The organism is Pseudomonas sp. H1h (genome assembly GCF_000633255.1).
Classification (GTDB): domain Bacteria; phylum Pseudomonadota; class Gammaproteobacteria; order Pseudomonadales; family Pseudomonadaceae; genus Aquipseudomonas.
In genome coordinates this window covers 1-115,343 of the sequence record NZ_AYMJ01000003.1, presented here as the reverse complement: position 1 = coordinate 115,343, position 115,343 = coordinate 1, and the positions used below count along the sequence as shown (strand labels likewise).

Genomic DNA, 115,343 nt, shown 5'->3' with positions numbered 1-115,343 from the left:
AATAGCCACTGCCCCGACGCACGGCAATACGCTGCTCGACATTGGGACTGCGCACATTGGCCGGCAGATTCAGTGGATCGATTTCGTATTTGCCGCGGTAGTAAGCGCTGCTCCACGGCACCAGTAAATGGCCATTCTTGTCGGTCTGACCGACCTGCTGGTTTTCGTAGCGTACCGGAATGTCGGCAAAGCCCTCAGTGCTGACCACCACAAATGCGTCGTCGATACGATTGGCGGCGAACACCTCCCGATCCATCCACACCAGCGAACCACTGGCATCGGCCCAACGGGTTTCGGCGTCTGAGGTGCCGTAGACCCCGGCCTGCAATTGCACCGATTGCAGGCGCCAGGTCACGTCGGCCTGTCGATAATCCGCGCCATCACCCTTGGCGTACCCCAGATTGAAGCCGACCCCGCCCTCGGTCGGCACCGAACGGCTGTAATTGACCCGCTGCTGACTTTGCCCGGTCTTGCTGCGTTCGCTGCTGATCGCCAGGCTGCCGCGCAGATCGAACGGGATCACCAGTTGCGCCTGCACCGCCCAGTTGCTGTCACCAATCTCGCGGTTGGCCGACAGGTAGAAACTGCTGTTGCGCCACAACGGCTTGCTCCAGCTCAGGTTGAGCAGTCGCGTGCGCGAATCGTCCGCCGCGCGCACGTCGAAATAGCCGGCACCGAGGCTGCCCCAGCGGTCGAGGTTGACGCTCAGGGTCGCCTGTTCGCTACGACGGCTGAGGCTGACGTAAGGGGTATCGATCACGCTCAGGTCGGCATACTGGTCGCGGCGTTGCAGGCGTTGATAGGAAAAGCTGTAGCGCTGGCTGCTGTACTGATAACCGAGGCTCAACTGATCGCCACCGTCACCTTCGAAACGGCTCTGACTGATGGCGCTGTTGAGCACGCCGAAGTTGCCCAGGCGCAGGTTGCCGCCAATCCCGCCGAGGGTCAGCGAGTCTGCTGCTTCGGCATGGCTTTCCAGGGTGAAACTGTCACTGACGCCATAACGCAGGCTGCCGGAGGTGACGCCGGTGCCGTAGCTGAAGTCCTTCAAACCGTAATCGCGGCGCAACGTACCGGCTGCCACGGAAAAATCGCTCAGGCCTTTTTGCAGCAAACTGCTCGTGACATAGAACGGGACCGTGGTCGACACCTGCCGCCCCAGCGCATCGGTGGTCACCACCACCGCCTCCCCCGCACCGTTGATGAACGGAATGTTGGTCAAGGTGTACGGCCCCGGTTGCAGGTCGGCGCTGCTGGACTTGTAGCCGTTGATGAACAGATCCACCGACGACGGCACCGCCGCTTCACCGGCAAACTGCGGCAGTGGATAGGTCACCAGATCCGGGCGCACGGCGAAGTCCCGCGAGAACTGCACGCCGCCCAGACGCACCGAGTTGCTCCAGGGCAAGGCGCCGCTGATCACGTCGCCGCCCTCGTAAGTGAGCATTCGTTCGTCATCGGAGTAGCGCCAGGTGGTGTCGTAGCGCAGATAGCCGTTGTCGAGCGTGCTGACCGAGTCACCCGACAAGGTGCGCCGGTACTGCCCGGTGTTGGACAGCGTGCCCCAACTGTCGAACAGTCGCACCTCGTTCCATGCCGCCAGATAGGTGCCGGCATCGTCGGTGTCGTTGAGGTACAAGTCATAGTTGAACAGTGCGCCGAAGCTGCTCAGGGCCGGGGTGCGCGGATAGTTCTGACGGTTGCCGATGAACTGGTCCGGCAGCCACTGCGGCGGCACCTCCAGCAGCAGGCGCTGGCCGACGCTGTCGTATTCGCTGTGCAGCCCCGGCAGACCGTCGAGGTCGACGTCTTCACCGCTGCTGTCTGGCAGCGTCATCCCGGTTTCACGCAACGCGGTAGCCGGCAGGAACAGATGCCCGTCACGCTGCTGCACCGCCACCACCCGCCCGGTGTTCATCTGATTGACCACCAATTCCAGAAACAACTGTGCATCACTCACGGCCTCCATGCCGCTGGGAGGCGGCGGCAGTTCCCCGGCCCCGGATGGTTGAACGAACATCAGGCACCACGCGCCGGTCATGAGCCACAACGGACGCTGAATACGGCGAGCCCATCCCGGGCTCATACACGCTTTACGTCCGTCAATGGACTGAATCCTCCTGATACCACTGCCCTCTACAAGAGACTGATCACCTCATTGTGGCGAGGGTGCTTGCTCCCGTTGGGCAGCGAAGCGCCCTTGCTTTTACCCACGCCACTGAGTGGCGCGTATCACAACTGCAGCGCCGTTGGACGGGGGCAAGGCTCCTCGCCACAGAATCACTTAACGAGCACTGCTCGGCCCGGCCATTACTTCGCTGGCGCAATACTCTGCACCTGCGCTCCGCCATTGACCCGCACCTGCAGTGCCGACTCGCCGGCCAGCGGCCCGGGTGCCGGCCAGCGCATCGCCGCGCCCGGCAGCACGTAACCCAACAGCCCCTCGGCCACTGGCTTGCTCTGTCCACCCTGTTTGAGCACCACGTCGGTCAGCCGCGCATGCACCGCGCCCTGGTTACGCACTTCGACATAAGGCCGACCGTCGATCGCCACCGTGCGCCAGCTCAACTGTGGCAGACCGATCCCCTTGGGATCACGTGGACGGGTGGTGTCTTCCTTGCTCCACAGCCCCGCGCCGTAGGCAAACAACGGCACCGAATAACGCATCTGGAAGCGGATCGCGGCCGCAGTCTTGCCGCCCTCGGCAGCAGGCGGCTGAGCGGAAGGGATTTCGTCGATGATGATCCGGTAGGCCAGTTCCTGCCCCGGCGGCACGTCCTTGGTTCGGGTCAGGCGCACCAGTTGCTTTTGGCCCGGCTCGATCTTCGCCACCGGCGGACTGCCGATCACGTCGCGCTGGTTCTGGTATTGCTCTTCAAAGCCACTCTGGCTCCAGCCGAATACGCGGATCTGCAGGTTGGCGGTTTCCGTACCGCGGTTCTCCAGCCACAGCGCACTGGCCTGTTGATCGGCTTCCAGCACCGGATCGATCGGCCAGATCAGCACCGAACTGGCGGCCTGCGCACTGCCGGTTCCGAGCATGACCAACGCCAACATCGCGTACTGCACACACCCATGCCGTGACGTAACTGCCCCCATGAACCTGCTCCTTGTCGGCCATTCAAATTCGCCTCACCACGACAGTTGCACCTGCAACACGTCGCTGTACGCCCCCCCAGGCTGATTGCCCGGCAATTGCACCTGACCGTAAATCGGCAGGCTGATGTTGTTCGCATCGCTGTAGGCCACGGCCACACTCTGGCCAATGCCCAGGCTTTGGCTGTAAGCCGCATCGCGAAACAGCGCGTATGCCACCCGCGCACTGCCGCTGTTGAGCTGCATGTGACGGCCACTGCTGTTGTACTGACCACCATCGACGCTCATGTTCAGCGTCACTCCCGGTGTGCATTGCAGTTGCACGCCACCGGTCAGCGCCACTTTCACGGTGCCGGTGGAAAGCGCCGAATTCGAGCCAAAATTCAGCCCGCCATAGTTCGATACCCCGCCGACCACCAGGCACCCCGGAGTGATGGTGGCGCTGACCTGAAAGCTCTGACTGGTCGCCGCTCCGACGGGAATTGGCACACTGCCCGCACAGAGCAGGAACAGCGCGACGCAGCCATGGCGGCGCATGGCATCAGAATGTCAGTTCAACAGCGACGGTGTCGGTGTACGTCCCCGCCGGCAACCCGGCCTTGCCCACTGCCTGACCATAGAGGTTCACCGTTTGCGCCACACCGGTGCTGGTTGCCAGGTTGATCGTCCCGTCAATCGGCAGCAGCGTCGAATGCCCGGCATCGGTGTAGAAGTCGTACGGCACGTAGTTGGCGACACCGTCGTACAGCGCACGAGCGCCACCCGGCGATTGTCCGTCGTGAGCGCCGGCGCGCACTTTGACCACCGGTGTCGTGCCGCTGGAGCAAAGAATCGACAGCGCGCCGCCGCCACCGCCCAATACCTGACCACTGGCGGTGGTGAACAGGCTGTTGGCGGTGCCGAAGTTCAGGGCACCGAAGTTCAGCCCGGTGGAACCACCGGCGCCATTGACCTGACAGCTGCTGATCAGGGTCAGACTGGCAGTGATCTGGCCGGTGACAGTGGTGGCGGCGTTGACACTGGAAACCAGCGTCAGGCCAAGCAACGACAAACCAATCCTTGATGCAAACTTGCGCATGGTGTCCGTCCTCTACGGGGTTACCAGTCGAGCGTCACTGTCAGCGTGTCGGTATAGACACCTGCCGGTACCGCGCGGGTATTCGCCACCACCGAGCCAAATACCGGAATCGGTATCTGTGCACCGCTGGTGACAGCGAAATTGTGTTGTTGGCCGATGCTGTAACGCTGGCTGCCCGAGGCGTCCAGGAACAGCTGATAAGGCAGGGTCTGGCGCCCGTTGCTCAGGCGGCGAGTGGTGCCGTCACCGTGGGAGCCGCCGTCGATGGAGACGGTGAATCCGGTGACCGAAGGATTGCAGGCGACATTCAGCTTGCCGCTGCTGTCACCGTCGAGACTGGCCTTGATCGGCGCGGTCCAGGTCGGCCCCTGCTGACCGAAATCGAGGGTGCCCAGATTGCTCACGGGGATTGCCGGCGTGGCGCTGTTGGTGACTTCGCAGCCGGCGATCAGGATCAGCCGTGCATGTATCTGCCCACTGACCGCCGCCTGTGCGTCTTCAGCGAGCAACAGCAACGTGCCTGTGGCGATGACCATCCAGTGCTTGCCTGTCATTGCGCCCGTCCCTACTCCTTCAGGATGCTTGCGAACCTTGCGTTCATCATTGAACGCCCCTTCCCTGCGCAAACCGCCTCCAGCGGAATGCCTGAAATCCTGCCGTCACCAGGTCACGGTGACCTTGACCAGATCCGAATAGCGGCTGACTTGCGGCACCTGCGCCAGACGCTCGATGCGTGCGTACAGCGGCAGTTCCACGGTGCCGGTGTCCGGCACCCGGTCGCTGAGCGGCACGTCTACCACCAGCGGCACCCGGCGCGCCGCGTCCTGATACAGGCGATACGGAATCGGCTTGCTCCCCGCCGCCCCCGCCATGTAACGAACCTCACCGACGCCGCCATGCAAGCCACCGTCGACACGCAACTGATACAGCGTGTCGGGGTTGCACTCCAGGCGTGGCAACCGTTGGTTGGTCAGCGCCGCACTCAACGGCCCGGCCGGATCGTCGAGACGCGCAGTGCTGCCGAAATCCAGCACACCCAGTTGTTCAATACCCGCCTCACGTTGCTGGCCGACCAGTTGGCATCCACGCTGCACGTCAACACGGACTTCGACCTGAAGATCCGCCGCGCACACCAAGCCGCCAAGCAACCCGAGCAGGCCCACCACCACACGTGCAATCACTGTCCCATTCCTTGTGAGGGAACACCTGGATGACGTTACTGTGTTTCAGGTTAGCAACGGTCGACGAATCCGCCAGTCGATTGGATCCATCGAACTGTCGGGATATGTTTCGAAAGGTTGGCAACAAGGCGAATTACATCGCTGAAAATTGCTGTACGTACCGCACAATGCTGTTCAGTTATCGCCCACTGTCGACGAGCCGCGATGGCAGGCTGCTGCAGCCTCTGGTTACACTACGTCGCCGCGCTCCCGGGAGCCGGTCTGATGAACACGGAGTGACCGCACTGTGCCCTCTCGAGCGCCCAAACGATCGCCACTGACCCAACGCTGGTCGGCGCTGCGCCGCTGGCTCGCCAATGGCCGGCCGGGCAATTGCGGGCATGACGCCAGTGGCCAGGCAATCCGTGATTACTTTCGCCACAAGGCCCATGGCCAGGGTTACACCCTCAGCCACAGCCAACAGCGGGTGATCGACTGCATGGCGCAACAGGCCAGCCAGTTGTTCGGCGCCCGCGCGCAAACGCCAGTGAGCCTGTACCTGCACGGCGCGGTCGGACGCGGCAAGAGCTGGCTGCTCGACGGCTTCTTCCAGGCGCTGCCGACTGCGCAGAAACAACGGGTGCATTTCCATGCGTTCTTTGCCCGACTGCATAAGGGCATGTTCAACCACCGTGAACATGACGATGCCCTCGCCGTTACCCTCGACGAGTTGCTGGACGATTGCCGGGTGCTGTGTTTCGACGAATTTCATGTGCATGACATCGGCGATGCGATGCTCATCACCGGACTGTTCAAGGCCCTGTTCCAGCGCGGCACCCTGTTGCTGGTGACCTCCAACTATCCGCCGGAAGGCTTGCTGCCCAATCCGCTCTATCACGCTCGTTTCAAGCCGGTGATCGACCTGATCAACGCACGGATGCAAGTCATGGAGGTCGGCGGCCCGCTCGATTACCGCAGTCACGCGAGCAACCACGCGCACCAACTGTTCACTCAGGGCCACTATGTATGGCCGGCCACACCGACACAGCGCCAGACCCTGGACCTGCCCCCCGAGGGTGCCCCGGCCATTGCATTGGCGGTCGGCAGCCGGCACGTTCAGACGCGCCTGTGCGATGGCCGCCGGGTCGCTTTCACCTTCGACGATCTGTGCGAGCAACCGACGGCAGTGATGGACTATCTGGAGCTGTGCCGGCGTTTCGACCAGTGGATCATCGACGATCTGCCGGAACTGGATGAATGCTCGATCGCCGCGCAACAGCGCTTCATCAACCTGATCGACGTGCTTTACGACCAGGACAAACACCTGACCCTGATCAGCCGCTTGCCGCTGCGCGAGGCCCTTGGCGGCAACGCCATCGACCTCGCTCGCACGCGCAGCCGTTTGGGGCAGCTGCAGGAAATCCACTGACCCTGGAGATCCCTTTTCGTGGAAGCGGGCTGCTCGCGAAAGCGGAGTGTCAGCGACGGATTACTGACTGACAGTACGCCTTCGCGAGCAAACCCGCTCCCACAGGGTTTGCGGAGTTATCGAGGGTCAGATCAGTGCAAATCCAGCCATTGCCGTTATCATGTCGCCCATTCCAGGCGCCTGGCGCTTCTTTCCCTTGATAGTGACCACCTTCATGCACACCCTTGCTCAATTGCGCGCCGGCGAGTTGTCGGGCATCACCCGGTTGGACCTGTCCTGCGGACTGACCGAGTTTCCCCGGGAAATTTTCGAGCTGGCCGATACGCTGGAGGTGCTCAACCTCAGCGGCAATGCCTTGAGCAGCCTGCCGAACGACCTGCATCGGCTGACGAAGATGCGCATTCTGTTTTGCTCGGACAACCACTTCACCGAGGTACCGGCCTGCGTCGGTCAATGTGCGGCGCTGACGATGATCGGCTTCAAGGCCAACCGCATCAGCCACGTGCCGGGCGCGGCATTACCACCGCGGCTGCGTTGGTTGATCCTGACCGACAACTGCATCGAAACCCTGCCGAGCGAACTGGGCGAGCGCCCCTATCTGCAAAAATTGCTGCTGGCCGGCAATCGCCTGCAAGCGCTGCCGGCGTCCATGCACCAATGTCATCGCCTGGAACTGATCCGCATCGCCGCCAACCAGATGCGCGAACTGCCGCAGTGGCTGCTGACCCTGCCGAGCCTGACCTGGCTGGCGTATGCCGGCAATCCACTGGAAACCGAAGCCGACGCCGCCGCACTGGAGGCCACGCCGCTGATCGACTGGTCGCGGCTGCGTCTGGAACAACGTTTGGGCGAAGGCGCTTCCGGGGTGATTTCCCGGGCGCTGTGGCAGCGCACCGAACACTCGGCGGTGCCGGTCGCGGTGAAGCTGTACAAAGGTGAAATGACCAGCGACGGTTCGCCGCTGCACGAAATGAACGCCTGCATCACCGCCGGCCTGCACCCGAACCTGATCCGTGTGGAGGGCCGCATTCAGGGGCATCCTGACGGGCAACAGGGGCTGGTGATGCAACTGATCGACCCGAGCTTTCGCAACCTTGCGGCACTGCCAAGCCTGGCGAGCTGCTCGCGGGATGTTTACAGCGAGGATTGCCGGTTCAGTGCCGAGGTCGCGTTGAACATTGCCCGAGGCATCGCGTCGGCGGCCGAGCACCTGCATCAACAGGGCATCACTCACGGTGATCTCTACGGGCACAACATTCTGTTGAACGATCAGGGCGATTGCCTACTGGGGGATTTTGGCGCGGCGTCGTTCCATGCCACGACCGACAATCTGGAAACACAGGCGCTGCAACGCATCGAAGTACGGGCGTTCGGGGTTCTGCTCGGAGAATTGCTGGCGCGCATCGACGCGGGGTTGAGTGTCGAACGGCGCAAGGTACTGGAGGATCTGGAACGGCGTTGCTGCCAGGCGGATGTGCTGGCGCGACCGGGGTTCAGCGAAGTGATTGAGGTGCTGGCGCAGCTGTGACCGTTGCGCGGTCAATCGCGAGCAGGCTCGCTTCCACAGGGGATTTGTGAACGCCACAGATCCAGTGTGGGAGCGAGCCTGCTCGCGAAGGCGGTATCAGTGACTCAGCCGATCAACCTGCCAGACCGACAAACATGTCCTGCACGTCATCGTGGTTGTCGAGGCCTTCAAGGAACGCTTCGACTTCAGCCATCTGCTCGGCGCTCAGGCCGCTGACCGGGTTCTTCGGCTGGTAGCCGAGTTTCGCCGACAGCACGGTGAAGCCTTGCTCAGGCAGCGCTTTCTGCACAGCGTCGAGGTCAGTCGGATCGGTCAGGAACAGGGTCGCGCCCTCTTCAGCCGGTTCGAAGTCCTGGGCACCGGCCTCGATCGCGGCCATTTCCGGGTCGGCGTCCGGAGTATCCGGCGACGCTTCGATCATGCCGACGTGGTTGAAGTCCCAGGCCACGGAACCGGAAGCACCCAGTTGACCCTTGCGGAACGCCACGCGGATTTCCGCGACGGTGCGGTTGATGTTGTCGGTGACGCACTCGACGATCAACGGAACCTGATGCGGCGCGAAACCTTCGTAGGTCACACGGTGGTATTGCACGGTTTCGCCCAGCAGACCGGCGCCTTTTTTGATGGCGCGGTCCAGGGTTTCCTTGGGCATCGAGGCTTTCTTGGCCTGTTCGACCACCAGACGCAGGTGTGCGTTGGTGGCGGTATCGGCACCGTTGCGGGCAGCGATGGTGATTTCTTTCACCAGTTTGCCGAAGATCTTGCCCTTGGCGTTGGCTGCCGCTTCTTTGTGTTTAACCTTCCACTGTGCGCCCATTACTCACTCTCTTGATCTGTGGCGCCGAGACATCTATTGGCCGACGCGTGGCGCCAAGTTTATACGGCCTAAAGTCGGCAATCGACCAAAAAAATGCATTGTTGAATCGACATCTTCACCACACCTTGTAGGGCGATTCTGAAAAACCCACTGGCCATGACCATTCGTGCTCGCGTTTTCGTACCCTCTGCCGTCCGTACTGCCCCACAGAGCCCGTATGCATGCTCAATGATCAGCAAAGCCCGTTCACCCTGACCCTGACCGACGGCCCACTGTGTCTGCCGGTGCTGCGTTTCAGCGGCACGGAAGCACTCAACCAGCCTTTTCGATTCGAGATTGACGTGATCGGTCTGGCCCCGGCCCTGCCTCCAGGCAGCCTGCTGCACCAACCGGCATATTTGCGCCTGGGCGCCGATCACGGAATTCACGGCCTGATCCACAGCGTCAGTTGCGAGCACCGCGCCAGCCATCGGATCGGCTATCGGCTGATTCTGGTTCCGCAGCTACTGGGGCTGGCGCAGGCGCCGCGGCGCCGGGTCTTCGTGCAATCGAGCGTACCGGCGATCCTCGCCCAGATACTTGGCGAGCACGGGCTGACTTCAGACAACTACCGGATCGAGATGAGCGTCGGCCATTACCCGCCTCGGCCGTTTTGCATTCAATACGAGGAAAGCGATCTCGCCTTGCTGCAACGCCTGTGCGAGGAGGAAGGCATTCACTATCACTTCGAACATCGCCCGGATGGCCACGTCGTGGTGTTTGCCGATGACAACCTGAGCCTGCCCCAGGAGCCGCTGCCGCTGCCGTTCGCCGTCGCTGACGACATCCCCTCTCCTCGCCTCAGGACACTTTTTCAGCGCCATGACGCGACACCGTTCATGCCCGCACAGGGCATTCGCAACCGGGGCCAGCAGGTGATTGCCGAAGACGCGGCCAATCACCCCGTGCCCACACTTGTCCCCTTGCAACTGTCGGGCGCACAGCGCCACGCCGAACAACGCAGCCGTCGCCACTTGCAGCGCCAACGCTGCCAGTCCCGCTCGATCCAGGGGCGCAGCGATTGCAGCGCACTGCGCAGCGGGCACCTGCTGCAGATCAGCGGGCACCCGATCAATGCGTTCAACGAGCAATGGCTGATCACCGAGCTTCAGCATCAAGGCCAGCACCCCTCGATCCTCGATCCGACAACCAATGTGCATCACTACCACAACGACTTCAGCGCCCTGCCCTGGTCCACCGACTTTCGCCCGCCGCAGGTACAGCCGCGTCCAAATATTGGTGGCTATTTCGTGGCGCGGGTGGTGGGTTCGCCCGGTCAGCCCGCGCAACTGGATGACCTGGGGCGCATCGCTGTCAACTTGTGGCCTGCGCAGACTGAGGATGTTGATTGTCTGTGGTTGCCGATTGCGCTGACCGGCGCCAATGGCCGCCTCGCCGCCCACGAACTGCCCCGCGCCGGCAGCGAAGTATGGGTGAGTTTCCTCGACGCCGATCCGGATCGACCGATCCTGTGCCTCGCCAACCCGCGTCCAGCGCCACCGCGTGAAACTGCGCCAAACCGCGACAGCAGCCTGTTACTCGACTGGCTGCTCAACAGTGCCGATCCGTAGCCGCTCCATACAGTGGATTCGAGTACACCTGCCGGAAACCGGTTGGCCGCTTTCGCGAGCAAGCCTGCACAGTGGGTTCGGGTACATCAGCAATGGATTTTCCCGGTGCATTCAACCCTTGTCAGCCTTACCCGCCGCCGCCGCAAACTTCGCCAGACGCACGTCCAGATGCCGCGGCCGACGCCCATGATCTTCGGCACGCTCCTTGCGGCGAATGGCATTGCGCACCATCAACGACCCCAGATAACGGATCGGCTCCGGCGGGAAATACCCCAGCGGCCCGTTGACCAATGGCGAGCGCGTCCAAGGGTTGTCGAGCCCCTGTACCAGCGAGGCAAGAATCTGCCCGCCCATATGACACGGACCGACGCCACTGCCGGAATAACCGAAACCATAAAACACATTGCCACTGGCGCTCATCTGCCCGAAAAACGGTAAACCGGTGACCGAGCGATCCGACGGCCCGTTCCACGTCGCATCCACTTTTACCTCGGCAAACGCCGGGAAGAAGTCGCCAAGGCTGTGCTTGAGCAACCCGGCATACGGCGAAGGCTGATCGAACACCGGCAGCATCCGCCCGCCATAAGCGAAGGTGTTGCCGCCCTTGCCGAGCATGATCCGGCCGTCCGGGGTGTTGTGGTAGTAGTGCACGAAAATCCGCGAGTCGAGCACGGTGACGCCACTGGTCAAACCGATTTCCTGCAGCAGATCCGGACGCGGTTCGGTGATCAGCATGTCGCTGGAAACGATCGCCACGCTGCGCTCGAACTGCGGGAACGCACGAGCCATCCACGCGTTCATCGCCAGCACCACTCGGTCGGCGATCACCCTGCCATTGGCGGTGTGGATTCGCGCCGGACGGCCTTCTTCCAGACCGGTCATCGCCGTGTTCTCGTGGATCTTCACGCCCAGTTGCAACGCCACCCGGCGCAGCCCGCGCACCAGTTTGCCCGGTTGCACACTGGCCGCCGCCGGCGAGAACCAGCCTTCCAGATGTTTACTCGAACCGGCCATGCGCTGCACGTCAGCCACCGGGCGCTGCGTGAAGGAGTTGATGCCATTGCGCTCCAGCGCCGCGATCACCGCATCGGTCGAGCCGACCTGCGCCTTGTTGGTCGCAGTGTACAGCGTGCCGTCGAGGCGGTAATCGGCATCGACGCCGTACTGTTCGCAGAACGCGCCGATGGCGTGGATGCTGCGCTCGGATTCCTTGACCAGGCGCACCGCTTCCTCGACGCCGAACAGGCGCTCCAGAGTGAAATACTTGGCTGACCACGACAGCGCACACCCACCGTTACGCCCACTGGCACCGGCGCCGCAGATGTCGGCTTCGATCAGCAGCACGTCGAGTTCAGGGTTCTGCTGCTTGAGCATGATCGCCGTCCACAACCCGGTGTAGCCGCCGCCGACGATGCACACGTCAGTGCGCACTTCGCCTTGCAACGGCGGGCAAGTCGGGGATGGATCAGCCTGCAAGGCTTGCTCGAGCCAAAACGGTCTCATGGGATTCTCCAGTCATACGGCCACGCCAAAGCCTGCCGCGAACACCGCAGCAGGCCGCGAGGCCAAGGGTTTCAGGAACGCAGCGGTTTGATTGTCAGCGGGCAATTGGGAATGGACGCGCGCGGCTCCATCACCCCGACCGGGCGACTGTTCCAGTGCGGAATCAGCACCAGCGCCGAGAACAATGCGCAGCCAGCGAAGACGATGAACACCGTCACCGAATCGAAGTAACCCGGCAGCAACCCGCCGAGCACCGCGCCGACCGAGCCGCAACCGTTGACGAACCCGGCCGCTGTGGCACCGGCCTTGGCCTTGCCAAAATCGATGGCCGCGGCGCCGCTGATCATTGAGTCCGGCCCGTACAGGGTCAGGCCCATGACAAACAGCAGCGCCACCACCAGCATCACGCTGCCGGTGTGCAGCGCGCCCATGAACAGCGCCAGGGTCACGGTCAGCGCCAGCAGGCTGAGCACGCAGGCTGGCATGCGCCGGGCACCGAACAGTTTGTCCGAGGCCATGCCAATCATGATCGGCCCAAGCAACCCGGCCAGCTCGAACGAAGTGGGAATGATCGCCGCGCCGACCTTGCCGACACTCGGCATCTGTTCGAAGACGATCACCGGCCCCCACAGCAGAATCGCGTAACGCGCCGGTTTCAACATGAAGTACGCCAGGCCCAGCACCAGCACCGTGCGGTTGCGCAGGATTTCCTTCAACGGCTCCCAGACGCTGAGTTTGCTGTTGGCTGCGGTTTCTTCTGCGCTCAATTGCGGCTCCGGCTCTACCGCCGGCAGGCCGACGTCTTCCGGTTTGTTGCGCTGGAAGATAAAGAACAGCACCGCCACCACCGCCACTACCGCTGCGCTGGAAATGAACGCCGCGTGCCAGGTGCCCATCAGCGTATACGCCCACCAGCCGGCGAACGGCGAGGCGACCAGACCACCAAACGCGTAGCAGGAACTCCACAAACCGAGCACGCGCCCGCGCTGTTCGGCGGGGAAGAAACTGCCGAGGTTTTTGCACAACCCCGACCACCCGGTGGACTGCGCCAGCCCCTGGATCAACATGCACGTGGCGAAGATCGGCAGCGTAGCGAAACTGCCCATCACCAACGCGGCACCAGCGGAAATCAACAAGCCGCCGAGCACCACGACCCGCGGGCCAAAGCGGTCGGCGAGCATGCCCCAGGTGAATTGACCGATGGCGTAGGCCGCCAGATAGATTGCGTCGAGGTTGGCCATGGCCATCTTGTCGAGCATGAAGGTCGGGTCTTCGGCGATGCCCAGTTTGGCCACCGAAAAGGCTTTGCGGGTGAAGTAGAAAGCCGCGTACGCGAGCCAGGTGACAGCGAAGATCTGCATGCGCCAACGCGCAATGGTGCCGATGTGCTTGTTCATTGTGGTTCTGACCTCAGGGTGTGAGTGTGCCGGCAGAATCGTTGAGTAAACGCCTGTGTTTTTTATTGTTGAGCACTGCGCTATCGCCCCATCCCTATGGCGATAACGGTCAGATGAGTCCTGTTGATGCACGCCCAGGCTCATCGCCAGCGTTGCTGCCCGAACGGGCAGTCAGCGCTGGCGTGAGCGGATCAAAGCAATTACTGTTTAATAAATAAAATCGATTTATCGTATTTCACACATAAGCTCAGCTTGTTACTGGAGTCACGATGTCTGTCTCCCACGCCCAGCTCAAAGCCTTCCACGCGGTGGCCGTGCATGGAAGCTTCACCAAAGCCGCCGAACGGCTTTTCCTCACCCAACCAGCGATTTCCGACCAGGTGCGCAAGCTCGAAGAACGCTTCGGCGTGTTGCTGTTTCACCGCAATAAACGTTCGGTGCGCCTGACCGATCTCGGTGAGCGCCTGTTGGCAATCACCCAGCGGTTGTTTGTGATTGAGGCCGAGGCGCAGGAACTGCTGCAGGAATCACAGGCCCTGCGGACCGGCAGCCTGATCCTCGCGGTCGACGCCCCGGTGCACGTGCTGCCGCAGATTGCGCGGTTCTGCGAGCGCTACCCGGGAATCAGCGTAAAGATCGAGACCGGCAACACCGATGAGTCGCTGTTTCGCCTGTTCAACTATCAGGCCGATCTGGCGCTGCTCGGGCGCGATGTCAGTGATGAGCGCCTGCTCTGCGTGCCGCTGCGCAACGACCCGATGGTGGCGTTCGTCTCGCGCCATCACCCATGGGCCGAGCGTGAGTCGATCTGCCTGGCGGATCTGGATGACACGCCGCTGGTGCTGCGCGAGCACGGCTCGGTGACCCGGCAGACGCTGGAAGAGGAAATGGCGCGGGCCGGATTTCGCATTCGTCCGGCGATTCAGGTCGAGGGCCGGGAGGCGGCGCGCGAGGCGGTGGTGGTAGGAATTGGTGTGGGGGTGGTGTCGGCGGCGGAATTTGGTGCCGATTCGCGGGTGTGCGCGTTGCCGATCACCGATTGCACCCGGCGTTTGACCGAGACCCTGGTGTGCTTGCGTGAGCAGAGCTCGCGGCGGGTGGTGGCGACGTTCCTCGATATGGTTCGCGAGAGTCTGGTGTGAACAGTTCTGGCCCCTTCGCGAGCAGGCTCGCTCCCACATTGGTCTTGCGGCACATACAAATCCCCTGTGGGAGCGAGCCTGCTCGCGAAGGACGCACCACGGTGTATCAGGCCGGCGCCAGACCAAAAAACGCCTGAATCAGGCGCAACTCCCGCCGCCGCTCCATGCACCCGATCATGTGCCGATTGACCAGCCCGTCCCCGACAATCGGAATCGCCACCACCCGTGGGTCATGGCTGACCTCCACCGATGACACCACGCCCACTCCCAGCTCAGCTGCCACCGCCTCGGTCACCGCCTCGCGGCTGTCCAGTTCCAGCAACACTCGCGGATTGACCGCTGCCTGCGCGCACGCCTGATCAAACGTGCGCCGGGTAATCGAACTCGGCTCACGCAGGACCATGATCACCTGATCCAGCTCCTTGAGCCGCACCTCGCCAGCGCGCTGCGCCCAAGGATGCGTCGCGGGCACCAGCGCGCAGATCCGCGATTCGCTCAAGGCTTGCAGGTGCAGGCCCTTGCGCGGTTCGACTTCGGTCAGCACCGCCACATCGGCGTGCTCCGACAACAACGCGGCGAGGGTTTCCTGGGCATTGCCCAGTCGCAGGTTCACCGTGATCCCTGGATACCGCGCGCGCAGGCTCGCGAGCATCGGCATGACCATGTGCGGGCCGTCTGCCGCCACTTCCAGGCGCCCGGTGAGCAACTGGCGGTTGGCTTCGAGCAGGGTCTGCGCTTCCTCGGCCAGACCGAACATGGCCCGAGTGATCGCCGCCAGTTTGATGCCCTCCTCGGTCAGCTCCACGCGTCGCGCGGTACGCCGTAACAAGGTGATCTGGTAATGCTCCTCCAGCGCTTTGATGTGCCCGGTGACCGCCGGCTGGCTGATGAACAACCGCGCGGCGGCGCGGGTGAAGCTGCCTTCCCGGGCCACGGCGTCGAAGGCGCGCAGCTGGAACAGATTCATGAATAACCCTCACTGATGGCTGGCATAACAACAAACAATTTGATTGATGCGACGCTCAATTGCAACGTATGCCCCGTAGCTTCATCCCACAGCGCTATCGCGAGGACACACGAATGAGTACTGCCGCACCCATCCTGCTCACTCCCGGCCCGTTGACCACCTCGGCCCGCACCCGCCAGGCAATGATGGTTGACTGGGGGTCATGGGATGACCGCTTCAACCAACTGACTGCCAGCCTTTGCGAACAATTGCTGGCGATCCTTGACGGTGCCGCCACTCACCATTGCGTGCCGTTGCAGGGCAGCGGCACTTTCGCTGTCGAAGCGGCCATCGGCACGCTGGTGCCGCGTGACGGTAAAGTCCTGGTGCTGATCAACGGCGCCTACGGCAAGCGTCTGGCGAAGATCTGCGAAGTGCTCGAGCGCTCATTCAGCACCTTCGAAACCGCTGAAGACGAACCGACCACCGCCGCTGACGTCGACCGTCTGCTGCGCGCCGATGGCGACATCACCCACGTCGCGCTGATCCACTGCGAAACCAGCACCGGTATCCTCAACCCGCTGCCGGAAATTGCCGAGGTTGTGGCGCAACACGGCAAGCGCCTGATCATCGACGCCATGAGCTCCTTCGGCGCATTGCCGGTGGATGCGCAAAAAGTGCCGTTCGATGCGCTGATCGCCGCCTCCGGCAAGTGCCTGGAAGGCGTACCGGGGATGGGCTTCGTGTTCGCTCGCAAGGAATCGCTGGCTGCAGCGGCCGGCAATTCGCACTCGCTGGCGATGGACCTGTATGACCAGCACGCCTATATGCAGAAGACCGGCCAGTGGCGTTTCACCCCGCCGACCCACGTGGTCGCCGCGTTGCACGAAGCGTTGCTGCAATACAACGAAGAAGGTGGCCTGCCGGCGCGCCATGCACGCTACGCCGCCAACTGTCAGGCACTGATGGAGGAAATGGGCAAGCTGGGGCTACGCAGCTTCCTGCCGGCCGCGATCCAGGCGCCGATCATCGCCACCTTCCATGCCCCGCAGGACCCGCGCTACCAGTTCAAGGATTTCTACGAGCGGGTCAAGGCCAAGGGCTACATCCTCTACCCCGGCAAACTGACCCAGGTTGAAACCTTCCGCGTCGGCTGCATTGGCCACGTCAGCCCGGACGAAATGCGCCAGGCCGTGGCGGCAGTGGGTGAAGTGCTGCGCGAGATGGAAGTCCTGGAAATCTGACCCACACCAAAAATCCCCTGTGGGAGCGGGCTTGCTCGCGAAGGCGTCGTGTCAGCCGCCATCAATGTTGAATGTGCCAGCGCATTCGCGAGCAAGCCCGCTCCCACCATTTTGAATTGCATTGCCAACTCAGGAATTGATTGCCATGAACTATGTAAACCCAAACAAACTGCAAGCCGCCATCCTCGACTGGGCAGGCACCGTGGTCGATTTCGGCTCGTTCGCGCCAACCCAGATCTTCGTCGAAGCCTTCGCCGAGTTCGACGTTCAGGTCTCCATCGAAGAGGCCCGTGGCCCGATGGGCATGGGCAAGTGGGACCACATCCGCACCCTGTGCGACCAACCGCAGGTCGCCGAGCGTTATCGCAAAGCGTTCGGCCGCACCCCGACCGACGATGACGTGACCGCGATCTACAACCGCTTCATGCCGCTGCAGATCGAGAAGATCGCCGAACACTCGGCGTTGATTCCCGGCGCGCTGGAAACCATCGCCAACCTGCGCCAGCAAGGGATCAAGATCGGTTCCTGCTCCGGCTACCCGAAACAGGTGATGGACAAGGTCGTGGCCCTCGCCGCCACCAACGGCTACGTCGCCGACTATGTTGTCGCCACCGACGAAGTGCCGAACGGTCGCCCATGGCCGGCTCAGGCCCTGGCCAACGTGATCGCGCTGGGCATCGACGACGTCGGCGCCTGCGTGAAGATCGACGACACCGTGCCGGGCATTCTCGAAGGCCGCCGTGCCGGGATGTGGACCGTGGCGCTGATCTGCTCGGGCAATGCGCTGGGCCTGGATTACGCCGGCTACCGCGCGCTGGGCAGCGACGAACTGGCCAGCGAGCGCGAGCGCATCCACGCGCTGTTCGCCAGTTCGCGCCCGCACTACATGATCGACACCATCAGCGATTTGCCGGAGGTGATTGCCGACATCAACAAACGCCTGGCCAAGGGTGAAATGCCGCAATCGAGCTGATCGCGCCACTTACGCAGTTCGTTGCAGCACTAAAAAACGCCAGAGTCTTTACGACACTGGCGTTTTTTCATGAAAAAGCAGCAGAACCCCTGATTCAGCGCATTGAAAGACCGATCAGCATCAGGCAAATCCGCCAAAGCGGATTACAGTTAAAGCATGCCGTCGCACAAGAGCGGCAGTAGTGACCCTGATCTGTGAGGAAATACCGTATGCCGTGGACAAGTTCCGAATCACGCTACAGCACCGTGTCCGTCCTGCTGCACTGGCTGATGCTGGTCCTGTTGGTGCTGGTGTATGCCAGCATGGAGTTGCGCGGGATCTTTCCCAAAGGCAGTGGCGGGCGCACGCTGATCCGCGAAGTGCATTACATGCTCGGCCTGACCGTGTTCGTGCTGGTGTGGTTTCGCCTTGTGGCGCGCAGCATTGGCCCGGCACCGAAAATCTTCCCGGCTTCGCCGCAGTGGCAAACCCTGTTGGCGCGGGTGATGCACTGGCTGTTGTACCTGTTCATGATCAGCATGCCGATTCTCGGCTGGCTGATCACCAGCGCCGAGGGGCATCAGGTGATGTTCTACGGTTTCGACTTGCCGTTGCTGGTCCATGAAGACAAAGCTTTCGCCAAGCAGGTGGAGCACTGGCACGTGTTGATCGGCAACACCGGCTACTGGCTGATCGGCCTGCATGCGCTGGCGGGGCTTTATCACCATTATGTGGTGGGCGATAACACGTTGTTGCGGATGATGCCCAAGCGCGGCTGAACATGGCCTCGGTGAAATTCCCCTGTGGCGAGGGAGCTTGCTCGCTCGCCACAGACGTTCAACTGCCGGGGATGAATCCTCGACGCCCCTGCAACCCTCCCGTATGCACGAAGATCAGCCGCGTGCCCTGCTCGAACCTGCCCGCTGCAACCTGCTGCTTCAGCGCCAATAACGCCTTGCCGGTATACAGCGGCTCCAAGGGGACGCCGCTGCTCTGTTCAGCATGCTCGATGAACTCAAGCAACACCGGATCAACCTTGGCGAAGCCACCCCGGCTCGCATCGAACAACGCGTAGTCCGCCGCACTCAGTCCCGCTTCCCGCACAATCGCCTCAACCTGCGGTGCCACGCCATGATCATCAGGCACCGCCAGCGCGCCGTACACCGGATGCTCCCCGGCCTCGGCGAGCACCAGCCCGGCGAGTGTCGTCCCGGTGCCGCAAGCCAGCCACCAAGCGTGATAGTCGCGCCAGCCCAGCTTGCTCAATTGCGCGCTCACCTGTTCCTTGAGCGCCTTGCAGCCCAAGGCACCCGCCAATCCGCCACCGCCCTCCGGTACTGCGTGCAGATTCGGGTACTGCGCCTGCCAAGGCTCCCAGAAACCCGGTTCATGCCGCGCCCGATAGCCGCCGTAACCGAGCCAGTGCAATTGCATGCCGAACGCCTGCAGATCCGTCACCGTGGGCGTCTGCTGCGGATGCCCGCGCAACAGGCCAACGGTTTCGAATCCCAGACGCTTACCGGCAGCCGCCAACGCATGCAGATGATTGGAATGCGCGCCACCGAGGCTGATGATGCCCTGCGCGCCGGCGCGGTCAGCGACCTTGAGGTGTTCGATGAGCTTGAACCATTTGTTGCCGCTGATCAGCGGGTCGATCTGATCCAGACGCAGGATCGCGACTTCGATGGCGGCGTGGGTGAGCCAGTCGAGTTGAAGCCGTTCGAGAGGGGCTTGGGGTAGCCAATCGGAGGGAGGCAAAAGCATGGGCGGCGATTCGATCTGGACAGAGCCGGCATTCTAGTCGCTCATCAGCAGCCGTCGCGAGCAGGCTCGCTCCTGCATTGGATCGATGGTGCTCACCGAATCTGTGAACAACACAAACCCTGTGGGAGCGAGCCTGCTCGCGAAGGCGTCGTGTCAGTCGACATGTGTATTGGCTGACACTCCGCTTTCGCGAGCTGGCTCGCTCCCACAGGTTAAGCGGCGGAGCTTAAAGTTCAGCGGCGAGGCGCGAACCCTGATTGATTGCACGCTTGGCATCCAGCTCCGCCGCGACATCGGCGCCGCCGATCAGGTGCACGTTCTGCCCCGCTGCCACCAGACCTTCCTGCAGATCACGCAGTGGATCCTGGCCGGCGCAGATCACGATGTTGTCCACCGCCAGCACTTGCGGCTCGCCGGCTTCGCCGATGCGGATGTGCAGGCCTTCGTCGTCGATCTTCAGGTATTCAACGCTGTTGAGCATCTGCACCTGCTTGTTCTTCAGACCGGTACGATGGATCCAGCCGGTGGTCTTGCCCAGACCGTCGCCGACCTTGGTTTTCTTGCGCTGCAACAGGAATACTTCGCGGGCCGGCGCATGAGGTACGGCTTTGATCCCGGCCACGCCACCCCGTGCTTCCAGGTGAGTGTCGATGCCCCATTCTTTCCAGAAGGCGGTGCGATCCAGGCTGGTGGCCACGCCTTCATGCACGAGGAATTCCGAGACGTCGAAACCGATACCGCCTGCACCGATCACTGCGACACGTTTGCCAACAGGTTTGCGCTCAAGGATCACGTCGATGTAGCTCAGCACCTTGGCGTTCTCCACGCCGGGAATCGCTGGCACCCGCGGCGCGATGCCGGTGGCAAGGATGATTTCGTCGTAGCCACGTTCAACCAGTTTCGCCACGTCGACGCGGGTGTTCAGGCACACCTCGACGTGGGTGGTTTGCAGCTTGCGCTTGAAATAGCGCAGGGTTTCAAAAAACTCTTCCTTGCCCGGTACTCGCTTGGCGATGTTGAACTGGCCGCCAATCTCGCTGGCCGAATCGAACAGGGTCACCTGATGGCCACGCTCGGCAGCCACGGTCGCGGCAGACAAACCGGCAGGCCCGGCACCGACCACGGCAATCTTTTTGATCTGCTGCACCGGCAGGTAGTTGAGCTCGGTTTCATGGCAGGCACGCGGGTTGACCAGGCAACTGGTGAGTTTGCCGCCGAAGGTGTGATCGAGGCACGCCTGATTGCAGCCGATGCAGGTGTTGATTTCGTCGGCACGGCCTTCTGCTGCCTTATTGACGAAGTCCGGGTCGGCGAGGAATGGCCGCGCCATCGAAACCATGTCCGCGTCGCCTTCGGCGAGAATCTGCTCGGCGATTTCCGGGGTGTTGATGCGGTTGGTGGTGATCAGCGGAATGTTCACCGATCCGCGCAGCTTGGCGGTGACCTTGCTGAACGCCGCGCGCGGCACTTTGGTGGCGATGGTCGGGATCCGCGCTTCGTGCCAGCCGATACCGGTGTTGATGATAGTCGCGCCGGCCTGCTCGATGGCTTTGGCCAGGGTCACGATCTCTTCCCAAGTGCTGCCACCCTCGACCAGATCGAGCATCGACAGACGGAAAATGATGATGAAATTCGGGCCGACCGCTTCACGCACGCGGCGCACGATTTCCACCGGCAGGCGCATACGGTTCTCGTAGCTGCCGCCCCAGCGGTCGGTGCGGTGGTTGGTGTGTGCGGCGAGGAACTGGTTAATGAAATAACCTTCCGAACCCATGATTTCCACACCGTCGTACTCAGCGGTCTGCGCCAGCACCGAGCAAGTAACAAAGTCGCTGATCTGCTTCTCGATGCCTTCCTCGTCCAGCTCTTTGGGCTTGAACGGGTTGATCGGCGCCTGAATCGCACTCGGCGCGACCTGTTTCGGACTGTAGGCATAACGCCCGGCGTGGAGGATCTGCATGCAGATCTTGCCGCCCGCCTCGTGCACCGCGCGGGTGACGATGCGGTGTTGGAGCGCTTCTTCCTCGGTGGTCAGCTTGGCCGCGCCGGAGTACACGCCGCCCTCGTCGTTCGGACCAATGCCGCCGGTAACCATCAGGCCGACACCGCCACGGGCGCGCTCGGCGAAGTAGGCCGCCATGCGTTCGAAGCCGCCCGGTTTCTCTTCAAGGCCAGTGTGCATCGAGCCCATCAGGGTGCGGTTGCGCAGCGTGGTGAATCCCAGGTCCAGCGGGGCCAACAGGTGCGGGTAATGAGCGGCGGTCATCGGTAACTCCACAACGAGCGATCACGGAAATTGCGGGAGCTCTGCGTCCCCCGTCAGTCATGTTCGACAGCCTAAGAGTCGCACTGCTGTCACTCAATGACCGAAACTGACAACTTATTGATCCAAATGCGCAGCGCCCCTTGGCAAGCGCGAGCATGCGCCCTACCCTAGTTGCCACTCTCTGTACCCGGTTGTTGTTGGTTTTCATGCGCAAACTTCTGTACCTGTTCTTTTCCATGGCCATCGTTGCCGCCCTTACCACCTACGCCATGTGGGCGGCGGACCGGCCGGCGGGGCATTACCTGTCGGACCTGCGCATCAAACTGGCGGTCGATCAGGGCACACCGGCCGATCGCGGCAACTTGCTGGGGATTCAGCCAGAACTGTTTCCTACCGACTACCAAAGCCCTGAACGCCTGCACCGCAAACTCGCGGCCTATCTGCAGCAGGCGCAGGATCAGGGGCTGTTGAACGAAAAAACCGTGGTGGTCCTGCCTGAGCATGTCGGCACCTGGCTGATGATCAGCGGCGAGAAAGACGAGCTGTATCAGGCTCCCACCCTCGCTGAAGCAATGAACTGGCTGGCGGCGAGCAATCCGCTGCTGTTCGCCCGCGCCTGGCTCAGCGCCAAGGGCGAGAACCGCCTCGACGACGCGCACCTGCGCATGAAGTCCAAGGCCATGGCCAAGGATTACCAGGCCCTGTTCGGCGGTCTTGCCAAAGAGTTCCATGTAACGCTGGTGGCCGGCTCCATTGTGCTGCCCGAGCCGAGCATCCGTGATGGCCAACTCAAGCCCGGCAGCGGTTCGCTGTTCAACAGCAGCGTGGTGTTTGGCCGTGATGGCGCGCCACTGGGCCAGCCCCAGCGGCAGATGCACCCGATCTTCGAACAACGCGACGTGATCGAAAGCGAAGACGAGCATGCGATCACCGTGATCGACACCCCGGCCGGGCGTCTCGGCGTGCTGATCGGCAGCGACAGCTGGTACCCGGACAACTATCGCCAACTCGACGAACTCGGCGCGCAACTGGTGGCGGTTCCGGCGTTTGTGGTCGGTCACGGTGCGTGGAACCAGCCGTGGGGCGGTTACAAGGGTTCGAGTACACCGGACTCGGTCAGCCTCAAGCCCGGGGAAATCAGTGAAGGCCAGGCCTGGCATCGCCTGACCCTGACTGCGCAGCCACCGAGCAGCCGTGCGATCGCCGGCATGAGCGTGTTCCTGCGCGGGCAGTTCTGGGACAAGCCCAGTGCGGGGCAAAGCTTCCTCAGCAGCAACGGTCAGCAATTCGCCGATGGCGAGGCCCGTGGCGCGCGCCTGCTGAATATCTGGTTGTAAGCCATGAAACCACTGCCGATGCGCCTTGGGGATCTGTCGGTAGGTTTCGTCCACAGCCTTGCCGATGCGGTGCGCAGCCATGGCGCCGATCCGCAACCGCTGCTCGAACAATATGGCCTGGACACCGCGCGACTGGCCGAGGCCGGTGCGCGGCTTTCGATCCCGCGCTACATGCGTCTGGGGCACAGCGCGATCCAGTTGACCGGCGATCCTGCGCTGGGCCTGCGCATGGGCCAGCTCAGCCGCTTGAGCCAGGCTGGACTCGCCGGAGTCACCGCCGCGCAAGCGCCGACCGTACGCGAAGCGGCCCGCTGCCTGATCCGTTTCGAGCCGTTGTATGGCTCCAACTACCGTGGGCAATCGAGTTTTCACGAAGACGCCCATGGCGCGTGGCTGCGCTTCTACTCGATCAGCCCGTACAACGCCTATAACCGCTTTGTGGTGGATTCGATCATCGCCGGCTGGCTGCATCAGCTGTCCAGCGTCGGCCGCGAGCCACTGCGGGCCGAGCGTATCGACATCGAGTTTGACCAGCCGGACTACCGCGATGCCTACAGCGTACTGGGCGACTGCCCGATCCAGTTCGGTGCCGAACGCAATCAACTGCGTCTGAACCTGAACAGTCTGGCCCTGCGCAACCCGGAACACTGCCCGAGTACCTGGAAGCATTTGCTTGCATTGTGTGAGCGGGAACTGGAGCAATTGACCCGCACCCGCAGCCTGCGTGAACGCATCACTCAGTTGCTGGGGCCGTTGCTCAATGGTGGCAGGGAACCCGATCTGGAAGAAGTGGCGGCACGCCTGAAGCTGCCGACCTGGACTTTGCGACGCAAACTGGCCGAGGAAGGCACGCAGTTTCGCGCGATCCTCAATGACACCCGCCGCGACCTGGCAATGACCTACATTCGCGACACCGAACTGGCGTTCGGCGAGATTGCCTACCTGCTGGGCTTTGCTTCAGCCGAGGCGTTTCAGCGCGCCTTCAAACGCTGGAGCAGTCAGACACCCGGCGAGTTTCGCCGCAGTCACCGCAAAAGCGCCTGATACCTTACAACTCGGTGGCGTCTTCGGCCGGCTCTGGCTGATCCAGTTCAAACGCCTGGTATTCGAGCAGTTCTTCTTGATAGTCGTCCATCGTGTCATCCCCCTACTGCCCGCTTGAAAAATAGCCCGGTCAAATGACCAGTGCCTCGAGCATATCGTGCCCGTATGAAGGAAAAGTGAAACCTGGCCTTCATGAATAAAACGTAGCAGGTGGTCAGGAATTTATCGCGGGATTTTTGTCGGGGGAATGTAACGAGATTTCACATGTTGCAGAAACAACTGTGGGAGCGGGCTTGCTCGCGAAGGCGCAGTGCCAGTCAATGCCTATGTCGACTGATACAACGCTTTCGCGAGCAAGCCCGCTCCCACAGGGTTCGCAGCTTGTTGGCCGGTTACTGCATCGCAGGAATCGGCTCGGAGGGCGGCGGAATATTGCTCGGGTTGGCCGGCGGCGTGATCGTCTCGGTGGCCGGTGCAGGGTCTGCACTCGGCGCCGGAGTGATCGGCGCAGACTCGGCCGGCGGCACCACCGGCTCGGAACCCACCGGCGCCGGTGAAACCGGGGCTGGCGCGGGTGTCGCTGCCGGGGCTGCCGGTGTGATGGTCTGGGCTGGCTCGACAATCCCTGCCGGAGGTGGCGCGGGCGCTGTCTCTACTGCGGGCGCTGGTGTTGCAGGAGTTGTCGGCGCTACAGCGGCAGGCTTCGGCTCCGGCACACCCAGATCAGTCTTGGGCTTTTCTTCGATGTGCGCGGCTTTCTTCGCATCGGCCGGCAGGAACAGCTCAACCAGGGTGAAGAAACGCTCATAGAATTTCTGCGAGGTCACAGTCTCACTGGCAACCTTGACCATCGAGTCGTCCGAGGAGCCGATCGGCATCGACACCGAACCCAACACGCCGACCCCAAGGCTGGCGGAGTTGTTGGTCTTCTTCAACGCATAGCGGTCCTGCAAGGCGTTGGCGAACACCGTGGCATGGTGCTTGGCACTGCCGTCTTCGGCACACACTACGTTGAAGCTGATTTCCAGGTGGGTTTCACCGGTCTGCTGGAAGCTCTTGTGGCCACTGACCAGTTTCGGGTCACTGCTGGTGATGATGTAGCCCTGGCTGAGCAGCGCACGACGGGCCGCCTCGCAACTGGCGACATCGGCCACCGGGTAATTGCGAGAATACGTACCGGAATCGTCGAAATTCTCATGCTCATAGATCGGCTTGTCTTTCGAACAGCCGGCAACAGCGGTCAACAACAGCGCCAACCCAACGACACGCATGGGAGTTGAAATCAACATTAAACATCCTGAGGGAAAACGGTCCGGGGCGTATTGTGCTACATATCGCGGCCCCGCGGCGTATGGATTAGTGTCTTAAAACAGTTACAACTTTACCGATGATGAGCGTCTGGAAAAAGCCGCACCGATAAATGATCGATGAATACCCGCAATTTGGCGGTTGCATGGCGGCTTGAAGGCCACAACACCCAGAACTGACCGACATGTTGCAGATGCTCATCGAGGACTCGTTGCAGGCGTCCTTGCGCCACCGCCTCGTGGGTCATGAAGTCCGGCAGGCAGGCGATGCCCATCCCGGCGAGGGCGGCATGGCTGACGGCTTCGATGGAGGTACTGACCAGCCGCGTCGGCAAACTCGGCTCAGGCACGCCCTCCTCGCGGATCAACGGCCAAGGCTCCAGCTTGCCGGTGGCGTGGAAGGTATGCCGCAGGCAGGCATGCTCTGCCAGATCGGCAGGTGCCTGCGGTACACCGCGCTGCTGCAGATACGACGGACTTGCCACCAGCACCATGTGAAATTCACCCAGGGGCCGTGCCATCAACCGTGAATCCCGCGGTTTGCCGGTACGGATCACCGCATCGAAGCCCTCCTCGACCACGTCGACCATACGATCGGTGAGGTCCAGATCCAGCTCGATCTGCGGGTACAACGCCATGAACGCGTTCATCACCGGCATCACCAGTCCGTGCACCTGCGGCAGGCTGATGCGCAGCTTGCCATGCGGCTGTGATGCCGAATTGCACAGCTCGAACTCGGCCGCCTCCACCTCGGCGAGAATTTTGCGACAGCGCTCCAGGAACAGCGCGCCTTCGCTGGTCAGCGTGATACTGCGAGTGGTGCGATGGAACAGCCGTACGCCGAGTCGCGCTTCGAGCCGCGCAATACTCTTGCCGACCGCCGAAGACGAGACCCCCTGCAACCGCCCGGCCTCGGTAAAACTGCGGGTTTCGGCGACCTGCACAAACATCGAAATACTGCCCAGGCTGTCCATCCCGATCCTCCCATTCACGACACTTGTGTCCGATATGTTCGGAACCGTAACCCATTTTTCTCTAATGCGCAGCGCCCTAGCCTATGGCCTTCACCCTCTTGGGCAAATGGACGCTGACTCATGAACGATGCACAACTGACCTCCGCAGACCTCACCCAGCCGGCCGAGGCACGCGAACGATTACCCCTTGGCGCCCTGCTGGCCCTGGCCACCGCCGGCTTCATCACGGTGCTGACCGAAGCCATGCCCGCCGGCCTGTTGCCACAAATGAGCGCGGGCCTGAATGTCTCACAGGCGCTGATCGGGCAACTGGTAACGCTGTATGCCATCGGCTCGATGCTGGCGGCCATCCCGCTGACCATCGCCACCCGAGGCTGGCGTCGTCGACCATTGCTGTTGTCAGCCATCGGCGGGTTTGCCATCGCCAACAGCATCACCGCCCTGTCGGAGCTGTACTGGTTGACGTTGATCGCACGCTTGCTCGCCGGGGTCTTTGCCGGACTGTTGTGGGCGCTGCTGGCAGGCTATGCGAGCCGCATGGTTGCCCCCCACCTGCAAGGCCGGGCGATCACCGTCGCCATGCTGGGCGCGCCGCTTGCACTGTCGCTGGGCATACCGGCCGGCACGCTGCTCGGCACCCTGGTGGGCTGGCGCCTGAGCTTCGCCATCATGACCGCACTGACGCTACTGCTGGTGATCTGGGTGCGTTTGCAAGTGCCGGATTTCGCCGGCGAACGCACAGGAAAACGCCTGCCCTTGCGTCAGGTCTTTACCCTGCCCGGCGTGCGCTCAGTGCTGTTCGTAACCCTGTCCTACGTGGTCGCCCACAACCTGCTGTACACCTACATCGCACCGTTCCTGCAACCATCGGGACTGGGTAGTGATATCGATCGGGTGTTGCTGGTGTTCGGTCTGGCCTCGGTGCTGAGTCTGTGGATCGTCGGCAGCCTGATCGATCGCTGGCTGCGCGAACTGGTGCTGATCAGCACGGTGCTGTTCATGCTCTCGGCCATCGCCCTCGGCCTGTGGCGTGAATCGGCGTCAGTGGTCTACAGCGCGGTCGCCGTGTGGGGCCTGGCATTCGGCGCGATGCCCTCCCTGCTGCAGACTGCCTCGGCAAAATCCGCTGGAGAGGCTGCCGATACGGCGCAATCGATGCTGGTGACGCTGTGGAATGTCGGGATTGCCGGGGGTGGGCTGGCGGGTGGTTTGCTGCTGGGGAATCTGGGAGTTGGGGGCTTTCCGTGGATTGTGGTGGGGCTGCTGGTTTTGACCTTGGGTGCGGCAGTCAGGGCGCGGGGGCATGGGTTTGCTTGATTGGGATTGTGAGGGGGTGGGTGGCTGCCAGGCCGCCTTCGCGAGCAGGCTCGCTCCCACAGGGCGATTGGGTTTGTTCAGTGGGGGAATGGTCGGCTGGGCCGCCACGACCAAAAAACCAGGCCAAAAAAAAGCCCCGACCATCAGATCGGGGCTTTCCTGTCACGACTCAGTCAAACATCAATACCGCTTGATGTCCGCCTGACTTTCCAACTGCTTGCGGAACGCCGCAAAGTCCTGCTGCCCTTCACGAGAAGCAAGGAAGCGACGGTACTGCGCCTTCTCTTCATCAGTCGGCGCCACCGCTTCGTTCACGCCATTGAGGCGCACGATCATCAGACTGCCGTCCTGCAACGTCACGCTGCTGAAAGTCGGCTTGTCCTTGGACACTGGTTTCGGCATACGGAACAGCGCCTGCAGCACAGTCGGGTCAACCCCTTCCTGAGCACGAGTCGCCGCAGCAACAACCTTCCAGTTCTGACCATCAACCGCTTTGTCCAGAGGAGTCTTGCCATCGCGCAGGCTGGCAATCAACTGATCAGCCTTGGTCTTGGCAGCAGCGCTGGCGTGCTCTTTGGTCAGTTGGGCACGGATTGCCGTGTTCACGGCTTCCAGCGGCAACTGCTCAGGCTTCAGGTGTTCCTTGGCGCGCAGCACAACCACGGTTTCCGGATCCAGCTCAATGCCGGTGCTGTTGGCGTTTTCTTCCAGCACTTCCTGGCTGAAGGCAGCCGCCACCACAGCACGGTTGGCCGCGATACCCTCGCCACCTTCACGGCCGAACGGCTTGGAAGTGTGCACGGTCAGTTTCAGATCAGCCGCTGGCTGAGCCAGGTCAGATGCTTCGAACGCCGAATCTTCCAGTTGCTTGGTCGCCTCGACGAAACGCTGCTCAACCTGTTGGGTCTTCAGCTCGCGGGTCAGCTTGTCTTTCAGGCTGGCCAGGGTCGGCACTTCAGGCGCTTCAACACCCAGCAGCTTGATCAGGTGATAACCGAAGTCGGTACGCACCGGCTCGGACACCTGGTCCTTGTTCAGCGAGTACAGGGCTTTTTCGAAGGCTGGATCGTAGACGCCAGGACCTGCGAAACCGAGGTCACCGCCATTGTTGGCCGAACCCGGATCCTGCGAGAACTCCTTGGCCAGCGCTTCGAATTTCTCGCCCTTGGCCAGACGCGCCTGGACTTCTTCGATCTTCGCCTTGGCCTGAGCATCGGTGGTCTTGTCGTTGACTTCGATCAGGATGTGCGCCGCGTGACGCTGTTCCGACAGATTGGCAATCTCTTTCTGATACGCCGCCTGCAGGTCCTCGTCCTTCACGGCAACCTGGTCGAAGAACGAAGACTTCTTCAGCTCGACGTAATCGACAACCACCTGTTCAGGGGTCATGAATTCCTTGGCGTGCTCGTCGTAGTAAGCCTTGACCTCATCGTCGGTCAGCTTGACTGCGGCAGGGTCGGCCTTGACGTTCAGCGAGGCGAAATCGCGGGTCTGTTTTTCCAGACGGGCAAAGGCCAGCACTTCGGCGTCGGTGACGAAACCGCTGCCAGCCACACCGGCACGCAACTGACCGATCAGCATTTCCTGAGCCAGCATCTGGCGGAATTGCATGCGGGTATAGCCCAGTTGACGGATCACCTGGTCGAAGCGCTCGGAGCTGAACTTGCCGTCCACCTGGAATTCAGGGGTCTGCAGGATCACCTGGTCCAGTGCACCTTCGGAGAAAGCGAATTTCGACTGTTCTGCGCCTTGCAGCAGCAGCTTGCGATCGATCAGACCCTTGAGGGCCGATTCGCGGAGCATTTTTTCGTCAAGCAAGGAAGCATCGAAGTCCTTGCCCAGCTGTTGCATCAGCTGACGGCGTTGCATGTCAACGGCCTGGCTCAGCTCGTTCTGGCTGATTTCTTCACCATTGACCTTGGCCGCATCGTTGGTGTGCGTGGTGGCCTTGAAAATGGCATCGAAACCGGTCAAAGCCATCAGTGCAACGATGACCCCGATAATGGTCTTGGCAATCCAGCCTTGTGAATTGTCCCTGATATTCTGCAGCATGCGTCCCCCAGAAACGGTTGAACTTCAAAAATTTGGCAACCGTGGAGCGTGGGTAGAATCCGGATAGAAGAAAGGCGCATCCGAGGATGCGCCTTCTCGTAACTGGCGGAGCGGACAGGGCTCGAACCCTCGATCCCGGCGTTACAGGCCACTGCTTCAGCGACCTGCTCTACCGCTCCGCTGCCAAGTCAGGCATGACCCCGACCCGGATGGGTAAAAACCTGAAACAAACTAACTTAGTTAACCGCTTCTTTCAGTGCTTTACCGGCTTTGAAACCTGGCTTTTTAGCAGCAGCGATTTGCAGCGTCTTGCCGGTCTGTGGGTTACGACCAACGCGAGCTGGACGATCAGTCACGGAGAAAGTGCCGAAACCAACCAGAACAACGGAGTCGCCAGCCTTGAGAGCGCCAGTGACGGATTCGATTACAGCGTCCAGCGCACGGCCAGCAGCAGCTTTCGGGATATCAGCGGATGCAGCGATAGCATCAATCAGTTCCGACTTGTTCACTCTAAGTCCCCTTATATCTATTTTGAGATGATTCTAAGTTTTTTGGTGAAAGCAAAAACGAGTGCTGAATGGCCTACAGACACTTAAGAGCCGCTTTATAACAAGGGCTCTAAAAAGCTGTCAAGGAAGCCCCCCAGGCAAAAACGTATTAATGCGTGCTAATTCTTTCCTTTGAATCAGACTCACGTTTTTCGTCCTTGGAAACTATCTCCGGAGCCACATCCGGCAAGGGCTCCGGCGCGTATTGCAGCGCAATTTGCAGGACCTCGTCAATCCATTTAACCGGTTTAATCTGCAGATCCTGCTTGATATTGTCAGGAATCTCCTTCAGATCACGCACGTTCTCTTCCGGAATAATCACAATCTTGATTCCGCCACGGTGAGCCGCGAGCAGTTTTTCCTTCAGACCACCAATCGCCAGCACCTGACCACGCAGGGTGATCTCGCCGGTCATGGCGACATCGGCGCGTACCGGAATCCCGGTCAATGCCGAAACCAGTGCCGTGCACATGCCCACACCGGCGCTAGGACCGTCTTTCGGGGTCGCCCCTTCCGGCATGTGGATGTGCGTGTCGCGCTTCTCGTGGAAGTCCACCGGAATGCCCAGACTCTTGGCGCGACTGCGCACCACCGTCAGGGCTGCGGTGATCGATTCGACCATTACATCGCCCAGCGAACCGGTCTTGATCAGTTGGCCTTTACCCGGCACGACGGCGGCTTCGATCGTCAGCAGTTCGCCGCCCACCTGAGTCCAGGCGAGGCCGGTGACCTGACCGATCTGGTCCTGCTGCTCAGCCAGACCATAGCGAAACTTACGCACACCGAGGAAGTGTTCCAGCGCATCAGCTGTCACTTTCACCGAGAAGCGTTTTTCCAGCGCATGCTCTTTGACGGCCTTGCGGCAGACCTTGGCAATCTGCCGCTCAAGGCCACGCACACCGGCTTCACGGGTGTAGTAACGGATGATGTCGCGGATGGCTTCTTCGTCGAATTCCAGCTCGCCTTTCTTCAGACCGTTGGCGGTGATCTGCTTAGGCGACAGGTACTTGACGGCGATGTTGATCTTTTCGTCTTCGGTGTAGCCCGGCAGACGAATCACTTCCATCCGGTCCAGCAGTGCTGGCGGGATGTTCATCGAGTTCGAGGTGCACAGGAACATCACGTCGGACAGGTCGTAATCGACTTCCAGATAGTGATCGTTGAAGTTGTGGTTCTGCTCTGGATCGAGCACTTCCAGCAACGCCGACGCCGGGTCGCCACGCATGTCGCTGCCCATTTTGTCGATTTCATCGAGCAGGAACAGCGGGTTGCGTACACCCACCTTTGTCATCTTTTGAATCAATCTTCCCGGCATCGAACCGATGTAGGTTCGGCGGTGACCACGAATTTCCGCCTCGTCACGTACACCACCAAGGGCCATGCGCACGAATTTACGGTTGGTGGCATGGGCGATCGACTCCGCGAGCGAGGTTTTACCCACGCCAGGAGGACCCACCAGGCACAATACCGGGCCACGGATCTTCTTCACACGCTTCTGCACGGCGAGGTATTCAAGGATGCGCTCCTTGACCTCTTCGAGACCGTAGTGATCGGCATCAAGAATGTCTTCAGCACGCGCCAGGTCGAGGCGTACCTTGCTTTGCGCCTTCCACGGCACCTGCACCAGCCAGTCGATGTAGGAGCGCACCACGGTGGCTTCAGCGGACATCGGCGACATTTGCTTGAGCTTGTTCAGCTCGGCAGTGGCCTTGGCCAGGGCATCTTTTGGCAAGCCGGCAGCATCGATGCGCTTTTTCAGCTCTTCGATTTCGTTGTGACCTTCGTCACCGTCGCCCAGCTCCTTCTGAATGGCCTTCATCTGCTCATTCAGGTAGTACTCGCGCTGGCTGCGCTCCATTTGCTTTTTGACGCGGCCGCGAATGCGTTTTTCAACTTGCAGCAGATCGATCTCGGCATCCAGCAAGGCGAGCACGTGCTCGACCCGGGCCGACAGATCGATGATTTCGAGGATTTCCTGCTTCTGCTCGATTTTCAGCGCCATGTGCGCGGCCATGGTGTCGACCAGGCGGCCAGGCTCATCGATGCTGTTGAGCGACGACAGGACTTCAGCCGGGACTTTCTTGCCCAACTGAACGTATTGTTCGAACTGCGACAGCAGGCTGCGCACGAACACTTCCGACTCGCGCTCGGCAGCGTCGACTTCGTCGATCAGCGAGACCTCGGCGCGGCAGTGCCCGTCGACTTCGCTGAAGCGCTCTACAGCCCCACGCTGCTCACCTTCGACCAGAACCTTGACGGTGCCGTCCGGCAGTTTCAGCAACTGCAGTACGGTGGCGATTGTACCTACGCGATAGAGAGCGTCTTCACCGGGATCATCGTCAGCCGGGTTTCTCTGGGCCAGCAGCAGGATCTGCTTGTCGCCCGTCATCGCGGCCTCGAGGGCTTCGATGGATTTCTCGCGCCCCACGAACAGCGGGATAACCATGTGCGGATAAACCACGACATCACGCAATGGCAGGAGAGGCAATTCGATGGTTGTCTTCATGATTTCGCCTCTACGGCGGCCATATGGCCGTAATCAGATGGAATTAAGCTTGAAACCAAGATGGGGGCTGCCTTGAAAAAAAACAAGCGCAAAGCGGATGTAAAAAACGACATAAAAAAAAAGAGGCCCGAAGGCCCCTTCTTTGTTCCGGCAGTGTGAACGCTTACGCGTCCGGCGCTGCCTTGGCCGTCGGCTCACTGTTTTCGTAGATATACAGTGGCTTGGACTTGCCTTCGATCACGCTTTCATCGATGACGACTTTGCTCACCTCGGACTGCGAGGGGATTTCGTACATTGTGTCGAGCAGCACACCTTCGAGAATCGAACGCAACCCACGGGCACCGGTTTTACGTTCCAGGGCACGCTTGGCGACCGATTTCAGTGCGTCGGTCCGGAACTCCAGATCCACGCCTTCCATCTCGAACAGCTTGGCATACTGCTTGGTCAGAGCATTTTTCGGCTCGGTGAGGATCTGCATCAGCGCAGCCTCGTCAAGCTCGTCCAGCGTTGCGAGGACCGGCAGACGACCGACGAATTCCGGGATCAGACCGAACTTGACCAGATCGTCAGGCTCGACTTCACGCAGGGATTCACCGACTTTCTTGCCTTCTTCCTTGCTGCGCACTTCTGCGTTGAAACCGATGCCGCCCTTGGTGGAACGGTTTTGAATAACCTTTTCCAGACCAGAGAACGCACCACCGCAGATGAACAGGATGTTACGGGTGTCGACCTGCAGGAATTCCTGCTGCGGATGCTTGCGGCCACCTTGCGGCGGAACGGAAGCGACCGTGCCTTCGATCAACTTCAGCAAGGCCTGCTGCACGCCTTCACCGGAAACATCGCGGGTGATCGACGGGTTGTCGGACTTGCGGGAAATCTTGTCGATTTCATCGATGTAGACAATGCCCATCTGGGCTTTTTCCACGTCGTAATCGCACTTTTGCAGCAGTTTCTGAATGATGTTCTCGACATCTTCACCTACGTAACCGGCCTCGGTGAGGGTGGTTGCGTCGGCAATGGTGAACGGAACGTTCAGCAGGCGGGCCAGTGTTTCGGCCAGCAAGGTCTTACCCGAGCCTGTCGGGCCGATCAGCAGGATGTTGCTCTTGCCGAGTTCGACGTCGTCAGCCTTTTTGTCACGCTGGTTCAGACGCTTGTAGTGGTTGTACACCGCTACGGCCAGAACCTTTTTCGCACGTTCCTGACCGATTACGTACTGGTCAAGGATGCCGCTGATTTCTTTAGGCGAAGGCAATTTATGCGCGCTGCTTTCGGCCTGTGCTTCCTGCACCTCCTCGCGGATGATGTCGTTGCACAGGTCGACGCACTCGTCGCAGATAAAGACCGAGGGGCCGGCAATCAATTTGCGCACTTCATGCTGGCTTTTGCCACAGAAGGAGCAATAGAGCAGCTTGCCGTTGTCCTCGCCGTTGCGGGTGTCAGTCATTCGTTCGATCCAAATCCGATAGGCTTGCAACACAAGATGAAGGCTATTGCGGGCTTTTTCAAGCCCGCTGGTGGTCGGACCTGCCGACCAACCTTATTTTGAGCTGCTTATTTTACGCGGGACGCTGGCTGATGACTTCGTCGATCAGGCCGTATTCCTTCGCAGCTTCTGCACTCATGAAGTTGTCGCGATTGGTGTCGCGTTCGATTTCTTCAAGCGTACGACCGCTGTGCTTGGCCATCAGCGTGTTGAGGCGCTCGCGGATGAAGAGGATTTCCTTGGCATGGATTTCGATGTCCGATGCCTGGCCCTGGAAACCGCCCAGTGGCTGGTGAATCATCACGCGCGAGTTCGGCAGGCAGAAACGCTTGCCGGGAGCACCGGCCGTCAGCAGGAATGCACCCATGCTGCAGGCCTGACCAATGCAGGTCGTCGATACGTTTGGCTTGATGAACTGCATGGTGTCGTAGATCGACATGCCCGCTGTCACCGAACCGCCTGGGGAGTTGATGTAAAGATGGATGTCCTTGTCCGGGTTTTCCGCTTCAAGGAACAGCAATTGCGCACAGATCAGGTTGGCCATGTAGTCCTCTACAGGACCCACCAGAAAGATTACGCGCTCCTTCAGAAGGCGCGAGTAGATGTCATAGGCGCGCTCGCCACGAGCAGATTGCTCGACAACCATCGGGACCAGGCCGCCTGCGGCCTGGATATCAGAGTTCTGCTGAATATACGAATTACGGAACATGCTCTGCAGTCACTCCCAAATAGTTATGTCTTGAATACGCATAAGCCAGCTCGAAGGCTGGCTTATGTGTGTACTTCTTAACGCAAAAACAATCAGTCGGCTTTTGGAGCTTCTACCGGCTTGACCGCTTCTTCGTAAGAGACCGATTTGTCGGTCACGCTAGCTTTCTGCAGAACAGTATCCACAACTTGTTCTTCCAGCACAACCGAACGAACTTCGTTCAGTTGCTGCTCGTTCTTGTAGTACCAGGACACGACCTGCTCAGGCTCTTGATAAGCCGAAGCCATTTCCTGAATCATTTCACGAACGCGGGCTTCGTCAGGCTTCAGGTCGAATTGCTTGACCACTTCAGCCACGATCAGACCCAGCACTACACGGCGCTTGGCTTGCTCTTCGAACAGCTCGGCCGGCAGTTGGTCAGGCTTGATGTTGCCACCGAACTGCTGAACAGCCTGCACGCGCAGACGGTCAACTTCGTTGGACAGCAGAGCCTTCGGCACTTCGATCGGGTTGGTGGCCAGCAGACCGTCCATCACCTGATTTTTGACCTTGGACTTGATGGCCTGACGCAGTTCACGCTCCATGTTCTTGCGAACTTCGGTGCGGAAACCGTCGATGCCGCTTTCCTTGATGCCGAATTGAGCGAAGAACTCTTCGTTCAGCTCAGGCAGTTTAGGCTCGGAAACGGTGTTGACCGTCACGGTGAACTCGGCGGTTTTGCCAGCCAGGTCCAGGTTCTGATAGTCCTCTGGGAAGGTCAGGTTCAGAACGCGCTCTTCGCCCGCTTTAGCGCCAACCAGGCCTTCTTCGAAGCCCGGGATCATGCGACCGGAACCCAGCACCAGCTGAGTGCCTTTGGCGGAGCCGCCAGCGAATGCTTCGCCGTCAACCTTGCCAACGAAATCGATGTTCAGCTGGTCTTCGTTCTGAGCAGCGCGATCGGCCACTTCGAAACGGGTGTTCTGCTTGCGCAGAATGTCCAGCATCTTGTCCAGATCAGCGTCAGCCACGTCAGCGCTCAGGCGCTCGACAGTGATGCCGTCGAAACCGGCAACGGTGAACTCAGGGAACACTTCGAATACGGCTACGTATTCCAGGTCCTTGCCTGCTTCCAGCGATTTTGGTTCGATCGAAGGCGAACCGGCCGGGTTCAGCTTCTGCTCAACCACAGCTTCGTAGAAGGACGACTGGATGACATCACCAACAGCTTCCTGACGAGCGTCAGCACCGAAACGGCGCTTGATTTCGCTCATTGGCACTTTGCCTGGACGGAAGCCAGCAATCTTGGCCTTTTGGGCAGTCTGCTGCAGACGCTTGTTGACCTGGCTCTCAATACGCTCAGCCGGCACGGTGACGCTCATGCGGCGCTCAAGAGCAGTAGTATTTTCAACAGAAACTTGCATGGATATTCCTCGTTGCACAGACGTAAGCCGGCCGTTTCCGACCCCAGAATCAAGGGCATGCATTCTAGTGGGTCAAACTCAAGAAGTCACCCTACTGAAAACGGGTAAAAAAACAGCAGGCCATTTATAGGTGTGAATGCATCAATGCACCCCACCCCGAAGACGAATAAAGATCATCACGCCAGGGCTCTGCTTCAACCGCTTCTATATATAGAAGCATTGCGCGCCATCTCCCTGACGGCCGATCCCGTGAACATGGCCGGCGGTCGGCACGATAATCCCAGGCCCACGAACACGACGAAACGCCCTGCCCTTGCGGCCCGAAACCTGCGCAACCCAACCACAAGCCGTAAAACAAAAAAGGCGCCAGACTGTTAAATCTGGCGCCTTTCGAAATATGGGGTGGACGATGGGGATCGAACCCACGACAACGGGAGTCACAATCCCGTGCTCTACCAACTGAGCTACGCCCACCATATTGCATTGCAAAAAAGCCTTTCGACTTGCTTGCGGAACTTCATCAGGCCTGCGGCATGAATGAAGCTTTAATTGGTGCGGATGAAGAGACTCGAACTCTTACGCCTCGCGGCGCTGGAACCTAAATCCAGTGTGTCTACCAATTCCACCACATCCGCAGATGAAGCTTTAAAGCAAAGGCGCCAGACTGTTACATCTGGCGCCTTTCGAAATATGGGGTGGACGATGGGGATCGAACCCACGACAACGGGAGTCACAATCCCGTGCTCTACCAACTGAGCTACGCCCACCATATCGCGTTACTTGTGCCAAAGCTGCCTAATGGCGCACCCGGCAGGACTCGAACCTGCGACCATCCGCTTAGAAGGCGGATGCTCTATCCAGCTGAGCTACGGGCGCCTTATTAATCTGTACCCTTGAAGGACTACAAACTAAATGCTTTCCAGTCTTGCAGAACGTTAATTCCGCTCGACCTTCTTAACCAGTGCTAGGCTGTGCCCGACAAGTGCGACGAATAGTATAGAGCGCTCCCAAGGTCGTCAAATCCTTTTTGAAAAAAATTCATTTAATTAAAGGAGTTAGGGGAATTTGCTGACCAAGCGCCTTTGCCCTCACCGCCTGACATGCGAGAATGCGTTCTCTTTTTTTCCCCTCTCGATGGTTAATCACGCGCAATGACTGCACAACTAATCGACGGCAAATCGATCGCCGCCAGCCTGCGCCAGCAGATCGCCAAACGAGTTGCCGAGCGTCGCCAGCAAGGCCTGCGCACTCCCGGCCTCGCGGTGATCCTGGTCGGCAGCGATCCTGCCTCTCAGGTTTATGTCTCGCACAAGCGTAAAGACTGTGAGGAGGTTGGCTTCCTCTCTCAAGCCTACGACCTGCCTTGCGAAACCACTCAAGAAGCGCTGACCGATCTGATCGATCGCCTCAATGACGACCCGGCCATCGACGGCGTGCTGCTGCAACTGCCGCTGCCCGAGCATCTGGACGCCTCCAAACTGCTGGAACGCATCCGCCCGGACAAAGACGTCGACGGCTTCCATCCTTATAACGTCGGTCGCCTGGCCCAGCGTATCCCGCTGCTGCGCCCCTGCACCCCGAAAGGCATCATGACCTTGCTGGAAAGCACGGGCGTGGACCTTTACGGCCTGGACGCGGTGGTGGTTGGCGCGTCCAACATCGTCGGTCGTCCGATGGCGATGGAACTGCTGCTGGCCGGTTGCACCGTGACCGTCACGCACCGTTTTACCAAGGATCTGGCCGGCCACGTCGGCCGCGCTGATCTGGTGGTCGTGGCCGCCGGCAAGCCGGGCCTGGTCAAGGGCGAGTGGATCAAGGAAGGCGCGATCGTGATCGACGTCGGCATCAACCGTCAGGACGACGGCAAGCTGGTCGGTGACGTGGTGTACGAAACCGCCCTGCCTCGCGCCGGCTGGATCACTCCGGTTCCGGGCGGCGTTGGCCCGATGACCCGTGCCTGCCTGCTGGAAAATACCCTCTACGCAGCAGAAACCCTGCACGCCTGAGGCAAATTTTCAGCAGTAAAAGAACCCCGCCTTGTGCGGGGTTTTTTGTATCTGAGAAAAAACACTAACCGTTCGCCGGAAACCCCTCTTTTTACAGGCGTTTTCACGAGATTTTCAGCTCATTCAAACAACCATCGACAGTTCTTCAGCCATACTCCTAAAATGCGCCGTTTCTAAGAAATAACCCGTTACAAACTAACGGAATATCCAACCTTTATGAGTTCGCCCGCGTGAAAATTCGTCTTTCGATCCTGAGCCTGGTTTTTGCTGTTTCAGGCACATTCGTCACGCCAACCGTCAACGCCGCTGAAACCACCGCCGCGCCTCGCGATGCCTCGCAACTGAAGATCGCCTCCGGCAGCGCCCTGCTTATGGATTTGCAGACCAATAAAGTCATCTATTCGAGCAACCCGGACGTGATCGTGCCGATCGCCTCGGTGAGCAAACTGATGACTGGACTGGTCGTGGTTGAAGCGCACCAGAACATGGACGAATGGATCGACGTCGACATCAGTCACACCCCGGAAATGAAAGGTGTGTTCTCCCGAGTCAAACTGAAGAGCGAACTGCCGCGCCGAGAGATGCTGCTGATCGCCCTGATGTCCTCGGAAAACCGCGCGGCCGCCAGCCTGGCCCACCACTATCCGGGTGGCTATGCCGCGTTCATCGCAGCAATGAACGCCAAGGCCAAGGCGCTGGGCATGACCAACACGCACTACGTTGAGCCAACGGGTCTGTCCGAGCGCAACGTCTCTACAGCCCGCGACCTGAGCAAATTGCTGGTGGCCGCGAGCAAGCACCCTATCCTCAGTGAGCTGACCACCACCAAGGAAAAAACCGTGTCGTTCCGCAAACCCAATTACACCCTGGGTTTCCGCAACACCGATCACCTGGTGAACAAGGCCGACTGGGACATCAAGATCACTAAAACCGGCTTCACCAACCCGGCCGGTCATTGCCTGGTGCTAGTGACCCGGATGGGCAACCGCCCAGTCGCGCTGGTGATTCTCGATGCGTTTGGCAAGTACACCCATTTCGCCGACGCGAGCCGCATCCGCAGCTGGATGGAAACCGGACGCAGCACCAGCGTCCCGGCAGTAGCGCAGCAATATAAGGCCGAGAAAAACCTCAAGGGACGCCAGAGCGGCGTGGTCGAAGCCTCCAAGTAATTCGCGAAACAATAAAAAGCCCCGACATGTCGGGGCTTTTTATTGCCTGCACATCAGTCATTGGGCAGCGGCATCTGCTCGTCATCGGGAATGCCATCGCCGGCACTCGGATCACGATGATGCACAGGCGTCAGCACATTAGGCCGAGCCAACGGATCACGCAGCGGGCTGTCCGGGTCCAGCACCGGGTCCACCTCCTCTTCAGGCGTGGTCGGCAGACTGTCCGGATGTTTATCGTCGAAGCTGGAATCGGTACTCATACGCACCTCACTTCAGGGTTTCAGATCGGCTAACGGGTCATACGGTTTGGCCGGGCGCTTGCTGCCTTCGTCGGATTGCACGTCTTTCGGTGCCTTGGCCGGGCCGACCGGGTCTACCTGGGGATCGTCGAGGTCCGGCGAATCCGGATCGAAGCCCAGCTCATGACCGGAGGAATGCTCGCTTGAGTGTGGGCCTTTCGGGGATGGGGAATCTGCCATGCTCGCCTCCTGATTCACCCGCGCATTCGGGCTCTATCAATAAGAGGCCTGCCGGGCGTGAGGGTGCCCGGCAGATGACGAACGGAACTTAATGTGCGGCCAAGGCCTTTTTGGCTTGCGCCGCTTCACGCTCCTGACCGGCCTGCGCCAACTCGTCAGCAGCCTTGAGCCAGCGCTGGCGGTCGACCTCGGCGGGAATCTGCGAGGGTTTCTGGATCAGCACGGCCCAGCCGCCCGACTTTTCGAATGCCGACTCAAAAGAGCTGAAGCTCATCAGTTCACGATGGTTCATGCCAGCACGCAACAGCACTTTCTGCTTGCGCCGGTCATATCCGGAAAGAATTGCGTACCGCGGTTCAGCCCAGAACGCCGAGCCTTCGCTGAAACGCACCATCACCGGATAACCGGCCGCGACCTGGGTCAGCAAGGCCGGCAGGTTGCTGTCCAGCGGATAGACCACCATGCCGTATTCGCGAGCAAGATTCTGCAGGTTCTGCTGCAACTGATCCTGCGCGCCTGGCAGATGCAGCGGTTTCTCCAGCAGACCGGGCGTGATCATGACGCCCTGTTGCGACAACAGGCTGGCCAGCACTTGCGGACCACTCTGGTTGGCTTCACCCCGATAGAAGGTGCCGCTGAGTTCGACCCGCTCCGGCAAGCGCTTGACCTGCGGCGCCACACTGCCCGCACACCCCGCCAACACGGCCATGCAACCGGCCACCAGCAACGCCCCTCGCAATCGAGTCAATACCTGCACCATCGTCACTCTCTGATCAGACGCCGGTCATCGTGTTCCGGCAACGCCTGCGATCATAGGGCGGCGCACGCCTGCGGTATAGCCTTAAACTGCAGACCGATCGATTGCATAGAGCGAACTGATTGGTCACCACCGACCTTTGGTCAATAGTCTGAAACACCTCATTGACTAGACTGTCACTGAAACAGAGCAAATTGAAAAAGTGTGTGCCCGACGCAGGGCAAAGAGGAGGCACTGATGAGCCTGACCATGACCATCGTAATGTTGATAGCCGGCTGGCTGGCCGTTGCCGCCGCCATGCTCTGGGGCGTGCTGCGCATTGCCCGGCGCCACCATCACCCACTGCCGCCTGCAGCGGTCGAGAAACCGCAAAAACACAGCGCCCGCCACGCGACCGCGCACTGAAACCTCAAATGCACCCGCCATAAAAAAAGCCCCTTGAACATCAAGTGTTCAAGGGGCTTTTGGCTTTACGGTGTTTACACGTGCTCAGCCAGTTTCTTCTGCTTCGCCCGGCGCGACATCATGTTCAGCACTTCAATCGCTGCCGAGAAGGCCATGGCCGCGTACACATAACCTTTCGGCACATGAGCGCCAAAGCCTTCAGCGATCAGCGTCATGCCGATCATGATCAGGAAGCCCAGGGCCAGCATCACCACTGTCGGGTTGTCGTTGATGAACTTGGCCAGCGGCTCAGCGGCGAACAGCATCACCATCACCGAGACCACCACTGCGATCACCATGATCGGCAAGTGTTCAGTCATGCCCACCGCGGTAATGATGCTGTCGATGGAAAACACCATGTCCAGCATCAGGATCTGACCGATGGCGGCAGCAAAGCCGAGGGTCACGGTCGATGTAGCGCTTTTCGGGTCTTGCGGCGCCGGGTCCATGCTGTGATGGATCTCGGTCGTGGCTTTCCACACCAGGAACAGGCCACCGGCGATCAGGATCATGTCCTTCCAGGAGAACGCCTGACCCATAATGTCGAGCACAGGCTCCGTCAACTGGACGATGAAGGCGATGGTGCTCAACAGGGCCAGACGCAAGATCAGCGCCATGCCGATACCGATACGACGGGCTTTCTGCCGATACTGCACGGGCAGCTTGTTGGTCAGGATCGAAATAAAGATCAGGTTATCGATGCCGAGCACGATTTCCATCACCACCAGTGTGGCCAAAGCAACCCAGGCGGCGGGGCTGGCGGCGAGTTCTAACAGATATTCCATGGGTCAGTCCTGACTCTTTGTAAGACGGTTTAGATAGTCTTGGAGGAAGATTCGGATTTTTCCGCGTCTTTTTCCGGTGCTTCTTTTTTCTCGATCAGGCCGCCGGTGGCGTCACTGAGCGCTTGCTCAGCGGCTTTGTGCGTATCGTCGATCGCCTGCTTGGCGCTTTCCGCCGCCTTGCCCATCAACTGCTGAGCGCTTTTCTCGGCCTGGTCGCAACCGGCCATAAGCAGTAAAGACGTAAACATCAGTGCTGGAATTGTGTATTTCATGAGGTTTCCTTCGAATGAACAGACCGGGTCACAGACCACACGTCGATGGCTGGGCATTCTAGGGAGACAAACACTTCAGGAAAATTCGTATTTTTAGCGGCTATACTTCGATTTTTACGAACCCAGCATTCTCCCCGCAGAGGCCATTGCGCGATGCTCAATTACCGACAACTGCATTACTTCTGGGTGGTCGCCAAGACCGGCAGCATCGTGCGCGCCTGCGAACAGCTGAACCTGACGCCGCAGACCATCAGCGGGCAGATTTCGCTGCTCGAACAAACCTATGGCATCGAACTGTTTCAACGGGTCGGCCGCCAACTGGAACTGACCGAAGCCGGGCGCCAGGCCCTGCCCTACGCCGAGCAGATGTTCCAGTTAGGCGGTGAGCTGGAGTTGATGCTGCGTGCCCAGCCCAACGAACAACAGATCCTGTTCCGCGTCGGGGTGGCGGATGTGGTGCCCAAATCCATCGTTTATCGCCTGATTGCGCCGACCATGGAGCTCAACGAGCCGCTGCGCATCACCTGTCGCGAAGACAAACTCGAACGCCTGCTGGCGGACCTGGCGATCCAGCGCCTGGATCTGGTGATCTCCGACAGCCCAATGCCCTCGCACCTCGACATCAAGGGCTACAGCCAGAAGCTTGGGGAATGCGGGATCAGTTTCTTCGCCACCGCGCAGTTGGCGGCGCAATACGGACAGGATTTCCCGCGCAGTCTCAGTGGCGCGCCGTTGTTGATTCCCGGCGCCGAAACCGTGGTGCGCAGCCGTTTGCAGCGCTGGTTTGCCGAGCAGCAGATTCAGCCGCAAATCGTTGGGGAATTCGATGACAGCGCCCTGATGCAGGCCTTCGGCCAATCGGGCAGCGGGATTTTCATCGGCCCGAGCGTGATTGCCGACGAAGTCAAACGCCAGTACGGCGTCGAGGTGATTGGCCAGACCGATGCGGTGACCGAGTCGTTCTATGCTATTTCGGTGGAACGCAAGGTCAAGCACCCCGGCATCGTTGCGATTACCGAAGGTGCCCGACGCGAACTGTTTACTGCGTTATGACACCTGGGCGCTGGCTTCGCGCGGCTTGAGCGTCATCAGCACCATGGCGAGGAAGACCGACAACAGAATGAACCCGGCCGCCGCGAACCCGAGAAACCCCAGACCGGCACTGTCGATCACCCGGCCACCGATCATCGCACCCAGGCCGATCCCGAGGTTGGCCCCGGCGATGTTCAGCGAGGCGGCAAAGGCCGGCGCCTGGGGTGCGGCTTTCATCAGACGCACATGGCTGACCAGGAACAGCGCGGCCTGGGTGATGCCCCAGATGCCCATGGCAACCGCCAGCCCCAATGTCGAGTGAATGTTCGGCACCAGCGCCACCATGCCGGCAATCATGAACGCGCAGAACAGCACTGAAGCGCCCAGCGGGTGACGATCCACCGCGCGGCCGCCCAGCGAGTTGCCGATCAGCCCGACCGCACCAAAGCCCATCAGGCACCAGCCGACCACGGTGCCGTTGAACCCGGCCAGACGCTCAAGAATGTCGGCCAGATAGGTGTACGCGGTGAACATGCCGCTGAACACCAGGATCGACAACAGCACATGGCCGATCATCAGCGGGCTGCGCAGGATCTTGAACTGCGAGGCGAAGCTGACCTGATGCTGATGCAGGCTGGTTTTCGGCAGATAGACAAACAGCAGCAAGGCCTTGGCGAAGGCGATGACCGCCAGAATCGCAAACGCACTGCGCCAGCCGAACGCATCGGAGATCAACGTGCCCACCGGGATGCCGAACACCGTGGCGCAGACAATACCGAAGCCGATCTTGGCAATCGCGCGGCCGGCGTAGTCCGGACCAACGATGTCCACTGCCGTTTCACTGGCCAGCGCCCAGAACACCGGCAGGCCGAGCGCCGGGATCAACCGGGCGATCGCCATCACCCAGATGTTCGGCGCCAGCGCCGCAACGGTGTTGGCCAGGCCGAACATGATCAGGATGGTGATGAACAGTTTGCGCCGCTCGAAACGGGCGAAATAGGCAGTCAGGAATGGACCGAACATCGCTACCGTGAACGCGAATAGAGTCACCAGCAGACCGGCTTGCGGGATGGTCACCGCCAGGTCGCGGGCAATCGCCGGCAGCAGGCCGACAATGACGAACTCCGTGGTCAGCACCGTGAATCCGGCAGCGGACAACAGAAGAATGGGCAACAGCATGAGCAACTCCAGCAAAACGACGACACCAGCGATGACCGAAAGGCCCGCTGGCAACTATTAAAATGAGGATGGCGAATCTTAACAGAGTGTTTCAGCGCTGACTTGCACAAACCTGCCGACTTGCCGATCAATCGGGTGGCAGATCGTCACAGGCCTGAGGGATAACGCCTACGCTGTGATAAAGTCCGCGCCCCGAAAAACGTACACCCAGATCAACGACCGGTTTAATGCCGTTGGTAGCGCACCAACCCTTTCGGTTCGTGCCGGTGACCTGCCCCCGATGTATCACCGGCTGCACGCAACCTTGCACCCTATAAAAAACCAGAGATGCCGTTATGACCGCTTCATCCCCTTCTCTATTGCAACGCCTGAAAAATCTCAGCCTGGTCACGCAGATCCTGATCGGCCTGATTGCCGGCATCGCTCTGGCGCTGTTCACCCCGGAAGCGGCGAAAGGCTCGGCGTTCATCGGCAAAGTGTTTGTCTCGGCGCTGAAAGCCGTGGCACCGATTCTGGTGTTTGTGCTGGTGATGGCCTCGATTGCCAACCATAAGCACGGTCAGGAAACCCACATCCGGCCGATTCTGTTCCTGTACTTGCTCGGTACCTTCGCGGCGGCCGTGGTCGCGGTTGTCGCCAGCATGGCATTCCCTTCTCACCTGGTGCTGTCCACCGACAACGTGGCAGTGACGGCGCCGGGCGGTATCGCTGAAGTCCTGCAGAGCCTGTTGCTGAGCGTGGTCGATAACCCGGTCAGCGCGCTGATGAACGCCAACTTCATCGGCATTCTGGCCTGGGCGATCGGCATGGGCGTCGCCATTCGCCATGCCGGCGACACCACGCGTGAAGTGGTCGGCGACCTGTCCAACGGTGTGACGCTGATCGTACGCGTGGTGATTCGCTTTGCTCCGCTGGGGATTTTCGGCCTGGTGGCCTCGACTCTCGCCACCTCGGGCTTCGGCGCGCTGATCGGTTACGCGCACCTGCTGGCGGTTTTGCTGGGCTGCATGCTGTTCGTGGCGCTGGTAATGAACCCGCTGATCGTGTTCTGGAAACTGCGCCGCAACCCTTACCCGCTGACCCTCAAGTGCCTGCGCGAGAGTGGCATCACCGCGTTCTTCACCCGCAGCTCGGCGGCGAACATTCCGGTCAACCTGGAACTGAGCAAGCGTCTGGGTCTGCACGAAGACACCTATTCGGTCTCGATCCCGCTCGGCGCGACCATCAACATGGCCGGCGCGGCAATCACCATCACCGTGCTGACCCTGGCCGCCGTACACACACTGGGCATTGCCGTGGACATTCCGACCGCGATCCTGCTCAGCCTCGTCGCCGCGATCTGCGCCTGTGGCGCCTCGGGCGTGGCCGGCGGTTCGCTGCTGCTGATCCCGCTGGCGTGCAGCCTATTCGGCATCCCGAGCGAAATCGCCATGCAGGTGGTGGCGGTTGGTTTCATCATTGGTGTGCTGCAGGATTCGGCTGAAACCGCGCTGAACTCCTCTACCGACGTGCTGTTTACCGCTGCGGCTTGCTTGGGCGAAGAAGCGAAAGCCCAACGCACCGCATAACCGCCGTCCCGCACGGGAAATGAAAAAGCCCGCCAAGGCGCAAACCTTGGCGGGCTTTTTTGTTGCCGGGTGTTTTAGTACGCGCCCATGAAATCTCGTTTACCCACTTCAACACCGTTGTGACGCAGCAGCGCGTAAGTGGTGGTGACGTGGAAGAAGAACTGCGGCAGACCGTAGCTCAGCAGGTAAGCCTGGCCGCTGAAGCGCTTTTCTTTCGGGGTGCCCGGACGGGTAACGATCTCGATGCCTTCCTTGCCGTTGATCTGCTCGGGCTTGATCTCGCCGATGTAGGCCAGGACCTTGGCGATCAGCGCCTGCAGCTCGGCGAAGGTGGTTTCGGTGTCGTCATATTTCGGGATCTCGACTTCGGCCAGACGCGAAGAAACGCCCTTGGCGAAGTCGACGGCGATCTGTACCTGGCGCACCAGCGGGAACATGTCCGGGTACAGGCGCGCTTGCAGGAAGGCGTTCGGGTCGATGTTTTTCTCGGTGGCGTGGGCTTCAGCCTTTTTCAGGACATCGCTCAGGGCGTTGAGCATTTGTTGAAAAACCGGGACGGATGCGGCGTACAGGGAAATGGTCATGGCAGTCTCGTGTGGTGGCTGGGTGGAACGTGGAGGCGATTATAGCCATGCTTGATGACCACACGGCTTGCCTTTTGTTAGCCAAGGATTAGGCTAGGCGCCTTCGACTGCAGAGGGAACGCGCGATGACCACCGAACTTGAAACCATCACCGACGAACCACGGCTCAACGCCACGGAAATCCGCATTCTGGGTTCACTGATCGAAAAACAGGCCACCAGCCCGGAAACCTACCCGCTGACCCTCAACGCACTGGTGCTGGCCTGCAATCAGAAAACCAGCCGCGAACCGGTGATGAACCTGACGCAGGGCCAGGTCGGCCAGAGCCTGCGGGCGCTGGAGAGCCACGGTTACACCAAGCTTGTCATGGGCAGTCGCGCTGATCGCTGGGAGCACAAGATCGACAAGGCGCTGGAGTTGGTACCGGCCCAGGTGATTCTCACCGGGCTGATGTTTCTGCGCGGCCCGCAGACGGTCAACGAACTGCTGACCCGCAGCGGGCGCATGCATGATTTCGAAGATGCCGAACAAGTGGTGCATCAGCTTGAGCGCCTGATCGCGCGCGGGCTCGCGGTGTTGATCCCGCGTCAGGCCGGTCAGCGTGAAGACCGCTACACCCATGCACTGGGCGATCCGGCGGACATCGAGGCGATTCTGGCGGCGCGGCACAATCCCGGGGAACGCGCGAGCGGCGGTGTTTCGGTCGAGCGCATCGAGGAGCTGGAAGCACGGATCGCCGCGCTGGAAGAGCGCCTGGCCCGCCTCGAATAGCACCACAATCCCTTGTAGGCGTGAGCCTGCTCGCGATTGCGGTGGCTCATTCAAAAATTCATTGCCTGACAAGCCGCCATCGCGGGCAGGCTCACGCCTGCATGGGATCTACGGATTATTCGCCATCCCAGTAATCCACCCCATCCGCCAGCCGCGCCACGGCGACGAAGCCTGACGCATTGCCCTGGGCATCGACCTTGAAGTTGTCCATCACCGCGTATTTGTTGGAGTCCGGATACTCACAGATGTCCGGCTGTTGCTGGGTACTGACCGCCAGATAACGCAACTCGGCGTCACTGGTGTTGATGATCTGATGCGCCATTTCGGGGCCGCCCGGCGGACAGGCAATCACATCGCCCTCGCGGATCGGGAAGCGTTCGGAGCCCAGGCGCACTTCGCCCGCGCCCGCCACCACATAGAACATCTCTTCATTGACCCGATGACTGTGAAACGGACTGCCGCGCATGCCCGGCGGCAGTGCGTACAGCCGATAGCCCAGTTTCTGCGCGCCCAACTGCTGGCCGATGCGGGCCATGCGTTGCTGGTAACGAGCCGCGGTTTCGCCTTCGGGGGCGAGGGCTTCGGGTAAAGGTTCGAGTTCGACCTGGTGCAGGTTGAGGATGGGCGGATGCATGGGGAGCCTCGATCAGGTTTTTATGAGGGGGCAAGTCTTTGCTTGCTGATATCGCAGTATAGGTAACCCGATCTGAGACCGGGTTGCGGCCTTCGCGAGCAGGCTCGCTCCCACAGGGCCATGCATTTCATTGCAGGAGTGAGCCTGCTCGCGATGAGGCCAGTCCGGCAAACACGCAATCAACTACGTGCAAACGCCACCGCTGCCGCAAACTGCTCTTCAGTCGGTCGCACACCCGTGTATAGGACAAATTGCTCCAGCGCCTGGATCGCAATCACTTCCAACCCGGTAATGACCTTTTTGCCCTCAGCCCGGCCACGCACGATCAGCGGCGTTTCCGACGGAATCGCCACCACATCAAACACGGTGTCAGCCGCCTTGATCACTTCAGGCGCGAACGCCAGTTGCCCCGCCTCCGGCCCACCGTCCATGCCCACCGGCGTGACGTTGATCAGCATTTGCGGACGTTCTTCGCCCAGTTCCGCCTGCCAGCGATAACCCAGCGAATCCGCCAGTGCCCGGCCGGCGCGCTCATTGCGCGCCACGATCAAACCGTTTTTGTAGCCACCATCGCGCAAGGCGCTGGCCACCGCTTTGGCCATGCCGCCGCTGCCGCGCAGGGCGAACGTCGTACCTTGCGACACCGCGTGGGTTTCCAACAACTGCGCGATGGCAATGTAATCGGTGTTGTAGGCCTTGAGGTGGCCCTGGGTGTTGACGATGGTGTTGATCGACTGGATCGCCGCCGCCGACGCATCCAGTTCATCGACCAGCGCGATGCACGCTTCCTTGAACGGCATCGACACGCCGCAACCACGAATCCCCAGTGCGCGAATTCCGCCCACGGCACCCGACAGGTCCTGACTGCTGAACGCCTTGTAATAGAAATTCAGGCCCAACTGTTCATACAGATGGTTATGAAAGCGCAGACCGAAATTCCCCGGGCGCCCGGACAGGGACATGCACAGCTGGGTGTCTTTGTTGGGATTCATCTGCATGAAACTTCTCCTTCAAACGGACTTTCGGATGGACGGAGTTAGCCATTCCATCGGGTTCTGAACGATCATGAGCGCCTGTCTGCAACGGGCCGCGTGCCCCTTTGACCCACCGGTAAAGAAGCCGGTACAGACCTTACACAAAATTTACCCAGCGGCTGTGCTGATTTTCAGAATTTCGCTGTCATAGAAGTATCCCCGCGACAACTTTGGGCCTGGTGCAGGCCCGGACGCCGGGTCGAAGAACCGAGGAATTATCATGATTCGTAAACTCCCCATCGTGGCCTTGTTGATTGGTGCATTCGCTATCACAGGTCAGGCAGAAGCCCACGGCGGTGGCTGGCAGGGTCCGGCAGTATTTGGTGCGATTGTCGGCTCGGCCATCATCGGCTCGGCATTGATCAATCAGGACCGGCCGGTCTATGTGCAACAGCCTGTTTACGCTCAACCGGCACCGGTTTATGTGCAACAGCCGCCGCCACCGGTCTACTACCAGCCAGCCCCGGTTTACGTGCAACAACCGGTTTACGTGCCGGGCCCGGTTTACTACGGCCCACCACGCGGTTACTACGGCCACCCGCACTACTACGGTGGTCGCTGGTAACAGCAATACGAAGCCCCGCTTTATAGCGGGGCTTTTTTATGACCGTCGGTCGGGCAAAGTCTGAAAAAATCTTGTAAAGGTCGCTGTCGGGACAGTTTGAACCGTTAAAGTCGGCATGATGGACTTGACCGTTGGGGGCAAATCGCAAAACGGTCATTTATTTGTCATGACGGAACCGCAATCTGAATCCGTCCGTAAACAACAGGTTGATAACAACAAGGACGACTGTATGCCTACTCAAAACCCGCACCGCATCGTCGGCTTATGCACCTCAAGCAAGGTGTACAGCGCGCTGACCGAACTCAAGCACCTGGAAGGCCATCGCTGCGCCAAGTTTCTTTCGCTATTGGCCGAGAATCTGGTACACAAGGGCCTGCTCAATGAGCGCGAAGTGGTGCACATGCTTGATCAGGTTGTCGACTGAAACAGTCCTCACTGTTATCAATGACGACTATCGAAAGCGTTGATTGTCCCTGAGCGCAGCGAATCCATAAGGTAGCTCCATAGATTGATGGAGGTACTTTTCATGGCCCAGGTTCAAATCATGTCCGTTATCGGCAGCGCTGTTCCCGCCTCCCTCAGAGCGACGGGATTGCTCGCCTGCTGGTATCTGGTGCGCGACGGCGAGCCGATCAGTGGCCCGCTCACGTCGCTGCCGGCGGCGCAGGCCCTGTCGCAGAAAATCGTCAGCGCGCCGTTCCACGCTTAAGGCAACTGGACTTTCGGTTTGGTCTCGATGAACAGCGCCCAGCTGGACATGAACAGCGCCGCGATTAGCGGCCCGATCACGAAACCGTTGAGGCCGAACACCGCCAGGCCGCCGAGGGTCGAGATCAGAATCATGTAATCGGGCATGCGCGTGTCCTTGCCCACCAGAATCGGCCGTAGCACGTTGTCGACCAAGCCGATCACGAAGACCCCGAACAACCCCAGCACCACGCCCTGCCAGATCATCCCGCTGAGCAGGAAGTATACCGCCACCGGCGCCCAGACGATCCCCGCCCCCACTGCCGGCAGCAGCGACAGAAAGCCCATCAACACCGCCCACAGCAACGCGCTGGGGATATCGAGAAGCCAGAAAATCGCCCCGCCCAATGCGCCCTGAGTGACCGCCACCACCAGGTTGCCTTTCACGGTCGCGCGCACCACCCGATTGAATTTCAGCTGCAAGCGGCGCTTCTGGTGCTCCTCCAGCGGCACGGCGGTGCGGATCTTGCGCACCAGTTCGGCGCCATCGCGCAGAAAGAAAAACAGCAGGTACAGCATGATGCCGAAGCTGACCACGAACTCGAACGTGCCCTGGCCGAAACTGAACGCCTGAGTGGCCAGCACCTGGCTGCCCTGCATCGACGCCTTGACGATTTTCTCGCGCAGCCCGTTGAGTTCGCCCATGCCGAAGCGGTCGAGCAAGTGCTGAAAGTATGGCGGCAGGCTGTGTTTGAACTGTGCCAGATAGGCACCGATGTCCAGTTGGCCGCTTTCAATATTGTTGTACAGCGTCGCGCCTTCCTGGACCAACAACACGCTGAGGATGATCACCGGCAGAATCGCGATGATCAGGCAAATGCCCAGCGTGCATAAAGACGTCAGGTTGCGTTGCCAGCCGAATTTCTGCTGCAAACGGCGTTGCATCGGCGCAAACAGAATGCCGAGGATCACCGCCCAGAACACCGCGCCGTAGAAGGGCAACAGAATCCAGATGAAAGCGACCGTCACCAATAACAGCAACACGGTGAGGGATTTGAATTGCAGGGTTTTCTCGTTCATGTCCGATCCATGTCAGTCAGGCGTCTCGCACGCCCCGCAACTTAGTCCGCCGGGGCGCGCGCGAGTGCCATCTTTGTTCATGGAGCATAGTTGCCGAACGGCAAACGCCGTCAGCGCACTGGCAACTGCACAATCTGCTCGGTGCTGAGCACGTCGCCGAAGGTGTCTTCGACTTCTGCCAGTGCCGCCTTGTGCAGGGAGTCCTTGTCGATGGACACGCCGTTGATCCGGGTGATGGCGCGGGTCGCCGAGGCATCGGCGGCGACGATCACGTTGTAGCCCAATGGCGCGGCATCCCGTGCCGCACCCGCTACACAAGCGTGGGTCATCAGGCCGGAAATGATCAGCGTCTGGATGCCGGCTTTTTTCAACTGCTGGTCAAGGTCGGTACTGGCGAACACGCTGACGGTGCTCTTTTGCAGCACCACATCCCTGGCCCGTGGCTGCATGTCCTTGTGGAACTTTACCGTCTCGCCATCGATGGCGAACACCGCCGAACCCGCCGGCGCGACGTGCTGTACGTGATAAACCGGGATTTCGTGGCGGTCGGCGAAGGTGATCAGTTCACGGGTTTTCGCCAGGGCGGCAGCACCGTCCGGGATCGGCATCCTGCCGCTGAAGTATTCATTCTGGAAATCGATCACCAGCAGTGCCGATTTGCCGGCCGGCAAATGATCGACTGTTGTCGCGCCGGACATCGCCCGAATGGTCGGGTGGTTGTCGGCCATCGCTGCGGTGCTGGCCAACACACCGGAAAATGCACAAGCGGCAAGCCAACGACGAGTGAAGTTCTGCATGGGATGTTCCTGCTTCGGTTGAGTGGATGCGCCCATCTTAAGAAGCCTGCACTGCACCGAACACAGTGAAACCGGCACATGATCTGTGCTTGTTCTGCACAGATCAGCGCGACCCGCGCAAAGGTAGATCCAGATCAATACTCCACGATGGCAGCTGCACTACCCTGCCGCGCTTTTGCGACCGATGCCGCCATGATCCCCGACCTGCCCCTCGCCGCCCCGGAACTGCTTGCCCCCGCCGGCACCCTGAAGAACATGCGCTACGCCTTCGCCTACGGCGCCGATGCGGTCTACGCCGGGCAGCCGCGTTACAGCCTGCGGGTGCGCAACAACGAGTTCGACCACGCCAACCTCGCACTCGGCATTCGCGAAGCGCAGGCTCAGGGCAAGCGCTTCTACGTGGTGGTCAACATCGCCCCGCACAACGCCAAGCTGAAGACCTTCCTCAAGGACCTGGCGCCGGTAATCGAGATGGCGCCGGACGCGCTGATCATGTCCGACCCGGGGCTGATCATGCTGGTGCGCCGGCACTTTCCACAGATGCCGATCCACCTCTCGGTACAAGCCAATACGGTGAACTGGGCAAGCGTCGAGTTCTGGCAACACCAGGGACTGAGCCGGATCATCCTCTCGCGGGAATTGTCGCTGGAGGAAATCGGCGAAATCCGCGAGCAGGTGCCAGGCATGGAGCTGGAAGTGTTCGTTCATGGCGCGCTGTGCATGGCCTACTCCGGGCGCTGCCTGCTGTCGGGCTACATGAACAAGCGCGACGCCAATCAGGGCACCTGCACCAACGCCTGCCGCTGGAAATACTCGGCGCAGCAGGCCACGGAAAATCAGCTCGGCGAAATCGTGCAGACCTTCCAGCCCGAGCCGACGCTGGGCATCGGTGCACCGACCGATCAAGTGTTCCTGCTGCAGGAAGCCAATCGCCCGGACGAACTGATGCCCGCATTCGAGGATGAGCACGGCACTTACATCATGAACGCCAAGGATCTGCGCGCGGTGCAGCACGTCGAGCGCCTGGCCCGCATGGGCGTGCACTCGCTGAAGATCGAAGGCCGCACCAAGTCGCACTTCTATTGCGCGCGCACCACTCAGGTCTATCGCCGGGCGATCGACGATGCCGTGGCCGGGCGCGAGTTCGACCGCAGCCTGATGACCGATCTCGAGTCACTGGCGCAGCGCGGCTACACCGAAGGCTTCCTGCGCCGGCATGTGCATGACGAATACCAGAATTATCAGAACGGCAGCTCGGTGTCGGAGCGCCAGCAGTTCGTCGGCGAGTTGACCGGCGAGCGCCGCGACCGGCTGGCCGAGGTCAAGGTGAAGAACCGCTTTGCACTGGGTGATCACCTGGAGCTGATGACGCCCAAGGGCAATTTCCACTTCGATCTGCACCAGTTGCAGAGTGCCAAGGGCGAGGCCATCGAAGTCGCCCCGGGCGATGGGCACACGGTGTATCTGCCGATTCCGGATGCGGTGGATTTGCGCTTTGGATTGTTGATGCGCGATGTCACCGGCTCTCAGTCCTGAAACTCCTCGCGCAACATCGCTACAAATGCCTCACGCGCCGGGTGCACCCCGGCGTTTTCGTGCCAGTAGAACAGGTTTTCGATGGCCGTCAGCTCGGGGAATTCGTAGCCGACACACCCGGCCCCTTTGGCGTATTGCTCGTACACGCCTTTGGGCACCAGCGCGACCCCGGCGCCGGCACTCACGCAACCGACAATCGCCCCGTAACTCGCCAGGCTGACGATCGGCAGCGCCTGCCCCTGACGCAACAGCCAGTGCTCCAGTGCCGCCCGATATGGACAGCCCTGCGGCCACATGAACACGGTCTTGTCCTGCAGATCGTGGATGTCGCGCACCGTCCCGAATGACGTCGAGGCAATCAGCAACAGCTCCTCGCGGTACATCGGTGTGCGCTTGAGCTGCGAGCGCTCGACATCCACCGCAACGATGGCGCCGTCGAGGCGATGGCTGACGGTGTCGTCGAGCAACTGGCCCCAGGTGCCGGTGGTCAGTTCCAGCGCCACCTGCGGGTAGCGCTGATGAAATTTCGCCAACAGCCGAGGCAAACGCCCGGTGGCCGAAGACTCGATGGCGCCAATGCGCAGCGGGCCGGACGGTTCGGCAGCGGGATCAACTGCACGCTTGGCTTCGGCGGTCAGCGCCAGAATCTTCTCTGCATACGCCAGAAACGTCTGCCCCGCCGGGCTGATTCGCAGCCCGCGCCCTTCGCGCAGAAACAACGCGACACCCAGTTCCGCCTCCAGCGCCTTGATCCGCGCAGTAATGTTGGACGGCACGCAAAACAACTTTTCAGCGGCCCGGACAATGCTGCCCTCATCGGCCACGGACTTGAACATGCGGATCTGTGCCAGCTCCATACTCATCACTCAAAGTGAACATTGAGCACAGTATAAGTCAGTTGTGGCGAATGATTTCGCGCCCGGATACTCGGCGCATCAACCTCACTGGTGCGCTCATCATGTCGTCCCCCTCCCCTTTGAAAGTCGTTCTGGCCATGGTCTTCGTGGTCGCCTGCTGGGCCTATTCGCCGACCGGCATCCATCTCGGACTGCAAGCCTATGAACCCGGCCATCTGGCGTTGCTGCGGTTTCTCCTGGCATCGCTGTTCATGGCGCTGATCGCGGCGTTCAAGGGCATTCGCCTGCCGCAACGACGCGACGTGCCGCTGCTGTTCGCATTGGGGTTGTTCGCGGTCAGCCTGCATCACGTGGCGCTGAACATCGGCCAGCAAAGCGTCAGTGCCGGCGCCTCCAGCGTACTGGCGCAAACCAGCCCGCTGTTCAGTACGCTGCTGGCGCGCTACCTGTTCAAGGATCAGGTCAGTGCCTGGCGCTGGAGTTGTGTGCTGCTGGGGCTGATCGGCGTGGTGATCGTGGTCAGCGCCGATCGGGGCCTGGGGCGGATCGACGCGCATGGCTTGCTGATCCTGCTGGCAGCGCTGTCGTGGAGCATTTATTTCGCTCTGCAGAAACATCACGCGCGGCGTTATGACGGTTTTAGCCTTGCGTGTTACGCGGTGTGGTCGGGGACGCTGCTGTTGCTGATTTACCTGCCGGGGCTGAGTGACGCGGTGTTGAAGGCGCCGTTGCGGGTGCAGTGGGCAGTGCTGGCATTGGGGATATTTCCCAGTGCGCTGGCGTATCTGGCCTGGGGCTTTGTGCTCAAGCATGTGGATTTGAGCCGGGCGACGATGAGCCTGTACCTGATTCCGCCAACGGCGATGGCCTTTGCTTCGGTAGGTCTGGGCGAGCAGCCGTCGCTGATGGTGCTGGTAGGGGCTGCCGTGGTGTTGATCAGTGTGCTGGCGTTGAATCTGGAACGGCGGGTGGTGGTGCGACCGGTTGAAGTCTGATCGAGGATCTTTAGTGAGGCGAATGCGGTATTACAGCCAGCACTTTTGTCGACTGACACACCGCTTTCGCGAGCAGGCTCGCTCCCACAGGTGGGGGGGTGTATCAGGCGGAGATTTGTAGCAACCACTGTTTGAACGCGCTCATCGCCGCCGTTTCCGGCCGCGACTGCAATCGTGTCAGCCAATAGCTGCCGGTGGTGATTTCAATCGCGAACGGCTGGCGAATCAAGTCCGCCGCCAGTTGCCGGGCGAACATCAACGGCGGCGCCAGCGCCACCCCGCTGCCCTGCAGCGCGGCCTCCATCATTGCCAGCGATGAGTCGAACACAATGCTCTGTGGCGGCGCGGCGTGGGTCGCCAGGCCGGCAGCGTGAAACCACTCTGGCCATTCATCGGTGCGATAGGAGCGCAGCAGACGCTGTTGCAGCAGGTCTCCCGGCGTGTGCAGTTGCCGGGCGATTTCCGGTACGCACAGCACCGACAGCGGCGCCTCGATCAGTCGCGTTGCCTCAATGCCATGCCACGCCCCGGCGCCGAAACGAATCGCGTAATCCAGTCCTTCAGCAGCGACGTCGACCCGGTTGTTGTGGGTCGACAGGCGCAAATCGATCAGCGGGTGGGTTGCCTGAAAGTCCGCCAGCCGGGGCAACAACCAGCCGACCGCGAACGTCCCCACCGCCCCGACGGTCAACGTTTCGCGGTACTGTCCACCGGCCAGTCGTTCGAGCATCTGCGCAATGTGATCAAATGAAGTGGTCAGCACCGGCAGCAGGGTTTCGCCTTCACCGGTGAGCATCAACCCACGCGGCAGGCGCTTGAACAGGGTAACGTTGAGTTGCGCCTCGAGGCTTTTGACCTGATGGCTCACCGCCGCCTGGGTCACGCACAGCTCCACGGCAGCGCGGGTAAAGCTCAGATGCCGCGCCGAAGCTTCGAATGCGCGCAGTGCATTGAGCGGCAATTGCGGTCGAATCATGCCCAGTCCCAAATTTTTCTAATGGCTCATGCGAAAATTCATCGTTTGTCGATTGCCCCCGGACTGCCTAAATTGACGGCGCTGATCAGCCGCCCAACGGGAAAATCGCCCGCAGTGTAGCGGGATAACACCATCAACACTCATGGAGAGTGGTTCACTCATGTCCTTCATCACCCCGAGCAAAGTCATTTCCTGCAGCGCCTTCGGCCTTATTTTCGGCGCCACCGCGTGCATCGCCGCCACGCCCGGCGACGAGCAACTGCAAATCCTGGTGAAAAACACCGTGGCCCCGGTGATGCAGCAACAGCACATCCCCGGCCTGGCCGTGGCCATCACGATTAACGGCCAGGCGCATTACTTTAACTACGGCGTTGCCGCCAAGGACACCGGACAAGCGGTCAGTGAAAACACCCTGTTCGAAGTCGGCTCAGTGAGCAAGACCTACACCGCGACACTCGCCGGTTATGCCCAGGCCACTGGCAAACTGGACTTGGCGACCCAGGCCAGCCATCTCTGGCCGGACCTCAAGGGCAGCGCCTTCGACCACATCAGCGTGTTGCAACTGGGCACCTACACCGCTGGTGGCCTGCCGCTGCAATTCCCGGCCGAAGCGGATTCGACGGACAAGATGCTCGGTTACTACCAGCAGTGGAAACCGTTGTATCCGGCTGGCAGCCATCGCCTGTATTCCAACCCAAGCCTGGGCCTGTTCGGCTACCTGGCGGCGAAAAGCCTTGGCCAGCCGTTTGATCAGGCGATAGGCGAAACCCTGCTGCCAAAACTCGGCCTGCAACACACCTACCTGCAGGTGCCGGCGTCCGAAGAAAAACTCTACGCTCAGGGCTATGACAAGAACGACCAGCCGGTGCGTGTCAGCCCCGGCGCACTGGATGCCGAAGCCTATGGCATCAAGACCAGCGCGGCGGACCTGTTGCGTTACGTGCAGGCCAACCTGAAACCGGCCGGCCTTGAACAACCGCTGCAACACGCCATCGCCAATACCCACACCGGTTACTACACCGTCGGCGACATGACCCAGGGTCTTGGCTGGGAACGCTACCCCTACCCGATCAGCCTCGCACGGCTGCAAGCCGGCAACTCCACGGAAATGGCCATGGAGGCGCACAAGGTCACATGGCTGGCCTCACCACAGCCTGAACCGGCCAATGTGCTCTACAACAAAACCGGCGCCACCGGCGGTTTCGGTGCCTACGTGGCCTTCGTGCCGTCGAAAGACATCGGCATCGTGATTCTGGCGAACAAGAACTACCCGAATGCCGAGCGGGTGAAGATTGCGCATAGCATCTTCAGTGCACTGACTGACTAACGCTCAAAAGCAGCGAAAAAAATGGGCGACCTGCGCAGGTCGCCCATTTTTTGTTTCAGGTCGCGGGATCAGTCATCCGGCATTTCCGGTGGCTTGGCGGGTTTTGCGGGTTTCGCTGGTTTGGCCGACTTGGCGCCCTTGTCGCCTTTTTTGGCTGAAGGCTCAGCGGCAGCGGCGGCGGTTTCGGCCACGGTCGGTGCGCTGATGTCTTTCTCACTCGCCGGCAGCGCATCCACCGTGTCGAAGATTTTCTTCAGATCGACCGACTTCGCTTCATCGCCCGAGGCCGACAGCTTGGTCTCGCCGTCCTTGCCCAACAGGAACACTTTCGGATACGCCCCCGCGCCCAGCTTCAGCGAGCGCAGCAGGGCCATGGTGTCCTGCTGGCCGAGGTCCTTGCCGTCAAGCTGACCGGCCATATTGAGGATGGTGTAGACCTTGATGTTGCGATCGGTGACGCCCTTTTTGTTCGCCGGATCTTCCAGCGACTTTTTCAGGCCTACCCACACCGGATCGACGGTGCTGGAGGCGATGACGATCAGCGGTCTGGATCGGCCCATGTCCCCGGCGATGGGCGAATCGTTTTCTGCGGCGAACAAGGGGCCGGCAATCGCCAGCAAGAGTGTCAGGGTCAGTGACCTGATGAGCATGCGCATCTCCTTTTGATATCCACGCTCTAATGATTGCGCATCGTGGCGATTGTTCCGGGCATGCCCGGCAAATATGTTTCGCCTTGTCAGAAGCTTAGGACAGCCACGACATTGCGCAACATCATCGGCGTGATCGCAATGGGGATTTGATTACCTTTTATGAGCACAGTAGGGTGGCTGCTCTGCCGACGAAATGGAGTTCACCCGCATGCACATCGATTATCTGTGTGACCACCCACACCTGATTGAGGAACTGGCCGAGCTCAATTTCAAGGAGTGGGGCCAATTCCGCCCCGCAGACACCCTTGAGGCCCGGACCAATCGTATGCGCGCGGCTTGCGGCAAGGGCACGATCCCAAGCGTGGTGGTGGCCATTGAAGACGGCAGGTTGCTCGGTGGCGCACTGCTGATCGCCAGCGACATGAAGATCCGCCCGCAACTGACGCCGTGGCTGGCAGGGGTCTATGTGAAGGCTGAAGAGCGCGGACGTGGCGTCGCTTCGCAACTGGTCAACAGGATCGTCGATGAAGCCGCCGCACTTGGCGTCTCGCAGTTGTATCTGTACACCGACGCCGCGCAAGCGCTGTATGCACGCCTGGGTTGGGAGGTGGTCGAGGATCTGGTGTACGACGATCTGCCGGTGACGGTGATGAAGTTTGTCATCCAGCGTTGATCCTTTGACGAGGAGTCAGCCCAGCGCGGACTCCAGCATTGCAGCATCGACAAGGCGCCCGGCAATCCTGAGCTGTCCGTCCTCCAGGCTGACACTCAGCGTTAGCGCCGGGCCATCCCCCGGATACTTGCGCAGCACCAGATCAATGCCACTGGCCGTTTCGTCGGCCGTGGACAGCAGATCCCACAGGCTGTCACTCAGATCCAGCAGCACCCGCCCGCTCTGTTGATCGACCACGCGCGGCGCATACAGCCAATGGCTCATGCGCATTTCCCGGGGGGCGACGGTGATGGCCAGACGCTCGTTGCAATGCAGAGTGGTTTCGCTCATGGCAATCGATCAGAACGCCAGTTTGTAGCCGATCAACAGCAGCATGGTCGCCAGGCACGGGCGCAGCAATTCATCGGAAATGCGCCCGGTGAGGTGGCTGCCGAGCCAGATGCCCGGCAGCGAACCCACCAGCAGGAAACCCAGCACGCCCCAATCCATGTTGCCCATGCTGGCGTGGCCGAGGCCCGCGACCAGGGTCAATGGCACGGCATGGGCGATTTCGGTGCCGACCAGACGTCGGGTCGGCAGCAACGGATAAAGGATGAACAACGCCACGGTGCCCAGAGCGCCGGCACCGATCGAGGTCAGAGCAACCATGGTGCCAAGGATCAGACCGGTGATCACGGTCATCACGTTCAGGCGCACGCCACTCGGGTTGTAGTTGCCGCCAGCGCGTTTGTGGGCGAATGCCAGCAAGCGCTTCTTGAACAGAATCGCCAGCGCCGTGGCGAACAGCACGAAGCCCAGGGCTTGCTTGATGATCGCGTTCATCGCGTCGGGTGCAGTGTGCAGGGTGCTGAGGAACCACAGGGTCATGGCAACCGCCGGTACGCTGCCGAGGGTCAGCCAGCCGGTGATGGCCCAGTCGATGTTGTTGTTCTTTTTATGAACGAGCACGCCACTGGATTTGGTAATGGCCGCGTACAACAGGTCGGTGCCCACTGCGGTTGCCGGGTTGATGCCGAACCACAGCAGGATCGGCGTCATCAACGAACCGCCGCCGACTCCGGTCATACCGACAATAAAACCCACCACCAACCCGGCGATGACCAGGCCGAAATTTGCCAATTCCATTAAGACGTCCAGAAAAACGACAGGAAAAATCTGGCCCGCAGCATAGCGATTTTTCATATAACCACATATATCGATGCGGTCTATGGTTATGCCTTCCCGCTACACCCCCTATCCGCTGTGGGAGCGGGCTTGCTCGCGAAGGAGGTGTAGCAGTCGACGCATGAGTTGACTGACAAGCCGCTTTCGCGAGCAAGCCCGCTCCCACAGGGTGATGCGGTGCTTGGTAGATCAATGCACGCGCCGGCCCGGTTTGAAGCTGTGATGACGGTTGATCCACACCGTCGCCAGTGCGATCAGCGACAAAATCAGCAGCGCCCACGGAAACGACATCGCCCCCGAGCTGTCCAGCAGCAACCCACCGAACAAGCCACCGCCGGCAATCGCCACGTTCCAGGAGGTGGTGAGCATCGCCTGCACCACGTCCACATGCTCCCCGGCCGAGTCCGCCGCTGCCGTCAGCAGTAACGTCGCCGAGCCGCCGAACGACAGGCCCCACACGGCCATGCAGGCGTAGATCAGCCACGGCGACGGTGCCACCAGCGCCAGCACCAGTGCGGTCACGGCAAACACCGCGAGGCTGATCAGGGTCAGCCAGCGTAACCAGCGATCCACCAGCACGCCGATGATCCAGATTCCCACCAGCGAACACAGGCCGAACACCAGCAGCACCAGATCGACCCGCTCGGCCAGTCCGGCCTGCATCAGAAACGGTGCAATGTAGGTATAGAGAATGTTGTGCCCGAGCATCCAGGTCAGGACCACGAACAGCACCGGCCGCACGCCCGGCAGACGCAGCGATTGCAGCAACGGCAGGCGCTCGACGCTGGCCTGGCCCGGACGGTCCGGCACCGCAATGACGATCCACGCCGCCAGCACCAATGCCAGCGCCGACATGATCCCGAACGAAGCGCGCCAGCCGATCAGGTTGCCCAGCCAGGTTCCCGCCGGAGTGCCCAGCGACAGCGCCACCGGGGTGCCAAGCATGGCGATCGCCAGTGCTCGCCCCTGCTGATGCACCGGCACGATTCCCCGCGCGTAACCCGCCATGATCCCCCACGACAGCCCCGCCGCCATCCCGGCGAGGAACCGCGAGGCCAGCGTCAGGCCGTAGTGGCTGGAGAAGGTGGTTACCGTGTTGAACAACAGGAAACCACCAACCGTCATCAGCAGCACCCGCCGCCGTGGCCAGCCTCGGGTGGCCACGGTCAGCGGGATCGCCGCGACAATCGAGCCCAGCGCATACAGGGTCACCAGTTGCCCGGCGAGCACTTCGCTGACCCCAAGCCCTTCGCCGATTTGCGGCAGCAGTCCGGCTGGCAGCGTCTCAGTGAGGATGGCGATGAAGCCGGTCATGGCGAACGCCAGCAACGCCGCATACGGCAGTTTTTCGCTGCGGGCGGCGTGATCGATGCGGGTGAATTCGGTGCTTGCGGAGTCGGTCATGACAGGTGCAGCTCCCTTGGAGTCAAGATGACGGAAGATTGTATACAAACCATCCGGCCGCCACTCTACCCGACTCGGCTTACTGCACCGGCAAAAAATTCAGGAACAAAAGACTTTGCGCGTAATTCAGGCCAATGCGCCGGTAGCGCTCGTCGAGCATCTGCGTCAGCAAGTCGAGCCGCGCGACGATCTTGCCGAACTCGGTGGCAATACTGAGGTTACTGCCCTCCTCCGAGATTTCATTGGAGAACAGCAGCGGCTGACCTTCCTTGTTCTGCCGCTGGGACAGAATCCACGTGGCTTTCTCGATGTTGCGCGCCGCGTTGTGGACGAAGGTCGGGTTGATCGCATCGGTCATATAGAACTCGATGCGATTGCCGTGGGCGGTGACCAGCATGCTGCCGATGGCATAGATGAACGCGCCGACCCGGTCACCGAGAAATTGCGGACTCATCGCGTAACTGAGCGCCGCCAGATCCTTGCGCCCGCCCAGCACTGGCAACGGTTGCTGCTGTTCGACCGCCAGGCGTACCTGTTTCACGGCGGTGTTGATGTCGAGGAAACCCGACTTGCGCAGTTCTTCCGGATTGCGCAAATACAGTTTGCCCATCAACCGGTAAAGGCTGTTGAGGTTGTCGCGCATCGCCAATGTGGCCATGCGGTCGACACTGGTCTGCAGGAATTCCTGCGGCTGCCCCTCACGTATCTGAGCGATGAAACCGTTGCCGTCCTGGTGGCTGCAACCGCTGAACAACAACGACAACAGGCACACCAGCAGCAGGCACGGGCGGCGAACAACAGCAGCGATCAGGTCACAAACACTCGGCATGAATTCTCGAACGGGCACATTCCTGCGCGGCGGGCGTCGCCGCATCCTGGCCATGGATAGAGCCGGTAATTGCGAAAAAGTGCAGTGGCGGGTTGGCTCAGTCGATTTTTGGCGAACGAACGCCAAGCAAATTAGTCAGTCTTTATTGTTGATATAATCGATTAACCCGCTATAAATTTTTACCTGACAACCATTTAGTCCGACTAATTTCGACATCCATCCATTCGATTTTACCGATGGAACGTCGCGCTCGAAAACAACAACAAAAAGGAAGGTCAACCATGCATCATTCCCGTCACCTGCTTTGCGGTATAGGACTGTCCCTGATGATCGCCACTGCCAGCGCCCACGCCAGCGGCCTGACTGCTGAACACAAAACCTTCGGCAAAACCAATGACGGCACGCCTGTCGAGCAGTACGTCCTGCGCAACAGCCACGGCATGCAGGCGACTGTCATTACCTACGGCGCGACCCTGCAATCGCTGCTGGTACCGGACAAACACGGCAAGTCTGCCGATGTGGTGCTGGGCTTCGACGATGTTCAGGGCTACCAAAAGGGCACGGCGTATTTCGGTGCGACCATCGGCCGTTTCGGCAATCGCCTGGCCGACGGCACGTTCGAACTCGATGGCAAGCGCTATCAGGTGCCGCAGAACGACAAATCCAACGCCTTGCACGGCGGCACGCTGGGTTTTGATAAAAAGGTCTGGAAAGCCGAGCCGGTCAAAGACAAGGATTCAGTCGGTGTGACCCTGACCTACCTGTCGGCGGACGGTGAAATGGGCTTCCCCGGCAACCTCACTACGCAAGTGACCTATCGCCTGACCGACAGCAACGAACTGCGCATCGACTACAAGGCCAGCACCGATAAACCGACGGTGCTGAACCTGACCAACCACAGCTACTTCAACCTCGCCGGTGCCGGCAATGGCGACGTGCTGAAACAGCTCGCCACCCTGCACGCCAGCCGTTACACGCCCGTGACCGGCAAACTGATCCCGACCGGAGAACTGGCCCCCGTGGCTGGCACGCCGATGGATTTCACCCGGCCCACCGCCATCGGCGCGCACATCAAGGCCGATCACCCGCAGCTGAAATTCGCCGAACCGAAACAGGGCGGCTTTGATTTCAACTGGGTGCTGGATACCAACGGTGAGGTGAGCAAGCTTGCCGCCGAGGTCAGCGATCCGCAATCCGGGCGCCATTTGCAGTTGTTCACCAGCGAGCCGGGCGTGCAGTTCTACACCAGCAACTTCCTCGATGGCACGGTCAAGGGCAAGGGTGGCAAGGTCTATCCGCACTGGGGCGCGTTTACCCTGGAGACCCAGCACTATCCGGATTCGCCGAATCAGCCGGATTTCCCAAGCACGCGTCTCGATCCGGGGCAGACTTACCACCACAGCGTGGTGTTGAAGTTTTCCGCGAAATAGCCTGCCTGACACCCGCCAAGGGTGAAGCGGGTTCCTGTGGCGAGGGGATTTATCCCCTCGCCACAACCCCGATCCACTTCCTTTCTGGAAGCCATTGGAACCCCTGCGCTATCCTGCTGCCCACCAAGGTATCGACCATCAGCACAGGAGGTTTGAATGCGTACTCTCGAGTTGGCAGGCGTGCAGGTTCCGGTCATCGGCCAGGGCACTTGGCGCATGGGCGAAGACCGCTCGGCGCACAAGCGTGAAGTAGCGGCGCTGCGCCAAGGCATCGAACTCGGCATGAGCTTCATCGACAGCGCAGAAATGTACGCCGAAGGCGGCGCCGAATCTGTCGTCGGCGAAGCCATCGCCGGCCTGCGCGACCAGGTGTTCCTGGTGAGCAAGGTCTATCCGCATAACGCCAGCCGCAAAGGCATCCCGCAAGCGTGCGAACGCAGCCTGCGCCGGCTCGATACCGATTACATCGACCTCTATCTGTTGCATTGGCGCGGCCAGTATCCACTGGAAGAAACCGTCGAAGCCTTCGAGCGTTTGCGCGCGGACGGCAAGATCGGCCGTTGGGGCGTGTCGAATTTCGACGTCGACGACCTACAAGAGCTGGCCTCCCCGGCCTGCGCGACCAATCAGGTGCTGTACAACCTGGAAGAGCGCGGCGTCGAATTCGATCTGCTGCCCTGGTGCCAACAGCAGCGCATGCCGCTGATGGCGTACTGCCAGATTGGCCAGGGCGGTGCGATGCTGGCTGAACCGGTGCTGAACAAGATTGCCGCTCGTCACAGCGTGACCCCGGCGCAGGTTTCGCTGGCGTGGATTCTGCGTCAGGATGGGGTGATTGCGATTCCCAAGGCTGTGCGGCCCGAACACGTGCAACTCAATGCACAAGCGGCGCAGTTGCAACTGGACGCCGGGGATCTGGCGGCGCTGGATCAGCTATTCAAAGCGCCACAACGCAAGCAGCGGCTGGCGATGGTCTGAGTCGCTGACCACTGGCGAGGGCTTCGGCATGAGAAGCACTGATCAGTACGACCCGTTCAACCTGCAGCGTTTCGTCCAGGCTCAGGACCCGGTCTTCGAGCGCGTCCAGCGGGAGCTCGACGAGGGGCGCAAGCGCAGCCACTGGATGTGGTTTGTGTTCCCGCAGTTCGCCGGGCTGGGTGGCAGCGAGATGTCCCGGCGCTTCGCCATTCAGTCTGCCGAGGAAGCCCGGGCCTATCTGGCCCACGACCTGCTCGGCGCGCGGCTGCGCATCTGCACGCAGCTGGTGCTGAACATCCGCCAGCGTTCGATTGCCGAGATTTTCGGTCACCCTGATGATCTGAAGTTCCACTCCTCGATGACCCTGTTTGCCCAGTTCAGCGCCGCCGACTGCCCGTTCACGCAGGCTCTGGAACGCTACTTCCACGGCATCCTCGACGAATGGACCCTGCAACTGCTGGACTCAAAACAGGCCCAGTTGCCCCCCGATCAGGGTTGAGAAATCGTCATCGACAAACGGCAGAATCGCATCCGCCACCGGTTGCAGCTGACGGCTGATGTAGTGGTCGTAATCGATCGCGGCACGGCGCACTTCCAGCGGTTCCGGCCCGGCCAGGGTGATGACGTAACTGATCCAGCCACCGTTCTGATACTGCCGCGGGCGACCGTGCTGCGCGTTGTAATCGTCGGCCAGCCGCGCCGCTCGAACATGCGGCGGCACGTTGCGTTCGTAGTCGTCGAGGGTACGGCGCAGGCGCTTGCGGTAAACCAGTCGATCATCGAATTCACCGGCGAGGGTCTTGCGCACGTAATCGCGCACGTAATCCTGATACGGCTTGCGCTGGAAGATTCGCTCGTAGAGTTCCTGCTGGAACTGCCGCGCCAGCAGCGACCAGTCGGTGCGCACGGTTTCCAGGCCCTTGTAGACCATTTCTTCGCTACCGTCGGCGCGGGTCACGAGCCCGGCATAGCGTTTCTTGCTGCCCTCTTCCGCGCCGCGAATGGTCGGCATCAGAAAGCGTTTGTAGTGGGTTTCGTACTGCAATTCGAGGGCGCTTTGCAGGCCGTACTCCTCGCGCACATGCTCGCGCCACCAGTCGTTGACGTGCCTGACCAGCGCCTGCCCGATCTGCGCTGCTTCTTCCTGTCCGTGCGGGCGACGCAGCCAGACGAAGGTCGAGTCGGTGTCGCCGTAGATCACCGCATGGCCCTGCTCTTCGATGAGTTTGCGCGTGCGCAGCATGATCTCGTGGCCGCGCAAGGTGATCGACGACGCCAGGCGCGTATCGAAAAACCGGCAACCACTGGAGCCGAGCACGCCGTAGAAGGCGTTCATGATGATCTTCAGCGCTTGCGACAGTGGCGCGTTGTGCTCGCGCTTGGCGGTCTCGCGGCCTTCGGCAACCCGCGCGACAATCGACGGCAGGCAATGCCGGGTGCGCGAGAACCGCGCACCGCGAAACCCCGGCACCGAATCGGCGTCGTCCGGGTGCTGCAGGCCTTCGATCAGCCCCACCGGGTCGATCAGAAAGGTGCGGATGATCGACGGGTACAGGCTTTTGTAATCGAGCACCAGCACCGACTCGTACAGCCCCGGCTGTGAATCCATGACGAAGCCGCCCGGGCTGGCCTGTGGCGGATTGGTGCCCAGGTTCGGCGCCACGAAGCCCTGACGGTGCATCAGCGGCATGTACAAATGGGTGAACGCCGCCACCGAGCCGCCGCTGCGATCGGCCGGCAGGCCGGTGACGCTGGCGCGTTCGAGCAGAAACGTCAGCAATTCGGTCTTGGCGAAGATCCGCGTGACCAGTTCGCAGTCCTTGAGGTTGTACTTGGCGAGCGCCGGTTTGTCCTCGGCAAACATGCGGTTGATTTCGTCCATGCGCTGGTACGGGTTGTCGATCGACTTGCCCTCGCCGAGCAGGGTCTGGGCGACATTTTCCAGGCTGAACGAAGGGAAGCTCCAGGTCGCCGAGCGCAAGGACTCGATGCCATCGATGATCAGCCGCCCCGCCGCCGAAGCAAAGAAATGCGTGCGGCTGCCGTGTTCGCGCCACTGCATTTGCTCACCGCCACGGCCGATTTTCAGCGGCACACCGAGGCGGCGCGCGTGCTCGTGGAGGATGCGCAAGTCGAACTGCACGACGTTCCAGCCGATGATCGCGTCAGGGTCGTGGCGGGCAAACCAGTCGTTGAGTTTCTTCAGGATGACGGTGCGCGAATCGCAGTACTCCAGTTCGAAGTCGACGATGCTCGGGTCACCGTTGGGCGCGCCGAGCATGTACACCTGGCGCTGGCCACAGCCCTCGAGAGCAATGGAATACAGCTCGCCGGTTTCAGTGGTTTCGATGTCCAGCGAGACCAGCCGCAGTCGAGGTCGGTACTTGGGATCAGGTTTGAGCTGGGCATTGAGCAAGACGCCGTCGGCATCAGGCGTACCGCCGAACAACACCGGTGCGGTGATGAAACGCTCCATCAGGTAGCGCTCCGGCGGGCGCACGTCGGCCTCGAAGACGTCGACGCCGGCGCGGCTGAGTGCGGTTTCCAGGCGCATCAACTGGCCGTGTTGCTGGCAATACAGGCCGAGCACCGGGCGATGTTCGAAATCCAGCAGGGCCAGCGGGCGCAGTTCGACGTTTTTCTCGTCGTGCAGCAGGCGCTCGGCCGCCTCACGCTGTGCGGCGGGGATAAACGCCACTGACGTCTGCGGCGCCAGGCGCACACGGCGCGGCCCGGCGTCGGTCGCCAGCCAGAACTCGACTTCGGTGCCGGCCGGGGTATCGCGCCAATGCCGGGTCAGGACGAAGCCCTGCTGTAAATCCACCACTGCGACCTCAGGAATTGAATCAGAGGGGCATTCTACGCTGCCCGTCCTGATACAGGGTTTCCCTGTTGACCTGACTCCTGTGGTGATGGGGCAAGAAAATTCGGCAAATGACGTTTTTTGCGTGCTATCTGCCGCTTTGCCACCTTGCCCTGCGCGCAAGGGTCTACGATGCTTGGAGAACAACGACAACACCTGAGTAACCGCCATGAAGACCGTCGCCCAACTGCTCAAGCTCAAAGATCAGAAAAATCAGGAAGTGCACCAGATCAAACCCGATCACATGGTGCTCGAAGCGCTGATGAAGATGGCCGAGAAAAACGTCGGGGCCTTGCTGGTGGTAGAAGACGACCAGGTAGTCGGCATCATCAGTGAGCGTGATTACGCGCGCAAACTGGTGCTGCATGGGCGCTCGTCGGTAGGCACGCCGGTGCGCGACATCATGGTTTCGCCGGTGATCACCGTGGACACCCATCAGACCGTCGACACCTGCCTGGGCATCATGTCCGACAAACGCCTGCGGCACTTGCCGGTGGTGCAGGATGGCAAGCTGATCGGCTTGCTGTCGATTGGCGACCTGGTGAAAGAAGCGATCGCCGAACAGGCGGAGCTGATCAAGCAGCTGGAGCAGTATATTCGCGGAGAATAGCCCCTCAGAATTCCCCCATACCCTGTGGGAGCGAGCCTGCTCGCGAAAGCGTCCTGTCAGTCGCAGCATTTTTGACTGACATAGCGCTTTCGCGAGCAGGCTCGCTCCCACATGGGCTTACAGGGTGTTCAGGACGGCCAATGCCGCGCAAACACCGGTGCGAGCACCGGGTGCCGGTCGATGCGCTGCAACCACGCATAAAACCCCGGGCGGGTCTGGCGCAGGTGTTCGCGACTGCCCGCCCAGCGCGTCACCACCGCCGCCAGCAGATCCAGCGCGCCAGGCGTCTCGTCGTCCAGGTACAGCTCGGCGGAAAACTGGTCGGCAAACACTTCCCAACTCCAGTGCAAGCGCTCACGGGCGCCGGCCATCAGGTTCTGCCGCGAGGCTTCGTCGGGCATCACCAGCCAGCGCTCGGGGTAATCGATGACACCGATGGCCGCATAGCAATTGCTGGCGATGTAGACCATGCCGCGAATCGCCTGATCGCGATCGACGGCCTTGGCCGGCAACAGACCAGACTCGGGAAAGCTCAGGCCCAGGTGAATCAGAATCGCCACACTCTCGGTGATCGCACTGCCGTCGGGCAATTGCAGGGTCGGTACCTGTTTCAGTGGATTGAGGCGCGACAGTGCCTCGGCCGCTTCGGTCGAGGCTTCGATATCGATGAAGCGATAGGCGATCTGGCACAACTCCAGTGCCGCTTCGATGGCCGCTGCGCCCGAGTTTCTGTGCCCATAGAGTTGATACATGACGCCTCCCTTTAACTTGTGTGCGCGGTCTTCAGGGTCAACTGTAGCTGCTTCGCCGCCAACGGCAGGGTCAGCCCTTGGCCATGCAACGCCTGTAACGCTCATCCACTCGTTTGGCGAACCATGCGGTGGTCAGTTTGCGGGTGATTTTCGGACTCTGCAGCACGATCCCCGGCAATATCGCACGGGGCAATGTCTTGCCTTCCGCTTGCTCGGCCAGCTCGAACACGCGTCGATAGAGCTTGGTTTCCTCGAATGCCAAAGTCTTGCCCTGCTCCAGTTGATCGCGAATGGTCGGGTTGCGCATGCCCAGCGACTTGCCGAGGGTGCGCACCGCCAGTTCGGTGCTGCCGGGCATGATCGAGTCGTAGCGGATCAGATCGCCATCCAGCGCCAGCGCAATGCCCGAGGCGCGGCTGACCGCGTTCTGAAACGCCGCATTGCGACTGGCGTACCAACCGGCATTGAAGTCGGCGAAACGGTACAGCGGTTCGCGGTAACTGACCGGGTAGCCGAGCAAATGGGCGATACCGAAATACATGCCACCACGGCGGGTAAACACTTCATGGCGGATCGTGCCACCGACCGGATACGGATACGCCTTGGCGTGTTGCTCGGCGAATTCGATGCTGACCTGCATTGGCCCGGCGGTGTGCACCGGGTTGAATCCGCCAAACAGCGTGCGACCCATCGGCACCATGCCGATGAAATCGTCGAAGATCGCGCTCAACTCTTTTTCGCTGCGCGCCGCGCTCAGGCGTTCGCTGTAAGTCTTGCCGGTGGGCGAACGCACCGCCAGGGCGGCGCTGACCAGCATCCCCGGGATGTGCGCCTTGCCGGCGCGGCGGTCGATTTCGTCGCGGGCGATCTTGCCCAGACCCGGCACGGTCGGGTCGACCTGAAAAGTCGATTCCTGCTCGGCTACGGCCAGCACCGAACAGAGGTTTTGCGTGGTCGGACTGATGTCCTGCGCGGCGAACGCGGCGTAGATATCAGTGGCCCAGCCTTGGCGGTCGGGCACTTTTGCCGGCATCAGCCGCACGATCTCGGCCTTCACTTCGGCGGGCGCGCGCGGTACCGCCTCTTGATTGCGCTGGCCGGCGCAACCGGCCAATACCAGCAGTGCGGCAAGGGTGATCAGTAATCGAGGGGGGTGCATAGCGCTCCTTGGCATGCGTTGAGCCGGGTTCACCATACGATCAAAGGTGTGTTGCAGGCTAGGACTGCAACCGCGCCAGCCCCGTTCCCTCGGCACAATCCGGATACAGGCAGACTCGATAAAAGAGTTTGCAAAACGTTACTGCGAACTCCTATCATTTGCGCCTGGAGTCGCATTTGCGCAAGGAGTTCCCCGCGCCGTTCAACATTTTCTCATCGGCGGCGCGCCGCCAGGTACGAAACATGCCCACTCCAGCTCGACCCGGTGTCCCTTTTCGCCCGACCCTTCTCGCCCTGCTGTGCTCCCTGAGCGTTACCGCCTACGCAGCCGATGAAAACGGCAAAGAGCTGGTCCTCGACAACGTCAACATCAATGCCCAGGCACCAACCCCCAACGCCCTGCCCCCGGCCTACTCCGGCGGTCAGGTAGCCCGTGGCGGCCAGCTCGGCGTGCTGGGCAATCAGGACATGATGGACGTGCCGTTCAGCGCCGCGTCGTACACCGAACAGCTGATTCAGGATCAACAGGCCGAAAACGTTGCCGACGTCCTGCTCAACGATGCATCGGTGCGCCAGGCTTCCGGTTTCTCCAACCAGGCGCAGGTGTTCATGATTCGCGGCCTGCCGCTCAATGGCGATGACATTTCCTATAACGGTCTGTACGGCGTGCTGCCACGGCAGATCATTTCCAGCGATGCGCTGGAGCGTGTGGAAGTATTCAAAGGCCCGAACGCCTTCATCAACGGCGTGACCCCGACCGGCTCGGGCATTGGCGGCGGCGTCAACCTGCAGCCCAAACGCGCCGGTGACGAGCCGCTGCGCCGCTACACCACCGACATCAACAGTGAAGGCCGCATCGGTCAACACTTCGACATTGGCCAGCGTTTCGGCGAAGACAACCGCTTCGGCGCACGGATCAACCTGTCTCAGCGCGAAGGCGATACCGGCATCGATCACGAAAACCAGCGCTCGAAACTGTTCGCCATCGGCCTAGACTACCGTGGCGACGCACTGCGCCTTTCCGGTGACTTCGCCTACCAGAAGGAACGCGTCAACGGTGGCCGCAACTCGGTCAACCTGGGTACCGCCACGCACATCCCGGACGCGCCATCGGCCGACACCAACTACGCGCCGAAGTGGGGCTACACCGACATCGAAGACACCTTCGGCATGCTGCGCGCCGAGTACGACCTGAACGACAACTGGACTGCATACGTCGCCGGCGGCGCCAAGCACACCCGCGAAGTCGGTCGTTACAACTCGACCACCCTGGTGGGCAACAGCGGCGCCTCGTTCACCACCGGCTCATTCATCCCCCACGATGAAGACAACACCAGTCTGATGGCCGGACTGAACGGCAAATTCACCATCGGCGCCGTCAGCCACAAGCTCAACTTCGGCCTGAGCGGTCTGTGGGCCGAACAGCGCAGCGCCTACGATTTCGACCTGACCAAGTACGCCAACAACATCTACCACCCGGTCGAGACCCCGTCGCCGGTCGGCAACTTTTCCGGCGGCGACGTCAGCGATCCGGGCATTGTCGGCAAGACCTTCAACCGCAGCCTCGCGCTCTCCGACACCCTCGGTTTCTTCGATGACCGTCTGCTGATCACCGCCGGCCTGCGTCGTCAGCAACTGGTGGTGCAAGGCTACAACTACGCCAGTTATGGCAGTGGCAGTCGCAAGTCGAGTTACGACGAATCGATCACCACACCGGTCTACGGCATCGTGTTCAAGCCGTGGGAGCATGTCTCGTTCTACGCCAACCACATCGAAGGCCTGGCCCAGGGCCCGACCTCGCCGACCAGCACCGGCGGTTTCAAAGTGACCAACGGCAACGAAGTCTATGCACCGGCACGTTCCAAGCAGACCGAGGCCGGGGTCAAGGTCGACATGGGCACTTACGGCGCGAGCCTGGGCGTCTATCGCATCGAGCAGCCAAGCGACGGTTACTGCGAAATCAACAGCGCCACCACCTGCACCTACGTGCGTGAGGGCGAGCAGATCAACAAAGGTGTGGAAATGAACGTGTTCGGCGAGCCGCTCAGCGGCCTGCGCCTGATCAGCGGCCTGACCCTGATGGACACCGAACTGCGCAACACCCAGAACGGCGCCAACGACGGCAACCGCGCGATCGGCGTGCCGAGCTTCCAGTTCAACGCCGGCGCCGACTGGGACGTGCCGGGCCTGCAAGGCGTGGCACTGAATGCGCGGATGCTGCGCACCGGCGGCCAGTACGCCGACGCGGCCAACAACCTCAGCCTGCCGACCTGGAACCGCTTCGACGCCGGTGCGCGTTACGCCTTCAAGGTTTCGCAGAAAGACGTGACGTTGCGTCTGGGCGTCGAGAATCTGGCCAACAAGAAATACTGGGAATCGGCTCAGGGCGGTTATCTGACCCAGGGTGAGCCACGGGTGGCGAAACTGTCGGGGACAATCGACTTCTAAGCCTCGCCGCACAATGAAAAGGCCCCGCAGCTTTACGGTTGCGGGGCCTTTTTGGCTTTTGTGGCGTCTGGAAAGACTTTTCGCGAACAGGCTCGCTCCCACATCGCGTTGCCGTACATCCTTCAGTGTGGAGCGCGCCTGCTCGCGATGACGGTCGGACTGGCCGCCCTGCCCTGCTGATCCATACTTGCTGCACAGCCACCAGAGGACAGGCCCATGAACCGCAGCGACGTACTGATCATCGGCGCCGGCCCGACCGGTCTGGTGCTGGCTCTGTGGCTGAGCAAACTGGGCGTGCGCGTGCGCATTCTCGACAAGACCTCCGCCCCCGGCACCACCTCGCGGGCGCTGGCGGTGCAGGCGCGGACCCTGGAGTTGTACCGGCAACTAGACCTGGCCGACACCGTGGTGCGCAACGGTTACAAGGTCGCGGCGGCGAACTTCTGGGTCAAGGGCAAGCCGGTCGCACAGTTGCCGCTCACGCGCATCGGCGAAGGCCTGACGCCCTACTCGTTCATTGAAATCTTCCCTCAGGACCAACACGAACGGTTGCTGCTCGAACGCCTCGAAGACTATGGCGTGGTGGTTGAGCGCAACACCGAACTTGAGAGTTTCGAAGAAACCGGTGACGGCCTCACGGCGCATCTGCGCTTGCCGGACGGGCGCCAGGAAGTTTGCCAGGCATGCTTTCTCGCGGGTTGCGACGGCGCGCGCTCGGTGGTGCGCAAAACCCTCGCCACCGGTTTTCCCGGCGGCACCTATCAGCAGATTTTCTACGTCGCGGATGTGCAAGCCAGCGGCCCGGCGCTCAATGGCGAACTGCACCTGGATCTGGACGAAGCGGATTTTCTTGCGGTATTTCCGCTGGCCGGCGAAGGCCGTGCGCGGCTGATCGGCACGGTACGCGACGAACGCGCCGACCACGCCGAAACCCTGCAATTTGCCGACGTCAGCAGCCGCGCCATCGAACACCTGAAAGTCCACATCGACGAGGTCAACTGGTTCTCCACCTACCGCGTGCATCACCGGGTGGCCGAGCACTTTCGCAGCGGACGGACGTTTCTGCTCGGCGATGCGGCGCACGTGCACAGCCCCGCTGGCGGCCAGGGCATGAACACCGGCATCGGCGATGCGATCAACCTGGCATGGAAACTCGCCGCCGTGCTCGACGGCAGCGCTACGACGAAACTGCTCGACACCTATGAAACCGAACGCATCGCCTTCGCCCGCCGACTGGTCTCGACCACTGACAAGGTGTTCACCTTCGTCACCGCCGAGGGGCGCATTGCCGATCTGCTGCGCACGCGCCTGGCGCCGTTTCTGATTCCGAAAATGGCCACCTTCGAGGCCAGTCGCGAGTTCCTGTTTCGCACCGTCTCGCAAGTCACCCTCAACTATCGCGGCATGCCGCTGAGCCAGGGCAGCGCCGGCCACGTGCACGGCGGTGACCGCTTGCCGTGGGCGCATGATGGTGAGGGCGATAACTATGAGCCGCTCCGGCAGCCCTGCTGGCAGGTGCATGTGTACGGCGACACCAGCGACGAGATGATTGCCTGGTGCAACGAACACCACCTGCCGCTGCACGTGTTCGACTGGCGTCCTGCGTTTGAAACGGCGGGGTTGGGACGTAACGGCTTCTACTTGCTGCGCCCGGACACCTATGTGGCGATTGCTGATAACAGCGCCGATCCGAAGGTGATCGAGCGGTATTTTCGCGATCACGGGATCCGGCCATTCTTTGCCGGCCCCTGACACAGCACAACGCCAATGTGGGAGCGGGCTTGCTCGCGAAGGCGATGTAGCAGCAACGAATAGATTGACTGACACGACGCCTTCGCGGGCAAGCCCGCCCCCACAGGGGGGGTGTGGTGTTTGTCAGATCCCCGCCAGCGCCAGATCCATCGCAAAGTAAGTGAAGATCAGGTCCGCACCCGCACGCTTGATCGCGCCCAGGCTTTCGCGCACCACGCGATCCTCGTCGATCGCTCCGGCCTGAGCGCCGAACTTGATCATCGCGTACTCGCCGCTGACCTGATACGCCGACAGCGGCAGGTTCGAGGCTTCACGAATGTCGCGGATGATGTCCAGGTACGCGCCGGCCGGTTTGACCATCAGCGCGTCGGCGCCTTCCTGCTCGTCGAGCAGCGACTCACGCAGGGCTTCGCGGCGATTCATCGGGTTCATCTGATAGCTTTTGCGATCGCCCTTGAGCGCGCTGCCACCGGCTTCGCGGAACGGACCATACAGCGCCGAGGCGAATTTGGTCGAGTAAGCCATGATCGCGGTCTGGGTGAACCCGGCCTCGTCCAGCGCGCGGCGAATCGCCTGCACCTGGCCGTCCATCGCCGCCGACGGCGCGATCACATCGGCACCGGCACGCGCCGCCGCCACGGCTTGCTTGCCGAGGTTGATCAGGGTCTGGTCGTTGTCGACTTCGTGGTGGTGCATCACGCCGCAGTGGCCGTGGTCGGTGTATTCACAGAAGCAGGTGTCGGACATCACGATCATCTCCGGCACCGCGTCCTTGGCAATGCGCGACATGCGCGAGACCAGGCCGTTTTCGCGCCAGGTGTCACTGCCGTTGGCATCCAGATGATGGGACACGCCGAAGGTCATCACCGACTTGATGCCGGCACGGGCATAGCGCTCGATTTCACTGGCCAGCTTGCGCTCGGGAATACGCATCACCCCCGGCATGCTCTTGATCGGCACGAAGTCGTCGATCTCTTCTTCGACGAAAATCGGCAGCACCAGATCATTCAGGGTGAACTCGGTTTCCTGGAACAGACTGCGCAGGCTCGCATTGCGGCGCAGACGGCGGGGACGTGCTTCGGGGAACTGGCTGGACATGGGGCTTTCCTGAAATCGGAAGATGAGACGAAAGTCGTAGGGGGCGAAGCTTATGCCTTCGTCGGGCGCAGGTACAAACCTGGATCAATCAAGAGTGCATTACCGGCTGCGCAATAATCCTTGCGTCACAGCACAAATCCCCTGTGGGAGCGGGCTTGCTCGCGAAGGCGGTGTATCAGCAACAAACGCGTTGCCTGACACGACGTCTTCGCGAGCAAGCCCGCTCCCACAGGGGGGGGAATGCGCAAATCAGGAAGGAATGGTCAGGCCCCGAATGACCGCCGGGCGCGCCAGAAAGCGCTCCAGCACCCGAGTGACGTTCGGGAAATTGCTGATGCCAACCAGATCCCCGGCCTCATAAAAGCCGATCAGGTTGCGCACCCACGGGAACGTGGCGATGTCGGCGATGGTGTAGCGCTCGCCCATGATCCAGTCACGGCCGTCCAGGCGTTTGTCGAGAACGTTGAGCAAGCGCCTGCTCTCCTCGACATAGCGATCACGCGGACGCTTGTCCTCGTAGTCCTTGCCGGCAAATTTGTTGAAAAAACCCAGCTGGCCGAACATCGGACCGATTCCGCCCATCTGGAACATCAGCCACTGAATCGTCTCGTAGCGCAGCGCGCCTTCCTGCGCCAGCAACTGGCCGCTCTTGTCGGCGAGGTAGATCAGGATCGCGCCGGATTCGAACAGCGGCAGCGGTTGGCCTTCGGGGCCGTGCGGGTCGAGGATCGCCGGGATCTTGTTGTTGGGGTTCAGCGACAGGAACTCGGGGGACAACTGGTCCTGCGTGTCGAAGCCCACGCGGTGCGGCTCGTACGGCAGGCCGATCTCCTCGAGCATGATCGAGACCTTGACACCATTGGGGGTCGGCAGGGAGTAGAGCTGAATCCAGTCAGGGTATTGCGCCGGCCATTTCCGGGTGATCGGGAACGCGGACAGATCAGTCATGGGAAGCATCCAGTCACAAATTAAAGGCCTGAGCATAATCCATGATCGGCCGCTCAAGCTCGGGTTCTTTACCGGACAGACACAGGCGGGACTTAAATCCGCAACATCCTGTGGTTAACCTCTGCCATCAGTCGCTCATCGTTGCCGTTAGAGTGCGGCGCTCTGGCGCGAATCGAACCAAACCGGCCTCAGGGGACTCTGAGCTATGCCTTTCGCAAGGGAAGCGCGACACACGACATGGACAACACCTGGTGCTGGGAGCCTGCGGTGTAAGGGTTTGTCAGCCTTAACCGAACACGCTGAAGAACCTTTTAATACATGACGAACCTTATGCGTTTCGCCAAACGCTTCAAACATCGTGCTTATGTGGCTCTGCCCGCCCTGCTGGCAGTCAGTGCGTTGCTCCTGTCGCTGGAATCGAGCCAGATTCGCGCCCAACCGGTGGACGGCACCCAGACCCTGGTCTTCCTGCGCCACGCGGAAAAACCCGCCGGCGGTCTCGGCCAGTTGAACTGCCAGGGCCTGAACCGGGCGATCGAGCTGTCGACCCTGCTGCCGGAAAAATTCGGCAAGGCCGATTACGTGTTCGCCGCCAACCCGACGCGCAATGTCGAGGAAGGTGAGCAGGACAACTCCTACAGCTATATCCGCCCCCTGATGACCATCAGCCCCGCCGCGATCAAGCTCGGCCTGCCGGTGAACATCGAGTTCTCGGCCAACGACACCAGCGACCTGGCGCGTGAATTGACCGAAGACAAGTACCACAACTCAACGATCTATACCGCGTGGTCGCACGGCTACCTGCCGGAGCTGATCAACAAGGTCGCGGGCAAGGCAGTCGGCGAAAAGCAGACCATCACCGACGACTGGGCGGCCGGCGACTTCGATTCGCTGTATGTGCTGACCCTGACCTGGCACAACGGCAAGGCCAGCTTGCAGAGCCACAGCTACAAGCAGGGGCTGGATAACGGCAAGGTCACCTGCCCGACTTGATTCCTGCGGTGCCTGTGCCGACCCTTTCGCGAGCAAGCCCGCTCCCACCCACAGGGGATGCCTGCCCCGTGAAGATCCAGTGTGGGAGCGGGCTTGCTCGCGAAGAGGGCCGCCCAGACACCCTCAAACCCGCTGATTCACCCGCTCACGCAGATACTCCAGCACCGCCCCCTGCTCCCCGGCAAACTCGATCCGTCCGCCCTTCTTCTCACGCTGGAACGCATACATCGGGTCGTAATACTCACGCAGTAGCCCTTCGATCCAGCCACGGTGCAAATCCACCGCCCCGCGACCTGCCTGCTCGGCCAGCGCGTCCTCCATCAAAAGCAGCAATCGCCGATGCCGCTCGCCACCAAGCCGCTTCTGCACATTGTTCAGGCTTTCCAGCAAACGCTCGGAAAACAAATCGAAGCCGTCTTCGCCATGCACTGTGGAAAACTCGGCTGAAAGGTCCACCACGTAATCACGCAGGATCCGCTCGACCCGATCCTCAAAACTGTCTTCCAGCCAGACCATCGGGTACTGCTGCATGCCCTGATACAGCGGCAACGGCAGCGCACAACTGCCGACCACTCGACTCTCGTCTTCCAGCACGAACTGCTCGATACCGGCATCGCGCTTCTTGAGGATGTCGATGGCCAGACGGTTTTCAAAATCGATGTTCGACGGTTGCCCGGTGGCGCGTTTGCCGAAACTGGAGCCCCGATGATTGGCGTGGCCTTCCAGATCCAGGCCGTTGCGCAACTGCACCAGCACCTCAGTCTTGCCGGTGCCGGTCATGCCACCCAACAACACGAAATCACACTGGGCGAGGCCCTGCTCAAGGGTGTCGATCAGAAAGTTACGCATGGCCTTGTAACCGCCGCCGACACGCGGATAGTCGATACCGGCCTCGTCGCGCAGCCACTGTTGAGTGATCTGCGAGCGCAAGCCGCCACGAAAACAATAGAGGTATCCATCAGGATGGGTCCGGGCGAAATCGGCCCAGGCCTGAATGCGCTCGGCCTTCACCGTGCCAGACACCAACTGCTGGCCCAGTTCGATGGCAGCCTGCTGGCCGTGCTGCTTGTAGCAGGTGCCAACCTTCTGCCGTTCGATGTCGTTCATCAGCGGCAGGTTGACCACACCGGGGAACGCGCCTTTGTGAAACTCGATCGGCGCACGGGCGTCCATCATCGGCCGGTCGTTGAGGAAAATGTCGCGGTAATCGGTGCAGTCGCGTGACATCAAATCACCTCGACTGCGTGGGTCTGTCGTTCGACCAGTTCGCCGATCGGCGCCAGGTTCAAGCCCAGTTCGGCGGCGACCGCGAGGAACTCGGCGTTGCCTTCAGGGGTGACCGCAATCAGCAGGCCGCCACTGGTCTGCGGGTCGCACAGCACGCGCTTGTGCAATTCCTGCAGACGGCCGAGCTTGCTTGAATAGCTGTCGAAGTTGCGCAAGGTGCCGCCGGGCACGCAGCCCTGTTCGAGGTAGTACTCGACGCTGTCCAGACGCGGCACATGGTTGTAGCCGATACGCGCAGTCAGGTGGCTGCCGTCGGCCATTTCCACCAGATGCCCGAGCAAGCCGAAACCGGTGACGTCGGTCATCGCAGTGACGCCGGCGAGTTTGCCGAAACGGCTGCCGGGTTTGTTCAGGGTGCACATCCAGTCGCGGGCCACGCCGACGTCATCGGGGCGCAGTTTGCCCTTCTTTTCGGCGGTGGTGAGGATGCCGATGCCCAGCGGTTTGGTCAGGTACAACAGGCAGCCGGCGGTCGCCGTGTCGTTGCGTTTCATGTGGCGTTTTTCGACCAGCCCGGTCACGGCCAGACCGAAGATCGGCTCCGGCGCATCGATCGAATGCCCACCGGCCAGCGGAATGCCGGCGGCGTCACACACGGCTCGACCGCCGCGAATCACTTCCCGCGCCACTTCCGGCGCCAGTACATTGACCGGCCAGCCAAGGATTGCGATCGCCATCAACGGATCGCCGCCCATCGCATAGATGTCGCTGATCGCGTTGGTCGCGGCTATCCGGCCGAAATCGAACGGGTCGTCGACAATTGGCATGAAGAAGTCAGTGGTCGATACCACACCGCGCTCGGCATCGATCTCGTACACCGCCGCGTCATCACGCGAAGCATTGCCGACCCACAGTTTCGGATCGAGGTTTTGCGCACCGCTACCGGCCAGAATCACTTCCAGCACCTGCGGGGAAATCTTGCAGCCACAACCGGCACCGTGGCTGTATTGGGTCAGACGAATCGGCTCGCTCATGGGAGAGTCTCTGGCAGGGAATGGGGCGAATTCTAGCAGAGCGCGAGCTGGCAGATTTTTGCGCTGAATGTCATGGCCCCTTCGCGAGCAAGCCCGCTCCCACAGGGGGAACGCATTCCAATGGTGGGAGCGGGCCTGCTCGCGAAAGCGATCGACCGGTCGCCACCACTTCATCGCCGGACCGATAAAAGCCGCTCTATTACGCCCGGCAAAAAAAAACCGCCCTTTCGGGCGGCTAAAGTACTTCGACCATGATTCAGAAGCTTTGACTGAAGCTGATGTTGAACGCGCTGTCGTTGTTGTCGCTCGACACCTGACCCGAGTAACCGATGCCCAGCTTGCCGGTCGGGGTGACCTGGAAGTCGATGCCGGCTTCGAGCAGTGCGCTGTCCTTGGCAATCGGCACACCTTGGGTGCTGAACGAGGCGCCGCCGTCGATGAAGGTCAGGTCGGCGTCAGGCTTGGTGTCGCCGTAGGCATGACGCCAGCCGATGGCCGCACGTGGCGTCAGTTGGCTGCCGTTGGCCAGGGTCACCAACTTGCCGATGCGCACACCGAGGGTCGAGTAGGTAATGTCCTGATCGGCGTCGGCCTTCAAGCGCCCCACTCCGCCTTTTTCCTTGGCGGTGTCGCTGTCGTAGTTGACGTAAGCCAGACCGGCGAACGGTTCGATGGCGACGCCTGCGGCGCTGATCGCGTAACCCACTTCACCAAACACCTGAGCACTGCGCGCGTCGTAATCGGCCTTCAGGCGATCGTTGTAGCTGCCGACGCTGACATCGCGTTTGGTTTCGATGCTGTGCCAGCTGTAAGCCGCGCCGAGACGCACGGCCAGTGCATCGAACTGCGAGTTCAGATAACCCGCCAGGTGGTAGCTGTCGACCTTCGCATCGGAGTTGCGATCATGTGCGTTGAGGTTGCTGCGGGTGTAGCCGGCCGCCATCCCGGCACGCCAGGTATCGTCCAGCGCCTTGTCGGTGCCGAGCATGAAACCGCCGAGGTTGCGATCGACTTTCGCCGTGTTGCTGTCGCCGCCCATGTCACCCCATGCACCGATGGCCCGAATCCAGCCGACCATTTCCCCGTGGCAACCGTTGCTGCTCAGTTGCGTATCGCTCGGTGCCAGGGTTCTGCGTGGGTCGTCCGAGGCGCTGCACGACGGCTGACGCATGCGGTCATTGACCGCTTCGCGGATGAAGCGCGAATCCTCAAGCATGGCGCTTGCGGTGCTGGCGTGGATTTCGCCAGACAGGCTGTCGAAGGCGTTACGCGCACCGGCCACACTGAGGTTGACGATCTGGTTCTGCAGCGCCGCGCCGGCCGCCCCGTTATTGGTCAGTGCCGTGGCGGCACCGCGCTGGTTGCCGGTGGCCGCGACGTCGGCGAACGAGTTGCCGTTGCGGCTCACGGCCAGGGTGACCGAATCGGCACCATAGACCAGCGAGCTGCTGAGGAACGCGTACTGCGGCAGATCGGCCGCACTGAAGGTGCCGGTCACGCCGCCACCCGCGGTGATCAGCGAGTAAGTGGTGTTGCCGGTGAACGGCGCAAGGCTGTTGACCACCAGACCGCCACCCAGCGCCGCCGTGCCACCCACTGCCAGTGGTGTGGCGGTTGGCGAACTGACCGTCAGCGCCAGCACACCGTCCGCCGCGTTGGTCAGGTTGCCGGCCACGCTCAAGGTGCCGTCGGCACCACCGGAAGCCACCACACCGTGGTTGACCACCGAACCGACGCTGCCATTACCGCTCAGGCCTGCGCCGTTGGCGACGGTGACCTGCCCGCCCAGCGAAGCCCGCGCTCCACGGCTGCCGACTTGCAGCGCGCCTTGATCGACGGACACGGTGCCGCTGAACGGTTGATTACCAGTAAGCAACAAGGTGCCAGTGCCGCGTTTGGCCAGCTCCCCGGTGCCGCTCAGGATGCCATTGAACTGGCCATTGGCATTTTGCTGGAACACCAGCGTAGCGTTGTCGGTGATGTTGCCTTGCAGACTGGTGGTGTTACCGATCAGCGTACCGCCGCTGACCGTGGTGCCACCGCTGTAGGTGTTGGCGCCAGTGAGAATCAGAGTACCGGCGTCAAGTTTCTCGATACCTCCGGTGCCGATCAGCGGCACATCGATTTCTGCGCTGCCCCCGGCATTGACCCGCACCGGCGCCAGGCTACCGCCGGCACCGTTGACCGGCGTCAACGTACCGCCAGCCCCCGGCACCAGGCTATAGCCGCTGGTGAGGAACTGCAGGCCGGTGAAGTTCTGATTGCCCAGCACGGTGACGGTGCCGGCCTGACCGCCGAACACGGCGAACTGACCATTGTTAGCCAACGCTTGAGTGCCGCTTGGATCGGTCCAGTTGGTCCCTGGCCCCCACACGCCACTGCCGCCGCCGATGCTGCCGTCAGGGTTGGTGGTGCCACCGTTCCAGAACTGCACTTCACCCGGTGTGCCCTGCACCAGCAGGTTGACCTGATTGGCAATCGCGGTTTGCAGGGTCAGGTTGGCTGCCGAGACCGGCAGGCTGCCGTAGACCAGACCGTTGTCGGTCAGGCTGCCGCCGTAGCGGAACAGTTGATAGACCCCGGTGCCGAAGCCGCCGGCGTTGCTGATGTTCAGCGTGCCGTCGAGGGTCAGGTTGCCGGCGACGTTGACCACCGTGGTGGAACTGGCGGCCGAGCCGAGACTGAAGTCCAGATTAGTGCCCGAGGACAATGTCAGCGCACCGACCGACAGCGGTGTGGCCGTGCCGCCACCGGTCAGCGTTGCACCGCTGGCCAGTTGCACGTTGCCGCCCAGTTGCCCGCTGCCACCGATTTTCGCGCCGCTGGCAACGCTGACGTTGGCGCTGTTGAGTACGCCATTGACGAGCAGGTTGCCAGCCTGCACCGAGGTGTTCCCGGTGAAGGTGTTATTGCCAGTCAGCAGCAACTGGCCGGTGCCGGTTTTGGTCAGCGTGCCGGCGCCGGTGAGGTTGCCGGTGTAGCTGCCATCGGCGTTCTGCGCGAAGGTCAACGCCGCGTTGTTGACGATGGCGCCTTGCAGGCTGCTGGTGTCGCCGGTAGTGCTGCCGCCGTTCAGCGTGGTGCCCCCGCTGTAAGTGTTGGCGCCGCTGAGCAGCAAGCTGCCGCTGCCGTTTTTCACCAGGCTGCCGGTGCCAGTGACAGCGCCAAGCAGCGTGGTGTTCTGGTTGCCGGCCAGGGTCAGTTGCGAGCCGAGGTTGATCGCGTTGGCCAGTTGCAGCGCCGAGGTGCTGTCGAGGGTGCCGTTGCCGGTCACGCTCAGTGCGCCGCTGCTGATTGCGCTGTTGTTACCCAGCACCAGCGTGCCGCCAGCGAGCTGAGTGCCGCCGCTATAGGTGTTGCTGCCGTTGAGGGTCAGGCTCGATGCGCCGGCCTTGATCAGGCTGCCTGCGCCGCTGACTACGCCGTCGAGGGTCAAGGCGTTGCTGCCGGCGACGCTCAGGCCGCCATTGAGCACCACATTGTTGGCGAGGCTGACCGCCGTGTTGCTGTCCAGTGCCGTGCCGGCCGCAGCCGTCAACACGCCGGTACCGAGCGCCGAGTTATTGCCGACGACGATCTTGCCGCCGTTGAGCGCGGTGCCGCCGGTGTAGCCGTTGGCGGCGTTGAGCACCAGCGTACCGGTGTCGTACTTGCCCAGGGTGCCGGCGCCGTTGAGCGCTACGCCGAGGGTCGCGGTGGCGTTCGGATCGACGCGCACCGTGGCGTTACCCAGCGAACCGTTGACCAGGTTCAGCGAACCCGCCGTGCCGTTCTGCAGGCTGTAGCCATCGGTGACGAACTGCATGCCGGTGATGGTTTGCGCGCCGTTGACGGTGACCGTGCCCGGCGTGCCCTGGAAAACCGCGAAGTTGTTGGTCCAGGCCTGATTGGTGGTGCCGTTGACGTCGGTCCAGTTGGTGGTGCCGGTGCCCCAGGTACCGCTGCCGCCATCGACCGAACCGTTGGCCACCAGTTGGTTGCCGTCCCAGAACTGCACGGTGACGCCCGGTGCGGTGACCAACAGGTTGATCTGGTTGGCCAGCGCGGTTTGCAGGGTCAGATCACCCGGGGTGACGCTGCCCGGCACCGTGCCGATCAGCATGCCGTTGTCGGTCAGGCCGCCGGTGTAGTTGATCAGGCGATACACGCCGCTGCCAAAACCACCGATGTCGCTGACGTTGAGGGTGCCGTCGAGGGTCAGATTACCGCCGACATTGACCAGCGCATTGCCGCCACCGGAGACCGGTGCACCGAGGCCGACATCGAAGTTCGAGTTGGCGTTGAACACCAGCGAATTCACCGACAGGGTGCTGCCAGTAGCACCGGCCAGATGACCACCATCAGCCACCGTAACGGCTCCGCCGAGCGAGCCGCTGCCACCCAGCGTGCCGCCGTTGTTGACTAGCACACTGGCGCTGTCCAGCGAGCCGTTGACGTTCAAGGTGCCAGCATTGACCGTAGTGTTGCCGGTCAGGCTGTTGATGCCGGTCAGCGTCAGCGTACCGGTGCCGAGTTTGTTCAACTCGCCGGTTCCGGTGAGCACGCCGTCGAAAATGCTGCTGGCGTTGTTACCGCCGATGCTCAGCGTGTTGCCGCCGCCGATCAGTGCGGTGCCGCTGCCGGTCAGGCTGGCAAGGCTGCCCGAACCGCCAAGGTTGAGAGTCGCCGCAGCGCCGAGATTGACTCCGGCGTTGCTGCCCAGTGCCGAGTTGCCCAGCGTGGTCAGGCTGCCAGACTGCACATCGAAGGTGCCGCTGAAAGTGTTGTTGCCGGACAGCGTCAGGTCGGCCAGACCGTTCTTGGTCAGGGTACCTGCCCCGGCGATCACGCCACCCAGGGTCAGGTTGTTGTTGCCCGCCACGCTGAGATTGGCATTGACGTTGAGGTTATTGGCCAGTACCAGAGGCGCCGTGGTGTCGAGGGTCGAAGCACCGGCCACGGTCAACGCGCCGGAGCCCAGGCCTGACGAGGTGCCGAGGGTCACGGTGCCGGCGTTCAGCGTGGTGCCGCCGCTGTAAGTGTTGATGCCGTTGAGGGTCAGGTTGGAGGCGCCGTTCTTGATCAGGCCGCCCGCGCCGCTGACGACGCCGCTGAGGGCTACGTCGCTGGTGCCGGTGTTGGTCAGGTTGGCGTTGAGTACCACGTTGTTGCCGAGGGACACCGCACTGTTGCTGTCCAGTGCCGAGGCACCGGCCACGGTCAGGTTGCCCAGGCCGAGGGCGCCGTTGCTGCCGGCGGTCAGGGTGCCGGCATTGAGGGTCACGCCGCCGAGGAAGTTGTTGGCCCCGGACAGGATCAGGTTGGCCGCGCCGTTCTTGGTCAGGCTGCCGGCGCCGTTGATGGCGCCGCTGAGTGTCAGGTCGTTGCTGCCGACGATGCCGAGGTTGCCCGCCAAGTTGATCGCATTACCCGCCGTAAAGGCGCCGTTGGCATCCAGTGTGGTGCCATTCGCCGCGTTTAGGGTGGCCGAGCCCAGCGCGCTGTTCGACGCCAGAATCAGACCGCCCGCGTTCAGTGCCACCGGCCCGAGGAAGGCGTTGTTGCCGCCGAGGGTCAGGTTGGCCGAACCGTTCTTGATCAAGCCGCCTGTGCCGGAAATGACACCGTTGAGGGTCAGCGCATTGCTGCCGAGTACGGTGAGGTTGCCGTTGAGCGTGGCCGCGTTGGCCAGTGTCACGGCGGTGTTGCTGTCCAGTTGCGTACCGGCATTGGCGATCAACGCGCCAGTGCCCAGCGCGGTATTGCTGCCGACCACCAGCGTGCCGCCATCCAGTTGGGTGCCTCCGGTGTAGGTGTTGGCCCCGTTGAGCACCAGAGTACCGGCGTCGAGTTTGTTGAGAATGCCGCTGCCGTCGATGTTCACGCCGACGGTGGCGGTCACGCCCGGATCAACGCGCAGCGCCGTGGTTCCGCCGCTGCCGTTGACCGCAGTCAGCAGCCCCGCCGTGCCGTTCACCACGTTGTAGCCATCGGTGAGGAATTGCATGCCGGTGAACAGTTGCGTGCCGTTGACCGACACCGTGCCCGCCGTGCCCTGGAACACTGCGAAGTCGCCGGCCCAGGTCTGGTTCAGCGTGCCGTTGGAGTTGGTCCAGTTGGTGCCGCCGGCATTCCACGTGCCAGTGCCGCCATCCACCGTACCGTTGGGGATGGTCTGGCTGCCGTCCCAGAAACGCAGGTTGGTATTCGGCGCCGACACGATCAGGTTGACCTGATTACCCAGGGTCTGCACGAGTATGTCGCCGAGGCCGTAACCCACCGGCACACCGGCCACGGTCAGGCCGTTGTCGGTCAGCGCGCCGATGTAGTTGAACAGGCGGTAGACACCGACACCGAACCCGCCGGCATCGGTGACATTGAGATTGCCGTCGAGGGTCAGGTTGCCGCCGATGTTCATCAGCGAGCTGGTCGATGGCGTTGCAAGGCTCGCGTCCACATTACTGTTGGCGGTGAGGATCAGCGACGAGGTGGACAAGGTATTGCCCGAGGACAACGCCAGATGACCGCCGCTGTTGATGGTGATGAAACCAAGCGCCGAACCGGTGCCTGTGAGGGTGGCGCCGTTGTTGATGTTGAGCTGGGTGCTGGCCAGCGAACCAGTGAGATTCAGCGTACCGCCGTTAACGTTGGTATTGCCGGTGATGCCGCTGTTGCCGGTGAGGTTCAACGTCCCGGTACCGACTTTGGTCAGGGCACCGCTGCCACCGAGGTCGCCGTCGAAGGTGCTGGTATTGCTCACACCGCCGATGGTCAGAGTATTACCGCCGGCGATCTGCACACTGCCGCTGCCGCTCAGCCCGTCGAGGCTGGCGCTGCTGTTGAGATAGAGATTGGCACCGGCGCTGATGTTGGCGCCGGAGGTGTTGCCCAGCGCCCCGCTGCTCACGGTGGTGACGCTGCCGGAGGCGATGTTCAGCGCGCCGGTGAAGGTGTTGTTGCCGCTGAGCGTCAGATCGCCAAAGCCATCCTTGGTCAGGCTGCCGGCGCCATCAATCACACCGCTGAGGTTCAGGGTGTTGCTGCCGGCCAGGGTCAGGCCGGCGTTGAGGGTGATGTTGTTGCCGACGGTCATGCCGGTGCTGGTATCCAGCGTCGAAGCACCGCCGACGGTCAGGCCGCCACTGCCCAGTGCAGCGGCCGAGCCCAGTGTCAGCGTACCGGCATTGAGCGTGGTGCCGCCACTGTAGGTGTTGGTGCCGTTGACGGTCAGGTTGGCCGCGCCGTTCTTGATCAACTGACCGGCGCCGCTGATCACGCCGCCGAGGGTCAGGTCTTGGGTGCCGCCGACGCCAAGTGCCGCATTGAGCACGACTGCGTTAGCCAGACTGGCCAGCGGCGAACTGCTGTCGAGCGTTGCCGCACCGCCAACCGTCAAGGCACCGGTGCCCAGCGCCGAACTGTTGCCGACGGTTACCGTACCGGCGTTGAGTGTGGTGCCGCCGATGTAGGTGTTGGTGCCGTTGAGGTTCAGGTTGGCCGCACCGTTTTTCACCAGGCTGCCAGCTCCGGCGACGGTGCCGGTAAGGGTCAGATCCGCACTGCCACCGACATTGAGCGCACCAGCGAGGTTGACCTGATTGCCCAGAGTAACGGCAGTGTTGGTATCCAGCGTGGTGCCGGCCGCCGCGTTCAATGCACCGCTGCCCAGCGCGGTGTTGCTGCCGACGATCAATTTGCCGACGTTCAACGCGGTGTTGCCGAAGTAAGTGTTGGCGCCGTTGAGAATCAGGTCGGCGGGGCCGCTTTTGGTCAAGCCACCGACACCGGAGACCACACCCGCGAGGGTCAGCGCGTTGCTGCCGCCGATGGTCACGTTGCCACCGAGATTGACGTTGTTGGCCAGGCTCGTCGCGGTGCTGGCGTCCAGCGTGGTGTTGTTGCCGGCGTTGAGCACGCCGGTGCCGAGGGCGGTGTTGGAGCCGACGATCAGTGTCCCGGCATTCAACGACGTAGCGCCGGTGTAGGTGTTGTTGCCGGTCAGGGTCAGGGTCGAGGCGCCGGTCTTGATCAGGTTGCTGCCACCACTGATCACGCCGCCGAGAGTCAGCGGGTTGGCGCCGCCGGCGGTGAGGTTGGAGTTCAACGCAATCGCGTTGTTCAGCGTCACGTTGGCGCTGCTGTTGAGTGTTGCGCCCGCACCACCGACGGTCAGCGTGCCGGTGCCGAGTGCCGCGCCGTTGCCAACGGTCAGGCTGCCGGCATTGAGCGCCGTGCCACCGGTGAAGGTATTGACGCCGTTCAGGGTCAGGTTGGCGGTGCCGTTCTTGATCAACTGACTGGCGCCGCTGAGCACGCCACCGAGGATCATGCCGTTGCTGCCGCCGATGGCCAGGTTGCCGTTGAGCGCGACGTTGTTGTTCAGGATGACCGAGGTGTTGCTGTCGAGGGTCGCGGCGTTGGCGACGGTCAGGCTACCGCTGCCCAGTGCCGCGGCATTGCCAACGGTCAGGGTGCCGGCATTGAGGGTGGCGCCACCGCTGAACGTGTTGGCACCGTTGAGAATCAGGTTGGCCGCGCCGTTCTTGGTCAAACCGCCGCTGCCGCTGACGACGCCACCGAGGGTCAGGTTGGCGTTGCCGGCGACGTTCAGATTGCCACCGAGGGCGACAGCGTTGCTCAGCGCCACAGCGGTGCTGGCGTCGAGGGTGGTATCCGCCGCCGTGGTCAGTGCGCCGGTGCCGAGCGCGGTGTTGGAGCCGACGATCAGCGTACCGGCATTGAGCGCAGTGCCGCCGGCAAACGTGTTGTTGCCGCTGAGGGTCAGGTTCGCGGTGCCGTTCTTGATCAGATTGCCGGCGCCGCTGATGACGCCGCTCAGGCCCAATGCCTGCGTGCCGCCAATGGTCAGATCCACCGCCAGCGCCACAGCGTTGGCCAGCGTCACCGCAGTCGTTGCATCCAGCGTAGTGCCAGCCGCTGCGTTCAACGCACCCGTGCCGAGGGCGGTGTTACTGCCTACCAGCAAAGTACCGCCATTGAGAGTAGTGGTGCCGCTGTTGGTGTTGTTGCCGGTCAGGGTCAGGCTGGCGCTGCCACTCTTGGTAATGCCGCCGGTGCCGGACAGGATGCCGGACAACGTCAGGGCGTTGCTGCCGAGCACGTTCAGCGCGCCAGTGATCCCGACGTTATTGGCCAGTGTCACGTTGGCGGTGCTGTCGAGGCTGGTGCCGTTGCTGGTGTTGAGTACGCCGGTACCCAATGCGTTGTTGTTGCCGACACGCAAGGTGCCGGCGCTCAGGGTGGTAATCCCGCTGAAACCGGTGTTGGCGCCGTTGAGGGTCAGACTGCCGCTGCCGGTTTTGGTCAGGTTGGCGGCGCCGCTGATCAACCCGCCAAGGGTCAGTGCACCGGTGCCGGTCGCGGTCAGGGTGCTGTTGAGGGTCAGCGCATTGCTCAGCGAAATCGGTCCCGACGTCGACAAGCTGGAAGAGCCGCCGATGGTAATGCCGCCAGTGCTGAATGCCGAGTTGTTACCCACCGCCACCACGCCACCGTTGAGAACGGTGTTGCCGGTGTAGGTGTTGATGCCGTTGAGGTTCAACTGGCCGCTACCAATCTTGGTCAGGCCGCCGCTGCCGGAGATGACTCCACTCAGGGTCGAGCCGTTGATGCCTTGCACGGTCAGGCCGCCGGCGCCGAGCGAGATCAGATTGCCGAGGTTCAGACCGGCGTTGCTGGCTTGAATGATCCCGCCGTTGGAAGTGATCACACCGCTGCCAAACGTGGCGTTGTTGTTGAACTGCGCAACACCGCCGTTGAGGGTGGTTGCGCCACTGACCAACGGCCCCTGCAAAGTCCAGGTGCCGCTGTTGAGGGTCAGGTTGTTGAAGTTGACGTAGGTCGAGCTGGACGCGGTGCCGGTGCCGGTGGTGCCGCCGCCGAGGCCGATCGGGTTTTGCAGGATCAGGCTGTTGGTACCGCTCGCACCACCATCGATGGTCCCGGTCGGAGCGAAAGTCAGGTTGACGCCGATCAGGCCACCGAGGCCGACGGTCACTTGCACGCCGTCACCGACGTTAACGCTCGAACCGGTGATCGCGTAGAAGGTGTTGGTACTGCCCGCGCCCATCGACACGCCGCCAGTGATGTTGCCGGCGTTGGTGAACGTGTTGCCCGCTACCGAAGTCTCGAACGCGATCCGGCCGTTGATCGTGCCACTGGCACTGTTGGTCATGTTGACTTGCGAACCGCCATAGATCCCGACCACTGGCGTATCGGCCAGGGTGATCCCGCCGACCGACAGTCCGGTCGAGGTAATCGTGCCGTCGTTGGTGATGGTCGTAGTACCCGACACCGAGTTGTTTACGGCAATCCCCAACCCATCGATGCTGGTCAGGTTGAGACCGAGCAACATGCCGGTACCGCGAATGAGCCCGGTGGTGTTGTTGACGATGCTCACCGTGCTGGTCGCGCCGGTGCCGATGAACGCGCCGCCACTGAGGATCGAGACCAGGCCGAGCAAGGCCGGATCGAGGGTGCCGGAGTTGTTCAGGTTGATATTGGCCCCGGTCAGGTTGATCACCTTGCCGCCAAGGGTCGCGTTCATCTGCGCGCCGTTGGCGACGTTGACCGTCAGGCCGCTGGTGGCGCTGCTGTAGTCATTGAGAAACAGCGGCAGGGTCGGAACACCCGTACACGTAATCGTCGAGCCCGCCGCCGAGCAGGTCGCGAGCGCCTGCTCGCTGACCCCGCCGAACAGAAGGCCGGCAACGCTCAGGTGCACAGCAAGGGAAAGAGGGGAAAAACGCGAAACGAGGGCGACACCGAACCTTGCTTCCACGGGCTACTCCTTGTCGTGGCCAATTTCTTCCTTGAAGGCGTGCAGCCGTGCTTATTCCACACGCGAATCAAGACTGCGACGGTCATCACAAAACCGTTGATTGGGGACAAAGCTAGTAGACGCCCCGCCATGGGGCACTGATTAAATGGTGTTAATACTTTAATACTAGGCCGTCTAAACCGAGGCTTTCGACCAGCAAACACAGGATTTTGACCTCATGGTGTCCCCCCGTGGGAGCGGGCTTGCTCGCGAAATCGGTGTAACGATGAAGCCCGTGTCAGCTGACCCGACGCCTTCGCGAGCAAGCCCGCTCCCACAGTGAAATAGCTGTATCTGGAAAACTGGTACGCCTTGTGCAAACGTTTGCTACCTGCCTATAACGGCTTTTTCGTAACAAAACCGTACAGACCCGCAGAACCCGGGCCTCGATCCGCAAAAAAGGACTTTGAATGCACGCCGCTTCCCCTCTTCGCGCCCCATTTGCGCGCACGTTTGCTGTTTCCTTGCTACTGACCGGCGTTACCGGAGTTCTCAGCCACAGCGCGCTGGCGCAGCCGGCCTTGCCCGAAGAATCTGCCCAGGGCGAAACCCTCAGCCCCGAAGCCAGTCCGCCGAAACAAGGCGCCTATCTGTCGGACTGGTACAACCAGGACCTGACGCTGATCGGCAGCAAGGACATCAGCTTCGGCCCGCAACCGGCCGACGATATCTACCTGGAATATGAATACTTCGGGCGCAAGGGGCCGTTCGAGCTGTACGGCTACGTCGACATTCCGAAGATCTTCAACATCGGCAACAGCCACGACAAAGGCGTGTGGGACCACGGCTCACCGGTGTTCATGGAGCACGAACCACGCATATCCATTGACTACCTCGCCGGCCGCAGTCTGGCCATCGGTCCGTTCAAGGAATGGTACGTGGCGTTCGACTGGATCTACGATCACGGCAGCCGTAAGGAGAATCGCGCCAACACGCTGTACAGCGGCTTGGGCACCGACATCGACACTCATTCGCGGGTCAACCTGTCGGCCAACCTGTACGGGCGCTACCAGTGGGAAAACTACGGCGCGAGCAATGAGTATTCGTGGGACGGTTACCGCGCGCAGCTCAAGTACATCGTACCCATCGACAAATTCAGCAACGGTGCCTCGCTGACCTACATCGGCTTCACCAACTTCGATTTTGGCTCGGACCTGCACAAGGACAACCCGGCGCGCACCGCCAATGCCACGGTGGCGACCAACGTGTTGCTGTACTCGTTCACCCACTTGCGCTTCACCCTGGTCGGCCGTTATTTCCACAACGGCGGCAACTGGGAGGACGGCAGCGAGCTGAACTTCGGCGATGGCAACTTCCGCGCACGCTCCAACGGGTGGGGTTACTACGCCGGCATCGGCTACCAGTTCTGAATTCAGGAGATTCTCATGCAAGCAATGACGCGTCTGACCCTGGCCGCTGCGGCCCTGCTCTCTTCCACCACATGGGCGGCTGAAGCGCCGATCCAGCCGAAAGTGGTGCTGATCACCATGTTCGCCCCCGAGGCACAGCACTGGATCGAGCGCCTTAACCTCAAGCAGGAAATCCGCGTGCCGGGGTTGTCCGCCGAATACCCGACCATCCGCTGCAACGCGCAGCAGGTGTGCCTGTTGACCACCGGCATGGGCCAGACCAACGCCGCCGCCTCGACCCTGGCATTGGCCCTGTCGCCGAAATTCGACCTGCGCAAAAGCTACTTCCTGATCGCCGGGATCGCCGGTATCAGCCCGAAACACGGGACCATCGGCACCGCCGCGTGGGCGCACTACCTGGTGGAATTCGGTACGCAATGGGAACTGGATTCGCGCGACGCGCCGTCGAACTGGCCGACCGGTTATATCGGCATCAACACCAAGGGCCCCAACGAAAAACCGCCGCTGGACTACAAGACCGAAGTCTTCGAACTCAACCCGACATTACAGGCGAAAGCCTTCGCCCTGAGCCACAAGGTCGAGCTGAGCGAAAGCAAGGAATCGGCGGCGTGGCGCCTGAAATACCCGTCTGCCCCGGCCAACCAGCCGCCAGTGGTTACCCGCTGCGATACGCTGGCGGGCAACACCTGGTACTCCGGCACACGCCTGAGCGAACGCGCCGAGGTCTGGACCCAACTGCTGACCGACAACAAAGGTGAATATTGCACCACGCAACAGGAAGACAACTCGACCTACGAGGCCTTGCTGCGCGCCAGCCGCGAAGGTCTGGTGGACGTGCAACGGCTGGCGGTAGTGCGTGCTGGCTCCGACTTCGACCGGCCCGCACCGGGCGGCAGCGAAGTGGATAACCTGCTCAAGTACGCCGATCAAGGCGGCTTCGTGCCGGCGCTGGAGAATCTCTATCGCACGGGTAATCCGCTGGTGCAGGACATCCTGAAAAACTGGTCGGCGTGGGAGAACGGCGTCCCGCAATCCTGAAACCTGTGCAGCAAAAAATGTGGGCGCAGGCTTGCGTTCTGACTGTGGGAGGGGGCTTGCTCCCGAAGGCGGTGGGTCAGGCGGTTTTTGGTTGAATGAAATACCGTTTTCGCGAGCAAGCCCGCTCCCACAGGGGGATGCGTTTCAAATCTGGGAGGGGGCTTGCTCCCGAAGGCGGTGGGTCAGGCGGTTTTTGGTTGAATGAAATACCGCTTTCGCGAGCAAGCCCGCTCCCACAGGGGCATGCGTTTCAAATGTGGGAGGGGGCTTGCTCCCGAAGGCGGTGGGTCAGGCAGTCTTTGGTTGAATGGCGAGCCGCTTTCGCGAGCAAGCCCGCTCCCACAGTTGTTTTGCGGCGTTAAGGGATAAGGATAATCTTGTCGCCACTGCCCTGATTCACCTCGGCATAGCGCTGCAACCCCTCCGCCAATGGCACCTCGAGCAAACCCTGCGGCAATGGCAGCCGATCCTCATCGAAGAACCGCCCGAACTGCTCCAGCATCGCCGCGCAAGCTTGCACGCCATACAGCAGCGAGTTGATCCCGACCACCGAACCGCCCTTGCGGTACAGCGCCAGCGCCGGCAACTGCACATGGCCGTCGACCGGGGCCGCGATAATCGCGATACGACCGAACGGTGCCAGCGCCGCCACCGAGGCCGGCAGCCAGAAACCGGTGGTGTCGAAGATCACATCGGCGCCGCCGCTGTACACCGCGTGGACCTGTGCACCGAGGTCTTCGGGCTTATCCAGCTGAATCGTCTGAAAACCCTGTGCCTGCAAGTCCTTGACCTGCTCTGGCCGCCGCGCCGCCGCGAGTATCTGCGCCCCACGGACCTTGGCCAACGCCAACGCCGCCGTCGCCACCGCACCGCCACCGATCACCAGCAAACGGGTTTCAGCACTCACCAGGCTGCGTTCCAGCGCATCCCATGCCGTGGTGTACGGCACGCCGAGGCTGGCAGCCTGGGCGAAGCTCAGGTGCGACGGTTTATGCGCCACGCCGTTGGCCGGCAGCTTGACGAATTGCGCATGCGAGCCATCGGCGAAAAAGCCCAGTTCGCGCCCGGTGCCCCACACCTCCTGACCAAGTAAGGCCTGCGGCCCTGCAACCACGACGCCGGCGAAATCGCGCCCGGGAATCCGTGGCAATGTGGTGTAGGGGAAACGCCCGAGCACGTTCTTTACGTCGCTGGGGTTCAAACCGGCCGCCTTGATCTCGACCAGCACTTCGTCAGCGCCGGGCACCGGAGTGGCTACGTCGACCAAGCGCAGGGAGGACAGGTCGCCGGTTTTATCGAATTGCAGTGCTTTCATGAGGACATCCACCGAAGAGAGAAAGAAAAATTCACGAGAACCAGCCTGCGACCAGTTGCCGACCCAGCGGCCACAACTGCTCACCCGCGAGCATGCCGAGCAGCCCCACCAGGGCGATGGCCGGAGGTGCCGGCGAACGAAAATGCAGCGCGCCATAGAGCAGGCCGACACCCAGACCGATGGCCAGCGAAATCAGGTAGTTCATGGGGGAACTCCACCGCGTGAAAGGGATGGGCAGAGTCTAGGGAAGGATCGGCGGAGGCGCCGGCCAAGGACTTCTGAATTTCGGCCAAATCGGTTGAATTCGCCACACTCCAGTGTAGGAGCGAGCCTGCTCGCGAATGCGATATGCCTGTGAAGAATGAAGTCACTGACCCGGCGCTTTCGCGAGCAGGCTCGCTCCCACAGGGGTTGTGTTCAGGTGCTCATGAATTGCGAGGGTGCTACGCCCAGTTCCCGGCGGAACATGTCACTGAAACTGCTCGGCGAATAGCCCAGCTGCCGAGCGATCGCACTCACTGGCACGCCCTGAATCAACTCCGCCACGGCCGTCGCCAGTTGCACCTGCCGCCGCCATTCGGCGAAGCCCATACCGAGGCTGTCCTTGAACAACCGCGCCAGCGTACGCACACTGGCCCCGGCGTTTTCCGCGTGCTGCTCGAAAGGAATGTCCAGCGACGGCGCCGCCATCACCGCCTGACACAGGTTCATCAGGCGCCGGTCGGAATCGTCCGGCATTGCGATCTTCAATTGCGAGCGCCGGGCACGCTTGAGCTCCAGCAACGCCAGACCGACCAATGCGTCGTAATAGGCCGGCTCACCGCTGTCACCCTGCTCGACCAGCCCGACGATCAACTCACGCAGCAGCCCTGCAACCTCGATCACTTGCACCGTCGCATCCAGCGTCGCCGCCAGCGCCGGACGCAGGTAGATGTTGCGCATCTGCAAGTCCGAAACCACGCGAATCCCGTGCGGCACCCCGGGCGGCAACCACACCGCCCGTTGCGGCGGCACCACCAACGCTTCATGCGGGGTTTCGACCCACATCACCCCGCTCATCGCATACAGCAACTGACCCCAGACATGCTCGTGCGGCTCGATGAATAACCCACGCGGATAGGTACGCGCCAGCGGTTGCACCGGCACATCGGTATCACTCAGATCGGGAGGCGCAGCGAGGGCCATGGCGAGCATTCATTGGGGTTGGCGGAGCGGCCATGGTAACCAGTGCGCCGATGTGTCGCCAACGATAGATACCGTCGGACAATCCGAGTGAATTTTCCCGGCGCGCCGCGATCCTTCTAATACCACAGGGAGGAATACGGGCTTTATGAACAACGCAAAACTGTTTGTCATCGACTACACCCTTCACGGCACGCCCAAATCGTTCATTATCCGTTCGGACAAAATGGACAATGCCGAGGCGTGGCACTGGGCAAGCTGCGACGCCGGCGTGGGTCGCATCCCGCGTTTCGGCCGGGAAAAAGTGCAAAAGACCAGCAAACCGATGGCGGAAAAATTCGGCGTGGAAAATGTCACATGGCGACCGGCGAGCTAGACTCTCGCCAGGCAATGGGGACATTTGGGGGAATACACATGACCAGCATCTTCAGCCCGGCGCATCTGGATTACGGCCTTGACACCCTGTTCGGCCGCATCACCAAAAGCGTCGACTGTCGAGTGGGCCTGGAACCCGTCGAAGATGACCCATACTGCTTCGCCCTGCGCGTACCGGCACCGTTACCGGAAGACCTCGACCAGGCGAAAACCGTGGTGGTCAGGGTTGAAGGTCGACGGCTGCAAGGCACGGTACGTCATACCGAACGGCTGGATGATGAAAGCCTGAAACTGGAAGTGGAGCCTGATTAGGCTCCACTTTTTTTTGCATGTCGTCATTTGGGGTGGGCGCAATGGCAGCCCTTGCTTGAACACTCCTCGCCACCCTTGTGGTGGTGCGCGCAGGCTTCACAGCAGTAGTGTTTGCCGTGTACGGCGTAGGCGTGGTCGCCTTCCTTGATTGTGCATTTGCAGTTGGGGCAATCGCATTTTCTATCTGGCATGTGGGCGGACTCCTTTTTTGGTGGTTGTCTGCGGCTTGCCGGGGCAAGCCGTAAAGATCAGTGTAGGAGCTGCCGAAGGCTGCGAAATTTTGATCTGGATTTTTTCGAAGCAAGAGCAGTTCTGTTCTGCGTTTTACCTGCGGATTGGGGGGATATCCGTTTCTGCTGGCGATGAGGGTGAATATCCGTTGATTCGGGTGCTGCCGCTGGCGGCTTCGCTCTTACCGCGAGTCTCTTTTTCAAACGAAAAAAAGGAACCAAAAGGCTTTGCCTCCGGCGTACGGCACCTCGCTTAGGCTCAGCGTTCCCTCGCTACGGTGTCCATCCGAAGGGGCTTGAGATCAACAGCCACATCGAGAGCCAAAGGCATAGCAGATCAAAAGATCACAGCCTTCGGCAGTTCATGCATGGGATTGGGTGTATTCAGTTAGAGATTGGTTGGCGGGTAGGCCGTCTTCGCGAGCAAGCCCGCTCCCACAGTGGGAATGGGCGGGGTCAGTTGGAGATTGGTCGGCTGGTAGGCCGCCTTCGCGAGCAAGCCCGCTCCCACAGTGGGAATGGGCGGGGTCAGTTGGAGATTGGTCGGCGGGTAGGCCGCCTTCGCGAGCAAGCCCGCTCCCACAGTGGGAATGGGCGGGGTCAGTTGGAGATTGGTCGGCTGGTAGGCCGTCTTCGCGAGCGAGCCCGCTCCCACAGTGGGAATGGGCGGGGTCAGTTGGAGATTGGTTGGCGGGTAGGCCGTCTTCGCTGACAGGCCTGCTCCCACAATGGGGAATGGGGGTGTTCAGGTAGAGGATGGTCGGCTCGTAGGCCGCCATCGCGAGCGGGCTCCTGCAGTTTAGAGAGCGTGCCCGGCATGCGGCGAAGCCGCCCCACTCAAATGGCCGAGTGTCAGCTCGCCGAAAGCTCTTGATCTTGCCGTACCGGCCCCTTCGGCAGGCTGAGTGGAGGGGTTTATCCGGGGGGGGGGGAGCGCAGCGACCGTTTGGCGCAGCCAAACACATCGAGAGGAGGTGCAGCGAAGCAAACCGGAGGCGATGCCCCCGGATGAATCCCGCAACGAAGGAACCCGAGCCACGGCGAGGGCCGAACGCCGGGGCAAGCCTTTTTGGTTACTTTTGAGGCGTTTGTCAAAAGTGACCCGCCGTAAGGGCGGAACCCTGCTCAGCCCCCACCCAAAAAACGGATTTGCACCCAAAACTCAATCAGAACGACGAACACCGCTCCGGTACATAAAAACCAACGCCAACCCCAGACAAACCATCGCCAACACCCGAGACGACGAAAGCTCGATCGCCGGATTCCCCAACCAGCCAAAATTATCGATCAACATCCCCATCCCCAACTGCCCGACAATCACCGCAACAGTCGCCACCGCCGTCCCCACCACCGGCACCGCACCGACCATCACCATCATGTAAACCACCCCGAACAAAGCACCGCAGACCTGCCACTTCGGCACATCGAGCAAACTCACCGCATGCGCCGGCTCGAAAAACACAATCAACAACCCGGTCGTCACCGCGCCGACAAAAAACGTCAGCAGACTGCTGCGCAACACCCCGACGGTCTCACCCAGGCGTCCATTGATCGCCGCCTGCACACTCAACACCGCACCGGCCAACACCACCACCGCCAACAAAATAACCAGACTCATCTTCAACCCCGCGCAATCAAAACCAGTGCCACCACAATCAGGCCCAGCGCCAGCCAGCGCTCGGCATTGACCTTCTTGCGCGTCGCACCGAACCAGCCGAAATGGTCGATCAGCACACTCTTGCCCACCTGCCCCGAGAGAATCGCGATCATCGTCATCGCAATTCCGATATGTGGCGTCGCCAGGGTCAGCACCACCACATACATCGGTCCGAGAAAGCCGCCGATCAATTGCCAGCGCGGCAGATCGGTCAGCGCCGGGCCCTTCTGCGGCCCCGCGAACAGCAACAGCAGAAACAGGATCGCCGAGCCCACGCCGAAGATGCTCAAGGTCGCCCACAGATGCCCGACCTGAACCCCCAACGGCCCGAGCAGACCCGCCTCCACCGACAAGCCCATACCGGCCAGAATCACCAGCGGCAGCAACAACAGGCGCAACCCCGGCTTGCGCACCGGCGTCGCCACACTCACCTCATCCAACGTCTGCATAACCAAAACCTGTGCAAATAAACGATGGCGCGGATTATCGGCTGGCGACGCTGTGCGATAAATGGGAGCATCCGGACAACACTTTTGCGCAATCCGCACAGCAGGAAGACTCATGCACGGGCTCAATGAACTGGGATTCAAGACACTCAGGCTGTTTGTGGCGGTGCTCGACCACGGCAGCTTTTCCGAAGTCGCCCGCCGCGAGGGTGTTGCGCCCTCTTCGATTTCGCGGCAAATCCAGTTGATGGAGCAGGCGCTGAACCAGCAATTGCTCTACCGCCACACCCGCGCCGTGACGCCAACGGAAGCCGGGCGCATGCTCGGCCACCACGCGCGGCTGGTGCTGGTGCAATTGGAGGAAGCCGAGCAGGCGTTGCAGGAACAGCAAAGCGACCCCACCGGACTGGTGCGGATCAACGCGCCGGTGGTGTTCGGCCAACGGCATCTGACACCGTGGCTCGGACAGTTATGTGCGCGCTATCCGAAGCTGCAACTGGACATCCAGCAGACCGACCATTACGTCGACCCGCTGCAAGAAGGCGCCGACCTGCTGTTCCGCATCGGCCCGCTGCACGATTCGAGCATGCAGGCACGGATTCTCGCACCGCACCGCTTTCAGGTCGCGGCCAGCCCGGCGTATCTCAAGCAGCACGGCACACCACAACATCCCGACGAACTCGCGCAACACCAGTGCCTGGCCTACAAAGGTGCGACCGGCCAGCAGCGCTGGTTCTTCCGGCAGGATCAAGGCGATTGGACACCCTACTCGGTCAAAGGCCCGATCACCGGCAACCACGCCGACACCCTCACCCAGGCCGCCGAACAGGGTCTGGGGCTGGTGATGTTTCCGTCATGGCTGATTGGTGAAGCGGTACGCGAAGGCACGCTGGTGCCGGTGCTGGGGGAATATCAGGTGTCGAACAGCCTGGAGCCGCAGCAGATTGCCGTGCTGTGGCCGGGGAGCCGGCGGCTGTCGGTGAAGGTGCGCACGGTGATTGATTTCTTCATGGAATGCTTCGGCGAAATCCCCTACTGGGACAGACCCTGAGCCTTGCACAAAACCCAATGTGGGAGCGGGCTTGCTCGCGAAAGCGTCGTGTCCGTCAGCCATTCTGTATCTGACACAGCGCATTCGCGAGCACGCCCGCTCCCACAAAGTTTTTGCAGCAACCTTTAAATACGGAACTGGCCTACCAGTTTGCCCAATCGCTGGCCAAGTTCGGCCAAGCTGCGCGAGGTCTGCGCGCCCAACTGGGTCTCATCCGCCACGCTGTCCACCGCCACCGCAATCTGATGCACGCTGCGGTTGATCTCCTCGGCCACCGCCGTTTGTTCCTCGGCAGCACTGGCGATCTGCGCGTTCATCGAGTTGATGGTCGCGATCAGCTCCGCCATCGCATCCAGCGACGCCCCGGCCTGATTGGCCTGCGCCGAGGTGCCATCGCCCGCCTCGCTGGACCGACGCATCGCCTCGACCGCCGACTGCGTGCCCGCCTGCAAGCGATCGATCATGCCCTGAATTTCCTGGGTGCTGATCTGCGTGCGGCTGGCCAGTGCCCGCACTTCGTCCGCCACCACCGCAAAGCCGCGCCCGGCCTCCCCGGCACGCGCCGCTTCAATTGCAGCGTTCAGCGCCAGCAGGTTGGTCTGCTCGGCAATCGAGCGGATCACCCCGAGCACGCCGACAATCGACGACACATCCTGCTGCAGGCTGTCGAGTGACACGCCGCTGCTGCGAATGTCATCCACCAGCGCATGAATCTGTTTGATGCTGCCGGCCACCACGCGCTTGGCGCTCTGACCTTCTTCATCGGTCTGCTGTGCGGCGACGGCGGCATTCTGCGCGCTCTTGGCCACTTCCTGAGCGGCGGCAGACATCTCGTTGATCGCCGTGGCGACTTGATCGGTCTCGTGGCGCTGACGCTCCATCGCCTGATCAGAGCGCTGGGCCTGATCCGAGACCTGGGTCACCAGGCCAGTCAGTTGCGTGGTCATCTCGGTGATCTGCCGCACCAGGCCGTGGATCTTGTCGACGAAACGGTTGAACGAGCCAGCCAGTTCGCCGAGTTCGTCCTGGCTGGTGATGTTCAGCCGGCGCGTCAGGTCGCCCTCGCCCGCCGCGATGTCGTCGAGGTTGGCTTTCATCAGAGTCAGCGGCCGCAAAATGGCATTGGCCAGCAGCATCCCCGCTGCGGCGATCACCAACAGTACCAGCACCGCCACGCCGACGATGCTGAGGATCACGCCTTCCATCCGCTCCTGCACCTGGCCTTCGACCACCGCCACCTGCGCTTCAATGCCGTCGAGGTTGACCGACGTACCCACCGCCATGTCCCACTTCGCCAGGTACTCGGTGTAGCCGAGTTTCGGCACCAGCACGTTGGCGTTACCCGGCAACGGCGAGCTGTATTGCAGATAGTGGGTGCCGTCCTTCGCCACGCTCACCAGGCCGCGGTTGACGTAAACGCCATTGGGGTCGCGGTTGTCCTTGAAGCTTTTGCCCACGCCTTCAGGGTCGTTGGCCTTGAACAGGCGCACGGTCTCGGAGTCGTAGCCGAAGAAGTAGCCGTCCTTGCCGTAACGGATCCCCGACAGCAGCTTGATCGCCTGCGCCCGCGCCTCGTTGTCACCGGGGGCGGCTGCGTCATACAACGGCTTGATCGTGGTCATGGCCACGGCGACGTAACTTTGCAGCGTGGCCTTGGCGTCGGCGAGCAAACGCTCGCGGGTCTGCTCGACCTCGGTGTGCGCTTGTTGCTTGAGGATGAACAGCGTGGTCAGGCTGATGACCAGCGCAAAGAGCAACACCGGCAGGACGGCAAGCGACAGGACTTTGGCCTTGAGACTCAAGCGCATGGGGGGAGCTCACTCTTTTGGTTTTATTGGCGTGGTTAAAGGCGTTAACGGCACGCGCAAGCAAAAGTTGAGTCTGGAGATGCCTCGTATCCCTGTGGGAGCGGGCTTGCTCGCGAAGGCGTCGTGTCAGTCACCAATTGTGTTTCTGATACACCGCCTTCGCGAGCAAGCCCGCTCCCACAGTCTGGGATTTGTGGTGGTCAGAGGACCATCGCGGCCACCCAGCCGAACGCCAGCAACGGCAGGTTGTAATGCAGGAAGGTCGGGACCACGGTGTCCCAGATATGGTGATGCTGGCCGTCGATGTTCAGACCGGAGGTCGGCCCGAGGGTCGAATCCGAAGCCGGCGAACCAGCGTCGCCCAAGGCCCCGGCAGTGCCGACGATGCAGACGATCGCCAGCGGGCTGAAGCCCAGTTGCACGCACAGCGGCACGAAAATCGCCGCAAGGATCGGCACGGTGGAGAACGACGAACCGATGCCCATGGTCACCAGCAGCCCGACCAGCAACATCAACAGTGCGCCGACGCCCTTGCTGTGATTGATCCACGAAGCCGACGATTCGACCAGGGTCTGCACCTGCCCGGTGGCCTTCATCACTTCGGCGAACCCGGACGCGGCGATCATGATGAAGCCGATCATCGCCATCATCTTCATGCCTTCGGTGAACAGGTCATCGGTCTCGCGCCACTTGACGATGCCCGACACCGAGAAGATCAGAAAACCGACCAGCGCCCCGATAATCATCGAGTCCAGCAGCAGTTGCACAATGAACGCCGCTGCAATCGCCACACCGGCGATCATCAGGCTCAGCGGGTTGTACTGCACCGCCACCTGCTCGACCTGCTCGATTTTCGCCAGGTCGTAGACGCGCTTCTTGCGGTAACTGATGAATGCCATGGCCAGGCCGAACACCATGCCCAGCGCCGGAATGCCCATGGCGTGGGTGACGTTGATGCCACTGATGTCGACGCCACTGCGCGCGACGTTGGCCAGCAGGATTTCATTGAGGAAGATGTTGCCGAAACCCACCGGCAGGAACATGTACGGGGTGATCAGGCCGAAGGTCATGACGCAGGCGATCAGACGACGATCGAGTTGCAGCTTGGTCAGCACATATAAAAGCGGCGGCACCAGCAGCGGAATGAACGCAATGTGGATCGGCAGGATGTTCTGCGAGGCAATCGCCACCACCCAGAGCAGGCCGATCAGCAGCCATTTGACGCTGCCGCCACCGGTCGCGTGTTGCCGGTCAACCATCGCCAAGGCCTTGTCGGCCAGCGCATGAGCCAGACCGGACTTGGCAATCGCCACCGCGAAAGCGCCGAGCAGCGCGTAGGACAACGCCACGGTCGCCCCCCCGCCCAGGCCGCTGTTGAACGCCTTGAGCGTGGCGTCGATGCCCAGACCACCGGTCAGGCCACCGACCAGCGCACCGACGATCAGGGCGATCACCACGTGCACACGGGACAGGCTGAGGATCAGCATGATGCCGACCGCAGCAATCACTGCATTCATTTCACTACCTCAAAAAACACTGCGATGAAATCATCACCGCCAGACAGGATGAGTCCGCCCACGGAGCACCGGCGGATTTGCAAAGAGGGTCTTATTAGAAGGGCGCGCACTGTGCCGCAGAGTGACCGCAGTGTCAAAGCGAGCGAATGTAACAACCGATGAAGAACCCTGCAGGCGGAATTCGGCGACTGCGGCAATCGGTCATATTGCACTTGAACAATAAAGAAAGCCGAAACGCGGCCGTTACAGTGCAAAGTCTCAGATATTTATCGAATAAGGACGTCTCCATGTCGCTCAGACAACTTTCCATTCAATGGAAAATCACCCTGCTCGCCGGCCTCTGCCTGGCGGGCATCGTGACCCTGCTGGTGGGTCTTTCGCTGTACCGCATGGAGCACAGCTCCGAGCTGGTGAAGGCGTCGAGCATGGAGATGCTGACCGAATCGGCCCAGGCGCGCATTGAATCGCAAGGCGAAGTGCAGGCTGCCGGCATTCGCCAGCAGTTCATGGACGCCTATCAATACGGCCATGGCTTCTCGCGCCAGGTGCTGTTCCTGCGTGAACAGGCAGAAAAGCGCTTCCTCGATGCCTTCGATCTGCGCGAAGACATGACCCGTCAGGTCAAATCCGCCCTGCAGGCCAACCCGGAACTGCTCGGCCTGTCGCTGGTGTTCGAAGCCAACGCACTGGACGGCAAGGATGAACTGTTCGCCGATCAGGCCGAACTGGGCAGCAACGACAAGGGCCGTTTCGCCTTGTACTGGTCGCAGCCGACTCCCGGCAAAGTCACCTCGATGGCTCTGCCGGAAAGCGACATGGCCGACACCAGCACCGGCCCCAGCGGCCAGGCCGCCAACGCCTGGTTCACCTGCCCGCGCACCACGCTCAAGCCGTGCGTGATCGAACCGTACTTCTACGTGATCGACGGCCAGAACGTGCTGATGACCAGCATCGTCTTCCCGCTGATGGTCAACGGCAAAGTGATCGCCTCGCTGTCGGTGGACATCAACCTCAACAGCCTGCAAGCGATCAGCCAGGGCGCGAGCAAAAAGCTCTATGACGGCCAGACCGCCGTGAGCATCATCAGCCCCACCGGCCTGCTCGCCGGTTACAGCCCGGACGCGAGCAAGCTGAGCAAGCGTCTGGATGCCGTGGACACCGTCAGCGGTGCTGAACTGCTGCGTCAACTCGGCGCCAGCAGCAGCGTCAGCAGCCTGCACAGCAACGGCCAGTTGAAAGTGCTGTCGCCGTTCCAGCCGATCCCCGGCGGCCCGGCGTGGGGCGTGTTGCTCGATGTGCCGGAAAAGGTCCTGGTCAGCCGCGCCGAAGCACTCAAGCAGCAACTGGATGCGAGCAACAATTCAGGCACCCTGATCGAACTGAGCCTCGGCGTGCTCGCAGCCTTGGTCGGCTTGCTGCTGGTGTGGCTGATGGCGCGCAGCGTGACCAAACCGATCCTCGGCGTGGCCAACATGCTCGAAGACATCGCCAGTGGCGAAGGTGATCTGACCCGCCGTCTGGCCTATGACAAACAGGATGAACTCGGGCAGTTGGCCGGCTGGTTCAACAAGTTCCTCGACAAGTTGCAGCCAATCATCGCCGAGGTGAAACGCTCGGTGCAGGACGCACGCAACACCGCCGACCAGTCTTCGGCCATTGCCACCCAGACCAGCGCTGGCATGGAGCAGCAATACCGCCAGGTCGATCAGGTCGCCACCGCGTCCCACGAAATGAGCGCCACTGCGCAAGACGTCGCGCGCAGCGCCGCGCAAGCCGCCGAAGCGGCAAAGGACGCCGATCGCGCCACGCGTCAGGGCCTGACCGTGATCGACCGCACCACCGCGAGCATCGACACCCTCGCCGCCGACATGAGCGCAGCGATGGTCCAGGTCGAAGGCCTGGCCGCCAACAGCGAGAAGATCGGCACCGTGCTGGAAACCATCCGCGCCATCGCCGAACAAACCAACCTGCTGGCGCTCAACGCCGCGATCGAAGCGGCGCGTGCCGGTGAGGCCGGTCGTGGTTTTGCCGTGGTCGCCGACGAGGTGCGCAACCTCGCCCGCCGCACGCAGGAATCGGTGGAAGAAACCCGTCAAGTGATTGAGCAACTGCAGACCGGCACCCAGGACGTGGTCGGCTCGATGGGCAACAGTCATCGTCAGGCCCAGGGCAGTGTCGAACAGGTCGGGCAAGCGGTGACCGCACTGCGCCAGATCGGCGATGCAGTGACGGTGATCAGCGACATGAACCTGCAGATCGCCAGCGCGGCGGAAGAACAGAGCGCGGTGGCCGAGGAGATCAACAACAACGTGGCGACCATCCGTGACGTGACCGAATCGCTGTCCGGGCAGGCCAACGAGTCAGCGCGGGTGAGTCAGTCGCTGAACAGCCTGGCGAATCAGCAGCAGAGCCTGATGGATCAGTTCCGGGTCTGACGCGGACTTGCATCCAGCTGAATTCCAATGTGGGAGCGGGCTTGCTCGCGAAAGCGGTGTATCAGACAAAGCAATACTGACTGACACACCGCATTCGCGAGCAAGCCCGCTCCCACAGGGGGTTGGGGACTGACCGGGATCAGCGCTTAGGCAACTCGATCACCACCTTCAACCCGCCCCACTCGCTCTCGCCCAACACCAGCAACCCGCCCCACGTCTCGACGATATCGCGGACGATCCCCAGCCCCAAACCATGCCCGTGGGTCTGCTCATCCAGCCTCGCGCCCCGACTGAACACCTGACTGCGCTGCTGTTCGGGGATCCCCGGCCCGTCATCTTCCACGCTCAGGGCAAAGCCATCCGTGCGCTCGATCACACTCAGGCGCACCTCGGCGTCCGCCCATTTGCAGGCGTTGTCCAGCAGGTTGCCGAGCAGCTCCAGCAGATCCTCACGGTCCCACGGCAGTTGCAGACCCGGCGGCGCGACGTAGCTCAGCGCCAAATGCTCGCCGTGGATCATGTTCAGCGTCGCCAACAGCCCCGGCAGTTCCGCGTCACAATCGAACAGCGCACCGGGCAGCGCATCACCGGACAGGCGCGCGCGATTCAGTTCGCGATTGAGCCGCTGCTGCACCTGTTCCAATTGGTCCTTGAGGATCTTGCGCAACTCCGGATGCGCATCGAGTTTTTCGCTCGACGCCAGGCTCAACAGCACCGCCAGCGGCGTCTTCAACGCATGCCCCAGATTGCCCAGCGCATTGCGTGAGCGCTTGAGGCTGTCTTCGGTGTGGGCGAGCAAATGGTTGATCTGCGCCACCAGTGGCTCCAGTTCCACCGGCACCTGATCGTCGAGTTGCGAACGCTGGCCCTGCTGCAACTGGGCGATCTGCTCGCGCGCCCGCTCCAGCGGGCGCAAGGCGCGGCGCACGGTGAAGCGTTGCAGCAGCAGAATCAGCAGCAAACCGGCCAGCCCGAGACCAAGCCCGATCTGACGCATGCGCTGGAAGCTCTCGCGCACCGGGGTGTAATCCTGCGCGACACTGATCGAGATCGACTGCCCCAGGCGCCGGTAATCGGAACGCAACACCAGCAACTGCTGGCCGTCCGGGCCCAGTTGCAGGTTGCTGTGCAGACCGGGATGTTCGAGCAGCGGCAAGTCCTGATCCCACAGCGACCGCGAGCGCCAGTGGCTGTCGGCAAAATCGATACGGAAGTAATGCCCGGAAAACGGTCGCTGATACGCCGGCGACAGGTGCCGCTCATCCAGTTGCAAGCCTTGCGGGCCACGCACCAGCGCTACCAGCAGGCTTTCGCTGTCGTTGCGCAAGCCGGCTTCGAGATAACGCTGCAGCCCCACTTCGAACAACCACAGGCTGATCTGCGCCAGCACCACGCCGACGATCACCATCACGCTGATCAACCCCAGGCTCAAGCGGCGCTGGATCGACCTCACGAAGATTGTCCGCCGAACAGGTAACCCTGGCCGCGACGGGTTTCGATCACGGCTTTGCCCAGCTTGCGCCGCAGGTGATTGACGTGGACTTCGAGAACGTTGGAATCACGCTCGGTCTCACCGTCGTAGAGGTGCTCGGCGAGGTGGGTTTTCGACAGGATCTGTTCCGGGTGCAGCATGAAATAGCGCAGCAGGCGGAATTCGGCGGCGGTCAGTTGAATCTCGCTGCCGTCGCGCATCACGCATTGACGACCCTCATCCAGATGCAGCCCCGCGGCCTTCAGCGTCGGCTGGTTGGCCTGGCCCTTGGAGCGGCGCAACAGCGACTGTACCCGCAAGTGCAGCTCTTCGGGATGAAACGGTTTGGTCAGGTAATCGTCGGCACCGGCCTTCAGGCCTTCGATGCGCTCGGCCCAGGAATCGCGGGCGGTGAGGATCAGCACCGGGGTCGACAGGCCTCCGGCGCGCCATTGCGCCAGCACCTCAAGCCCCGGAACGCCGGGCAGACCGAGGTCAAGGATGATCAGGTCATAAGGCTCGCTGCTGCCCTGATAGACCGCATCGCGCCCGTCCGCCAGCCAGTCCACCGCATAACCCTGACGTTGCAGGCCGGCGAGCAATTCGTCGGCCAGCGGCACGTGGTCTTCCACCAGAAGCAAACGCATCGATCAATCTTCCTTGTCTTTCAGTAATTCGCCGCTGTCGGCCTTCAGGTGCAACTCGCGCGCCACCCCGTCGACTGTCAGCAGCTCGACTTCGTAAACATAGACGTCGTGCTTTTCCTCGAGCTCGACTTCCAGCAGTTTGGCCCCCGGATAGCGATCCAGCGCCTTTTGCAGCACTTGCTCCAGCGGCAGAATCACCCCCTGCTGACGCAGGCGCAGCGCTTCATCGGGGCCAAGATCACGGGCCACCGCCACCGAGCAGAATGCCAATAGCACCAGGGCCAGGCGGCTCCCGGTGCGTGGCTGTAACAAATACGGCTTCATTAAGTATCCTGATGATCCTTGAGCACTTGCCCGCTGACCGCGTCCAATTCCAGGTCCCACTCCAACCCCTGTGGGTCACGCATTTCGATCTGGTAGATGTACTTGCCGTACTGCTCTTCCAGCTCGGTATCGGTGATGGTCGAACCCGGGTGTTTGGCCAGCGCCGTGGCGTTGAGCTTCTCGAAGGACACGATAGTACCAGCGTCGCGCAGGCGCAGGGCTTCATCGGGGCCAAGATCGCGGGCGTGGGCGAGGCTGGCAGTCAGGCCGATGATCGAGGCAATGGACAGGGCAGTCAGGGTTTTCATGGGTGTCTCCGTTTTTTATGTGTTGCTCCGGTCGGCACCTTAGCGGGATCAACTTAACTGAAACTGAATGGCCATCATTGCCCCGTCCAATAATCACCCCCCCTGTGGGAGCGGGCTTGCTCGCGAAGGCGGTGTGTCAGTCGCCATCATTGTTGCTGACCCACCGCCTTCGCGAGCAAGCCCGCTCCCACAGGGTCAAGTTGTGCGCCTATAATCCAAAGCTTGCTAACGATCGAGACCGGTATGACCGCCATCCACATCAAGTTCCCCGCCCTCACCCTCAAGGCTGGCCCTCGGGCCATGGCGCGCATTCGTGCCCAGGGCCTGAACGCCGCTGACGTCGGCACCCTGCCCGGTGCCGCCGGAGGGCCGAAGGCACTGGGGATTCAGGGGCTGGATCTGGCGTTGTTCGGCGAATGGCTGCCCAGCGCGCCGCGTGAGCGCTCGCTGATCGGCGCGTCGGTCGGCTCCTGGCGCTTCGCCAGCGCCTGTCTGCCGGATGCAGCCGAAGGCATTCGCCGTCTCGGCCAACTGTACGCCGAGCAGAATTTCAACAAGGGCGTGAGCATGGCCGAGATCAGCCAGAGCTCGCAGCGCATGCTCAATGACCTGCTCGACGGTCGCGATGCCAGCATCCTCAACAATGCCGACTACCGCCTGAACATCATGGTGGTCAAAAGCCACGGGCGCCTGGCCGATGACCATCGCGCTCGCCTCGGCCTGGCGCTGGGTTCGGTGATCGCCGATAACCTGCGCGGGCGGGCGCGGCTGTCGCGGCACTTCGAACGCCTGATCATTCACGACCCGCGCCTCGCGCCACCGGTCAACGCGCTGCACGACTTCCCGTCACGCTTCGTCGCCCTCAACGCCGGCAACCTGCGGCAGGCGCTGCTGGCCTCCGGCTCGATCCCGATGGTCATGGAAGGCGTGCGCGACCTGCCGGGTGCCGGCGCCGGCACGTTCCGCGACGGCGGTCTGCTCGACTATCACCTCGACCTGCCCTACAGCGGCGACGGCATCGTGCTCTATCCACACTTCACCGACCGGGTGATCCCCGGCTGGTTCGACAAGACCCTGCCCTGGCGCCGCGCCTCGGTCGAGCGCTTGCAGGACGTGCTGTTGCTCGCGCCGTCGAAGGAGTATCTGGCGCGCCTGCCTTACGGCAAGCTGCCCGACCGCAACGACTTCAAGCGCTTCATGGGGGATGCGCCGAGCCGGCAGAAATACTGGCACGCGGCAATGGACGAGAGCCGCCGCCTGGGCGACGAGTTTCTTGAGCTGAGCGCCAGCGGTCGCCTCGCCGAGCGCTTGCTGACCCTTTAGTCAGTGTTTTCCCGCATCGCCAAACACAAGCTGGTAAACTCGCCGCCTGCCCGAATCGCTGCGGCGAACGCCACCTGAACAGAGCCGAAAATACTGTGGAAATCTTCAAGGAATTTACATTCGAATCCGCCCACCGCCTGCCGCACGTACCGGACGGCCACAAGTGCGGCCGCCTGCACGGTCACTCGTTCAAAGTGGCGATTCACCTCAGCGGCGACCTCGATCCGCACACTGGCTGGATCCGCGACTTCTCGGAAATCAAGGCGATCTTCAAGCCGCTGTACGAGCGTCTGGACCACAATTACCTGAACGATATTCCCGGCCTGGAAAACCCGACCAGCGAAGTGCTGGCGAAATTCATCTGGAATGAATTGAAGCCGCTGCTGCCGGAACTCAGCGCGATCCGGATTCACGAGACCTGCACCAGTGGTTGCATCTATCGCGGCGAATAACGCAACGCGAATCCCCCTTGTAGGAGTGAGCCTGCTCGCGATAGCAGATTGAAATTCAACATGCATGTCGACTGATACACCGCTATCGCGAGCAGGCTCACTCCTACAAAGGATCGGTGTTTGTCAGGAAAACAGAGAACAGCCCCCGAGGCTGTTTTTTTATGCCTATGCTTTTTGGCTCAAACCCGCCAAGAGGACAGGCCGATGACGGACTGGCTGCTGGATCAGGTCTTTGATTTCAACGGGCATCAAATACGCCATGCCGTGCGCGGTGACGGTCCGCCGCTGGTGTTCGTGCATGGCACACCGTTTTCTTCCTGTGTGTGGCACCGCATCGCGCCGCATTTCTTCGCCAGCCACCGGGTGCATTATTTCGACCTCCTGGGCTACGGGCGTTCCGCTAAACCTCACGCCGATGTTTCCCTCGGCGTGCAGAATCAACTTCTCTCGCGCTTGCTCGATCACTGGAATATCCAGCGCCCGGACGTGGTAGCCCACGACTTCGGCGGCGCCACCGCGTTGCGCACGCATTTGCTCAATGGCAAGGACTACCGCAGCCTCACGCTGATCGATCCGGTGGCGCTGACGCCGTGGGGTTCGCCGTTCGTGCAGCATGTCCGCCGGCATGAAGCGGCGTTCAGCGGCCTGCCGGACTACATCCAGCGCGCCATCGTCCCGACCTACATTCGCGGGGCGATTCACCGCGACATCCCCGACGCCGAACTGGCGCCCTACGTGCAACCGTGGCTCGGCGATCCGGGGCAAGCGGCGTTCTATCGGCAGATCGCACAAATGGACGAACGCTATACCCAAGAAGCCGAAAGTTTGTACCCGATGATTCGCTGCCCGGTGCAGATTCTCTGGGGGGAAGAGGATCAGTGGATCCCCATCGAACGGGGCCGGGCGTTGCACGCGATGATCCCCGGTGCGCAATTCCACGCCATCCGCAACGCCGGCCACCTCGTCCAGGAAGACGCCCCCGAAGCCATCGTCGCCGCGTTATTGAGATTTCTCTGACCCATACCCAATCCCTTGTGGGAGCGAGCCTGCTCGCGAATACGGTATGTCAGTCACTGCAGAGCTCGCGTGACACTCCGCTTTCGCGAGCAGGCTCGCTCCCACATTGGGCTTCGGTGCGCCCAGTTGCACTGCTTTCGCGCCGATCCACACGACTCGTCTATACATAACCCGCGCCAATCGGCATTTGGCACGACCACTGCAACCCACCCCGCGTCCTCCCCTTTCAGCAAGGAACGCCCCCATGACGCAGAACGATCCCGGTAACGACTACCCCCTCAGCGAAGTCCCGCTGCACGCGCGCAAAGGCCTGGCCTCGACGGCGATGGTGCTGCTGGGTTTCACCTTCTTCACCGCGACCATGTTTGCTGGCGGCAAGCTCGGCGTGGCCTTCAGTTTCAGTGAGATGCTCGTGGTGATCATCGTCGGCAATCTGCTGCTCGGGCTGTACGCGGCAGGTCTGGGTTACATCGCCTTCAAGAGCGGCCTCAACTCGGTGTTGATGGGGCGATTCTGTTTCGGCGAGGTCGGCAGCAAGCTCAGCGACCTGATCCTCGGTTTCACTCAGATCGGCTGGTACGCCTGGGGCACCGCGACCGCTGCGGTAGTGCTGGGCAAATACTTTGAACTGGATCAAGGCACAGTGCTCGGCCTGATGGTGCTGTTCGGCCTGATGTTCTGCGCCACGGCGTATGTCGGTTATCGCGGTCTGGAGATTCTGTCATACATCGCGGTGCCGGCGATGATGTTGCTGCTGATGCTGTCGATGTGGGTCGCCACGGTCAAAGTCGGCGGCCTCGACGGGTTGCTCAGCGTGGTGCCGACGGGTTCACTGGACTGGTCGACCGCGATCACCCTGGTGTTCGGCACCTTCGTCAGCGGCGCGACCCAGGCCACCAACTGGACACGCTTCTCGCGTTCGGCACGGGTAGCGGTACTGGCCAGCCTGATCGGTTTTTTCATCGGCAACGGTCTTATGGTGCTGATCGGCGCCTACGGTGCGATCGTCTATCAGCAGCCGGACGTGGTTGAAGTGTTGCTATTGCAAGGCTTCGCCATGGCGGCGATGGCGATGCTGTTACTCAATATCTGGAGCACTCAGGACAACACCATCTACAACTTCGCCGTCGCCGGTTGCAACCTGCTGCGCACCGGACGGCGCAAGACGGTAACCCTAGCGGGTGCGGTGATCGGCACCCTGCTCGCCTTGCTGGGCATGTACGACATGCTGGTGCCCTACCTGATTCTGCTGGGCACGGTGATCCCACCGATTGGCGGGGTGATCATGGCCGACTTTTTCTTCCGCTGGCGCGGGCGCTATCCACGCCTGGCCGACGCGCGGCTGCCGGCGTTCAACTGGCCGGGGCTGGGGGCTTACGCGGTCGGCACTGTCGCTGCGTTCCACTCGCCGTGGGTCGCGCCGCTGGTAGGGATCGCCGCCGCCGCGCTAACGTATGTCATCGTCACCGGCCTGCTCGGCGCCCGTCGCGCCACTGCGCCACTACAAGACCTATAAGAAGGATTCGCCTGATGCACATCATCAACGCCCGACTGCGTAACCAGGAAGGTTTGCACGAATTGCACCTCGAAGACGGCCTGATCCGCAGCATCGGCCGCCAGACCGAAGCCCCGAACCTCAACCCCGGCGACCTCGACGCCGGCGGCAATCTGGTAGTGCCACCCTTCGTCGAACCGCACATCCACCTCGACGCCACCCTCACCGCCGGCGAGCCGCGCTGGAACATGAGCGGCACGCTGTTCGAGGGCATCGAGTGCTGGGGCGAACGCAAGGTCACCATCACCGAAGAGGACACCAAGACCCGCGCCAAGAAGACCATTCAAACGCTGGCCGCCCATGGCATCCAGCACGTGCGCACCCACGTCGACGTCACCGACCCGCAGCTCACGGCGCTCAAGGCGATGCTCGAAGTGCGCGAGGAAAGCCGTCATCTCATCGACCTGCAAATCGTTGCGTTCCCGCAGGAAGGCATCGAGTCGTTCCGCAACGGTCGCGAGCTGATGGAAGAAGCGATTCGCATGGGCGCCGATGTGGTCGGTGGCATTCCGCATTTCGAGTACACCCGCGATCAGGGCGTCAGCTCAGTGAAGTTTCTGATGGACCTGGCCGAACGTACCGGCTGCCTGGTGGACGTGCACTGCGACGAAACCGACGACCCGCATTCGCGCTTCCTCGAAGTGCTCGCCGAAGAGGCGCGCAGCCGCGACATGGGCGCACGGGTCACCGCCAGCCACACCACGGCGATGGGCTCTTACGACAACGCCTACTGCGCCAAACTGTTCCGCCTGCTCGGGCATTCCGGGATCAGTTTTGTCTCGTGCCCGACCGAAAGCATTCACCTGCAGGGGCGCTTCGACAACTTCCCGAAACGCCGTGGCGTGACCCGGGTCAATGAGCTGCTCGAAGCCGGCATGAACGTGTGTTTCGGCCAGGACTCCATCGTCGATCCGTGGTACCCGCTGGGCAACGGCAACATCCTGCGCGTGCTCGAAGCCGGCTTGCACATCTGCCACATGCTCGGTTACCGCAACTTGCAGAACGCGCTGGATCTGGTCACCGACAACAGCGCCAGGGCCATGCACCTGGGCGAACGTTACGGGTTGGAACCGGGTCGCCCGGCAAACCTGCTGATTCTGTCGGCGGACAGCGATTACGAGGTGATCCGCAGTCAGGGTCTGCCGCTGTATTCGATTCGCGGTGGCAAAGTGCTCATGAAACGGCAGATGCCGGTGGTGGAGTTCAGTGCCGATCTGAGCTGAATCGGCTGGCCCCTTCGCGAGCAGGCTCGCTCCCACATGGGCTGCATTTCCCTGTAGGAGTGAGCCTGCTCGCGATCACGCACGGGGCTGCATTCCCTGTGGGAGCGAGCCTGCTCGCGAAGGCGATTGCCGCTTCAACCCATCGATCGAGCCGTACCAAACAGCCTCACCCGCACCAATTCCCCCCGCTCCTGTTCAAGCAAAACAGGCGCCGTCCCGCCCGGCATGACCACCTGCACCGCACCGCTCGCCACCCAGCCCACCGACCACGCCGCACAAGCCACCGCGCTGGCACTGGTGCCGGAAGACGCCGTCGGCCCTTCCCCGCGCTCGAACACCCGGGCGACGATGCGTTGCGCCGATTCGCGCGCGGCCCACTGCAGATTAACGCCCGCCGGACACGGCTGGCCGGCGCCGACGGGCATGGCGTAGGCGATACGGGTCAGGCCTTCGGCCCAGGGCGATTCGCCCATTTGCCGATTGCTCGGCAACGCGGCAACGTCGGTCAGCAACGTCACGCAATGCGGGTTGCCGATGCGCACGAACTGACTGTGCTGCCACGCGGGATCGAGCTGGACCAATGGCGCTACGTGGCTGACTTCATGACCATTGAACTCACGACGTTCAACAGTCTGCGCACCCACCGCCGACGGCCCGAAGCACGGTTGACCGAGGTCCAGCCAGAAGCCGCGCACACCATCGACTTCCGCCGGTTTCACCGAGGTTTCCACGGCGTCACCCTTGTCGTGATAAACCCGCAATAACGCGCCTTCCGCCGGCATCAACGCCTGCTCCAGCAACGATTGGGAAAAAATCGTCAGGCCGTTGCCGCTACGCTCTGCCAGGGTGCCGTCGGTGTTGACGATGAGCACGTCGAACGGCGGCGCTGACTGGAACGGACCGATCAACAGGCCATCGCTGCGGTGGGATTTGCTGCCGGCCGGACGTTCGCCTTCGGGCCAGTCGCAACACAGGGCAATCGCCGCCTGACTCCATGCCGGTCTCGACAAAGCACACTGCGCGGCATCGATCGGCAAATCGATCCCCGAATCGCGAAGTGTCTGCGGCGAAATCACCCCGTAAATATTGCCCCGCGCATCAAAGAACTGCGTCATCACCGGCCCTTACTGTAAATCCCCTGAAGCGGCCACTGTAAAACGCAATCGCCTGCGAGAGCGAGCCTGCTCGCGAAGGCAGTCTGTCAGGCACCCGGTTTTCGCCTGAACCACCGCTTTCGCGAGCAAGCCCTCTCCCACAGGAATCCGTGCATGACAGCAGATCTGTGAGCGCCCGCCTTTCAATGTGGGAG

At 61.5% G+C, this 115,343-nt stretch carries 99 protein-coding genes, 4 tRNA genes and 3 pseudogenes (1 of these 106 running past the window's edge); 42 read left to right on the top strand and 64 right to left on the bottom strand.

Going from position 1 to position 115,343, the window contains the following annotated elements; translation table 11 throughout:
• From U862_RS0102460 to U862_RS0102435, 6 genes are all read right to left on the bottom strand, one after another.
• A protein-coding gene (locus U862_RS0102460) for a fimbria/pilus outer membrane usher protein (RefSeq protein ID WP_025108940.1) crosses the window boundary here: on the bottom strand, window positions 1–2,086 show its 5' portion. Its footprint begins 272 nt before the window's first position; the window shows 2,086 of its 2,358 coding nt (coding positions 1–2,086); its start codon is at window positions 2,084–2,086; its stop codon lies beyond the left edge, outside the window.
• Window positions 2,087–2,310: 224 nt separating this feature from the next.
• Window positions 2,311–3,099: a molecular chaperone gene (locus U862_RS0102455; protein ID WP_025108939.1), complete on the bottom strand. Its 789-nt coding sequence runs from the start codon at window positions 3,097–3,099 to the stop codon at window positions 2,311–2,313.
• Between the two features lie 33 nt (window positions 3,100–3,132).
• The gene (locus tag U862_RS0102450; RefSeq protein WP_025108938.1) at window positions 3,133–3,633 is read right to left on the bottom strand and encodes a spore coat U domain-containing protein; all 501 of its coding nucleotides are present in this window, start codon (window positions 3,631–3,633) and stop codon (window positions 3,133–3,135) included.
• 4 nt (window positions 3,634–3,637) lie between these two features.
• Window positions 3,638–4,174 carry a spore coat U domain-containing protein gene (locus tag U862_RS0102445; RefSeq protein ID WP_025108937.1) on the bottom strand — a complete coding sequence of 179 codons (537 nt, stop codon included), beginning with the start codon at window positions 4,172–4,174 and terminating at the stop codon, window positions 3,638–3,640.
• A gap of 20 nt (window positions 4,175–4,194) precedes the next feature.
• On the bottom strand, window positions 4,195–4,728 hold the full coding sequence (locus U862_RS0102440; protein WP_025108936.1) for a spore coat U domain-containing protein: 534 nt from the start codon (window positions 4,726–4,728) through the stop codon (window positions 4,195–4,197).
• A gap of 105 nt (window positions 4,729–4,833) precedes the next feature.
• On the bottom strand, window positions 4,834–5,355 hold the full coding sequence (locus U862_RS0102435; protein ID WP_025108935.1) for a spore coat U domain-containing protein: 522 nt from the start codon (window positions 5,353–5,355) through the stop codon (window positions 4,834–4,836).
• A 286-nt stretch (window positions 5,356–5,641) separates the two neighbouring features.
• Between U862_RS0102435 and zapE the strand changes: the two genes are divergently transcribed.
• A complete protein-coding gene (gene zapE / locus U862_RS0102430) occupies window positions 5,642–6,763 on the top strand; it encodes a cell division protein ZapE (protein ID WP_025108934.1) in 1,122 nt (373 codons plus the stop codon).
• 214 nt (window positions 6,764–6,977) lie between these two features.
• Window positions 6,978–8,291, top strand: coding sequence for a protein kinase (locus U862_RS0102420; protein WP_025108933.1), 1,314 nt, complete (start codon window positions 6,978–6,980; stop codon window positions 8,289–8,291).
• A 112-nt stretch (window positions 8,292–8,403) separates the two neighbouring features.
• On the opposite strand, the gene U862_RS0102415 is transcribed toward U862_RS0102420, so the two are convergent.
• The gene (locus tag U862_RS0102415; protein ID WP_025108932.1) at window positions 8,404–9,108 is read right to left on the bottom strand and encodes a YebC/PmpR family DNA-binding transcriptional regulator; all 705 of its coding nucleotides are present in this window, start codon (window positions 9,106–9,108) and stop codon (window positions 8,404–8,406) included.
• Window positions 9,109–9,329: 221 nt separating this feature from the next.
• On the opposite strand from U862_RS0102415, the gene U862_RS0102410 reads away from it, so the two are divergent.
• On the top strand, window positions 9,330–10,718 hold the full coding sequence (locus U862_RS0102410; RefSeq protein ID WP_025108931.1) for a type VI secretion system Vgr family protein: 1,389 nt from the start codon (window positions 9,330–9,332) through the stop codon (window positions 10,716–10,718).
• Window positions 10,719–10,829: 111 nt separating this feature from the next.
• Here the strand turns inward: U862_RS0102410 and U862_RS0102405 are convergent, their stop codons facing one another.
• Together U862_RS0102405 and U862_RS0102400 are read right to left on the bottom strand one after the other, a co-directional pair.
• Window positions 10,830–12,221, bottom strand: coding sequence for an FAD-dependent oxidoreductase (locus tag U862_RS0102405; RefSeq protein WP_025108930.1), 1,392 nt, complete (start codon window positions 12,219–12,221; stop codon window positions 10,830–10,832).
• 71 nt (window positions 12,222–12,292) lie between these two features.
• On the bottom strand, window positions 12,293–13,618 hold the full coding sequence (locus U862_RS0102400; RefSeq protein WP_025108929.1) for an MFS transporter: 1,326 nt from the start codon (window positions 13,616–13,618) through the stop codon (window positions 12,293–12,295).
• 269 nt (window positions 13,619–13,887) lie between these two features.
• On the opposite strand from U862_RS0102400, the gene U862_RS0102395 reads away from it, so the two are divergent.
• Window positions 13,888–14,760, top strand: a complete 873-nt coding sequence (locus U862_RS0102395) for a LysR family transcriptional regulator (protein WP_025108928.1) — start codon at window positions 13,888–13,890, stop codon at window positions 14,758–14,760.
• Between the two features lie 106 nt (window positions 14,761–14,866).
• Here the strand turns inward: U862_RS0102395 and U862_RS0102390 are convergent, their stop codons facing one another.
• The gene (locus U862_RS0102390; protein WP_025108927.1) at window positions 14,867–15,727 is read right to left on the bottom strand and encodes a LysR substrate-binding domain-containing protein; all 861 of its coding nucleotides are present in this window, start codon (window positions 15,725–15,727) and stop codon (window positions 14,867–14,869) included.
• A gap of 113 nt (window positions 15,728–15,840) precedes the next feature.
• Here U862_RS0102390 and U862_RS0102385 point away from each other — a divergent pair, with 113 nt between their 5' ends.
• From U862_RS0102385 to U862_RS0102375, 3 genes are all read left to right on the top strand, one after another.
• Window positions 15,841–16,950, top strand: a complete 1,110-nt coding sequence (locus tag U862_RS0102385) for a 2-aminoethylphosphonate--pyruvate transaminase (RefSeq protein WP_025108926.1) — start codon at window positions 15,841–15,843, stop codon at window positions 16,948–16,950.
• Between the two features lie 145 nt (window positions 16,951–17,095).
• The gene (gene phnX, locus U862_RS0102380) at window positions 17,096–17,923 is read left to right on the top strand and encodes a phosphonoacetaldehyde hydrolase (RefSeq protein WP_025108925.1); all 828 of its coding nucleotides are present in this window, start codon (window positions 17,096–17,098) and stop codon (window positions 17,921–17,923) included.
• Between the two features lie 209 nt (window positions 17,924–18,132).
• Entirely contained in the window at window positions 18,133–18,681 is a 549-nt protein-coding gene (locus U862_RS0102375) for a cytochrome b (RefSeq protein ID WP_025108924.1), read from the top strand.
• A 58-nt stretch (window positions 18,682–18,739) separates the two neighbouring features.
• On the opposite strand, the gene U862_RS0102370 is transcribed toward U862_RS0102375, so the two are convergent.
• Together U862_RS0102370 and U862_RS0102365 are read right to left on the bottom strand one after the other, a co-directional pair.
• Entirely contained in the window at window positions 18,740–19,666 is a 927-nt protein-coding gene (locus U862_RS0102370) for a 1-aminocyclopropane-1-carboxylate deaminase/D-cysteine desulfhydrase (RefSeq protein ID WP_025108923.1), read from the bottom strand.
• Between the two features lie 226 nt (window positions 19,667–19,892).
• Window positions 19,893–21,932 (bottom strand): NADPH-dependent 2,4-dienoyl-CoA reductase, encoded by a 2,040-nt coding sequence (locus U862_RS0102365; protein ID WP_025108922.1) that lies wholly within the window; start codon window positions 21,930–21,932, stop codon window positions 19,893–19,895.
• Between the two features lie 206 nt (window positions 21,933–22,138).
• Here U862_RS0102365 and U862_RS0102360 point away from each other — a divergent pair, with 206 nt between their 5' ends.
• Window positions 22,139–23,269: a nitrilase-related carbon-nitrogen hydrolase gene (locus U862_RS0102360; protein WP_025108921.1), complete on the top strand. Its 1,131-nt coding sequence runs from the start codon at window positions 22,139–22,141 to the stop codon at window positions 23,267–23,269.
• Window positions 23,270–23,272: 3 nt separating this feature from the next.
• Window positions 23,273–24,313, top strand: a complete 1,041-nt coding sequence (locus U862_RS0102355; protein ID WP_025108920.1) for an AraC family transcriptional regulator — start codon at window positions 23,273–23,275, stop codon at window positions 24,311–24,313.
• 392 nt (window positions 24,314–24,705) lie between these two features.
• On the opposite strand, the gene U862_RS0102345 is transcribed toward U862_RS0102355, so the two are convergent.
• Both U862_RS0102345 and U862_RS0102340 read right to left on the bottom strand, forming a co-directional pair.
• Window positions 24,706–25,602, bottom strand: a complete 897-nt coding sequence (locus U862_RS0102345) for a DUF2242 domain-containing protein (protein ID WP_025108919.1) — start codon at window positions 25,600–25,602, stop codon at window positions 24,706–24,708.
• 92 nt (window positions 25,603–25,694) lie between these two features.
• The gene (locus tag U862_RS0102340) at window positions 25,695–26,594 is read right to left on the bottom strand and encodes a LysR family transcriptional regulator (protein WP_025108918.1); all 900 of its coding nucleotides are present in this window, start codon (window positions 26,592–26,594) and stop codon (window positions 25,695–25,697) included.
• Window positions 26,595–26,714: 120 nt separating this feature from the next.
• Between U862_RS0102340 and U862_RS0102335 the strand changes: the two genes are divergently transcribed.
• Window positions 26,715–27,911 (top strand): MFS transporter, encoded by a 1,197-nt coding sequence (locus tag U862_RS0102335; RefSeq protein WP_025108917.1) that lies wholly within the window; start codon window positions 26,715–26,717, stop codon window positions 27,909–27,911.
• A 180-nt stretch (window positions 27,912–28,091) separates the two neighbouring features.
• Here U862_RS0102335 and U862_RS0102330 read toward each other — a convergent pair whose 3' ends face one another.
• The 10 genes from U862_RS0102330 to U862_RS0102285 form a co-directional block, all read right to left on the bottom strand.
• The gene (locus tag U862_RS0102330) at window positions 28,092–29,963 is read right to left on the bottom strand and encodes a SurA N-terminal domain-containing protein (protein WP_025108916.1); all 1,872 of its coding nucleotides are present in this window, start codon (window positions 29,961–29,963) and stop codon (window positions 28,092–28,094) included.
• A 236-nt stretch (window positions 29,964–30,199) separates the two neighbouring features.
• Complete coding sequence (locus U862_RS29350) at window positions 30,200–30,472, bottom strand: HU family DNA-binding protein (RefSeq protein WP_008077714.1); 273 nt, start codon at window positions 30,470–30,472, stop codon at window positions 30,200–30,202.
• A 148-nt stretch (window positions 30,473–30,620) separates the two neighbouring features.
• The gene (gene lon / locus U862_RS0102320; protein ID WP_025108914.1) at window positions 30,621–33,017 is read right to left on the bottom strand and encodes an endopeptidase La; all 2,397 of its coding nucleotides are present in this window, start codon (window positions 33,015–33,017) and stop codon (window positions 30,621–30,623) included.
• 163 nt (window positions 33,018–33,180) lie between these two features.
• The gene (clpX, locus tag U862_RS0102315) at window positions 33,181–34,464 is read right to left on the bottom strand and encodes an ATP-dependent Clp protease ATP-binding subunit ClpX (RefSeq protein WP_003223632.1); all 1,284 of its coding nucleotides are present in this window, start codon (window positions 34,462–34,464) and stop codon (window positions 33,181–33,183) included.
• 112 nt (window positions 34,465–34,576) lie between these two features.
• The gene (gene clpP / locus U862_RS0102310; protein WP_003223631.1) at window positions 34,577–35,212 is read right to left on the bottom strand and encodes an ATP-dependent Clp endopeptidase proteolytic subunit ClpP; all 636 of its coding nucleotides are present in this window, start codon (window positions 35,210–35,212) and stop codon (window positions 34,577–34,579) included.
• Window positions 35,213–35,304: 92 nt separating this feature from the next.
• Window positions 35,305–36,615 (bottom strand): trigger factor, encoded by a 1,311-nt coding sequence (gene tig / locus U862_RS0102305; protein WP_025108913.1) that lies wholly within the window; start codon window positions 36,613–36,615, stop codon window positions 35,305–35,307.
• A gap of 398 nt (window positions 36,616–37,013) precedes the next feature.
• Window positions 37,014–37,089: transfer RNA gene (locus tag U862_RS0102300), tRNA-His, on the bottom strand.
• 76 nt (window positions 37,090–37,165) lie between these two features.
• Window positions 37,166–37,250 (bottom strand) — tRNA-Leu (locus tag U862_RS0102295).
• Between the two features lie 56 nt (window positions 37,251–37,306).
• Window positions 37,307–37,382: transfer RNA gene (locus tag U862_RS0102290), tRNA-His, on the bottom strand.
• Between the two features lie 32 nt (window positions 37,383–37,414).
• Window positions 37,415–37,491: transfer RNA gene (locus U862_RS0102285), tRNA-Arg, on the bottom strand.
• Window positions 37,492–37,766: 275 nt separating this feature from the next.
• Between U862_RS0102285 and folD the strand changes: the two genes are divergently transcribed.
• Both folD and pbpG read left to right on the top strand, forming a co-directional pair.
• The gene (gene folD, locus U862_RS0102280; protein WP_025108912.1) at window positions 37,767–38,621 is read left to right on the top strand and encodes a bifunctional methylenetetrahydrofolate dehydrogenase/methenyltetrahydrofolate cyclohydrolase FolD; all 855 of its coding nucleotides are present in this window, start codon (window positions 37,767–37,769) and stop codon (window positions 38,619–38,621) included.
• 230 nt (window positions 38,622–38,851) lie between these two features.
• Window positions 38,852–39,790, top strand: coding sequence for a D-alanyl-D-alanine endopeptidase (gene pbpG, locus U862_RS0102275; RefSeq protein WP_025108911.1), 939 nt, complete (start codon window positions 38,852–38,854; stop codon window positions 39,788–39,790).
• Between the two features lie 53 nt (window positions 39,791–39,843).
• On the opposite strand, the gene U862_RS0102270 is transcribed toward pbpG, so the two are convergent.
• The 3 genes from U862_RS0102270 to U862_RS0102260 form a co-directional block, all read right to left on the bottom strand.
• Complete coding sequence (locus U862_RS0102270; protein WP_025108910.1) at window positions 39,844–40,050, bottom strand: hypothetical protein; 207 nt, start codon at window positions 40,048–40,050, stop codon at window positions 39,844–39,846.
• Window positions 40,051–40,062: 12 nt separating this feature from the next.
• Window positions 40,063–40,269, bottom strand: a complete 207-nt coding sequence (locus U862_RS0102265) for a DUF6021 family protein (RefSeq protein ID WP_025108909.1) — start codon at window positions 40,267–40,269, stop codon at window positions 40,063–40,065.
• Window positions 40,270–40,357: 88 nt separating this feature from the next.
• Window positions 40,358–41,029, bottom strand: coding sequence for a hypothetical protein (locus U862_RS0102260; RefSeq protein WP_025108908.1), 672 nt, complete (start codon window positions 41,027–41,029; stop codon window positions 40,358–40,360).
• Between the two features lie 234 nt (window positions 41,030–41,263).
• Between U862_RS0102260 and U862_RS30840 the strand changes: the two genes are divergently transcribed.
• Window positions 41,264–41,431, top strand: coding sequence for a hypothetical protein (locus U862_RS30840; protein ID WP_177327306.1), 168 nt, complete (start codon window positions 41,264–41,266; stop codon window positions 41,429–41,431).
• A 74-nt stretch (window positions 41,432–41,505) separates the two neighbouring features.
• On the opposite strand, the gene U862_RS0102250 is transcribed toward U862_RS30840, so the two are convergent.
• Both U862_RS0102250 and U862_RS0102245 read right to left on the bottom strand, forming a co-directional pair.
• Window positions 41,506–42,255 carry a TerC family protein gene (locus tag U862_RS0102250; RefSeq protein ID WP_025108907.1) on the bottom strand — a complete coding sequence of 250 codons (750 nt, stop codon included), beginning with the start codon at window positions 42,253–42,255 and terminating at the stop codon, window positions 41,506–41,508.
• A 29-nt stretch (window positions 42,256–42,284) separates the two neighbouring features.
• Complete coding sequence (locus U862_RS0102245; protein ID WP_025108906.1) at window positions 42,285–42,527, bottom strand: hypothetical protein; 243 nt, start codon at window positions 42,525–42,527, stop codon at window positions 42,285–42,287.
• Window positions 42,528–42,680: 153 nt separating this feature from the next.
• On the opposite strand from U862_RS0102245, the gene nhaR reads away from it, so the two are divergent.
• Window positions 42,681–43,580, top strand: coding sequence for a transcriptional activator NhaR (gene nhaR / locus U862_RS0102240; protein ID WP_025108905.1), 900 nt, complete (start codon window positions 42,681–42,683; stop codon window positions 43,578–43,580).
• Here nhaR and U862_RS0102235 read toward each other — a convergent pair.
• Complete coding sequence (locus U862_RS0102235) at window positions 43,575–44,738, bottom strand: MFS transporter (RefSeq protein WP_025108904.1); 1,164 nt, start codon at window positions 44,736–44,738, stop codon at window positions 43,575–43,577. The two genes, nhaR and U862_RS0102235, sit on opposite strands and share 6 nt — an antisense overlap.
• A 335-nt stretch (window positions 44,739–45,073) precedes the next feature.
• Here U862_RS0102235 and sstT point away from each other — a divergent pair, with 335 nt between their 5' ends.
• Window positions 45,074–46,306, top strand: coding sequence for a serine/threonine transporter SstT (gene sstT, locus U862_RS0102230; protein WP_025108903.1), 1,233 nt, complete (start codon window positions 45,074–45,076; stop codon window positions 46,304–46,306).
• Window positions 46,307–46,380: 74 nt separating this feature from the next.
• Here the strand turns inward: sstT and U862_RS0102225 are convergent, their stop codons facing one another.
• Window positions 46,381–46,890 (bottom strand): DUF1993 family protein, encoded by a 510-nt coding sequence (locus U862_RS0102225; protein WP_025108902.1) that lies wholly within the window; start codon window positions 46,888–46,890, stop codon window positions 46,381–46,383.
• A gap of 125 nt (window positions 46,891–47,015) precedes the next feature.
• On the opposite strand from U862_RS0102225, the gene U862_RS0102220 reads away from it, so the two are divergent.
• Window positions 47,016–47,660 (top strand): YceH family protein, encoded by a 645-nt coding sequence (locus U862_RS0102220; RefSeq protein WP_025108901.1) that lies wholly within the window; start codon window positions 47,016–47,018, stop codon window positions 47,658–47,660.
• Window positions 47,661–47,775: 115 nt separating this feature from the next.
• On the opposite strand, the gene U862_RS0102215 is transcribed toward U862_RS0102220, so the two are convergent.
• Window positions 47,776–48,294, bottom strand: a complete 519-nt coding sequence (locus U862_RS0102215) for a cupin domain-containing protein (protein WP_025108900.1) — start codon at window positions 48,292–48,294, stop codon at window positions 47,776–47,778.
• Window positions 48,295–48,473: 179 nt separating this feature from the next.
• Window positions 48,474–49,292, bottom strand: coding sequence for a shikimate 5-dehydrogenase (locus U862_RS0102210; RefSeq protein ID WP_025108899.1), 819 nt, complete (start codon window positions 49,290–49,292; stop codon window positions 48,474–48,476).
• Window positions 49,293–49,548: 256 nt separating this feature from the next.
• Between U862_RS0102210 and U862_RS0102205 the strand changes: the two genes are divergently transcribed.
• From U862_RS0102205 to U862_RS0102195, 3 genes are all read left to right on the top strand, one after another.
• Window positions 49,549–49,893, top strand: a complete 345-nt coding sequence (locus tag U862_RS0102205; RefSeq protein WP_025108898.1) for a hypothetical protein — start codon at window positions 49,549–49,551, stop codon at window positions 49,891–49,893.
• Between the two features lie 229 nt (window positions 49,894–50,122).
• On the top strand, window positions 50,123–50,317 hold the full coding sequence (locus tag U862_RS0102200) for a hypothetical protein (protein WP_025108897.1): 195 nt from the start codon (window positions 50,123–50,125) through the stop codon (window positions 50,315–50,317).
• A 102-nt stretch (window positions 50,318–50,419) separates the two neighbouring features.
• Window positions 50,420–50,602 (top strand): hypothetical protein, encoded by a 183-nt coding sequence (locus U862_RS0102195; RefSeq protein WP_025108896.1) that lies wholly within the window; start codon window positions 50,420–50,422, stop codon window positions 50,600–50,602.
• Here U862_RS0102195 and U862_RS0102190 read toward each other — a convergent pair.
• Window positions 50,599–51,660: an AI-2E family transporter gene (locus U862_RS0102190; protein ID WP_025108895.1), complete on the bottom strand. Its 1,062-nt coding sequence runs from the start codon at window positions 51,658–51,660 to the stop codon at window positions 50,599–50,601. The two genes, U862_RS0102195 and U862_RS0102190, sit on opposite strands and share 4 nt — an antisense overlap.
• 110 nt (window positions 51,661–51,770) lie before the next feature.
• Window positions 51,771–52,457, bottom strand: a complete 687-nt coding sequence (locus U862_RS0102185; protein WP_025108894.1) for a cysteine hydrolase family protein — start codon at window positions 52,455–52,457, stop codon at window positions 51,771–51,773.
• Window positions 52,458–52,649: 192 nt separating this feature from the next.
• On the opposite strand from U862_RS0102185, the gene yegQ reads away from it, so the two are divergent.
• Window positions 52,650–53,993, top strand: a complete 1,344-nt coding sequence (gene yegQ, locus U862_RS0102180; protein WP_025108893.1) for a tRNA 5-hydroxyuridine modification protein YegQ — start codon at window positions 52,650–52,652, stop codon at window positions 53,991–53,993.
• Here yegQ and U862_RS0102175 read toward each other — a convergent pair.
• A complete protein-coding gene (locus tag U862_RS0102175; protein WP_025108892.1) occupies window positions 53,984–54,850 on the bottom strand; it encodes a LysR family transcriptional regulator in 867 nt (288 codons plus the stop codon). The genes yegQ and U862_RS0102175 overlap by 10 nt on opposite strands.
• 101 nt (window positions 54,851–54,951) lie before the next feature.
• Here U862_RS0102175 and U862_RS0102170 point away from each other — a divergent pair, with 101 nt between their 5' ends.
• Window positions 54,952–55,845, top strand: a complete 894-nt coding sequence (locus tag U862_RS0102170; RefSeq protein WP_029977406.1) for a DMT family transporter — start codon at window positions 54,952–54,954, stop codon at window positions 55,843–55,845.
• Window positions 55,846–55,948: 103 nt separating this feature from the next.
• Here U862_RS0102170 and U862_RS0102165 read toward each other — a convergent pair whose 3' ends face one another.
• A complete protein-coding gene (locus U862_RS0102165) occupies window positions 55,949–56,821 on the bottom strand; it encodes a LysR family transcriptional regulator (RefSeq protein WP_025108890.1) in 873 nt (290 codons plus the stop codon).
• Window positions 56,822–56,981: 160 nt separating this feature from the next.
• Here U862_RS0102165 and ampC point away from each other — a divergent pair, with 160 nt between their 5' ends.
• The gene (gene ampC / locus U862_RS0102160) at window positions 56,982–58,148 is read left to right on the top strand and encodes a class C beta-lactamase (RefSeq protein ID WP_025108889.1); all 1,167 of its coding nucleotides are present in this window, start codon (window positions 56,982–56,984) and stop codon (window positions 58,146–58,148) included.
• Between the two features lie 68 nt (window positions 58,149–58,216).
• On the opposite strand, the gene U862_RS0102155 is transcribed toward ampC, so the two are convergent.
• Window positions 58,217–58,798, bottom strand: coding sequence for a DUF4174 domain-containing protein (locus tag U862_RS0102155; protein ID WP_025108888.1), 582 nt, complete (start codon window positions 58,796–58,798; stop codon window positions 58,217–58,219).
• Window positions 58,799–59,006: 208 nt separating this feature from the next.
• Here U862_RS0102155 and U862_RS0102150 point away from each other — a divergent pair, with 208 nt between their 5' ends.
• Entirely contained in the window at window positions 59,007–59,471 is a 465-nt protein-coding gene (locus U862_RS0102150; RefSeq protein ID WP_025108887.1) for a GNAT family N-acetyltransferase, read from the top strand.
• A gap of 15 nt (window positions 59,472–59,486) precedes the next feature.
• Here the strand turns inward: U862_RS0102150 and U862_RS0102145 are convergent, their stop codons facing one another.
• The 4 genes from U862_RS0102145 to U862_RS0102130 all read right to left on the bottom strand — a co-directional run bounded on the left by U862_RS0102145 (window position 59,487) and on the right by U862_RS0102130 (window position 62,868).
• Window positions 59,487–59,801, bottom strand: coding sequence for a hypothetical protein (locus U862_RS0102145; RefSeq protein ID WP_025108886.1), 315 nt, complete (start codon window positions 59,799–59,801; stop codon window positions 59,487–59,489).
• A 9-nt stretch (window positions 59,802–59,810) separates the two neighbouring features.
• Window positions 59,811–60,596, bottom strand: a complete 786-nt coding sequence (locus U862_RS0102140) for a sulfite exporter TauE/SafE family protein (RefSeq protein WP_025108885.1) — start codon at window positions 60,594–60,596, stop codon at window positions 59,811–59,813.
• Window positions 60,597–60,824: 228 nt separating this feature from the next.
• Window positions 60,825–62,039, bottom strand: coding sequence for an MFS transporter (locus tag U862_RS0102135; RefSeq protein WP_025108884.1), 1,215 nt, complete (start codon window positions 62,037–62,039; stop codon window positions 60,825–60,827).
• Window positions 62,040–62,118: 79 nt separating this feature from the next.
• Window positions 62,119–62,868: a hypothetical protein gene (locus tag U862_RS0102130; protein WP_025108883.1), complete on the bottom strand. Its 750-nt coding sequence runs from the start codon at window positions 62,866–62,868 to the stop codon at window positions 62,119–62,121.
• Window positions 62,869–63,149: 281 nt separating this feature from the next.
• On the opposite strand from U862_RS0102130, the gene U862_RS0102125 reads away from it, so the two are divergent.
• The 3 genes from U862_RS0102125 to U862_RS0102115 all read left to right on the top strand — a co-directional run bounded on the left by U862_RS0102125 (window position 63,150) and on the right by U862_RS0102115 (window position 65,775).
• Window positions 63,150–64,298, top strand: coding sequence for an aldose epimerase family protein (locus tag U862_RS0102125; RefSeq protein ID WP_025108882.1), 1,149 nt, complete (start codon window positions 63,150–63,152; stop codon window positions 64,296–64,298).
• Between the two features lie 156 nt (window positions 64,299–64,454).
• Window positions 64,455–65,276 carry an aldo/keto reductase gene (locus U862_RS0102120; protein WP_025108881.1) on the top strand — a complete coding sequence of 274 codons (822 nt, stop codon included), beginning with the start codon at window positions 64,455–64,457 and terminating at the stop codon, window positions 65,274–65,276.
• Between the two features lie 28 nt (window positions 65,277–65,304).
• Window positions 65,305–65,775, top strand: coding sequence for a DUF1810 domain-containing protein (locus tag U862_RS0102115; protein ID WP_025108880.1), 471 nt, complete (start codon window positions 65,305–65,307; stop codon window positions 65,773–65,775).
• Here U862_RS0102115 and U862_RS0102110 read toward each other — a convergent pair.
• Window positions 65,740–68,100 (bottom strand): DNA polymerase II, encoded by a 2,361-nt coding sequence (locus tag U862_RS0102110; protein WP_177327305.1) that lies wholly within the window; start codon window positions 68,098–68,100, stop codon window positions 65,740–65,742. The two genes, U862_RS0102115 and U862_RS0102110, sit on opposite strands and share 36 nt — an antisense overlap.
• Window positions 68,101–68,308: 208 nt before the next feature.
• On the opposite strand from U862_RS0102110, the gene U862_RS0102105 reads away from it, so the two are divergent.
• Window positions 68,309–68,749 (top strand): CBS domain-containing protein, encoded by a 441-nt coding sequence (locus U862_RS0102105; RefSeq protein ID WP_025108878.1) that lies wholly within the window; start codon window positions 68,309–68,311, stop codon window positions 68,747–68,749.
• Between the two features lie 128 nt (window positions 68,750–68,877).
• Here the strand turns inward: U862_RS0102105 and U862_RS0102100 are convergent, their stop codons facing one another.
• Together U862_RS0102100 and U862_RS0102095 are read right to left on the bottom strand one after the other, a co-directional pair.
• Window positions 68,878–69,501 (bottom strand): glutathione S-transferase N-terminal domain-containing protein, encoded by a 624-nt coding sequence (locus U862_RS0102100; protein ID WP_025108877.1) that lies wholly within the window; start codon window positions 69,499–69,501, stop codon window positions 68,878–68,880.
• A gap of 70 nt (window positions 69,502–69,571) precedes the next feature.
• Window positions 69,572–70,660, bottom strand: coding sequence for a DUF1615 domain-containing protein (locus tag U862_RS0102095; protein WP_025108876.1), 1,089 nt, complete (start codon window positions 70,658–70,660; stop codon window positions 69,572–69,574).
• Between the two features lie 242 nt (window positions 70,661–70,902).
• Here U862_RS0102095 and U862_RS0102090 point away from each other — a divergent pair, with 242 nt between their 5' ends.
• The gene (locus U862_RS0102090) at window positions 70,903–73,107 is read left to right on the top strand and encodes a TonB-dependent siderophore receptor (RefSeq protein ID WP_025108875.1); all 2,205 of its coding nucleotides are present in this window, start codon (window positions 70,903–70,905) and stop codon (window positions 73,105–73,107) included.
• 216 nt (window positions 73,108–73,323) lie between these two features.
• On the top strand, window positions 73,324–74,859 hold the full coding sequence (locus U862_RS0102085; RefSeq protein ID WP_025108874.1) for an FAD-dependent oxidoreductase: 1,536 nt from the start codon (window positions 73,324–73,326) through the stop codon (window positions 74,857–74,859).
• 123 nt (window positions 74,860–74,982) lie between these two features.
• Here the strand turns inward: U862_RS0102085 and hemB are convergent, their stop codons facing one another.
• Window positions 74,983–75,957, bottom strand: a complete 975-nt coding sequence (gene hemB, locus U862_RS0102080; RefSeq protein ID WP_025108873.1) for a porphobilinogen synthase — start codon at window positions 75,955–75,957, stop codon at window positions 74,983–74,985.
• 249 nt (window positions 75,958–76,206) lie between these two features.
• Window positions 76,207–76,905, bottom strand: coding sequence for a glutathione binding-like protein (locus tag U862_RS0102075; RefSeq protein ID WP_025108872.1), 699 nt, complete (start codon window positions 76,903–76,905; stop codon window positions 76,207–76,209).
• A 318-nt stretch (window positions 76,906–77,223) separates the two neighbouring features.
• On the opposite strand from U862_RS0102075, the gene U862_RS0102070 reads away from it, so the two are divergent.
• Entirely contained in the window at window positions 77,224–77,898 is a 675-nt protein-coding gene (locus U862_RS0102070; RefSeq protein ID WP_025108871.1) for a hypothetical protein, read from the top strand.
• Window positions 77,899–78,021: 123 nt separating this feature from the next.
• Here the strand turns inward: U862_RS0102070 and mnmH are convergent, their stop codons facing one another.
• The 3 genes from mnmH to U862_RS0102055 all read right to left on the bottom strand — a co-directional run bounded on the left by mnmH (window position 78,022) and on the right by U862_RS0102055 (window position 90,939).
• Window positions 78,022–79,125 carry a tRNA 2-selenouridine(34) synthase MnmH gene (gene mnmH, locus U862_RS0102065; protein WP_025108870.1) on the bottom strand — a complete coding sequence of 368 codons (1,104 nt, stop codon included), beginning with the start codon at window positions 79,123–79,125 and terminating at the stop codon, window positions 78,022–78,024.
• A complete protein-coding gene (gene selD / locus U862_RS0102060) occupies window positions 79,125–80,159 on the bottom strand; it encodes a selenide, water dikinase SelD (RefSeq protein ID WP_025108869.1) in 1,035 nt (344 codons plus the stop codon). The genes mnmH and selD overlap by 1 nt, the downstream gene beginning before the upstream one ends.
• Before the next feature lie 256 nt (window positions 80,160–80,415).
• Window positions 80,416–90,939 (bottom strand): autotransporter-associated beta strand repeat-containing protein, encoded by a 10,524-nt coding sequence (locus tag U862_RS0102055; protein WP_025108868.1) that lies wholly within the window; start codon window positions 90,937–90,939, stop codon window positions 80,416–80,418.
• 449 nt (window positions 90,940–91,388) lie between these two features.
• On the opposite strand from U862_RS0102055, the gene U862_RS0102050 reads away from it, so the two are divergent.
• Window positions 91,389–92,348, top strand: a complete 960-nt coding sequence (locus U862_RS0102050; RefSeq protein ID WP_025108867.1) for a nucleoside-specific channel-forming protein Tsx — start codon at window positions 91,389–91,391, stop codon at window positions 92,346–92,348.
• A 15-nt stretch (window positions 92,349–92,363) separates the two neighbouring features.
• Window positions 92,364–93,386 (top strand): purine nucleoside permease, encoded by a 1,023-nt coding sequence (locus tag U862_RS0102045; RefSeq protein ID WP_025108866.1) that lies wholly within the window; start codon window positions 92,364–92,366, stop codon window positions 93,384–93,386.
• 358 nt (window positions 93,387–93,744) lie between these two features.
• On the opposite strand, the gene U862_RS0102040 is transcribed toward U862_RS0102045, so the two are convergent.
• The 3 genes from U862_RS0102040 to U862_RS0102030 all read right to left on the bottom strand — a co-directional run bounded on the left by U862_RS0102040 (window position 93,745) and on the right by U862_RS0102030 (window position 95,886).
• Window positions 93,745–94,701, bottom strand: a complete 957-nt coding sequence (locus tag U862_RS0102040) for a zinc-binding alcohol dehydrogenase family protein (protein ID WP_025108865.1) — start codon at window positions 94,699–94,701, stop codon at window positions 93,745–93,747.
• A gap of 31 nt (window positions 94,702–94,732) precedes the next feature.
• Complete coding sequence (locus tag U862_RS29345) at window positions 94,733–94,906, bottom strand: DUF1427 family protein (RefSeq protein ID WP_081794837.1); 174 nt, start codon at window positions 94,904–94,906, stop codon at window positions 94,733–94,735.
• Window positions 94,907–95,118: 212 nt separating this feature from the next.
• Window positions 95,119–95,886 (bottom strand): helix-turn-helix domain-containing protein, encoded by a 768-nt coding sequence (locus U862_RS0102030; protein WP_177327304.1) that lies wholly within the window; start codon window positions 95,884–95,886, stop codon window positions 95,119–95,121.
• Window positions 95,887–96,031: 145 nt separating this feature from the next.
• Here U862_RS0102030 and U862_RS0102025 point away from each other — a divergent pair, with 145 nt between their 5' ends.
• Window positions 96,032–96,259, top strand: a complete 228-nt coding sequence (locus U862_RS0102025; RefSeq protein ID WP_003223528.1) for a DUF6555 family protein — start codon at window positions 96,032–96,034, stop codon at window positions 96,257–96,259.
• 38 nt (window positions 96,260–96,297) lie between these two features.
• Window positions 96,298–96,570: a hypothetical protein gene (locus U862_RS0102020; RefSeq protein ID WP_025108863.1), complete on the top strand. Its 273-nt coding sequence runs from the start codon at window positions 96,298–96,300 to the stop codon at window positions 96,568–96,570.
• 23 nt (window positions 96,571–96,593) lie between these two features.
• Here U862_RS0102020 and U862_RS29340 read toward each other — a convergent pair whose 3' ends face one another.
• From U862_RS29340 to U862_RS0102005, 3 genes are all read right to left on the bottom strand, one after another.
• Window positions 96,594–96,761 carry a metallothionein gene (locus U862_RS29340; RefSeq protein ID WP_081730276.1) on the bottom strand — a complete coding sequence of 56 codons (168 nt, stop codon included), beginning with the start codon at window positions 96,759–96,761 and terminating at the stop codon, window positions 96,594–96,596.
• 1,201 nt (window positions 96,762–97,962) lie between these two features.
• Entirely contained in the window at window positions 97,963–98,418 is a 456-nt protein-coding gene (locus U862_RS0102010) for a DMT family transporter (RefSeq protein ID WP_025108861.1), read from the bottom strand.
• 2 nt (window positions 98,419–98,420) lie between these two features.
• Entirely contained in the window at window positions 98,421–98,906 is a 486-nt protein-coding gene (locus tag U862_RS0102005) for a DMT family transporter (RefSeq protein WP_025108860.1), read from the bottom strand.
• Window positions 98,907–99,018: 112 nt separating this feature from the next.
• Between U862_RS0102005 and U862_RS0102000 the strand changes: the two genes are divergently transcribed.
• Window positions 99,019–99,954: a LysR family transcriptional regulator gene (locus tag U862_RS0102000; RefSeq protein WP_025108859.1), complete on the top strand. Its 936-nt coding sequence runs from the start codon at window positions 99,019–99,021 to the stop codon at window positions 99,952–99,954.
• Between the two features lie 125 nt (window positions 99,955–100,079).
• Here U862_RS0102000 and U862_RS31365 read toward each other — a convergent pair.
• From U862_RS31365 to U862_RS0101990, 3 genes and pseudogenes are all read right to left on the bottom strand, one after another.
• Window positions 100,080–100,673: pseudogene (locus tag U862_RS31365) on the bottom strand (methyl-accepting chemotaxis protein); the annotation flags it as partial.
• Window positions 100,674–100,985: 312 nt separating this feature from the next.
• A pseudogene (locus U862_RS31360) lies at window positions 100,986–101,762 on the bottom strand (cache domain-containing protein); the annotation flags it as partial.
• A gap of 200 nt (window positions 101,763–101,962) precedes the next feature.
• On the bottom strand, window positions 101,963–103,279 hold the full coding sequence (locus U862_RS0101990) for a Na+/H+ antiporter family protein (protein ID WP_025108857.1): 1,317 nt from the start codon (window positions 103,277–103,279) through the stop codon (window positions 101,963–101,965).
• Window positions 103,280–103,437: 158 nt separating this feature from the next.
• Here U862_RS0101990 and U862_RS31355 point away from each other — a divergent pair.
• Both U862_RS31355 and U862_RS31350 read left to right on the top strand, forming a co-directional pair.
• A pseudogene (locus U862_RS31355) lies at window positions 103,438–104,856 on the top strand (HAMP domain-containing protein); the annotation flags it as partial.
• A gap of 102 nt (window positions 104,857–104,958) precedes the next feature.
• Window positions 104,959–105,714: a methyl-accepting chemotaxis protein gene (locus tag U862_RS31350; protein WP_371262551.1), complete on the top strand. Its 756-nt coding sequence runs from the start codon at window positions 104,959–104,961 to the stop codon at window positions 105,712–105,714.
• Between the two features lie 139 nt (window positions 105,715–105,853).
• Here the strand turns inward: U862_RS31350 and U862_RS0101980 are convergent, their stop codons facing one another.
• Genes U862_RS0101980 through U862_RS0101965 form a run of 4 tightly spaced genes read right to left on the bottom strand, consistent with a single transcriptional unit; the run spans window position 105,854 to window position 108,464 of the window.
• Window positions 105,854–107,167 (bottom strand): sensor histidine kinase, encoded by a 1,314-nt coding sequence (locus U862_RS0101980; protein ID WP_025108855.1) that lies wholly within the window; start codon window positions 107,165–107,167, stop codon window positions 105,854–105,856.
• Window positions 107,164–107,832 carry a response regulator transcription factor gene (locus U862_RS0101975; RefSeq protein WP_025108854.1) on the bottom strand — a complete coding sequence of 223 codons (669 nt, stop codon included), beginning with the start codon at window positions 107,830–107,832 and terminating at the stop codon, window positions 107,164–107,166. Before U862_RS0101975 ends, U862_RS0101980 begins: the two co-directional genes overlap by 4 nt.
• Window positions 107,833–107,835: 3 nt before the next feature.
• Window positions 107,836–108,156, bottom strand: a complete 321-nt coding sequence (locus U862_RS0101970; protein WP_025108853.1) for a PepSY domain-containing protein — start codon at window positions 108,154–108,156, stop codon at window positions 107,836–107,838.
• Window positions 108,156–108,464: a PepSY domain-containing protein gene (locus U862_RS0101965; protein WP_025108852.1), complete on the bottom strand. Its 309-nt coding sequence runs from the start codon at window positions 108,462–108,464 to the stop codon at window positions 108,156–108,158. The genes U862_RS0101970 and U862_RS0101965 overlap by 1 nt, the downstream gene beginning before the upstream one ends.
• Window positions 108,465–108,707: 243 nt before the next feature.
• On the opposite strand from U862_RS0101965, the gene U862_RS0101960 reads away from it, so the two are divergent.
• The 5 genes from U862_RS0101960 to codA all read left to right on the top strand — a co-directional run bounded on the left by U862_RS0101960 (window position 108,708) and on the right by codA (window position 114,034).
• Window positions 108,708–109,787, top strand: a complete 1,080-nt coding sequence (locus tag U862_RS0101960; RefSeq protein WP_025108851.1) for a patatin-like phospholipase family protein — start codon at window positions 108,708–108,710, stop codon at window positions 109,785–109,787.
• Window positions 109,788–109,882: 95 nt separating this feature from the next.
• Window positions 109,883–110,239, top strand: coding sequence for a 6-carboxytetrahydropterin synthase QueD (gene queD / locus U862_RS0101955; protein ID WP_007955941.1), 357 nt, complete (start codon window positions 109,883–109,885; stop codon window positions 110,237–110,239).
• A gap of 204 nt (window positions 110,240–110,443) precedes the next feature.
• The gene (locus tag U862_RS0101950) at window positions 110,444–111,256 is read left to right on the top strand and encodes an alpha/beta fold hydrolase (RefSeq protein WP_025108850.1); all 813 of its coding nucleotides are present in this window, start codon (window positions 110,444–110,446) and stop codon (window positions 111,254–111,256) included.
• Window positions 111,257–111,500: 244 nt separating this feature from the next.
• Entirely contained in the window at window positions 111,501–112,772 is a 1,272-nt protein-coding gene (gene codB / locus U862_RS0101945) for a cytosine permease (RefSeq protein ID WP_025108849.1), read from the top strand.
• Window positions 112,773–112,786: 14 nt separating this feature from the next.
• The gene (gene codA / locus U862_RS0101940) at window positions 112,787–114,034 is read left to right on the top strand and encodes a cytosine deaminase (protein ID WP_025108848.1); all 1,248 of its coding nucleotides are present in this window, start codon (window positions 112,787–112,789) and stop codon (window positions 114,032–114,034) included.
• A gap of 134 nt (window positions 114,035–114,168) precedes the next feature.
• On the opposite strand, the gene U862_RS0101935 is transcribed toward codA, so the two are convergent.
• Complete coding sequence (locus U862_RS0101935; protein ID WP_025108847.1) at window positions 114,169–115,149, bottom strand: DeoR family transcriptional regulator; 981 nt, start codon at window positions 115,147–115,149, stop codon at window positions 114,169–114,171.
• Between the last annotated feature and the right edge of the window lie 194 nt (window positions 115,150–115,343).

Coding starts and splice junctions, on each gene's coding strand:
- U862_RS0102455 (WP_025108939.1), bottom strand. CDS start 3,099: ATGGGGGCAGTTACGTCACGGCATGGGTGTGTGCAGTACGCGATGTTG.
- U862_RS0102450 (WP_025108938.1), bottom strand. CDS start 3,633: ATGCGCCGCCATGGCTGCGTCGCGCTGTTCCTGCTCTGTGCGGGCAGT.
- U862_RS0102445 (WP_025108937.1), bottom strand. CDS start 4,174: ATGCGCAAGTTTGCATCAAGGATTGGTTTGTCGTTGCTTGGCCTGACG.
- U862_RS0102440 (WP_025108936.1), bottom strand. CDS start 4,728: ATGACAGGCAAGCACTGGATGGTCATCGCCACAGGCACGTTGCTGTTG.
- U862_RS0102420 (WP_025108933.1), top strand. CDS start 6,978: ATGCACACCCTTGCTCAATTGCGCGCCGGCGAGTTGTCGGGCATCACC.
- U862_RS0102415 (WP_025108932.1), bottom strand. CDS start 9,108: ATGGGCGCACAGTGGAAGGTTAAACACAAAGAAGCGGCAGCCAACGCC.
- U862_RS0102410 (WP_025108931.1), top strand. CDS start 9,330: ATGCTCAATGATCAGCAAAGCCCGTTCACCCTGACCCTGACCGACGGC.
- U862_RS0102405 (WP_025108930.1), bottom strand. CDS start 12,221: ATGAGACCGTTTTGGCTCGAGCAAGCCTTGCAGGCTGATCCATCCCCG.
- U862_RS0102400 (WP_025108929.1), bottom strand. CDS start 13,618: ATGAACAAGCACATCGGCACCATTGCGCGTTGGCGCATGCAGATCTTC.
- U862_RS0102395 (WP_025108928.1), top strand. CDS start 13,888: ATGTCTGTCTCCCACGCCCAGCTCAAAGCCTTCCACGCGGTGGCCGTG.
- U862_RS0102390 (WP_025108927.1), bottom strand. CDS start 15,727: ATGAATCTGTTCCAGCTGCGCGCCTTCGACGCCGTGGCCCGGGAAGGC.
- U862_RS0102385 (WP_025108926.1), top strand. CDS start 15,841: ATGAGTACTGCCGCACCCATCCTGCTCACTCCCGGCCCGTTGACCACC.
- phnX (WP_025108925.1), top strand. CDS start 17,096: ATGAACTATGTAAACCCAAACAAACTGCAAGCCGCCATCCTCGACTGG.
- U862_RS0102375 (WP_025108924.1), top strand. CDS start 18,133: ATGCCGTGGACAAGTTCCGAATCACGCTACAGCACCGTGTCCGTCCTG.
- U862_RS0102370 (WP_025108923.1), bottom strand. CDS start 19,666: ATGCTTTTGCCTCCCTCCGATTGGCTACCCCAAGCCCCTCTCGAACGG.
- U862_RS0102365 (WP_025108922.1), bottom strand. CDS start 21,932: ATGACCGCCGCTCATTACCCGCACCTGTTGGCCCCGCTGGACCTGGGA.
- U862_RS0102360 (WP_025108921.1), top strand. CDS start 22,139: ATGCGCAAACTTCTGTACCTGTTCTTTTCCATGGCCATCGTTGCCGCC.
- U862_RS0102355 (WP_025108920.1), top strand. CDS start 23,273: ATGAAACCACTGCCGATGCGCCTTGGGGATCTGTCGGTAGGTTTCGTC.
- U862_RS0102345 (WP_025108919.1), bottom strand. CDS start 25,602: ATGTTGATTTCAACTCCCATGCGTGTCGTTGGGTTGGCGCTGTTGTTG.
- U862_RS0102340 (WP_025108918.1), bottom strand. CDS start 26,594: ATGGACAGCCTGGGCAGTATTTCGATGTTTGTGCAGGTCGCCGAAACC.
- U862_RS0102335 (WP_025108917.1), top strand. CDS start 26,715: ATGAACGATGCACAACTGACCTCCGCAGACCTCACCCAGCCGGCCGAG.
- U862_RS0102330 (WP_025108916.1), bottom strand. CDS start 29,963: ATGCTGCAGAATATCAGGGACAATTCACAAGGCTGGATTGCCAAGACC.
- lon (WP_025108914.1), bottom strand. CDS start 33,017: ATGAAGACAACCATCGAATTGCCTCTCCTGCCATTGCGTGATGTCGTG.
- clpX (WP_003223632.1), bottom strand. CDS start 34,464: ATGACTGACACCCGCAACGGCGAGGACAACGGCAAGCTGCTCTATTGC.
- clpP (WP_003223631.1), bottom strand. CDS start 35,212: ATGTTCCGTAATTCGTATATTCAGCAGAACTCTGATATCCAGGCCGCA.
- tig (WP_025108913.1), bottom strand. CDS start 36,615: ATGCAAGTTTCTGTTGAAAATACTACTGCTCTTGAGCGCCGCATGAGC.
- folD (WP_025108912.1), top strand. CDS start 37,767: ATGACTGCACAACTAATCGACGGCAAATCGATCGCCGCCAGCCTGCGC.
- U862_RS0102270 (WP_025108910.1), bottom strand. CDS start 40,050: ATGAGTACCGATTCCAGCTTCGACGATAAACATCCGGACAGTCTGCCG.
- U862_RS0102265 (WP_025108909.1), bottom strand. CDS start 40,269: ATGGCAGATTCCCCATCCCCGAAAGGCCCACACTCAAGCGAGCATTCC.
- U862_RS0102260 (WP_025108908.1), bottom strand. CDS start 41,029: ATGGTGCAGGTATTGACTCGATTGCGAGGGGCGTTGCTGGTGGCCGGT.
- U862_RS30840 (WP_177327306.1), top strand. CDS start 41,264: ATGAGCCTGACCATGACCATCGTAATGTTGATAGCCGGCTGGCTGGCC.
- U862_RS0102250 (WP_025108907.1), bottom strand. CDS start 42,255: ATGGAATATCTGTTAGAACTCGCCGCCAGCCCCGCCGCCTGGGTTGCT.
- U862_RS0102245 (WP_025108906.1), bottom strand. CDS start 42,527: ATGAAATACACAATTCCAGCACTGATGTTTACGTCTTTACTGCTTATG.
- nhaR (WP_025108905.1), top strand. CDS start 42,681: ATGCTCAATTACCGACAACTGCATTACTTCTGGGTGGTCGCCAAGACC.
- U862_RS0102235 (WP_025108904.1), bottom strand. CDS start 44,738: ATGCTGTTGCCCATTCTTCTGTTGTCCGCTGCCGGATTCACGGTGCTG.
- sstT (WP_025108903.1), top strand. CDS start 45,074: ATGACCGCTTCATCCCCTTCTCTATTGCAACGCCTGAAAAATCTCAGC.
- U862_RS0102225 (WP_025108902.1), bottom strand. CDS start 46,890: ATGACCATTTCCCTGTACGCCGCATCCGTCCCGGTTTTTCAACAAATG.
- U862_RS0102220 (WP_025108901.1), top strand. CDS start 47,016: ATGACCACCGAACTTGAAACCATCACCGACGAACCACGGCTCAACGCC.
- U862_RS0102215 (WP_025108900.1), bottom strand. CDS start 48,294: ATGCATCCGCCCATCCTCAACCTGCACCAGGTCGAACTCGAACCTTTA.
- U862_RS0102210 (WP_025108899.1), bottom strand. CDS start 49,292: ATGCAGATGAATCCCAACAAAGACACCCAGCTGTGCATGTCCCTGTCC.
- U862_RS0102205 (WP_025108898.1), top strand. CDS start 49,549: ATGATTCGTAAACTCCCCATCGTGGCCTTGTTGATTGGTGCATTCGCT.
- U862_RS0102200 (WP_025108897.1), top strand. CDS start 50,123: ATGCCTACTCAAAACCCGCACCGCATCGTCGGCTTATGCACCTCAAGC.
- U862_RS0102195 (WP_025108896.1), top strand. CDS start 50,420: ATGGCCCAGGTTCAAATCATGTCCGTTATCGGCAGCGCTGTTCCCGCC.
- U862_RS0102190 (WP_025108895.1), bottom strand. CDS start 51,660: ATGAACGAGAAAACCCTGCAATTCAAATCCCTCACCGTGTTGCTGTTA.
- U862_RS0102185 (WP_025108894.1), bottom strand. CDS start 52,457: ATGCAGAACTTCACTCGTCGTTGGCTTGCCGCTTGTGCATTTTCCGGT.
- yegQ (WP_025108893.1), top strand. CDS start 52,650: ATGATCCCCGACCTGCCCCTCGCCGCCCCGGAACTGCTTGCCCCCGCC.
- U862_RS0102175 (WP_025108892.1), bottom strand. CDS start 54,850: ATGGAGCTGGCACAGATCCGCATGTTCAAGTCCGTGGCCGATGAGGGC.
- U862_RS0102170 (WP_029977406.1), top strand. CDS start 54,952: ATGTCGTCCCCCTCCCCTTTGAAAGTCGTTCTGGCCATGGTCTTCGTG.
- U862_RS0102165 (WP_025108890.1), bottom strand. CDS start 56,821: ATGATTCGACCGCAATTGCCGCTCAATGCACTGCGCGCATTCGAAGCT.
- ampC (WP_025108889.1), top strand. CDS start 56,982: ATGTCCTTCATCACCCCGAGCAAAGTCATTTCCTGCAGCGCCTTCGGC.
- U862_RS0102155 (WP_025108888.1), bottom strand. CDS start 58,798: ATGCTCATCAGGTCACTGACCCTGACACTCTTGCTGGCGATTGCCGGC.
- U862_RS0102150 (WP_025108887.1), top strand. CDS start 59,007: ATGCACATCGATTATCTGTGTGACCACCCACACCTGATTGAGGAACTG.
- U862_RS0102145 (WP_025108886.1), bottom strand. CDS start 59,801: ATGAGCGAAACCACTCTGCATTGCAACGAGCGTCTGGCCATCACCGTC.
- U862_RS0102140 (WP_025108885.1), bottom strand. CDS start 60,596: ATGGAATTGGCAAATTTCGGCCTGGTCATCGCCGGGTTGGTGGTGGGT.
- U862_RS0102135 (WP_025108884.1), bottom strand. CDS start 62,039: ATGACCGACTCCGCAAGCACCGAATTCACCCGCATCGATCACGCCGCC.
- U862_RS0102130 (WP_025108883.1), bottom strand. CDS start 62,868: ATGCCGAGTGTTTGTGACCTGATCGCTGCTGTTGTTCGCCGCCCGTGC.
- U862_RS0102125 (WP_025108882.1), top strand. CDS start 63,150: ATGCATCATTCCCGTCACCTGCTTTGCGGTATAGGACTGTCCCTGATG.
- U862_RS0102120 (WP_025108881.1), top strand. CDS start 64,455: ATGCGTACTCTCGAGTTGGCAGGCGTGCAGGTTCCGGTCATCGGCCAG.
- U862_RS0102115 (WP_025108880.1), top strand. CDS start 65,305: ATGAGAAGCACTGATCAGTACGACCCGTTCAACCTGCAGCGTTTCGTC.
- U862_RS0102105 (WP_025108878.1), top strand. CDS start 68,309: ATGAAGACCGTCGCCCAACTGCTCAAGCTCAAAGATCAGAAAAATCAG.
- U862_RS0102100 (WP_025108877.1), bottom strand. CDS start 69,501: ATGTATCAACTCTATGGGCACAGAAACTCGGGCGCAGCGGCCATCGAA.
- U862_RS0102095 (WP_025108876.1), bottom strand. CDS start 70,660: ATGCACCCCCCTCGATTACTGATCACCCTTGCCGCACTGCTGGTATTG.
- U862_RS0102090 (WP_025108875.1), top strand. CDS start 70,903: ATGCCCACTCCAGCTCGACCCGGTGTCCCTTTTCGCCCGACCCTTCTC.
- U862_RS0102085 (WP_025108874.1), top strand. CDS start 73,324: ATGAACCGCAGCGACGTACTGATCATCGGCGCCGGCCCGACCGGTCTG.
- hemB (WP_025108873.1), bottom strand. CDS start 75,957: ATGTCCAGCCAGTTCCCCGAAGCACGTCCCCGCCGTCTGCGCCGCAAT.
- U862_RS0102075 (WP_025108872.1), bottom strand. CDS start 76,905: ATGACTGATCTGTCCGCGTTCCCGATCACCCGGAAATGGCCGGCGCAA.
- U862_RS0102070 (WP_025108871.1), top strand. CDS start 77,224: ATGACGAACCTTATGCGTTTCGCCAAACGCTTCAAACATCGTGCTTAT.
- mnmH (WP_025108870.1), bottom strand. CDS start 79,125: ATGTCACGCGACTGCACCGATTACCGCGACATTTTCCTCAACGACCGG.
- selD (WP_025108869.1), bottom strand. CDS start 80,159: ATGAGCGAGCCGATTCGTCTGACCCAATACAGCCACGGTGCCGGTTGT.
- U862_RS0102050 (WP_025108867.1), top strand. CDS start 91,389: ATGCACGCCGCTTCCCCTCTTCGCGCCCCATTTGCGCGCACGTTTGCT.
- U862_RS0102045 (WP_025108866.1), top strand. CDS start 92,364: ATGCAAGCAATGACGCGTCTGACCCTGGCCGCTGCGGCCCTGCTCTCT.
- U862_RS0102040 (WP_025108865.1), bottom strand. CDS start 94,701: ATGAAAGCACTGCAATTCGATAAAACCGGCGACCTGTCCTCCCTGCGC.
- U862_RS29345 (WP_081794837.1), bottom strand. CDS start 94,906: ATGAACTACCTGATTTCGCTGGCCATCGGTCTGGGTGTCGGCCTGCTC.
- U862_RS0102030 (WP_177327304.1), bottom strand. CDS start 95,886: ATGGCCCTCGCTGCGCCTCCCGATCTGAGTGATACCGATGTGCCGGTG.
- U862_RS0102025 (WP_003223528.1), top strand. CDS start 96,032: ATGAACAACGCAAAACTGTTTGTCATCGACTACACCCTTCACGGCACG.
- U862_RS0102020 (WP_025108863.1), top strand. CDS start 96,298: ATGACCAGCATCTTCAGCCCGGCGCATCTGGATTACGGCCTTGACACC.
- U862_RS29340 (WP_081730276.1), bottom strand. CDS start 96,761: ATGCCAGATAGAAAATGCGATTGCCCCAACTGCAAATGCACAATCAAG.
- U862_RS0102010 (WP_025108861.1), bottom strand. CDS start 98,418: ATGAGTCTGGTTATTTTGTTGGCGGTGGTGGTGTTGGCCGGTGCGGTG.
- U862_RS0102005 (WP_025108860.1), bottom strand. CDS start 98,906: ATGCAGACGTTGGATGAGGTGAGTGTGGCGACGCCGGTGCGCAAGCCG.
- U862_RS0102000 (WP_025108859.1), top strand. CDS start 99,019: ATGCACGGGCTCAATGAACTGGGATTCAAGACACTCAGGCTGTTTGTG.
- U862_RS0101990 (WP_025108857.1), bottom strand. CDS start 103,279: ATGAATGCAGTGATTGCTGCGGTCGGCATCATGCTGATCCTCAGCCTG.
- U862_RS31350 (WP_371262551.1), top strand. CDS start 104,959: ATGGAGCAGCAATACCGCCAGGTCGATCAGGTCGCCACCGCGTCCCAC.
- U862_RS0101975 (WP_025108854.1), bottom strand. CDS start 107,832: ATGCGTTTGCTTCTGGTGGAAGACCACGTGCCGCTGGCCGACGAATTG.
- U862_RS0101970 (WP_025108853.1), bottom strand. CDS start 108,156: ATGAAGCCGTATTTGTTACAGCCACGCACCGGGAGCCGCCTGGCCCTG.
- U862_RS0101965 (WP_025108852.1), bottom strand. CDS start 108,464: ATGAAAACCCTGACTGCCCTGTCCATTGCCTCGATCATCGGCCTGACT.
- U862_RS0101960 (WP_025108851.1), top strand. CDS start 108,708: ATGACCGCCATCCACATCAAGTTCCCCGCCCTCACCCTCAAGGCTGGC.
- U862_RS0101950 (WP_025108850.1), top strand. CDS start 110,444: ATGACGGACTGGCTGCTGGATCAGGTCTTTGATTTCAACGGGCATCAA.
- codB (WP_025108849.1), top strand. CDS start 111,501: ATGACGCAGAACGATCCCGGTAACGACTACCCCCTCAGCGAAGTCCCG.
- codA (WP_025108848.1), top strand. CDS start 112,787: ATGCACATCATCAACGCCCGACTGCGTAACCAGGAAGGTTTGCACGAA.
- U862_RS0101935 (WP_025108847.1), bottom strand. CDS start 115,149: ATGACGCAGTTCTTTGATGCGCGGGGCAATATTTACGGGGTGATTTCG.